General features: G+C 36.8%; 112 protein-coding genes, 2 pseudogenes and 1 riboswitch (1 of these 115 only partly in view). Of the genes and pseudogenes, 85 read left to right on the top strand and 29 right to left on the bottom strand.

Annotated elements, in window-relative coordinates; genetic code table 11:
- The 3 genes from V7S50_RS22355 to V7S50_RS22345 form a co-directional block, all read left to right on the top strand.
- Positions 1 to 831: the 3' portion of a GAF domain-containing sensor histidine kinase gene (locus tag V7S50_RS22355; protein ID WP_242254109.1), read on the top strand. Its footprint begins 720 nt before the window's first position; 831 of the gene's 1551 nt are visible here — the last part of the coding sequence; the start codon falls outside the window, past its left edge; its stop codon occupies positions 829 to 831.
- 20 nt (positions 832 to 851) lie between these two features.
- Positions 852 to 1499, top strand: a complete 648-nt coding sequence (locus tag V7S50_RS22350) for a response regulator (RefSeq protein WP_063223946.1) — start codon at positions 852 to 854, stop codon at positions 1497 to 1499.
- Between the two features lie 191 nt (positions 1500 to 1690).
- A complete protein-coding gene (locus V7S50_RS22345) occupies positions 1691 to 2317 on the top strand; it encodes an FMN-dependent NADH-azoreductase (RefSeq protein ID WP_242254111.1) in 627 nt (208 codons plus the stop codon).
- Positions 2318 to 2379: 62 nt separating this feature from the next.
- On the opposite strand, the gene V7S50_RS22340 is transcribed toward V7S50_RS22345, so the two are convergent.
- A complete protein-coding gene (locus V7S50_RS22340; RefSeq protein WP_063223944.1) occupies positions 2380 to 3051 on the bottom strand; it encodes a transcriptional regulator YeiL in 672 nt (223 codons plus the stop codon).
- Positions 3052 to 3157: 106 nt separating this feature from the next.
- Between V7S50_RS22340 and V7S50_RS22335 the strand changes: the two genes are divergently transcribed.
- The gene (locus tag V7S50_RS22335; RefSeq protein ID WP_242254115.1) at positions 3158 to 3853 is read left to right on the top strand and encodes a YjjG family noncanonical pyrimidine nucleotidase; all 696 of its coding nucleotides are present in this window, start codon (positions 3158 to 3160) and stop codon (positions 3851 to 3853) included.
- Between the two features lie 43 nt (positions 3854 to 3896).
- Here the strand turns inward: V7S50_RS22335 and V7S50_RS22330 are convergent, their stop codons facing one another.
- The gene (locus tag V7S50_RS22330; protein ID WP_242254117.1) at positions 3897 to 5126 is read right to left on the bottom strand and encodes a chloride channel protein; all 1230 of its coding nucleotides are present in this window, start codon (positions 5124 to 5126) and stop codon (positions 3897 to 3899) included.
- A 324-nt stretch (positions 5127 to 5450) separates the two neighbouring features.
- Positions 5451 to 5555, top strand: a riboswitch (SAM riboswitch).
- 93 nt (positions 5556 to 5648) lie between these two features.
- Here V7S50_RS22330 and V7S50_RS22325 point away from each other — a divergent pair.
- The 3 genes from V7S50_RS22325 (at position 5649) to V7S50_RS22315 (ending at position 9273) form a co-directional block, all read left to right on the top strand.
- A complete protein-coding gene (locus tag V7S50_RS22325) occupies positions 5649 to 6947 on the top strand; it encodes a bifunctional O-acetylhomoserine aminocarboxypropyltransferase/cysteine synthase (RefSeq protein ID WP_242254119.1) in 1299 nt (432 codons plus the stop codon).
- On the top strand, positions 6931 to 7836 hold the full coding sequence (metA, locus tag V7S50_RS22320; protein WP_242254121.1) for a homoserine O-acetyltransferase MetA: 906 nt from the start codon (positions 6931 to 6933) through the stop codon (positions 7834 to 7836). Before V7S50_RS22325 ends, metA begins: the two co-directional genes overlap by 17 nt.
- 141 nt (positions 7837 to 7977) lie before the next feature.
- Entirely contained in the window at positions 7978 to 9273 is a 1296-nt protein-coding gene (locus V7S50_RS22315) for a homoserine dehydrogenase (RefSeq protein ID WP_242254123.1), read from the top strand.
- A gap of 24 nt (positions 9274 to 9297) precedes the next feature.
- Here V7S50_RS22315 and V7S50_RS22310 read toward each other — a convergent pair whose 3' ends face one another.
- Positions 9298 to 9924: a YczE/YyaS/YitT family protein gene (locus V7S50_RS22310; protein ID WP_242254125.1), complete on the bottom strand. Its 627-nt coding sequence runs from the start codon at positions 9922 to 9924 to the stop codon at positions 9298 to 9300.
- Positions 9925 to 10021: 97 nt separating this feature from the next.
- Between V7S50_RS22310 and V7S50_RS22305 the strand changes: the two genes are divergently transcribed.
- Genes V7S50_RS22305 through V7S50_RS22285 form a run of 5 tightly spaced genes read left to right on the top strand, consistent with a single transcriptional unit; the run spans position 10022 to position 14487 of the window.
- Positions 10022 to 10999, top strand: coding sequence for a LacI family DNA-binding transcriptional regulator (locus V7S50_RS22305; RefSeq protein WP_242254127.1), 978 nt, complete (start codon positions 10022 to 10024; stop codon positions 10997 to 10999).
- Positions 11000 to 11009: 10 nt separating this feature from the next.
- The gene (locus tag V7S50_RS22300) at positions 11010 to 11891 is read left to right on the top strand and encodes an SGNH/GDSL hydrolase family protein (RefSeq protein ID WP_242254129.1); all 882 of its coding nucleotides are present in this window, start codon (positions 11010 to 11012) and stop codon (positions 11889 to 11891) included.
- Positions 11888 to 12805 (top strand): ABC transporter ATP-binding protein, encoded by a 918-nt coding sequence (locus V7S50_RS22295; RefSeq protein WP_063223935.1) that lies wholly within the window; start codon positions 11888 to 11890, stop codon positions 12803 to 12805. The genes V7S50_RS22300 and V7S50_RS22295 overlap by 4 nt, the downstream gene beginning before the upstream one ends.
- Entirely contained in the window at positions 12798 to 13790 is a 993-nt protein-coding gene (locus V7S50_RS22290) for an ABC transporter permease subunit (protein WP_063223934.1), read from the top strand. Before V7S50_RS22295 ends, V7S50_RS22290 begins: the two co-directional genes overlap by 8 nt.
- A 19-nt stretch (positions 13791 to 13809) precedes the next feature.
- Positions 13810 to 14487 carry a uracil-DNA glycosylase gene (locus V7S50_RS22285; protein WP_242254131.1) on the top strand — a complete coding sequence of 226 codons (678 nt, stop codon included), beginning with the start codon at positions 13810 to 13812 and terminating at the stop codon, positions 14485 to 14487.
- Between the two features lie 41 nt (positions 14488 to 14528).
- On the opposite strand, the gene V7S50_RS22280 is transcribed toward V7S50_RS22285, so the two are convergent.
- The 3 genes from V7S50_RS22280 to V7S50_RS22270 all read right to left on the bottom strand — a co-directional run bounded on the left by V7S50_RS22280 (position 14529) and on the right by V7S50_RS22270 (position 17312).
- On the bottom strand, positions 14529 to 14819 hold the full coding sequence (locus V7S50_RS22280; RefSeq protein WP_002191320.1) for a DUF3817 domain-containing protein: 291 nt from the start codon (positions 14817 to 14819) through the stop codon (positions 14529 to 14531).
- A gap of 209 nt (positions 14820 to 15028) precedes the next feature.
- Entirely contained in the window at positions 15029 to 15850 is an 822-nt protein-coding gene (locus tag V7S50_RS22275; protein WP_063223932.1) for a Cof-type HAD-IIB family hydrolase, read from the bottom strand.
- 178 nt (positions 15851 to 16028) lie between these two features.
- On the bottom strand, positions 16029 to 17312 hold the full coding sequence (locus V7S50_RS22270; protein WP_242254133.1) for a purine/pyrimidine permease: 1284 nt from the start codon (positions 17310 to 17312) through the stop codon (positions 16029 to 16031).
- A gap of 95 nt (positions 17313 to 17407) precedes the next feature.
- On the opposite strand from V7S50_RS22270, the gene V7S50_RS22265 reads away from it, so the two are divergent.
- The 3 genes from V7S50_RS22265 (at position 17408) to V7S50_RS22255 (ending at position 19127) form a co-directional block, all read left to right on the top strand.
- Positions 17408 to 18400 carry a potassium channel family protein gene (locus tag V7S50_RS22265; protein WP_242254313.1) on the top strand — a complete coding sequence of 331 codons (993 nt, stop codon included), beginning with the start codon at positions 17408 to 17410 and terminating at the stop codon, positions 18398 to 18400.
- Between the two features lie 6 nt (positions 18401 to 18406).
- A complete protein-coding gene (locus tag V7S50_RS22260) occupies positions 18407 to 18694 on the top strand; it encodes a YwdI family protein (protein WP_063223929.1) in 288 nt (95 codons plus the stop codon).
- Between the two features lie 64 nt (positions 18695 to 18758).
- A complete protein-coding gene (locus V7S50_RS22255; protein ID WP_000688311.1) occupies positions 18759 to 19127 on the top strand; it encodes a DUF423 domain-containing protein in 369 nt (122 codons plus the stop codon).
- A 31-nt stretch (positions 19128 to 19158) separates the two neighbouring features.
- Here V7S50_RS22255 and gerQ read toward each other — a convergent pair whose 3' ends face one another.
- From gerQ to hemQ, 4 genes are all read right to left on the bottom strand, one after another.
- Positions 19159 to 19596 carry a spore coat protein GerQ gene (gene gerQ, locus V7S50_RS22250; RefSeq protein WP_000068638.1) on the bottom strand — a complete coding sequence of 146 codons (438 nt, stop codon included), beginning with the start codon at positions 19594 to 19596 and terminating at the stop codon, positions 19159 to 19161.
- Positions 19597 to 19623: 27 nt separating this feature from the next.
- The gene (gene cwlJ, locus V7S50_RS22245; RefSeq protein WP_063223928.1) at positions 19624 to 20046 is read right to left on the bottom strand and encodes a cell wall hydrolase CwlJ; all 423 of its coding nucleotides are present in this window, start codon (positions 20044 to 20046) and stop codon (positions 19624 to 19626) included.
- A 175-nt stretch (positions 20047 to 20221) separates the two neighbouring features.
- Positions 20222 to 21493, bottom strand: a complete 1272-nt coding sequence (locus V7S50_RS22240; RefSeq protein ID WP_242254135.1) for a serine hydrolase — start codon at positions 21491 to 21493, stop codon at positions 20222 to 20224.
- 324 nt (positions 21494 to 21817) lie between these two features.
- Positions 21818 to 22561 carry a hydrogen peroxide-dependent heme synthase gene (gene hemQ, locus V7S50_RS22235; protein WP_060633003.1) on the bottom strand — a complete coding sequence of 248 codons (744 nt, stop codon included), beginning with the start codon at positions 22559 to 22561 and terminating at the stop codon, positions 21818 to 21820.
- A gap of 280 nt (positions 22562 to 22841) precedes the next feature.
- Between hemQ and pta the strand changes: the two genes are divergently transcribed.
- On the top strand, positions 22842 to 23813 hold the full coding sequence (gene pta / locus V7S50_RS22230; protein ID WP_000067215.1) for a phosphate acetyltransferase: 972 nt from the start codon (positions 22842 to 22844) through the stop codon (positions 23811 to 23813).
- A 48-nt stretch (positions 23814 to 23861) separates the two neighbouring features.
- On the opposite strand, the gene V7S50_RS22225 is transcribed toward pta, so the two are convergent.
- Complete coding sequence (locus V7S50_RS22225; RefSeq protein ID WP_242254137.1) at positions 23862 to 24707, bottom strand: lipoate--protein ligase family protein; 846 nt, start codon at positions 24705 to 24707, stop codon at positions 23862 to 23864.
- A 128-nt stretch (positions 24708 to 24835) separates the two neighbouring features.
- Positions 24836 to 25528 carry an RsfA family transcriptional regulator gene (locus tag V7S50_RS22220; RefSeq protein WP_000868355.1) on the bottom strand — a complete coding sequence of 231 codons (693 nt, stop codon included), beginning with the start codon at positions 25526 to 25528 and terminating at the stop codon, positions 24836 to 24838.
- Positions 25529 to 25812: 284 nt separating this feature from the next.
- Here V7S50_RS22220 and V7S50_RS22215 point away from each other — a divergent pair, with 284 nt between their 5' ends.
- The 6 genes from V7S50_RS22215 (at position 25813) to V7S50_RS22190 (ending at position 31822) form a co-directional block, all read left to right on the top strand.
- Positions 25813 to 26037: a DUF1450 domain-containing protein gene (locus V7S50_RS22215; protein ID WP_000526076.1), complete on the top strand. Its 225-nt coding sequence runs from the start codon at positions 25813 to 25815 to the stop codon at positions 26035 to 26037.
- 302 nt (positions 26038 to 26339) lie between these two features.
- Positions 26340 to 27395 (top strand): FecCD family ABC transporter permease, encoded by a 1056-nt coding sequence (locus tag V7S50_RS22210; protein WP_242254145.1) that lies wholly within the window; start codon positions 26340 to 26342, stop codon positions 27393 to 27395.
- Positions 27392 to 28408, top strand: coding sequence for a FecCD family ABC transporter permease (locus V7S50_RS22205; protein ID WP_098556240.1), 1017 nt, complete (start codon positions 27392 to 27394; stop codon positions 28406 to 28408). The genes V7S50_RS22210 and V7S50_RS22205 overlap by 4 nt, the downstream gene beginning before the upstream one ends.
- Before the next feature lie 15 nt (positions 28409 to 28423).
- Positions 28424 to 29236 (top strand): ABC transporter ATP-binding protein, encoded by an 813-nt coding sequence (locus V7S50_RS22200; protein WP_000212060.1) that lies wholly within the window; start codon positions 28424 to 28426, stop codon positions 29234 to 29236.
- A 190-nt stretch (positions 29237 to 29426) separates the two neighbouring features.
- The gene (locus V7S50_RS22195) at positions 29427 to 30371 is read left to right on the top strand and encodes an ABC transporter substrate-binding protein (RefSeq protein ID WP_063223923.1); all 945 of its coding nucleotides are present in this window, start codon (positions 29427 to 29429) and stop codon (positions 30369 to 30371) included.
- A 146-nt stretch (positions 30372 to 30517) separates the two neighbouring features.
- Positions 30518 to 31822, top strand: coding sequence for an HD domain-containing protein (locus V7S50_RS22190; protein WP_242254147.1), 1305 nt, complete (start codon positions 30518 to 30520; stop codon positions 31820 to 31822).
- Between the two features lie 39 nt (positions 31823 to 31861).
- Here V7S50_RS22190 and V7S50_RS22185 read toward each other — a convergent pair whose 3' ends face one another.
- On the bottom strand, positions 31862 to 32047 hold the full coding sequence (locus V7S50_RS22185; protein WP_001147171.1) for a 2-hydroxymuconate tautomerase: 186 nt from the start codon (positions 32045 to 32047) through the stop codon (positions 31862 to 31864).
- A 111-nt stretch (positions 32048 to 32158) separates the two neighbouring features.
- Here V7S50_RS22185 and V7S50_RS22180 point away from each other — a divergent pair, with 111 nt between their 5' ends.
- Positions 32159 to 32833 carry a site-2 protease family protein gene (locus V7S50_RS22180; protein ID WP_242254149.1) on the top strand — a complete coding sequence of 225 codons (675 nt, stop codon included), beginning with the start codon at positions 32159 to 32161 and terminating at the stop codon, positions 32831 to 32833.
- Positions 32834 to 32858: 25 nt separating this feature from the next.
- Complete coding sequence (locus V7S50_RS22175) at positions 32859 to 33368, top strand: YwhD family protein (protein ID WP_140972596.1); 510 nt, start codon at positions 32859 to 32861, stop codon at positions 33366 to 33368.
- Positions 33369 to 33401: 33 nt separating this feature from the next.
- On the opposite strand, the gene V7S50_RS22170 is transcribed toward V7S50_RS22175, so the two are convergent.
- The gene (locus V7S50_RS22170; RefSeq protein WP_242254151.1) at positions 33402 to 35453 is read right to left on the bottom strand and encodes a transglycosylase domain-containing protein; all 2052 of its coding nucleotides are present in this window, start codon (positions 35451 to 35453) and stop codon (positions 33402 to 33404) included.
- Positions 35454 to 35552: 99 nt separating this feature from the next.
- The gene (locus V7S50_RS22165) at positions 35553 to 36278 is read right to left on the bottom strand and encodes a glycerophosphodiester phosphodiesterase (protein ID WP_242254153.1); all 726 of its coding nucleotides are present in this window, start codon (positions 36276 to 36278) and stop codon (positions 35553 to 35555) included.
- A 152-nt stretch (positions 36279 to 36430) separates the two neighbouring features.
- Here V7S50_RS22165 and V7S50_RS22160 point away from each other — a divergent pair, with 152 nt between their 5' ends.
- The 4 genes from V7S50_RS22160 (at position 36431) to speB (ending at position 40090) form a co-directional block, all read left to right on the top strand.
- On the top strand, positions 36431 to 36838 hold the full coding sequence (locus tag V7S50_RS22160) for a MerR family transcriptional regulator (protein WP_242254155.1): 408 nt from the start codon (positions 36431 to 36433) through the stop codon (positions 36836 to 36838).
- A gap of 5 nt (positions 36839 to 36843) precedes the next feature.
- Complete coding sequence (locus V7S50_RS22155; RefSeq protein WP_242254157.1) at positions 36844 to 38007, top strand: MFS transporter; 1164 nt, start codon at positions 36844 to 36846, stop codon at positions 38005 to 38007.
- Between the two features lie 164 nt (positions 38008 to 38171).
- A complete protein-coding gene (gene speE / locus V7S50_RS22150) occupies positions 38172 to 38999 on the top strand; it encodes a polyamine aminopropyltransferase (RefSeq protein WP_000424696.1) in 828 nt (275 codons plus the stop codon).
- A 218-nt stretch (positions 39000 to 39217) separates the two neighbouring features.
- A complete protein-coding gene (gene speB, locus V7S50_RS22145) occupies positions 39218 to 40090 on the top strand; it encodes an agmatinase (protein WP_063223915.1) in 873 nt (290 codons plus the stop codon).
- A gap of 264 nt (positions 40091 to 40354) precedes the next feature.
- On the opposite strand, the gene V7S50_RS22140 is transcribed toward speB, so the two are convergent.
- On the bottom strand, positions 40355 to 41392 hold the full coding sequence (locus V7S50_RS22140; protein ID WP_242254159.1) for a PTS sugar transporter subunit IIC: 1038 nt from the start codon (positions 41390 to 41392) through the stop codon (positions 40355 to 40357).
- Positions 41393 to 41626: 234 nt separating this feature from the next.
- On the opposite strand from V7S50_RS22140, the gene V7S50_RS22135 reads away from it, so the two are divergent.
- Positions 41627 to 41989 (top strand): YxeA family protein, encoded by a 363-nt coding sequence (locus tag V7S50_RS22135; RefSeq protein WP_063223913.1) that lies wholly within the window; start codon positions 41627 to 41629, stop codon positions 41987 to 41989.
- A gap of 25 nt (positions 41990 to 42014) precedes the next feature.
- Here V7S50_RS22135 and V7S50_RS22130 read toward each other — a convergent pair whose 3' ends face one another.
- Complete coding sequence (locus tag V7S50_RS22130) at positions 42015 to 43001, bottom strand: S66 family peptidase (protein ID WP_242254160.1); 987 nt, start codon at positions 42999 to 43001, stop codon at positions 42015 to 42017.
- 202 nt (positions 43002 to 43203) lie between these two features.
- Between V7S50_RS22130 and V7S50_RS22125 the strand changes: the two genes are divergently transcribed.
- From V7S50_RS22125 to V7S50_RS22105, 5 genes are all read left to right on the top strand, one after another.
- Positions 43204 to 43641 (top strand): DUF1934 domain-containing protein, encoded by a 438-nt coding sequence (locus tag V7S50_RS22125; RefSeq protein WP_000414868.1) that lies wholly within the window; start codon positions 43204 to 43206, stop codon positions 43639 to 43641.
- A complete protein-coding gene (gene argS / locus V7S50_RS22120) occupies positions 43641 to 45311 on the top strand; it encodes an arginine--tRNA ligase (protein WP_098556248.1) in 1671 nt (556 codons plus the stop codon). Before V7S50_RS22125 ends, argS begins: the two co-directional genes overlap by 1 nt.
- 397 nt (positions 45312 to 45708) lie before the next feature.
- On the top strand, positions 45709 to 46236 hold the full coding sequence (locus V7S50_RS22115; protein ID WP_242254162.1) for an RNA polymerase sigma factor: 528 nt from the start codon (positions 45709 to 45711) through the stop codon (positions 46234 to 46236).
- The gene (locus V7S50_RS22110; protein ID WP_242254164.1) at positions 46223 to 46537 is read left to right on the top strand and encodes an anti-sigma factor; all 315 of its coding nucleotides are present in this window, start codon (positions 46223 to 46225) and stop codon (positions 46535 to 46537) included. The genes V7S50_RS22115 and V7S50_RS22110 overlap by 14 nt, the downstream gene beginning before the upstream one ends.
- Positions 46521 to 47192 carry an anti-sigma factor gene (locus tag V7S50_RS22105; RefSeq protein WP_242254166.1) on the top strand — a complete coding sequence of 224 codons (672 nt, stop codon included), beginning with the start codon at positions 46521 to 46523 and terminating at the stop codon, positions 47190 to 47192. The genes V7S50_RS22110 and V7S50_RS22105 overlap by 17 nt, the downstream gene beginning before the upstream one ends.
- Positions 47193 to 47218: 26 nt before the next feature.
- On the opposite strand, the gene V7S50_RS22100 is transcribed toward V7S50_RS22105, so the two are convergent.
- The 4 genes from V7S50_RS22100 to map all read right to left on the bottom strand — a co-directional run bounded on the left by V7S50_RS22100 (position 47219) and on the right by map (position 60912).
- Positions 47219 to 47593 carry a hypothetical protein gene (locus tag V7S50_RS22100; RefSeq protein ID WP_242254168.1) on the bottom strand — a complete coding sequence of 125 codons (375 nt, stop codon included), beginning with the start codon at positions 47591 to 47593 and terminating at the stop codon, positions 47219 to 47221.
- A gap of 146 nt (positions 47594 to 47739) precedes the next feature.
- A complete protein-coding gene (locus V7S50_RS22095; protein ID WP_242254170.1) occupies positions 47740 to 49140 on the bottom strand; it encodes a M28 family metallopeptidase in 1401 nt (466 codons plus the stop codon).
- Positions 49141 to 49631: 491 nt separating this feature from the next.
- On the bottom strand, positions 49632 to 59390 hold the full coding sequence (locus V7S50_RS22090) for a SpaA isopeptide-forming pilin-related protein (RefSeq protein WP_242254180.1): 9759 nt from the start codon (positions 59388 to 59390) through the stop codon (positions 49632 to 49634).
- A 727-nt stretch (positions 59391 to 60117) separates the two neighbouring features.
- Positions 60118 to 60912 (bottom strand): type I methionyl aminopeptidase, encoded by a 795-nt coding sequence (map, locus tag V7S50_RS22085; protein WP_242254182.1) that lies wholly within the window; start codon positions 60910 to 60912, stop codon positions 60118 to 60120.
- Positions 60913 to 61069: 157 nt separating this feature from the next.
- Here map and V7S50_RS22080 point away from each other — a divergent pair, with 157 nt between their 5' ends.
- The 4 genes from V7S50_RS22080 to V7S50_RS22065 are packed head-to-tail and all read left to right on the top strand — an operon-like array spanning position 61070 to position 64433.
- On the top strand, positions 61070 to 61972 hold the full coding sequence (locus tag V7S50_RS22080) for an ABC transporter ATP-binding protein (protein WP_242254184.1): 903 nt from the start codon (positions 61070 to 61072) through the stop codon (positions 61970 to 61972).
- The gene (locus tag V7S50_RS22075; RefSeq protein ID WP_242254186.1) at positions 61969 to 62703 is read left to right on the top strand and encodes an ABC transporter permease; all 735 of its coding nucleotides are present in this window, start codon (positions 61969 to 61971) and stop codon (positions 62701 to 62703) included. The genes V7S50_RS22080 and V7S50_RS22075 overlap by 4 nt, the downstream gene beginning before the upstream one ends.
- Positions 62704 to 63834: a sensor histidine kinase gene (locus V7S50_RS22070; protein ID WP_242254188.1), complete on the top strand. Its 1131-nt coding sequence runs from the start codon at positions 62704 to 62706 to the stop codon at positions 63832 to 63834. It abuts the gene before it with no gap.
- On the top strand, positions 63831 to 64433 hold the full coding sequence (locus tag V7S50_RS22065; protein WP_000619254.1) for a response regulator transcription factor: 603 nt from the start codon (positions 63831 to 63833) through the stop codon (positions 64431 to 64433). Before V7S50_RS22070 ends, V7S50_RS22065 begins: the two co-directional genes overlap by 4 nt.
- 12 nt (positions 64434 to 64445) lie before the next feature.
- On the opposite strand, the gene V7S50_RS22060 is transcribed toward V7S50_RS22065, so the two are convergent.
- Complete coding sequence (locus V7S50_RS22060) at positions 64446 to 64817, bottom strand: bacillolysin (protein ID WP_313897241.1); 372 nt, start codon at positions 64815 to 64817, stop codon at positions 64446 to 64448.
- A 342-nt stretch (positions 64818 to 65159) separates the two neighbouring features.
- Here V7S50_RS22060 and V7S50_RS22055 point away from each other — a divergent pair, with 342 nt between their 5' ends.
- Positions 65160 to 66023, top strand: coding sequence for a helix-turn-helix domain-containing protein (locus V7S50_RS22055; RefSeq protein ID WP_063222538.1), 864 nt, complete (start codon positions 65160 to 65162; stop codon positions 66021 to 66023).
- Between the two features lie 83 nt (positions 66024 to 66106).
- Positions 66107 to 66244, top strand: coding sequence for a quorum-sensing peptide PapR (locus V7S50_RS22050; RefSeq protein ID WP_063222537.1), 138 nt, complete (start codon positions 66107 to 66109; stop codon positions 66242 to 66244).
- A gap of 16 nt (positions 66245 to 66260) precedes the next feature.
- Here V7S50_RS22050 and V7S50_RS22045 read toward each other — a convergent pair whose 3' ends face one another.
- The 3 genes from V7S50_RS22045 to cls form a co-directional block, all read right to left on the bottom strand.
- Complete coding sequence (locus V7S50_RS22045) at positions 66261 to 68939, bottom strand: DUF4084 domain-containing protein (protein ID WP_242254190.1); 2679 nt, start codon at positions 68937 to 68939, stop codon at positions 66261 to 66263.
- 125 nt (positions 68940 to 69064) lie between these two features.
- Positions 69065 to 70018: a UV DNA damage repair endonuclease UvsE gene (gene uvsE / locus V7S50_RS22040; RefSeq protein ID WP_242254192.1), complete on the bottom strand. Its 954-nt coding sequence runs from the start codon at positions 70016 to 70018 to the stop codon at positions 69065 to 69067.
- Positions 70019 to 70038: 20 nt separating this feature from the next.
- Positions 70039 to 71232: a cardiolipin synthase gene (gene cls / locus V7S50_RS22035; RefSeq protein ID WP_242254194.1), complete on the bottom strand. Its 1194-nt coding sequence runs from the start codon at positions 71230 to 71232 to the stop codon at positions 70039 to 70041.
- Between the two features lie 307 nt (positions 71233 to 71539).
- Between cls and V7S50_RS22030 the strand changes: the two genes are divergently transcribed.
- From V7S50_RS22030 to pyrG, 8 genes and pseudogenes are all read left to right on the top strand, one after another.
- Positions 71540 to 73651 carry a heterodisulfide reductase-related iron-sulfur binding cluster gene (locus V7S50_RS22030; RefSeq protein ID WP_063222533.1) on the top strand — a complete coding sequence of 704 codons (2112 nt, stop codon included), beginning with the start codon at positions 71540 to 71542 and terminating at the stop codon, positions 73649 to 73651.
- A gap of 9 nt (positions 73652 to 73660) precedes the next feature.
- Positions 73661 to 74943 (top strand): annotated as a pseudogene (locus V7S50_RS22025) (acetyl-CoA C-acetyltransferase).
- Between the two features lie 49 nt (positions 74944 to 74992).
- Entirely contained in the window at positions 74993 to 75844 is an 852-nt protein-coding gene (locus tag V7S50_RS22020) for a 3-hydroxybutyryl-CoA dehydrogenase (protein WP_242254196.1), read from the top strand.
- A gap of 72 nt (positions 75845 to 75916) precedes the next feature.
- Complete coding sequence (locus V7S50_RS22015; RefSeq protein ID WP_242254199.1) at positions 75917 to 77047, top strand: acyl-CoA dehydrogenase; 1131 nt, start codon at positions 75917 to 75919, stop codon at positions 77045 to 77047.
- A 21-nt stretch (positions 77048 to 77068) separates the two neighbouring features.
- Entirely contained in the window at positions 77069 to 78208 is a 1140-nt protein-coding gene (acdA, locus tag V7S50_RS22010; protein ID WP_199678081.1) for an acyl-CoA dehydrogenase AcdA, read from the top strand.
- Positions 78209 to 78274: 66 nt separating this feature from the next.
- Positions 78275 to 78904 carry a TetR/AcrR family transcriptional regulator gene (locus V7S50_RS22005; protein ID WP_063222528.1) on the top strand — a complete coding sequence of 210 codons (630 nt, stop codon included), beginning with the start codon at positions 78275 to 78277 and terminating at the stop codon, positions 78902 to 78904.
- Positions 78905 to 79057: 153 nt separating this feature from the next.
- Entirely contained in the window at positions 79058 to 79588 is a 531-nt protein-coding gene (gene rpoE, locus V7S50_RS22000; protein WP_242254201.1) for a DNA-directed RNA polymerase subunit delta, read from the top strand.
- Between the two features lie 257 nt (positions 79589 to 79845).
- Positions 79846 to 81453: a CTP synthase gene (gene pyrG / locus V7S50_RS21995; RefSeq protein WP_060632967.1), complete on the top strand. Its 1608-nt coding sequence runs from the start codon at positions 79846 to 79848 to the stop codon at positions 81451 to 81453.
- 31 nt (positions 81454 to 81484) lie between these two features.
- Here pyrG and V7S50_RS21990 read toward each other — a convergent pair whose 3' ends face one another.
- A complete protein-coding gene (locus tag V7S50_RS21990; RefSeq protein ID WP_063222526.1) occupies positions 81485 to 82009 on the bottom strand; it encodes a DUF2529 domain-containing protein in 525 nt (174 codons plus the stop codon).
- Positions 82010 to 82210: 201 nt separating this feature from the next.
- Here V7S50_RS21990 and spo0F point away from each other — a divergent pair, with 201 nt between their 5' ends.
- The 15 genes from spo0F (at position 82211) to V7S50_RS21915 (ending at position 95072) form a co-directional block, all read left to right on the top strand.
- Positions 82211 to 82579, top strand: a complete 369-nt coding sequence (spo0F, locus tag V7S50_RS21985; RefSeq protein WP_000398594.1) for a sporulation initiation phosphotransferase Spo0F — start codon at positions 82211 to 82213, stop codon at positions 82577 to 82579.
- A 210-nt stretch (positions 82580 to 82789) separates the two neighbouring features.
- Positions 82790 to 83647, top strand: coding sequence for a class II fructose-bisphosphate aldolase (locus tag V7S50_RS21980; protein WP_001131847.1), 858 nt, complete (start codon positions 82790 to 82792; stop codon positions 83645 to 83647).
- A 329-nt stretch (positions 83648 to 83976) separates the two neighbouring features.
- Positions 83977 to 85266 (top strand): UDP-N-acetylglucosamine 1-carboxyvinyltransferase, encoded by a 1290-nt coding sequence (gene murA / locus V7S50_RS21975; RefSeq protein ID WP_000413263.1) that lies wholly within the window; start codon positions 83977 to 83979, stop codon positions 85264 to 85266.
- Positions 85267 to 85382: 116 nt separating this feature from the next.
- Entirely contained in the window at positions 85383 to 86348 is a 966-nt protein-coding gene (glpX, locus tag V7S50_RS21970) for a class II fructose-bisphosphatase (RefSeq protein WP_063222525.1), read from the top strand.
- A 281-nt stretch (positions 86349 to 86629) separates the two neighbouring features.
- On the top strand, positions 86630 to 87901 hold the full coding sequence (gene rho / locus V7S50_RS21965; RefSeq protein WP_001053903.1) for a transcription termination factor Rho: 1272 nt from the start codon (positions 86630 to 86632) through the stop codon (positions 87899 to 87901).
- A gap of 398 nt (positions 87902 to 88299) precedes the next feature.
- Complete coding sequence (locus V7S50_RS21960; RefSeq protein WP_060632964.1) at positions 88300 to 88545, top strand: type B 50S ribosomal protein L31; 246 nt, start codon at positions 88300 to 88302, stop codon at positions 88543 to 88545.
- A gap of 108 nt (positions 88546 to 88653) precedes the next feature.
- A complete protein-coding gene (locus V7S50_RS21955; protein ID WP_063222524.1) occupies positions 88654 to 89241 on the top strand; it encodes a thymidine kinase in 588 nt (195 codons plus the stop codon).
- A gap of 142 nt (positions 89242 to 89383) precedes the next feature.
- A complete protein-coding gene (prfA, locus tag V7S50_RS21950) occupies positions 89384 to 90451 on the top strand; it encodes a peptide chain release factor 1 (RefSeq protein ID WP_063222548.1) in 1068 nt (355 codons plus the stop codon).
- Entirely contained in the window at positions 90451 to 91302 is an 852-nt protein-coding gene (gene prmC / locus V7S50_RS21945) for a peptide chain release factor N(5)-glutamine methyltransferase (protein WP_242254202.1), read from the top strand. The genes prfA and prmC overlap by 1 nt, the downstream gene beginning before the upstream one ends.
- Before the next feature lie 112 nt (positions 91303 to 91414).
- Positions 91415 to 92278, top strand: coding sequence for a stage II sporulation protein R (gene spoIIR / locus V7S50_RS21940; protein WP_242254315.1), 864 nt, complete (start codon positions 91415 to 91417; stop codon positions 92276 to 92278).
- A gap of 49 nt (positions 92279 to 92327) precedes the next feature.
- A complete protein-coding gene (locus V7S50_RS21935; RefSeq protein ID WP_000758435.1) occupies positions 92328 to 92786 on the top strand; it encodes a mechanosensitive ion channel protein in 459 nt (152 codons plus the stop codon).
- A gap of 108 nt (positions 92787 to 92894) precedes the next feature.
- Complete coding sequence (locus V7S50_RS21930) at positions 92895 to 93938, top strand: L-threonylcarbamoyladenylate synthase (protein WP_242254204.1); 1044 nt, start codon at positions 92895 to 92897, stop codon at positions 93936 to 93938.
- Positions 93939 to 94012: 74 nt separating this feature from the next.
- A complete protein-coding gene (locus V7S50_RS21925) occupies positions 94013 to 94561 on the top strand; it encodes a manganese efflux pump MntP (RefSeq protein WP_242254205.1) in 549 nt (182 codons plus the stop codon).
- A gap of 19 nt (positions 94562 to 94580) precedes the next feature.
- Positions 94581 to 94709 (top strand): hypothetical protein, encoded by a 129-nt coding sequence (locus V7S50_RS21920; RefSeq protein ID WP_257148962.1) that lies wholly within the window; start codon positions 94581 to 94583, stop codon positions 94707 to 94709.
- A gap of 84 nt (positions 94710 to 94793) precedes the next feature.
- Positions 94794 to 95072 (top strand): DUF3935 domain-containing protein, encoded by a 279-nt coding sequence (locus tag V7S50_RS21915; protein WP_063222519.1) that lies wholly within the window; start codon positions 94794 to 94796, stop codon positions 95070 to 95072.
- Positions 95073 to 95267: 195 nt separating this feature from the next.
- On the opposite strand, the gene V7S50_RS21910 is transcribed toward V7S50_RS21915, so the two are convergent.
- Entirely contained in the window at positions 95268 to 95879 is a 612-nt protein-coding gene (locus V7S50_RS21910; RefSeq protein ID WP_000949041.1) for a flavin reductase family protein, read from the bottom strand.
- A 159-nt stretch (positions 95880 to 96038) separates the two neighbouring features.
- Entirely contained in the window at positions 96039 to 96425 is a 387-nt protein-coding gene (locus tag V7S50_RS21905; RefSeq protein WP_000968618.1) for a DoxX family protein, read from the bottom strand.
- A gap of 388 nt (positions 96426 to 96813) precedes the next feature.
- On the opposite strand from V7S50_RS21905, the gene V7S50_RS21900 reads away from it, so the two are divergent.
- The 19 genes from V7S50_RS21900 to V7S50_RS21810 all read left to right on the top strand — a co-directional run bounded on the left by V7S50_RS21900 (position 96814) and on the right by V7S50_RS21810 (position 111140).
- Complete coding sequence (locus V7S50_RS21900) at positions 96814 to 97311, top strand: PTS sugar transporter subunit IIA (protein WP_063222518.1); 498 nt, start codon at positions 96814 to 96816, stop codon at positions 97309 to 97311.
- 246 nt (positions 97312 to 97557) lie between these two features.
- Positions 97558 to 97998, top strand: coding sequence for a low molecular weight protein arginine phosphatase (locus V7S50_RS21895; RefSeq protein WP_242254206.1), 441 nt, complete (start codon positions 97558 to 97560; stop codon positions 97996 to 97998).
- Positions 97999 to 98094: 96 nt separating this feature from the next.
- Positions 98095 to 98538, top strand: coding sequence for a ribose 5-phosphate isomerase B (rpiB, locus tag V7S50_RS21890; protein WP_242254214.1), 444 nt, complete (start codon positions 98095 to 98097; stop codon positions 98536 to 98538).
- A 21-nt stretch (positions 98539 to 98559) separates the two neighbouring features.
- Entirely contained in the window at positions 98560 to 99177 is a 618-nt protein-coding gene (locus tag V7S50_RS21885; RefSeq protein ID WP_242254224.1) for a TIGR01440 family protein, read from the top strand.
- 228 nt (positions 99178 to 99405) lie between these two features.
- On the top strand, positions 99406 to 100647 hold the full coding sequence (gene glyA / locus V7S50_RS21880) for a serine hydroxymethyltransferase (protein ID WP_242254226.1): 1242 nt from the start codon (positions 99406 to 99408) through the stop codon (positions 100645 to 100647).
- A gap of 273 nt (positions 100648 to 100920) precedes the next feature.
- Positions 100921 to 101550, top strand: a complete 630-nt coding sequence (gene upp, locus V7S50_RS21875) for a uracil phosphoribosyltransferase (protein ID WP_000517539.1) — start codon at positions 100921 to 100923, stop codon at positions 101548 to 101550.
- Between the two features lie 372 nt (positions 101551 to 101922).
- Positions 101923 to 102036 carry a DUF4024 domain-containing protein gene (locus V7S50_RS21870; RefSeq protein WP_242254228.1) on the top strand — a complete coding sequence of 38 codons (114 nt, stop codon included), beginning with the start codon at positions 101923 to 101925 and terminating at the stop codon, positions 102034 to 102036.
- A 26-nt stretch (positions 102037 to 102062) separates the two neighbouring features.
- On the top strand, positions 102063 to 102287 hold the full coding sequence (locus V7S50_RS21865) for an AtpZ/AtpI family protein (RefSeq protein WP_001171223.1): 225 nt from the start codon (positions 102063 to 102065) through the stop codon (positions 102285 to 102287).
- Entirely contained in the window at positions 102287 to 102679 is a 393-nt protein-coding gene (locus tag V7S50_RS21860) for an ATP synthase subunit I (RefSeq protein WP_000567600.1), read from the top strand. The genes V7S50_RS21865 and V7S50_RS21860 overlap by 1 nt, the downstream gene beginning before the upstream one ends.
- 7 nt (positions 102680 to 102686) lie before the next feature.
- Positions 102687 to 103406, top strand: a complete 720-nt coding sequence (gene atpB, locus V7S50_RS21855; protein WP_060632954.1) for a F0F1 ATP synthase subunit A — start codon at positions 102687 to 102689, stop codon at positions 103404 to 103406.
- A 56-nt stretch (positions 103407 to 103462) separates the two neighbouring features.
- Entirely contained in the window at positions 103463 to 103681 is a 219-nt protein-coding gene (gene atpE / locus V7S50_RS21850; protein WP_000052064.1) for a F0F1 ATP synthase subunit C, read from the top strand.
- 127 nt (positions 103682 to 103808) lie between these two features.
- Positions 103809 to 104315, top strand: a complete 507-nt coding sequence (atpF, locus tag V7S50_RS21845; protein WP_001142618.1) for a F0F1 ATP synthase subunit B — start codon at positions 103809 to 103811, stop codon at positions 104313 to 104315.
- Positions 104312 to 104854, top strand: a complete 543-nt coding sequence (gene atpH / locus V7S50_RS21840) for a F0F1 ATP synthase subunit delta (RefSeq protein ID WP_000064683.1) — start codon at positions 104312 to 104314, stop codon at positions 104852 to 104854. The genes atpF and atpH overlap by 4 nt, the downstream gene beginning before the upstream one ends.
- An 11-nt stretch (positions 104855 to 104865) precedes the next feature.
- A complete protein-coding gene (gene atpA / locus V7S50_RS21835; RefSeq protein ID WP_063222514.1) occupies positions 104866 to 106374 on the top strand; it encodes a F0F1 ATP synthase subunit alpha in 1509 nt (502 codons plus the stop codon).
- 211 nt (positions 106375 to 106585) lie between these two features.
- Positions 106586 to 107446, top strand: coding sequence for a F0F1 ATP synthase subunit gamma (gene atpG / locus V7S50_RS21830; protein WP_063222513.1), 861 nt, complete (start codon positions 106586 to 106588; stop codon positions 107444 to 107446).
- 239 nt (positions 107447 to 107685) lie between these two features.
- Positions 107686 to 109095, top strand: coding sequence for a F0F1 ATP synthase subunit beta (gene atpD / locus V7S50_RS21825; RefSeq protein ID WP_242254230.1), 1410 nt, complete (start codon positions 107686 to 107688; stop codon positions 109093 to 109095).
- 20 nt (positions 109096 to 109115) lie between these two features.
- Positions 109116 to 109517 carry a F0F1 ATP synthase subunit epsilon gene (atpC, locus tag V7S50_RS21820; RefSeq protein ID WP_060487972.1) on the top strand — a complete coding sequence of 134 codons (402 nt, stop codon included), beginning with the start codon at positions 109116 to 109118 and terminating at the stop codon, positions 109515 to 109517.
- Between the two features lie 130 nt (positions 109518 to 109647).
- Positions 109648 to 110439: a DUF975 family protein gene (locus V7S50_RS21815; RefSeq protein ID WP_242254232.1), complete on the top strand. Its 792-nt coding sequence runs from the start codon at positions 109648 to 109650 to the stop codon at positions 110437 to 110439.
- Between the two features lie 47 nt (positions 110440 to 110486).
- A complete protein-coding gene (locus V7S50_RS21810) occupies positions 110487 to 111140 on the top strand; it encodes a DUF975 family protein (RefSeq protein ID WP_242254234.1) in 654 nt (217 codons plus the stop codon).
- A gap of 70 nt (positions 111141 to 111210) precedes the next feature.
- Here the strand turns inward: V7S50_RS21810 and V7S50_RS21805 are convergent, their stop codons facing one another.
- Positions 111211 to 113940 carry a putative bifunctional diguanylate cyclase/phosphodiesterase gene (locus tag V7S50_RS21805; protein ID WP_242254237.1) on the bottom strand — a complete coding sequence of 910 codons (2730 nt, stop codon included), beginning with the start codon at positions 113938 to 113940 and terminating at the stop codon, positions 111211 to 111213.
- Between the two features lie 289 nt (positions 113941 to 114229).
- Here V7S50_RS21805 and nuoA point away from each other — a divergent pair, with 289 nt between their 5' ends.
- The 3 genes and pseudogenes from nuoA to V7S50_RS21790 all read left to right on the top strand — a co-directional run.
- The gene (gene nuoA, locus V7S50_RS21800) at positions 114230 to 114598 is read left to right on the top strand and encodes an NADH-quinone oxidoreductase subunit NuoA (RefSeq protein WP_000179273.1); all 369 of its coding nucleotides are present in this window, start codon (positions 114230 to 114232) and stop codon (positions 114596 to 114598) included.
- Entirely contained in the window at positions 114589 to 115107 is a 519-nt protein-coding gene (gene nuoB, locus V7S50_RS21795) for an NADH-quinone oxidoreductase subunit NuoB (protein WP_000236331.1), read from the top strand. The genes nuoA and nuoB overlap by 10 nt, the downstream gene beginning before the upstream one ends.
- Positions 115104 to 115343 (top strand): annotated as a pseudogene (locus V7S50_RS21790) (NADH-quinone oxidoreductase subunit C); the annotation flags it as partial. The gene nuoB and the pseudogene V7S50_RS21790, both read left to right, overlap by 4 nt.

Genomic DNA, 115343 nt, shown 5'->3' with positions numbered 1-115343 from the left:
GAGGATGTAAAAGAAGCAGCAAAGAAGGCGTTAGAACAAGGCGAGCTAGCTCTATTAAAACATCTAAATGGAGCTGTTATTGCTACACCAATACATATCCAAAATCATATATTTGGTGTTTTATGTGTTAGTTTAAATAATGGGGAATTTGATGTTAATACAATAGATGTAATTCAAGCATTATCGAATCACGTTTCATTAATAATAGAGAATTTAAGATTAAACGAACAGCGCCGTGAACTCGTACGAATGGAAGAAAGAAACCGATTAGCGAGGGATTTACATGATTCTGTTTCGCAAAAATTATTTTCATTAACCTTTATGACAAAAGGGGCTGAAGCTGTTTTAAAAGGTCAAAATGAAAAGGTTGATCAATCTTTGCATGAGATGCGTGAACTAGCGCAAGGAGCTTTAAAGGAAATGAGAACATTAATTTGGCAGCTTCGTCCGGCAGGTTTAGAAAAAGGCTTATTACCAGCTTTAAAGCAGTACGGTGAAAACTTGGGATTGAAAATTCGTGAACAAGTTACAGGTGTTCGTGATTTGCCGCGTGTAGTAGAGGAAGCGCTATGGAGAATTGGACAAGAAGCTTTAAATAACGTAAGTAAACATGCGAATGTCAGAGAAGCAACGATTTATTTCAAAGTGACGGAGAAGAATGTATCATTAGAAATAGTCGATCAAGGAAAAGGCTTTGTAGAAAAGGATATAAAAGAGAAGAAATCACTCGGCATGACTACGATGCGCGAAAGAGTAGAATTAATTGGTGGAACAATTAAAATTGTAAGTGATAAGAAAAGAACCAGTATAAAAGTAAACGTACCATTATGATGTGAAAATGAGGGAAGTTTGTGAAAATAAAAGTATTGTTAGTTGATGATCATACAGTCGTTTTAAAAGGATTAGCATTTTTCTTAAGTACGCAAGAAGATTTAGCGTTAGTTGGAGAAGCGAATAATGGGAAAGAAGCATTAGTGAAAGTAGGGGAGACAAATCCTGATGTTGTACTAATGGATTTATATATGCCCGAAATGGATGGTGTTGAGGCAACGGCGTGTATCAAACAAGAATATCCGGATGTGAAAGTAATAGTATTAACTAGCTTTTCTGATCAGGCACATGTTTTACCAGCATTAAGGGCGGGAGCAAGCGGCTATATTTTAAAAGATGTAGAACCAGACCAACTTGTTGAAGCTATTCGAAGCGCCTATAAAGGTAATATTCAATTACATCCAGATATAGCAACCGCTCTTCTCTCTCAAACATTACCTGTGGAAGAAAAGGAAGAAGAACCTTCTATTCAAGTGGATGTGCTAACAGCAAGAGAAAATGAAGTGTTGCAGCTATTAGCAAAAGGGATGAGTAATAAAGAAATCGCTTCGGTTTTAGTTATTACAGAAAAAACGGTAAAAGCTCATGTAAGTAGTATTTTGAGTAAATTACATTTATCCGATCGCACGCAAGCGGCGTTATATGCAGTGAAAAATGGAATTGTATAAGACAAAAGTCGTAAGACCTAGTTCGCCTTTGGAAGGTGGACTTTTTTTATGGAAAAATACGTCTATGTGAGGACGAAATTATCTTGATATAAAGATAAGATATGTTTTGTAAGCAACAAACAACAATTACAAGGGATACCTTTTTTGAAAGCATATAAAAACAGAAGAGCTAGTATTAGGAGGAAAACATAATGACAACAGTTTTATTCGTAAAAGCAAACAACCGTCCAGCGGAACAAGCAGTTAGTGTGAAATTATATGAGGCATTTTTAGCAAATTACAAAGAAGCACATCCAAATGATACAGTAGTAGAACTTGATTTATATAAAGAAGAATTACCATACCTAGGCGTAGACATGATTAATGGTACATTCAAAGCAGGTAAAGGACTTGATTTAACAGAAGAAGAAGCAAAAGCAGTAGCAGTTGCTGATAAGTACTTAAATCAATTCCTAGAAGCTGATAAAGTTGTTTTCGGTTTCCCGTTATGGAACTTAACGATTCCAGCAGTACTACACACATATATTGATTATTTAAACCGAGCTGGTAAAACGTTTAAATATACGCCAGAAGGTCCAGTTGGTTTAATTGGAGATAAGAAGATTGCATTGTTAAACGCGCGCGGCGGTGTATATTCTGAAGGTCCAGCAGCTGAAGTAGAAATGGCTGTTAAATATGTAGCAAGCATGATGGGCTTCTTCGGTGCAACAAATATGGAAACAATAGTTATTGAAGGACATAACCAATTCCCAGATAAGGCAGAAGAGATCATTACAGCGGGCCTTGAAGAAGCAGCTAAAGTAGCAAGCAAATTTTAATTGAAAATAGAATCGTCACTCGAAAAAAGTAGCATTAACGCCTATATGTTAATGCTACTTTTTTATATTTTAAGTTCGTCAGCCAATTTTTCCAATTGAACTCGATCTTGTATGTAATAAGTTCTTCCGTCTTTTTTTAAGTAATTATGCTGGCAAAACTGGTTTAATACATATAAAAGGTGACGGTAGCTGACATTTAAGTATTCCGAAGCCTCGGTATGTTTTTCTGTATAACTGTTATTTTGTTCTGTTAATAGAATAAATGCCGCTAATCGATTTTCGAACGGATAACTATTGTTTTTGGCATAACTTTCTGTTCGGGTAATTGTTTTTTCACCGATAAATTTGCATAGTTTTTGTAGAAAGGTAGCATCTTGCAATAAAAGATGCTGACAATCTTTAAGAGGAAGCGCCAAGCACATACATTCTTCAATCACTTCCACCGTTTTCGTAACGGATTCTACACCAATTAACCCTAATTCTCCAATAAACGAAGGTGCTTGAATAAAGTTAATTAAGGAAACCTTCCCGTTTTTGTGACTCATATATATTTTTGCTTTACCGGAAATTAAGTAATAAAGATAAGGGAAATCAACCCCTTCATTACATATCCTTTCTTTCTTTTGAAAGGAATGTAGTTCAGCATATGGTAAGACATCGAAAGAAAAAAGAGCATGGAAGTTGTAAGTTTGTATGTAACGAGAGATTTCTTCGCTATTTTTGCTGACTTTCATATTTTCACCTCATGTTTAGTATGAGATATCTCCTATTATTTTTACAAGAAAGAATGGTACGATTTATGTGAATTTGTTTTTGTAGAAAAGAGAGTGTGAGGGGACTATGAAAAAATATAAAACACTATTATTTGATGTAGATGATACATTGTTAGATTTTCAAAAGGCTGAGAGGATAGCGTTACGTATGCTTTTTGAGGAGAAAGGGATTCCTCTAACTAGCGAGATTGAAGCACAGTATAAAAAAGTTAATAAAGGTCTTTGGGATGATTTTGAAGAAGGTAAAATAAATCGTGATGAAGTAGTACATACAAGATTTTCGGTTTTATTTAAAGAATATGGACAAGAAGTGGATGGGATATTATTCGAAAATAATTATCGCAGTTACTTAGAAGAAGGGAATCAACTCATACAAGGCGCGTTTGAATTTATAAATCAAATTCAGAGGGAGTATGATTTATATATAGTGACAAACGGTGTTTCTAAGACGCAAGATAAACGTTTGCGTAATGCAGGATTACATTCGCTATTTAAAGATATTTTTGTTTCTGAAGATACGGGTTATCAAAAGCCAATGAAAGAGTATTTTGATTATGTTTTTGAACGAATTCCTATTTTTTCTCCTGAAGAAGGGCTCATTATTGGGGATTCGTTAAGCGCTGATATTAAAGGTGGATATGTAGCGGGAATTGATACTTGTTGGTTTAATCCAGAAAAGAAATCAAATAATAGCGAGATTGTGCCGACATATGAAGTGCAAAATTTTGAAGAGTTATATGCAATATTGAAGCAGCATGTGTAATGAAAATGGGCAGTGGAACTTTTGTCCCTACTGCCTATTTGTATTAGCTTGTAGTTTCGTTGTTTTTAGGAAGTGGAAATGCATTACCAATCGCTGCCGCTCCAAGCATAGGTAATAGTAAGTTGAGCGGGAAAAACATGAGTAATAGTAGTGTTATAGCAATTGGTTTTCTTAATGCATAGCTTGAAATTGCTGTTGTGACAATGGCTACCGAAGCAATTGGATCTATAGGGATAATGGAAGCTATAGCATATCCGATACTAGATCCAGCGAAGATAATTGGGAAAATGTGTCCGCCACGCCAACCTGTATTTAAACAAACGGCAGTAATACATAATTTTAAAACCCCTGAAAGAAGTAGTACCCAGAAGGATAAATGGCTCCATTCAACGACTAAATCTTTTAATTGATGTTCTCCGGAGAATAATGTGTATGGGAGAAAAGTTCCTGCAACCCCTAATAAAATACCACCGATAATTCCAAGGGTAAGTTTGTATTCCCTAAAAGGATGAATGAATTTCTCTAATGTGAATTCTAATTTAAAATAAAAGAATCCAACTATAGCACCAATACTAGCAAGTGGTAGAAAGGCAATCCATTCATTAAGAGAAAGGGAACCTTCCCCAAAATCAACGATAAAGGATCCACGATTATCAAATTTACTAAGTAATAAATAAATGGAAAAACCAGCGAAAGTAGTAGCTAAATATACAATTGCTTTTTTTCCTTTAGAAAATTCATTAATTTGTTCACCCTCATTTTCATTTGGAGCTAAATAACCGAATAATGGCGCGTTAAAAATTACACTTAAAGTAGCACCAATTCCAACCTCTGTTAGTTCATTCATTCCTTTTAAGGCGAATGTAAAGCGATCCCCTACCCATGTACAAAGTCCACCGATAATGCCAACAAGTGCTGCTTCGGGACCTAAGCTAGCCCCAAATATTAAAACGATAATCGCAGTTAAAGTAGCTTTATGTACAAAACGGTATTCAATTCTTCCTGTTTTTTTATATTCACCCATTACTTCCGGCATAAGACGTGGATATGTGCCGAAGTATTTTTGGGTTAAGCCAACGAGAATACCGCCGATAGTTGTTATACAAATGGTGTAATACGGGGGAGAAGATAAGATAGTAGGTAAGTATCCCCAAATAAAGTGAATGCCGATATTTATTGTAACTAAAAATAACCAGACTGTTGCTCCTACTATAGAGCCTAAAATAATGCCGTATAGGACGAGTATAAAGTGCATGTCCTTTGTGTGTGTCATGTTCTACCTCCGTTATGTAAGTTTTAATGTGGAAAGAATTAAATATACTACTGTGAAATGAAATGAAATGAATATGTATAGTATCTTTTTGAGAGGTTGGCTTATTCAATATATTGAGGTCTCGTCAGAATTTGGAATGTATACAGTTAAACTACTTATTTAATTCTATGTATTAATAGGGGATTTTAAAAGGTCTTTTTCGAATTAATATGGAATATATTTCTTTTGTTATGTGTATCAAATTCTTTGTTGTTAATTTAGAACATTCAGAAAAACTAATTGACATTAGGAAATTATTGCTATAAAATCAACGGTAATTGCATAGTCTTATCAAGAAAAGGTGGAGGGACAGGCCCGATGAAACCTTGGCAACAGCCGTATAACGGAATTGTGCCAAATCCTGCAGGTAATAATCCTGAAAGATAAGAAAGAGCCTTTAGAGCGTGTTTTCAAACTGCTCCTTTCTTGTTTTCGGGAAAGGGGCAGTTTTTTATTTTGTATAAGAAGAAAGGAGAATGAGAGATGGGAGAATCATGGGGAAAAGGAACAATTTGTGTGCAAGGTGGCTATACGCCAAAGAATGGTGAACCGCGTGTTTTACCGCTTTATCAAAGTACAACGTATAAATATGATACTTCGGATGATTTAGCAGCACTATTTAATTTAGAGGCAGAAGGATATATCTATACGCGTATTGGCAACCCTACTTTAGCAGCATTTGAGCAGAAGTTATCAGATTTAGAAGGAGGTGTAGGAGCTGTTGCAACGGCCTCTGGGCAGGCTGCTATTATGCTCGCTGTTTTAAATATTTGTAGTAGCGGAGACCACTTGCTTTGTTCTTCCACAGTTTATGGCGGGACGTTTAATTTATTTGGGGTGAGTTTGCGTAAACTTGGTATTGATGTTACGTTCTTTAATCCAAATTTAACAGCTGATGAAATTGTGGCCCTTGCTAATGATAAGACGAAACTCGTTTATGCGGAATCGCTAGGAAATCCAGCGATGAACGTTTTAAATTTCAAAGAATTTTCAGATGCAGCCAAAGAGTTGGAAGTACCTTTTATTGTGGATAATACATTAGCCACTCCTTATTTATGCCAAGCATTTGAACATGGAGCAAATATTATCGTTCATTCTACGACGAAATATATTGATGGTCATGCAAGTTCTTTAGGTGGCATTGTCATTGACGGAGGGAACTTCGATTGGACAAATGGGAAATATCCTGAACTTGTTGAACCGGATCCAAGTTATCACGGCGTAAGTTACGTTCAAAATTTTGGTGCAGCAGCTTATATTGTGAAGGCACGTGTTCAATTATTAAGAGACTACGGAAACTGTATGAGCCCATTCAATGCGTATATTAGCAATATCGGCTTAGAAACATTGCATTTACGAATGGAGCGTCATAGTGAAAATGCTCTCGCAGTTGCTAAGTGGCTTTTTGATCATGAACGTATTGAATGGGTGAATTATCCGGGATTAGATAGTAATGAAAATTACTCGTTAGCACAAAAGTATTTGAACAAAGGTGCTAGTGGTGTTTTAACATTCGGTATTAAGGGAGGATTAGAAGCAGCGAAAGAATTTATCGCAAATGTAAAACTAGCAACTCTCGTAACGCATGTAGCTGATGCACGAACTTGCGTCATACATCCTGCTAGTACAACGCATAGACAATTAAGTGCTGAAGATCAGCGTTTAGCTGGCGTTACATCAGATTTAATTCGTTTATCGGTTGGTATAGAAGATGTTTCTGATATTATTGCAGATTTAGAAGCAGCGCTAGTCGGAGGCAAAGAACATGCCGATCATAATTGATAAAGATTTACCAGCTCGCAAAGTGTTGCAGGAGGAGAATATTTTTGTAATGACGAAGGAGCGAGCAGAAACACAAGATATCCGGGCATTGAAAATTGCTATATTAAATTTAATGCCTACAAAGCAAGAAACAGAAGCGCAATTACTTCGTTTAATTGGTAATACACCGCTGCAATTAGATGTTCATTTACTTCATATGGAATCGCATTTGTCTCGTAATGTAGCACAGGAACATTTAACGAGTTTCTATAAAACATTCCGTGATATTGAGAATGAAAAATTTGATGGGCTTATTATTACGGGGGCGCCAGTAGAGACTCTTTCTTTTGAAGAGGTAGATTATTGGGAAGAGCTTGGGCGTATTATGGAGTACTCAAAAACGAATGTAACATCTACGCTTCATATTTGCTGGGGGGCACAGGCTGGTTTGTATCATCATTATGGCGTTCCAAAGTATCCTCTTAAGGAAAAAATGTTTGGTGTATTTGAACATGAGGTCCTTGAACAACATGTGAAATTGTTACAAGGCTTTGATGAGTTGTTTTTTGCTCCGCACTCTCGTCATACAGAAGTACGAGAGAGTGATATTAGAGAGGTGGAACAATTAACATTATTAGCGAACTCTGAAGAAGCAGGTGTTCATCTTGTTATTGGGCAAGAAGGCAGGCAAGTTTTCGCACTCGGTCATAGCGAATATAGTTGTGATACGTTAAAAGAAGAATACGAACGAGATCGTCAAAAAGGGTTAAATATTGATGTGCCAAAAAATTATTTTAAGCATAATAATCCAAATGAGAAACCGCTTGTTAGGTGGAGGAGCCATGGGAATCTATTATTCTCTAATTGGCTGAATTATTACGTGTATCAAGAAACCCCTTATGTATTATAAAAAAAGATTGTGTAACACGTGGCAACGTTTTCTTTGTACAGATTAACCTTTATTTTTCCGAATGTTCAAAAAATATTGTTTTTCATATTTTTTGCTCATATAATTTCATCTAAACACAATTTTTGAGGGGTGGACAGTATTATGAAAGAAATTCAAGTTGGTTTATTAGGTCTTGGGACAGTTGGTAGCGGTGTAGTTCGTATCATTACAGATCATCAAGAGCGGCTTATACACCAAGTAGGTTGTCCTGTGAGAGTAACGAAAGTACTAGTGCAAAATATTGAAAAAGAGAGAGAAGTAGAGGTACCTTCTACTCTATTAACACAAGATGCAAATGAAATTTTAGATAATCCAAATATTGACGTTGTCATCGAAGTGATGGGTGGCATTGATGATGCAAAAGAATATATTTTGCAAGCTTTACAAAGTGGGAAGCATGTTGTGACTGCCAATAAGGATTTAATGGCCTTGCATGGGGCGGAACTATTAGCGGTAGCAAAAGATAATAAAGCAGATTTGTTTTATGAAGCAAGTGTAGCCGGAGGGATTCCGATTTTACGAAGCATCGTAGAAGGACTTTCTTCCGATCTTATTACGAAGGTAATGGGAATTGTAAATGGAACGACAAATTTTATTTTGACGAAAATGTCAGATGAAGGGAGAGCATATAACGACGTGTTAAAAGAAGCCCAACAACTTGGATTTGCAGAAACAGATCCAACATCAGATGTGGAAGGTTTAGATGCAGCAAGAAAAATGACGATTTTGGCTACCCTTGGTTTCTCTACAAATGTAGAGCTTGGAGATGTGAAGGTAAAAGGGATTACTTCTATTACAGAAGAAGATATTGAATACAGTAAGAGTTTAGGATACACGATTAAATTAATCGGTCTTGCGAAGCGAGATGGTGAAAAATTAGAGGTTACAGTTGAACCGACACTACTTCCAAATACACATCCTCTTGCGGCCGTGCAAAACGAATATAACGCTGTATATGTGTATGGTGAAGCAGTTGGAGAAACGATGTTTTATGGACCAGGTGCAGGAAGCTTACCGACAGCAACAGCTGTTGTTTCAGATTTAGTAGCTGTAATGCAAAATATTAGATTGGGTGTAAATGGAAATAGTGCGGTATCCCCGCAGTATAAAAAGGTATTAAAAGAGCCAGACGAAATTGTTGTGAAGAAATTTTTAAGACTTCATGTAAAAGATGAAATTGGTGTATTTGCAAAAATTACTTCATTATTCTCTGAGCGTGATGTTAGTTTTGAAAAGATTATTCAAATGCCGCTTGAAGAGAAAGGAAAAGCTGAAATTGTAATTGTAACGCACCGTGCGTCTCTTGCTGATTATGATTATATTCTACATACGTTGCAAGGGTATGAAGAAATAGATTGTGTGAAAGCAAACTATCGAATTGAAGGGGATGCTAAGTAGTATCTCGACTAATAAAGAAACCTATTAAGCGGCTTGCTTAATAGGTTTTTTTCTATTTAAAATCTGCGTACCAACTTGAATAAATGCTTGTATAATCCAGCCTGTTGTAAAAGATAAGATAATAGTTCCAAAATAGATAGGTCCATTTAATAAAAAGCTTAATGTTAAAAATAAAAACGCTAATGAAATTTCTGTTCTTCTAAATGTCCATTTTTTTTTCTCAGCAACTGTTAAAACGAAAGCCTCTTGAGGTGCTGCGCAAAGGTTTGTAGAGACATAAAGACCAATCCCAGTCCCAACGAATAGATTTCCACAAATAAGTGTTATATATTTTGGAAGAGAGCGGATAGCGTCCATAATAGTTGTAATGGAACCAATCCAATCAACAAAAAGAGAAATAAGAACCATTGTTACGATTGTACCAACTGTTATTTGTTTTTTATTCCAAAAGAGTACGATAAGGGTAAAAGCAAAGTTAATCATGAAAAGCCAAAAACCGATACTTATCCCGAAATTTTGATATAGTGCAATAAAGAAGGAATCATAAGGGCTAAGTCCAAAGGAAGTAATTGTCGTCATCATATTAATACCGATGGCGAGAATAAGTAGGCCGCCGATGAAAAATATATATTCTAATTTGAATCGAAGCATAGTTGTATATCCTTTCAAAATGTATTTGCTAGGACAGGATATATTGTGGAAAGCTTACCAGGTCAAGGGAGAATTTTTATGAGAAGGGGAAAATGAGATGACGAATATAAGAAAGATTGCTGAACTTGCTGGGGTATCTATTTCAACTGTTTCACGTGTACTGAATAATCATCCATATGTGAATGAACAGAAACGAAAAGAAATTTTAGCGATCATAGAAGAATTAAATTATATGCAAAATGTGAATGCAATTCATTTAGTGAAAGGAAAAACGAACGTAATTGGCGTTTTATTACCGCACGTAAATGATCAATATTATAGCGCTATTATCGAGGGGATATCAAAGGAAACAGCAAAAAACAATTATAATATGATGCTTTGTCAGACGAATTATAGTGAGGAAAGAGAATTAGAAATTTTGAATATGTTAAAAATGAAAAAACTTGATGGGGTTATTATATGTTCCCGGGCAAATAGTAAGGAACAGCTTGAAGAATATACGAAATTTGGCCCGATTGTTATGTGTGAAGAAATAGACTCGAATTTCATTTCGAGTGTGCACATTGATTACTATAAAGTGTTTTCGCGTGGGATGAAGAGCTTAATAGATGCCGGCCATACAAGTATTGGGTATTGCATTGGAAGAAGCAATAGTATTAATAGTCAGAGAAGAAAACAAGCATATGCGGATTCACTTCAACAGATTGCTGCACCACAGATAGAGGCCTGGAAGTTTAAGGATTGTTTTACGGTGGGGGATGGGCGTGATGTAATCAGGGAATGGATCCGTATGTCTGTGAAACCAACTGCGTTTCTTGTATCTTGCAACCATATTGCAGCGGGAATGGTAACGGAAGCGAAAAAACAAGGAATTCGTATTCCAGAAGATATTACGATTATTGGTTGTGATGATCAAGATGTGGCAGATATTTTAGGCATTACGACGATTTCATATTCTAGTAAAAATGTTGGCGTGAAGGCATTTGAATTATTATATGAAAAGGTTAATGATGAGAAAATAGATGTAAAGCACGTAGAGTTATTGCCAGAATTAGTACATAGGGAAACAACATAATAGATAAGGTGTGAAAATCGCTTTTCAAAATTGCGTTTGGTATAATTATGGACAATCTATGAGAGCTAAAAGGGGTTTTGATATGAGATCAAAAGTAGTAAAAGTAATTCTACTCATTACAATTGCATCTTTCTGTTTATTTGCATATGGTTTTGTTTCAGGTGTAAATGATGTATTAAATCCGAAAGCTTCAAATTTAATTAAAAAGACCGATGTAGTGGCAAAAGAGAAAAAGGAAACAGGAACGTTACAAATCGTTAGTTTAGGTGATTCATTAACACGCGGTGTTGGTGATAAAGAAGGAATTGGCTATATTGGACGGACGAAAGAAGATTTACAAAAAGATTATAAGCAAAAGGTTGCCTTAACTAACTTAGCGGTTAGTGGTGCGAAAATGCCGGATTTATTAAAACAAATTGAAAGTAGTGGCGCTCAATATTCAATTAAGCAAGCAGATGTAATCGTTTTAACGATTGGAGGAAATGATTTATTTCCTGGTTGGGAATCGCTTGGAAAGATAGATTTAGAAACATACCGTCCTGATACAGAAACATTCCAAAATGAAGCGAAGAAAATTATAGAAGAAATTCGTAAGTTAAATACAGATAGCCCTATTTTTTGGCTAGGTTTATATAATCCTTTTGAAGATGTAGAAGATTTAAAAGGGTCTTCAAACATTGTTGTAGACTGGAATGCATCTTTAGAAAAGTTAGCGATAAATAATAAAAATGTGTATATTACACCGACATTTGATTTATTCCAAAACCGTGGGAAAGATTTATTATACTCCGATCATTTCCATCCGAATGAAGTAGGGTATACATATATGGCAGACCGATTAGTTCAAAATGTTGCGAGTAAATTAAAACTAGAACAAGGAGGGGTAAAATGACGACGATACTTTCCGTACGAGACGTGAAGAAGGTAATTGGAAAGAAGACAATTGTAGAGAATATTTCCTTCGATGTAAAACAAGGAGAAGTGTTTGGCTTCCTAGGACCGAATGGTGCCGGAAAAACGACTACCATTCGAATGTTAGTCGGATTGATTAAAGAAACAGAAGGTACGATTTCTATTGGTGGTTATTCTATTAAGGAAAATTTCAGAGAAGCGATGCGTCAAATTGGGAGTATCGTTGAAAACCCAGAACTGTATACATATTTAACGGGATGGGAAAATTTAAAACAATTTGCCCGTATGTTAGGTGATATATCAGATGAACGTATTATTGAAATTGCTCAAATGGTTCATTTGGATGAAAGAATTCACGATAAGGTAAAAACATATTCACTCGGTATGAAACAGCGTCTTGGTATTGCGCAAGCGCTTCTTGGAAACCCGAAATTGCTCATATTAGATGAGCCAACAAATGGTTTAGATCCAGCTGGAATTAGAGAACTTAGGGAATTTATACATAAGCTTGTGAAAGAAGAAAATATGAGTGTGTTTATTTCAAGTCATTTGCTAAGCGAAGTACAAATGATATGTGACCGTGTGGCGATTATTCATAAAGGAAAAATGATAACAGTTGCCAAGGTTGAAGAGTTAATTAAAACAGCGAGTGATCGTGTAGAATGGATTGTTACACCAATTTCTAAGGCGAAAGATATGCTAGAAGCTGCTGAGGAAGTAAGAGAAGTGAGTATAGAAGGTGACCGATTACTATGCCGGATGGATATTGCATCTATAAGTAGTTGGAATAAATATTTTGTAGAAAATGGGATAGATGTACATAGTGTTAAGGAGCTTGTATTTACGCTAGAAGATTTATTTATTGAACTCACAAGGGGTGAGCAGCATGCGTGAATTTGCGAATCTAGTTTTGAATGAATCAGAAAAGATTTATCGTAAGAAACGTATTTTTGTTGTCATGCTTATTTTAGCAATCTTGATCCCGCTTTTCGTATATGCGCAGTATCGTGAAATAGAAACGACCCAAAAACGACTTGGCACAACTGATTGGAAAGTGTCACTGCAACAACAAATTGTTGATTCTCAGAATCGGTTAAATAACTCTAGGTTGCCAGAAGAATGGCGTGATTGGCTAAAGGTAAGAGTGGAGCAACAACAATATTATTTAGATCACGATATTAACCCGATGGCACCAGGTGCACCAACTTTTGTAAGGGCGTTTATTGAGCAAGGAATTACATTGTTTATTCCGCTTCTTGTCATGATTGTCGCTATTGACATTGTTTCAGGAGAAAGAAGTGATGGAACGATGAAGATGTTACTTACGCGGCCGATTCGGCGCTGGAAAATACTTCTTAGTAAGTATGTGACAATGTTATTTTTCATTTCACTCATACTGCTTCTCGTAGGTCTGTTTGCGTACATATTATCTGGACTTGTATTTGGATACTCAGGATGGAATTTACCTGTGTTAACAGGATTTGTCATTGATAAGGAAACATTAAATACGAACTTTGTACATCTTATTCCTCAGTGGCAATACATTTTGATGGCGTATGGATTAGCTTGGTTTGTTGCTATCGTTGTCGGAACTATATCCTTTATGGTTTCTGTTTTAATTCGAAATACACCAGCTGGTATGGGCGTTATGCTAGCCGCATTAATCGCAGGTGGTATTTTAAGTTCATTCGCAACATCTTGGGAAGGTGCGAAATATATTTTTAGTGTGAACTTATCATTAACAGATTATTTATCAGGAAAACTACCTGCATTACAAGGTTTATCGATGGGGTTTTCTTTAATGAATTTAACTGTTTGGGCAGTTGTTTCTCTTATTATTTCGTTTGTAGTGTTTACAAAGCAGGATATGGTGAATTAATCGGATAGGAAGTGAAGGTATGGAAAATGTTTTAAAGAATGATTGGGAGGCATTATTGGCACCAGAATTTGAAAAAGAATATTATCGTACTTTAGCCAGTTTTTTGAAAGAAGAGTACAGTGCACATGTCGTTTACCCGAAGGTAGAAGATATTTTTAATGCCCTTCAGTATACAAGTTATGAAAATACAAAGGTCGTTATTTTAGGGCAAGATCCCTATCATGGACCGAATCAAGCGCATGGTCTAAGCTTCTCGGTACAACCAGGCATTAAAACGCCACCGTCATTACTAAATATGTATAAAGAACTTCGAGATGAATATGGGTACGATATTCCAAATAACGGTTATTTAGTAAAGTGGGCAGAGCAAGGGGTACTACTATTAAATACTGTATTAACAGTTCGACAAGGTGAAGCAAATTCTCATAAAGGAAAAGGCTGGGAGCATTTCACTGATCGCGTGATTGAGCTATTAAATGAGCGTGAAAAACCAGTTATTTTCATATTGTGGGGGCGCCATGCACAGGCGAAGAAGAAGTTAATTACGAATACGAATCATCATATTATCGAATCCGTACATCCAAGTCCATTATCAGCAAGACGTGGTTTCTTTGGGAGTAAGCCATACTCTAAAGTAAATGCGATTTTAGCTAATATGGGCGAGAGAAAAATTGATTGGGAAATTCCAAATTTATAAATAGAAAAGGTAGTTAACATTCGTTAACTACCTTTTTATTATTATTGTTCGTTCTTTAATTTTGCATCTAGTACAAACGTACCAAATGGGATAACTGATGAAACGAATGCCCCAAGTGCCCATAAAATCGATTTACGGTGTACGATTGTTACTTGAATTACTGCGAAGATGAATAGAATAAATAAAACGCCGTGAGCCATGCCTGTAATTTTAACAGCTGTTGCAAATCCTGCGAAATATTTCAATGGCATTGCTACAAATAATAGTAATAGGAAAGAAATCCCCTCAATTAAGCCGATTGCTCTTAATCGTCCGATTGGTGTAGATAACATAAAGTATCCTCCTTTAACGTATGCTTGTTTATAGTAAATTTGTATTCTTTTTCAAAATAAAATAGTCTATTTTGTTTCATTATATACAAAAAGAAAGTTTACACTACGAGAATAGTGCAAAGTTCAAAATATAGTCACAAAAACATGAGAATTTAAATAAAAACCTATTTGAAGTGTTTGACTTCAAATAGGTTTTATGGGTGAAAATATTAAACGAGCGCTTCTCTTTTTAATACAAATTTCTCTACAACTTTTGCAACACCATCGTTCATATTTGTATCTGTTACGTAGTTTGCAATTTCTTTAATATCATCTGGTGCATTGCCCATTGCAACACCAAGACCAGCGAATTCGATCATTGCCTGGTCGTTATAGCTATCGCCCATTGCGATAACTTCTTCACGCTTAATGCCTAGCTTTTGAATTAATTGGTTTAAGCTCGTTCCTTTTGTAACACCAGCTTCAGTAAATTCTAAGAAGAATGGTTTCGAACGCATAACGCTTAATTGACCTTCTAATTGTTTTTGTAGTTTCTTTTCTACTACAACAAGGCGTTCAGCTTCTTTATTCATTAATACTTTTACTACAGGCTCTTTAACAGCAGCTTTAAAGTCATCTACTACAACAATTGGCATACCAGTAATATCGCCCTCAATTTCAGTATAAGGATTATTTTCTTCCGTTACGATATCATCACCAATGTAAGTATGAATCCATACATCTTCAGTTTTACTAATTTCAAATAGGTTGTGAACGATTTCAGGAGATAGCGTACTACTAAAGATTTCTTCGTTTGTTTTACAGTTAATAATTTTTGCACCGTTAAAAGATAGAATAAAGCTGCCGTATTCTTCTAAACGAAGTTCTTTCGCTACATTGCGCATACCGAATGTTGGACGTCCAGAAGCAAGTACTACCTTTACTCCTTGTTCTTGCGCAGTCATTAGAGCCTCTTTCGTACGAGGTGAAATGGTATGGTCGTCACGTAGTAAAGTATCATCTAAATCTAAAACAATCATTTTATAAGTCATATTGAAAATTCCCTTCTTTATTTAAATAGAAATACATGTTCATGAAGATATTAAGGAATAAATAGTAAGACATCGAACTTCTTCAGGAAGAAGTAAATAAATTATCATGAGCGTATTGCCCATGATAATTTATCGTAACAACTCTACAGGTAGAGTGCAATAATGGAAGTTTTCCAATTTACGATAGTTGTTTTTCTGTAGAACGAGAAAATAGTATTTCAAGCAGAATTGCCATGACAGATCCAAGAACGAGACCATTACTTAAAAATGATGCTAGAAATGGTGGGAGTGTAGAAAATGCTCCAGCTGGAACGAACATAACTCCGACCCCAGTAAAGATGGAAAGGCCTGCTACTTTAAATAATCGTTCTTTATTTTGTACTGTGTCGTATTCATGGAAAGCTAGACCAATCATACTTGCAAATACAGGATAGATAGCAGCATAACCAACTGCAACTGGAATTGCTGCAAAGAATGAAGTGATCTTTGGGAATATACTAACGACAATAATAAAGCTTGATCCTAACATAAATGGGAGTCGCTTATAAATATTAGTTGTTGCAATAAACCCTGCTGATCCAGAAATGGCGACAGGTCCAATAGCTGAGAATAGACCGCCTAGTAATTGATTGATTCCTGTTATAATGCCAGCTTGTTTGAAACGATCTGGTGCGGCACCTTCTTCATACTTAGAGACAATCTTTTGCACAACGCGAATACTTGCTAACATATTTGTTAGAAGTAATAGTGTAACTAACACTACCGTAATCGCCATGTTCCATTCAATGCGAGGCATTCCGAAAACAAATAGGGATGGAAAACGGATTACATCTGTCACAGGCGTTACTGGATTAGATAATCCGAAGCATGCGAATAATATCCAGCCGCAGACAATACTGAAAAGAACGGAATATTGTCCAACAATAGGTAGCTTCATAATGAAAAAGGATAGTAAAATAACAATGAGTGAAAGAATAAATACGTCGGCTTGTACTTCTGTATGTTGTCCGTCAAGGCCGAACATTCCCTTTAAGAAGGAACCGCTAAGTTGTGCGACAAGAAGAAATAAATATGTTCCAATGACTGTCGGTGTAAAATAGCGAACTAGCTTATCGATGAGTCCAAAAACACTAAGAATAATACAAATAATGCCACTTAATAGGAAGGCGTATTGAAGGACTTTAAGTGTTTCATTGCTTGATCCAAATAATACGACACCTAAACTTGCATAAAGGGAGAAAATCCCCCACCAAAGGCCTGCAGGACCTTCTTGAATAGGAAGTTTATGTCCAAATATAGCTTGCAGTAGACCAGCAAAGCCAAGAACAAATAATGTTCTTTGTACGAATGCAATAGCTTCAGCTCCATCGAGGCCATAACTAGTTGCGACGCTAATTGGTACAATAAGGCTCCCAGCTAAAATAAATAGCGCCCATTGTAAGGCGGAAAGAAATGTTTTCATTATATCAACCTCTTTCATAGATTCCGTATCTAGTATATATGTATTTCATTTCCACTGGCAAAGATTGTAGATAGAGAAAAGAGTTGAAACACGATATGAATGCACGTAAGCAATTATGGATAGCAGTTATATGTATGACCTTTGTTGTAATTCTAGGAACGTTAGGATTTATGACAATTGAAGAGATTAGTTTGTTTCAAGCATTTTGGATGACGATGATTACCGTATTAACTGTTGGATACGGAGATGCCGTTCCTTTAACACATGCAGGGAAAGTATTTGCGCTTCTTATTATACCAGTTGGCGTTGGTATCGTTACGTATGCAATTGGTGTAGTGGCAGCTATGATTATTGAAGGGAATTTATTTCATGCAGTACGGAGGAAGAAGATGGATAAACAAATAGCACAGTTACAAAATCATATTATCGTATGTGGTTGCGGTAGAGTGGGGCTTCAAGTTGTACATGAATTGCAAGAAAAGAAAATTCCATTTGTCGTCGTGGATAAAGATGAAAGTATATTGGAGAAGGAAAAACTTTTGTATGTACATGGGGACGCGACGGAAGACCAAGTGTTACATCATGCTGGAATTTCAAAGGCAGCCGGTTTAGTTGCTATCGTAGCCAATGACGCTGAAAATGTATTTATTACATTAACGGCAAGAGGATTAAATGATGCAATTAAAATTGTGGCAAGAGCGGAAAAACCAGAAACCGAAGACAAATTAAGGCGTGCCGGTGCAAATAAGGTGATTAATCCATCTAGTATGGCAGGAATTCATATTGCAAAAGGTATTGCGAATCCGCTAACAGTTCATTATATTGATACAGTACTGTATGGCGTGGATCAGTCATTTGTAATTGAAGAAATTGCAGTCGGCAAGGGCTCTATTTTAGCTAGTAAATCGTTACTAGAAAGTGATGTGAGAAATCAATTTGATGTAACAATTTTAGCGATTTTGAGAAATGGGAATGTTATACATAATCCGACGGGGCAGGAAAAATTGCAAGAACATGATATGATAATAGTATTTGGTTCAGTAGAGAAGCTGGGGCAATTTGAGAAAGAACTACAAAGTACGAGGTGATAAGGAATGCAAATATCGAGCGATAAGATTTTAAATAAAATGGCGAATGAAATTGCAAAGGCAAAAAGTAGTGAAGGACAAAAATCAAAAGATCATTTATTAGTTGTGCGTGCTTTATGTGATTTACTATTAGATGAACAGGTTGAATCTCCTACGTATAGAGAGCCGCAAATTCAATCGCAAGTAATTGGAACGCAGCCTATAACAACTGTTCAACCAGTTATGCCGGTTTCTGGAGAACCTGTGTATATAAAAGAAGAAGGCGCAAATGGTAATTCGTTATTTGATTTTTAAGAATTAAATCGTTTGGATTATATGTGAAAATTGCTTATGATAAAAATAAAAAAGGGGAATTAAAATGAAAATTTTCTTTTTACTAGGTTGTATTGCAGCGGGGCTATCTGTTGCGTTAGGGGCATTTGGAGCACACGGTTTAGAAAATAAAATTTCTGCAAAAATGTTAGAAGTTTGGAAGACAGGCGTTACATATCAAATGTTCCATGCAGGTGGGCTATTCGTAGTTGCTTTATTAATGGATAAGATTCAATCATCACTTTTAACTACTGCTGGTTGGCTTATGGTAGCTGGGATTATTATGTTCTCAGGTAGTCTATATGCGTTAAGCACAACAGGGATTAAGTTCTTTGGACCAATTACACCTCTTGGTGGTGTAGCGTTTATCGTGGCATGGATCTTAGTCGGAACTGCAGTTGTAAAAGGGTTATAAAAAAACAAAAGCTGGCATATGCCAGCTTTTGTTATGGTCTTGGAGCATAAGTTGCTTGTTGACTAGGTAAATACGTAATTTCTTCTGGGAATTCTACATAATCTAAGTAAATCATCAATAGTAAATAACGTTTCCCTGATTGTGGCTCACTAATTACAATATGATCACGACCAGCAGCTTCGATAATACCTGTATACGATTGTGTACCGAGTGAGCTACCGCGCTCATAGGTCATTACAACTGTAGCTTGTTTGCCCTTATTCAAGCGAAGAATATTTTCAATATAGGATTGTTCTAGAGGTAACATACCTTGAGAAATTGCATATTGGGCTTGAGCAGCTTGAGCAGCTTGTTGTTGCATTGCTTGCTGTTGTTGTTGCTGCCCGGCAGTCATTTGTTGCGGTTGTACATAAGTTCCAGATGGTTGATAAAAACCTGTTCCATAGTACGGATTTTGTTGCTGTGCCATTCAAAAATCCCTCCTCATTTTCATTCCTTAATATACGCTTGGACAGTCTCCGGCAGATGGCTGGAAGAAGCAGTGCTTTTTGAAGCGACCAGAGTTTTGCTGATTGTACCAAGTTGGCGGACAAGGGCCTTCAGGTCTAAAAAACCATAAGGAGAAGTTGGCAGGCCAAAAACGTTGTCCTTGAATCGTTCGCCTTGCTAATGCGATATCTTGTTCTCTTGCACGTTGATAAAAATACCCTTTTTGAGTTGCTTCAAAACCGCCAGGATTTTGATACACCATTTGACGTAAATTACGTATTTTTTTAAAATCTAAACAATTTCCGCGGACACGATTTACCCCAACATTTCCGACCATTAACATTCCTTGTTGCCCTTCTCCCTCGGCTTCAGCACGCATCAGTCTAGCTAATAACTTTACATCTTCTTCGTTATAAGCAATAACACCCATTATGTGTCACCTCTCTTTTTGGAATACCTTTTGGAAAGAGGTTTATTTCTAGATGAAGTGTGTAACGATTACTAGTTCATACGTATGAGGAAAAGGACTCAGATATGACAACCAAACGAAGTTTTACATTGAGAGAGGAAAATAAAAAAAGCTAGCGTGAGCCAGCTTTTCATCATTAAAATACTTTAGACCATAAGTTTGAGAAAAAATCTCCAACAGAGCGCATTGTTAACACAAACCAATTTGCTTTTTCAACTTCTTCTGTTGTTTTTGCAGTAACTTTCATACTTTTACTACCGTTTAAGAAACCATACTTATCAGTTGATTCTAAAGTAATGGAGCCTACTTTGGCATCTCTCTTAATGGGGGCAACTAAATGTCCATCTTTAGCAAGAGATTTATCTACTTCAGTCCCAATTTTATAAGAATCTTTGCTACCTTTTTTCGCAATTACTGTTATTTCTTTTTCCGGTGCAACAGTTACTTGATCTTCTTTCCCTTTTACTACAGAAATTGTATTGTTTTTATTCACTTTTAGCTTTTGTTTTTCGAAGTTATTAAACCCATATTCGATTAATTCGCGAGATTCTGTGAAGCGCTCGTCCATTGATTTTGTTTTAATAATAACCGAAATAAGACGTACATCACCACGTTTAGCAGTAATAGTAAATCCGTATCCGGCTGTATCAGAACTTCCTGTTTTTAAACCATCTGTTCCTTCATAAGAGAAAGCGGCACCTGGTAACATCCAGTTCCAGTTTTCCATACGAATTGGTTTCGGATGATTGTCCGGGAAGTTTCTAAATCTTTGTTTTGTATCCTCTAGCATTTCTGGATACTTTGTAATTATTGTTTTTGAAAGAATACCCATATCGCGAGCTGACATGGAATTTTCTCCATTCGGATCAGTACCCTCAGGATGTTTTCCTTTTAAGTCAGCGTTATTTAATCCAGTAGCGTTTACAAATTTATATTTCTTTAACCCTAGTTTTTTTGCATGTTCATTTGCAAGATTTAAGAAGTTTTTCTCACTTCCTGCAAGAAGTTCTGCTAAGGCAATACTAGATCCGTTTGCAGAGAAGATAACGATAGAATGATATAATTCTCTTACAGTATATTGGCGTCCCTTTTCAAACGGAACGTTAGAGAATTCATTATTACGTGAAACTTCATAAGCGTAATCAGAAATGTTTACCTTTGTATCCCAAGTGATTTTTCCTTCTTTAATTGCTTCTAATACAGCATAAACAACAATTAATTTTGACATACTAGCGATAGCTAGTAATTCATCTGGATTTTGTTCATGCAGTATTTTTCCTGTATCTGCATCAAACAGAAGTGCAGCAGCAGCCTCTATATGTATTTTTTCTTCCGCATGGGATGTTGTTACTCCTAAGGAAGAAATTGACAATAGAAGCGCTAGTAAAATAGACAAGATTTTCTTCATATAGTTTATCACCTTCGCATCGTTATTAGCATGTAGCTCGTACCATTTTAGCATAAATTTGGATATGAAAAGGTTACAATTTTACTAGGAATTTGAAAAGAATTTGTTGATTTTTGTTCAAATTTGCAGAGAAAAGAAGTTTTTTGAAGAGAAGTATAGAAGATAATAAAAAAAGGAACGAATTTCGTTCCTTTTTTACGATTTACCCCGCTATTTGCCGGGCAGTAAGATTCCTACCTCGAAATTCAGCGAAAACAAAGGAGTTAGGAGGGGTATCAATTGCCCGTAAAAGCCCGATTGGTGAGGGCTGATTAAAGTTTCACTTTATATGTGTAAAAATTTCTCTACCTTTTCGTCTGGTAAAATGTTTCCAACGAAAAATGTTCCGAATTCACCATAACGAGCACTTACTTCATCGAAGCGCATTTCATATATAAGTTTTTTAAATTGAAGAACATCGTCAGCGAATAATGTTACGCCCCACTCGAAATCGTCGAATCCGACTGATCCTGAAATAACTTGTCGTACTTTACCCGCGTACTGACGACCGATTTTACTATGACTGTACATCATTTTTTTACGTTCTTCCATAGGAAGCATGTACCAGTTGTCATCACCTTGGCGACGCTTGTCCATTGGATAGAAGCAAATGTGATTTGCTTTTGGTAGGTCTGGATATAAGCGAGCTAAGATTTGTGGGTTTTGGTATGGATCTTCATCAGCTGGAAGATAGTTACTTAGTTCAACAACAGATACGTAAGAGTATGCAGGAACCATATATTCAGCTAATGTTGTTTTATTCAATTCTGTCTCAATTTCATTTAACTCTTCCATTGTTGGACGTAAAATCATAAGCATAATATCAGCTTTTTGGCCAACAACTGTATACATTGCATGACTGCCTTTTTTCGCAGTAGCTACTTCGTTCCATTTTTCAACGACATTTAAAAATTCAGACACAGCTTGTCCGCGTTCGTCGCTAGATAATGTTTTCCATGCAGCCCAATCAATAGAACGTAAATCATGTAAACAATACCAGCCATCTAACGTTGTTGTTGCTTCACTCATTCTATTCACCTCAGTTAATGATAGTTTTACACGTTAACTATAGCATATATAGTTTTAAAATCATCTATATAAAACCTTGGCACATAAAATTGTCACATTTTAATTTACTTGAAAATAGGAGAAGATAAGGCTTAAAGGGGCTTTATTTCTATGCTGAATTTTATGAAAATATAATCATTTTTATTTTATCTATTTTTTGGGAGCTATAAGTTTAAAATATAGAGGAAAAGCAGTATTCTTAAAGATAGAGTTTTTTTAACATATGTAGGAGGGTTTATTCGTGAGCAACTTATTTACAACAGTAAAAGAAAAAGTTCAAGGAAAAGGCATTTCTATCGTACTTCCTGAAGGAACTGATGAAAGAATTTTAGGCGCTGCAGAGCGTTTAGCAAAAGAAGAGTTAGTAAAACCAATTTTAGTTGGTAATAAAGAAGAAATTAGCGCAAAAGCTGCTAGCATGAATTTAACATTAGCAGGCGTTGATATTTATGACCCAGCTACATACGAAGAAATGGATGCAATGGTAGCATCTTTCGTTGAACGCCGTAAAGGTAAAGCAACTGAAGAAGACGCTCGCAAAATCCTTAAAGACGAAAACTACTTCGGTACAATGCTTGTATACATGGGCAAAGCACACGGTTTAGTAAGTGGTGCAGCTCACTCTACAGCTGATACAGTTCGTCCAGCACTTCAAATCATTAAAACAAAACCAGGCGTTACAAAAACTTCTGGCGTATTCATCATGGTACGTGAAGAAGAGAAATATGTATTCGCTGATTGCGCAATTAACATTGCACCAAACAGCCAAGATTTAGCTGAAATTGGTATCGAGAGTGCGAAAACTGCTGAATTATTCGGTATTGACCCACGCGTTGCTATGTTAAGCTTCTCTACAAAAGGTTCTGCGAAATCTCCAGAAACAGAAAAAGTTGTAGAAGCAACTCGCATTGCAAAAGAAATGGCTCCAGAATTAACTTTAGATGGAGAATTCCAATTCGATGCTGCATTCGTACCATCTGTAGCTGAGAAAAAAGCTCCAGGTTCTACAATTAAAGGTGATGCTAACGTATTCGTATTCCCAAGCTTAGAAGCTGGTAATATCGGTTACAAAATCGCTCAACGTTTAGGTAACTTCGAAGCAGTAGGACCAATCTTACAAGGTTTAAACATGCCTGTAAATGACCTATCTCGTGGATGTAACGAAGAAGAAGTGTACAAGTTAGCTTTAATTACAGCAGCTCAAGCACTTTAATTCTATAATGAATTGAAATAAAGACCGTCGCTATAATAGCGACGGTCTTTATTTTTCTAAGCCAAGTGCTTTATTGTTACGATCAATAATACGTTGTAAATTCGTCTCATATAAAGGAACTTCATCTACTGTTAATTGAGATGGTGTTAACTTTGGAGCGAATTGCTGCAGTGTTTTTAAAAGGCGCATCATTAAATCTTGCACTGTAATGGTTTCGCCAAGTAATTCTGAAAGTGAAGCCATCGTACTCGGTACAATTTCAGGATACGTAAAGCGTGTTTCTTCTCCTTGGATTGCTAGGTTGTAGAAATCACGAACGAGTGTGGCACGCTCAGAGCCACTTCCTGTAGCACAAAGATAAATTTGGACAGCGACACCGCCGCGAATACGTCGCTGTGAAATGCCAGCGAATTTTTGATCGCGAATACTTAAGTCATAGCTACCAGGACAGTAAGAACCTACAATTTCTTTTGCCTCGATTGTAACATCATAGTCGTGTAACATCTCCTGAATTAAGTGCCACATCGTATCGTATCCAAGATCAATATCAATACCTTTTTCCGTCTCTTGGAATAAAAGTGATACGTTTAGAACACCTTCATCAAGTACGACTGCAAGTCCACCGGAATTACGAACGATAACATTGAAGTTGTTTTCCTTTAAAAAGGAAATACCTTCTTCTAAGTGTGGTAGGCGTGAATCTTGAATGCCAAGAACAATTGTATTGTGATGAACCCAAGAACGCATTGTTGCAGCTGATTGACCATTTCCGATACTAGTACATAATGTGTCATCCATTGCGAATGACTGCAATGCATGGAATGTTGGTCCTAAACTAGACTGATCTACAATACGCCACTCTGGCTGCGATAAAATGGAACGGGAATTGCTCATATAACTAACCCCTTATCTTTAAAATGACAATCTCTATTATAGCAAAAAATGAAGAATGGAGTTTTCTCATATATAAAGGGAAAGTTTAGGTGTGAAAGAATAAAAAGGATGCATTACATGCATCCTTTTTATTCTGCAATTTTTTCTAAATTACCGTTTCGATCCATTCGGAAAGATGTTTGAGAACGTTCTTCGTCATCCATGACTGCCAACTTACGAGCTCGGTTCATAATGTTCATAAGTGTTTCGTAATCTTCTTGTACAGTATGAGATTGCTTTTCTAATTTTTCTAGTTTCTTTTCTAGTTCTTCATTTCGAAGGATTTGTGCTTTAATTTCTTGTTTCAATCTCGTATTCTCGTTTTCGAGAGCTGTTACTTTTATATTTGAGGATCCAACTGTTTGTAAGAAATAAATAACATCTTGCATTGTCATAGAGCTTTTTGCAACAGGAACGGTAGATTCTTGATATGGAATAGCTTCTTTATATTGTACAATTGATTCCTCTTGTACGAATTCTTCATAATCAGTTATCGAATCTGAAGCTGGTGGTGTATAAAGTAAACGTTTTTTCGCTTGTTCCCCGCTTGCAGCACGCATTTTATCTTTACGATGTTTTTTTGCTAGTTGAAGAGCTTGTTCATAGCTATAGCGAACAACAGCATTCCAACGGAAACCACAGGCAGCCGATGTACGATTTAATTGATCTCCTACTTCTTCAAATGCATTTAATTGAGTACTTCCTTCTCGAACGTGACGAAGTACAGTTTCAGCAAGTAATAAATCATCCTCATCCGTCCAAGCATCTTGTCTTACTTTCATAGATTCAACTCCCTTTCTTTTTATGAACTTCCTATTTTTATAATGGGCAAAAAAATGAGCTTTTATACAAAGCTTTTAAAAATATGGTAGATTTCGATGAAAGGTATAAATTTTGCCAAGAATGACGGAAGTCTCTGTAGTAGAACATATAAATATGTAGCATTATATGAAGAAAGAGCGTCGCAAGGAAACTTGCAACGAGCTTCAAAGAGCGGTAAAATACCATTTAGTGTTTATTTTTAAATGTACTTGAGAAAAGTTTAAAATAGAGGAAGTGTTATATAATGGGAAACGAATTTCGTGTGTGTGATGATTGTCAGGCAACGAACGTTAAAACGTTGATTCCGAAGTTAAAAAAAGTAGATTCATGTGCAACGATTGAAGTTGGATGTCAGTCTTACTGTGGTCCTGGTCGTAAAAAATCATTCGCATTTGTAAATAATCGTCCAGTTGCGGCTCCAACAGAAGATGAATTAATTACAAAGATTGAAGTGAAGTTAAATAAGTAAGAAAAAGAAGAGTGAACAGATTACTCTTCTTTTTTTATGTCCATAAGAGGAATGATTTATTCTACAAAAGTTTAATTGAGTTTCAATGAAGGATAGGAGATATCCGTTTATATAAATTTTGATCTATACAAATTTATATTTCAAAATAATGGTTGACAGCCTTTTAAAGCGATAGGTAGAATAGAAAGTGTGATTCTGAGAATCATTATCAGGAAAAGGTCAATTCGCCTAATTTTTTTATTACTATTTGAGAATAAATTTCATTTCATTAAATATATGTTGTTGGTTAGGATGGTTGAGGGATGGAAGCGAGCGCAAGGAGTATAGAACAGCAAGATGTGAATGTTAAAGAGATTAAGAGCAGACCGCTCATTGCTTCTATTATTTTAGTAGTAGGTACGGTTTTGTTAGCTTTAAGCATGGCAGTCTCTATTTCATTTGGTGCTGCTGATATTAGTTTAAAGACTGTATGGCAAGCTGTGTTTCAGTTTGATGGGTCGTTGACGCATCATAACGTAATTCAAGAACTTCGCATGCCTAGAGCAATAGGGGGCGTAGTTGCAGGTGCTTTTTTAGCGGTATCAGGAGCAATTATGCAAGGTATGACGCGAAATCCACTTGCTTCTCCATCGTTAATGGGCATTACAGATGGGGCTGTGTTTGGAATTGCAATTATGTATGCATTCTTCCCTAATTCACCTTATTTAATGTTCGTTATCGCATCTTTTATTGGTGCTGCGTTTGGAGCGAGCATTGTATATGGAATTGGGTCTTCTTCACCAGGTGGATTAACACCTGTGAAATTAGCTTTAGCAGGTGCAGCGATTAGTGCTTTATTAGGGGCCATTTCATCTGGAATTGCACTGTATTGCAACCTTGCCCAAGAGGTGAGTATGTGGAATGCAGGCGGAGTTGCTGGAGTGAAATGGGAAAGTATTAATATGTTAGTGCCGATTGGGCTTGTTTGTCTCTTTATTGCAATTATGATGTCGAGGTATATTACAATTTTAAGCTTCGGTGAAGAAATTGCGATTGGACTTGGTCAAAATACGACATTAATTAAATTTATCGGAACAGTACTTGTTCTTGTGTTAACAGGTTCTGCAGTTTCTATGGCAGGATCGGTTGGATTTGTTGGACTTGTAATCCCACATATGACTCGTTTCCTTGTAGGCTCAGACTATAGATGGGTTATTCCATGTTCTGCGGTTTTAGGTGGGCTGTTAATTGAATGTGCAGATATGTTATCTCGCGTTATTAATCCGCCGTTTGAAACGCCAATTGGAGCAATTACAGCGCTAATTGGAGTTCCATTCTTCCTCTACTTAGCACGTAACGAAGGGAGAGGGAAAATGTGAGGACAAGTGTCTTAACAAAAAAGAACGTTTCTGTTTTAACAATTTTAGTAGGATTAATCGTTACTGTATTTTTAGTGAGTTTAAATACAGGGACATTTAAAATACCACCAATGGACGTATTAAAGTCATTGGTTGGACTCGGGGCTGAAGATCAGTCTGTTATTTTATTTGAATTTCGTATGCCACGTATGGTTATTGCTATATTAGTTGGATCGGCTTTAGCTATGTCAGGTGCGATTTTGCAAGGGTTATCACGAAATCCACTTGCTGATCCAGGTATTATCGGTATTAATGCTGGAGCGGGATTAACAGTTGTTATATTTGTCTACTTTTTCTTCGGGAAAGTTGGGACTGGTACATTTTTATCTGTATTTATCCTTCCATTCTTTGCGTTAGTTGGAGCGATATTAGCAGCGGTTATTATTTATTTACTAGCATGGAAGGACGGCGTTTCATCTACTCGATTGATACTTGTTGGTATCGCCGTTGCAGCCGGATTTGGTGCTGTTAGTTTAATTTTTTCTATGAAGATGACATCTAACGATTTCCGTTTTGCTACGATTTGGTTAGCAGGAAGTCTGTGGGGCACAGATTGGAAGTTCGTGCTAAGTGTACTTCCATGGATGGTTATTTTCTTGCCACTTGCTATTAGTAAGGCGCACATATTAAATGTAATGAACCTAGGCGACTCTACAGCAGTTGGTCTTGGTTTAAACGTAGAAAAAGAAAGACGTAAATTATTATTTATTGCAGTTTGTTTAGCAGGTGCATCTGTCGCTGTTGCCGGAGGAATTGGTTTTATCGGTTTAATGGCTCCACATTTAGCAAGGCGCCTTGTTGGTGGTAAACATCAAATTATGCTGCCTACAGCTGCACTAATAGGAACGTTTTTACTTTTATTCGCAGACGTAATTTCAAGAAGTGTGTTACCAACTTCAGAAATACCGGTCGGTCTTGTTATTTCTGTAATTGGTGCACCGTATTTCATATACTTACTTATGAGGACAAAATAAAGGGAGGCTTTTTGTATGGCAACTTTAGCAGTTGATGCGGTATCTGTTGGCTATAATGAAGGGTTAATTATTGATGGATTAACAGTTGAAATTCCGGAAGGGAAAATTACAACAATTATTGGACCAAATGGTTGTGGGAAGTCCACATTATTAAAAACGGCTTCTCGTATTTTGAAAGCAAAAAAAGGTACTGTTTATCTTGACGGAAAAGCAATTGAGAAACAGCCAACGAAAGAAATCGCAAAGAAAATGGCGATTTTACCACAGACTGCAGAAGTGCCAACTGGCCTTACTGTGTTTGAACTCGTTTCATATGGACGCTTTCCTCATCAAAAAGGATTTGGAACGTTGAAAGAAGAGGATTATCGCTACATTCATTGGGCACTTGAAGTGACGGGAATGACAGAATTCGCAAATCGTCCAGCAGAGGCGTTATCAGGTGGGCAACGTCAACGCGTATGGATTGCGATGGCTCTTGCACAAGGGACAGAATTACTCGTACTAGATGAACCGACAACGTACTTAGATATGGCCCATCAATTAGAGGTATTAAACTTATTGAAAAAGTTAAATGAAGAAGAAGGTAGAACGATTGTTATGGTTATCCATGACTTAAACCATGCTTCTCGTTTCTCAGATCATATGATCGCATTAAAAGCAGGTAAGTTAATGAAACAAGGAACACCAGATGAAGTTATGACGAGTGAAACACTTCGTAACGTATTTGAGATTGAAGCTCAAATCGTTCCATGTCCAGTAAACTGTAAACCGATTTGTTTAACATATGATTTAGCAATGATTAGTAATCAATTGCGTAAAAAAGCATAAGTAGAATCCCCCTCGTAAAGAGGGGGGCTTCTAATGGACGTTGAGCTTCTTATTAGTAAATAGGAAGTTGAACACCCGTTAGAACGGGGCATAAACAACAATTAATAAAAATATATTGATTAATTGTTAACCTTGTTTCTTATAGTTCACTGTAACTTATAAGAGAAATACAGCTAGAAGGAGTGGGAACATGAAGAATTTTAAAATGGCGTTATTAGCAATGGTACTAGTCGTTACTTCTGTACTATTTGCAGCTTGTTCTAACAAAGAAGAGAAGAAAGCAGATGCGAAGGATGCGAAGACTGAAGAGCGCACTGTACAACACGCAAAAGGGGAAATTAAAATCCCTGCAAATCCAAAGAAAATTGCTGACCTTAGTGGTTCAACAGAAGAATTATTAATCTTTGGTATGAAACCAATTATTACTGCTAATACATCTCAAGAAAAAATTGATGCACATATTGAAAAGAAATTAAAAGACGTAAAACCAGTTGGTTCTGCTTGGGGCGATAAAATTAATATCGAAGCAGTAGCTGCTGCAAAACCAGATTTAATTCTTGTAAACAATCGTCAAGAAAAGATTTATGATCAATTATCTAAAATTGCACCAACAGTTATGTTAAAAACTCCATTAGACCAATGGCGTCCAAAATTCGAAGAAGTAGGTCAAATCTTCGGTAAAGAGAAAGAAACAAAAGAATGGTTCAAACAGTATGACGAAAAAGCAAGCAAAATACATGACAAAATCGTTGCGAAAACTGGCGATGCTAAATTCATGAAAATGGCTGCATATCCGAATGCTTTCCGTGTATACGGTGACTACGGTTACGGTAGCGTAATCTTTAATGATTTAAAATTACCAGCAGTTAAAGGTACACCAACTGATAAACCGTTAGTACAAGTACAAAAAGAAGCTTTAATCGATTACAACCCAGATTACTTATTCGTATTTACGACTGGTGACGGTTCTCAGCGTCTAAAAGAATTCCAAGAAGAATCAATTTGGAAAAATATGAACGCTGTTAAAAATAACCACGTGTTTACAATTAAAAACGAAGACTTAAATAAAGGTTACTTCCCACTAGGTAAAGAAATGATCTTAGATGAAGTTTCTGAGTTCGTTTTAGGGAAATAATATATAACAAAAAATCACTTTTACTCTGGTAAAAGTGATTTTTTCTTTTTATAAAGGCAATTAATATAGTCTTTCATTTCTTTCTGTTTCCTATTTCGTTTATAATATATAGTAAGAATGCAGTAAAGAAAGGGGGATGTCGGAAAGTGGTATATTTAAACGACAAACTCAGCGAAACAAAAGTGTTTAAAGACCCGGTACATAAATATGTGCACGTACGCGATCGTGTTATTTGGGATTTAATCGGGACGAAAGAATTTCAACGCTTGCGCCGTATTAAGCAGCTTGGAACGACATTTTTTACATTTCACGGTGCAGAGCATAGTCGCTTTACTCATTCGTTAGGTGTATATGAAATTATTCGTCGTATGATTGATGATGTGTTTGATGGCAGACCGAACTGGAATGCTGAAGATAGATTGTTATGTTTATGTGCGGCATTACTTCATGATGTCGGTCATGGCCCATTTTCTCATTCGTTTGAAAAAGTATTTTCATTAGATCATGAGAAATTTACGCAAAAGATTATCGTTGGAGATACGGAAATTAATCGCATATTAAATCGTGTGGATAAAGACTTTCCGCAAAAGGTAGCCGATGTAATCGCAAAAACATCTACTAATAAATTAGCGATTAGTATGATCTCCAGTCAAATTGATGCAGATCGTATGGACTATTTATTAAGAGATGCGTATTTCACTGGCGTAAAGTATGGAAACTTTGATATGGAACGTATACTGCGTGTCATGCGTCCGTACGGGAATCAGGTAGTCATTAAAAATAGTGGCATGCATGCTGTTGAGCATTATATTATGAGCCGTTATCAAATGTATTGGCAAGTATATTTCCACCCAGTAACGCGCAGTGCCGAAGTTATTTTAACGAAGATTTTACATCGTGCGAAATCATTGCATGAGAAGTATTATACATTTAAAAATCACCCTGTTCATTTCTATTCTTTATTTGAAGAAGAAGTAACAGTAGAGGATTATTTAAAGCTAGACGAGAACGTTATGTATTACTACTTCCAAGTATGGCAAGACGAAGAGGATCCAATTTTAAGTGACTTATGCCGCCGTTTTATGAACAGAGATCTGTTTAAATACGTAGAGTTTACAGATAAGCATGGTTTAGATAATTGGATGGAATTAAGTAGCTTATTTAAAAAGATTGGACTCGATCCAGAGTATTATTTAGTAGTTGATTCAACATCAGACCTACCATATGACTTTTATCGTGCTGGAGAAGAAGAAGAGCGTTTACCAATCTTACTTCTTATGCCTAATGGAGATCTTAGAGAGCTTTCACGTGAATCGGATATTGTTGAGGCGATTACTGGTAAGAAGAGAACAGATCAAAAATTATTCTATCCGCATGATTTAATCTATGAAGATGGAAGAAAAGGAAAATATAAAGAGAGAATTATTGAGTTGTTAGAAGGAAAGAAATAAGAAGCAGCTAATGGCTGCTTCTTATGAAAGAACTTGAAATTATTTGTCGCTTAAGCGTTTTCCGCCAACTGCATAATGGTTTTTAGACATTTCTTCGATGAAAACAACGATGTTTTCTTCAGGAGCACCAGTTGTTTCGCTTACTGCTGCTGTTACTTTCTCAGCAAGAGCTTTCTTTTGTTCCTCTGTGCGTCCTTCTAACATTTTCACTGTTACGTATGGCATATATAATCGCTCCTTTTATGTAAGTTACACTCTTATTATAGCGGATTATGGGGAAGAACAATCGGAAAAACAAATATTTTCTTTTTTGACATATTGAAGAGGAGATGAATCATGGATCAGTTATTTAGATATCCATTACAAGAAATCCCATTAGTGGCGATGGCGATTATTATTGCATTATCAGTGCATGAATTTGCGCATGCATATGTTGCATATAAATTTGGAGACGATACAGCGAAAAAACAAGGGCGTTTAACGTTATCACCGATGGCTCACTTAGACCCTATCGGGATGATTGCTGTATTAATTATTGGGTTCGGTTGGGCAAGACCAGTACCTGTTAACCCGTACAACTTTAAAAGACCGCGTCTTGCAGGAATATTAGTTTCTATTGCAGGACCGATTAGTAATTTAATTTTAAGTGCAATTGGTTTGATTATTTGGTATAGCTTAATAACATTTGGTGTGCTAGATGCCATTCCACCTGCAGTAGGAAAGACGTTAAGTCAATTCTTCCAGATTTTCATTGGGCTTAATATTGTTTTACTTGTATTTAACTTATTACCGATTCCACCGCTGGATGGGTATCGCGTTGTGGAAGATTTAGCACCAGCAAATATTCGTTCGAAAATGACACAGTATGAAAAGTATGGAGCAATTGCGTTATTAATTCTTGTTATTACACCGCTTAGCAATTACACAATTCAGCCTATTTTCAATGTTGTTATTCCGTATGTATTTGTATTTTTAGACAGTATCATTGCGCCTATTTTTGGGCTTTTATAATTAGTAAGCGAGGAGGAAGTTACATATGACAGAGAAAAAGAAAAAAATCGGTTTTAATATCGTAAAAAATGATTCAACAGATGGACATGGTGGATTTGGAGTTGGAGCATTAAGCCTAGAAAATATTTCACCTGTATTTGTCGATGTACTAGAGAAAACAGCATTCGTTGATATCGGAGCGATGCATGCGCGTAGTACAGTAGAAAAAGGGATTAAGTTTTTAACAAATAAAGATGAAGTTCCAAACGGTAAACCATTTTGGCTTGTTTGGGTAACGATTGAAAGAACGGCAACAGGTGCTTATTATGCGGGGGTAACAGCTTGTGAAATGACAGTTGACCGTGAAATTCGCCGTGGATATAAATCACTTCCAGAGCACGTAAACAAAATGGATAAATCAATGAAGCGTCACATTATGGTTGACCATATGGATGAATCATCTAAAAAAGTACTTGGTATGTTCTTGAAAGAACATAATGAAGCAATTTGGAACGAGTCTAGTGAAGAATTGCGTCGTGCATTATTAAGTGAATAAAAAATAGCTGACGGATGCCCGTCAGCTATTTTTTTACCAAGGAAGGTATTTTTTCCACCAGCTTGCTTTTGTCTTTTCTCCACTGTTTTTTTCAAATTCCTCTTTATCGTCAACATGATCCATACAATATTCAGTCGGCTCTGTACCTTTTGCAAAATACATTTTCACTGAAATTGGACAATTTTTTGTAGCAATCTTACCGTTTTCAGGGTTAATATTCAACGCTACGACATCACTTGGCGGTTTGAACTCTTTTTTAGGTTGTCCATCTAATCCTTTTTCCATCGTATCGGTCCATATTTTTTTCGCATATCCTTGTTCTGCTACGTTTGAAATCGATTTAGGGTGATCGTATCCGACCCACACACCAGTTACAAGTTGAGGGGTAAACCCAATCATCCAACTATCTGTTTCTGTAGAACCAGACTTTCCGGCATATGTTCTTGATAATTTTGATAACATCGATTGGCCAGTTACAGCGGCATAACTACTTAGGTTTTTATTAAACATACCTGTCATCATTTCTTCCATGACAAACGTTTTGCTTTTATCGAGAACTTGTTTACTCTCCAGATGAGCATCGTATAATATGTTTCCTTCATGGTCCATAATGCGGCGAATAAAAATTGGTTTTACTTCTTTTCCACCGTTTGCGAACATGCTATAAGCATTCGCCATTTCAATTGGCTTTACAGGAGATGTGCCAAGAGCAAGAGACGGAACATCTTTTAATGCACTCGTAATTCCGAATTGTTTCGCTGTTTTTGTAAGGATATCTTCACCTAAAAACAAATTTGTTTTCACAGCATATATGTTATCGGAGACTGCAAGAGCTTGTGCCATCGTTACGAAATCATCTGCATAATAATCTTTATAGTTTTTTGGTTTATACTTTGAAACACCATCACCTAAAGTAAATACCGTGTATTCGCTTTTTAAGCGCGTAGCAGGGGTGAATCCTCGTTCTAGTGCCGCATAGTATAGAAATGGCTTAAATGTAGAACCAGGCTGACGAACGGCTTGTGTAGCCCTGTTAAATTGACTCTTATTATAATCGGTTCCTCCCACAAGGGCAGCTACTTCACCTGTTTTTGGATTCATAGAGACGAGAGCAGTTTGTATGTTTGTTGTTTCAGGTATGTGATCTTTTACAGCTTGCTCTGCAACCGATTGTAATTTAGGGTCTAGTGTTGTATAAATACGCAGGCCTCCCTTTTGTAAGGCTTGTTCATCTAATCCGATATCACGAAGAAGAGAAGCTTGTACAGCATCTTGGAAATAAGGTGCAATCTCTGCGACTTTTTTTGTATCCAATGAGGCAAAAGTTAATGGCTCTTTCTTTGCTGAAGTTGCTTGTTTCGTCGTAATATAACCTTGTTCTACCATTTCATCTAATATGAGAGATTGTCGTCCTTTCGCACGATCCTCTTTTAAAAAGGGAGAGTAGACACTAGGTCCTTTTGGGATTCCTGCGAGCATACTAGCCTCCGCTAATGTTAGTTCTTTTGCTGTTTTATCGAAATATAGACGAGACGCAGCTTCGATTCCATAAGCACCATGCCCGTAATAAATTGTATTTAAATATCCTTCTAAAATATGATTTTTATTATAGTTTACTTCAAGGCGGATTGTGTACATTGCTTCTAATAGTTTACGTTTCCACGTTTTATCATGATCTAAATACAGATTACGTGCGTATTGTTGTGTAATCGTACTAGCACCTTGGACTTTTGCCATCGCTTTTAAATCAGCAACAATGGCACCAGCAATACGCTTCATATCAAAGCCATGATGTTTGTAGAATCGTTGATCTTCGATAGATAGTGTCGCCTCTTTTACATAAGGAGAGATTTCATTGAGAGATACATTGTAGCGTTTTTGCATTTCATTACTTTGTCCTATAACAGTGTCATCATTAGTATAAAAGACACTTGTTTGCGGGACAGCAACAGGAGGAGGTCCCATAATTTTTGCAACTATAATAATAACAAAAAAGGAAAAAACGAAAAAAAGAACAGAAGAAAACATTACGGTGAAGAAAAGACGTTTATATTTTTTAAGTTTCGGATTCATAGTTTGATCCATCTTTTTCAGCCCCTCATTCATACAAACATTATTGTATTAGTATTGAGGGTTTTCGGTTATTTTAAACAATGAAATTTGGAAAACAAAAAGCTCCTTCAATTAAGAAAGGAGCTCAAAGGCGCGTGCTGGCCAATCAGTAATAATGACATCTACGCCATAATCAATCATAGTTTGTAAATCTTTGTATTCGTTAATTGTATACGGACGGAAAACGTATCCTTGTTTTTGTGCTAGTTGAACAAATTCTTTTGTTAGTAGTTGAAAGTTTGGATGTAAACCAGTTGCTTCTCTAGTTTTTGCTTCAGCGATAGGATCAGCAAGTGGTGTATCATATAAAATCGCTCTTGGGATTTCAGGAGCAATCTCTGCTAATAATGAAACAGATTCGTGGTTAAATGAGGAGAATACAATTTGATTCGATAGATGATATTCTCGAACAAGAGCCACAACTTTTTCTTCGATAATTGGATAGTGAATCACGTCTGTTTTTAATTCAATATTGAGTTGTAAGCTTGTTGTAGATAGCCAAATAAATACTTCTCGTAACGTTGGGATTTTTGCTTCCTGGAAAGAAGGGTCTTTATGGCTACCAGCATCTAAAGCTTGTAACTCCTCCACCGTTTTTTCGGAAACAAGTCCTATGCCATTTGTTGTACGATCGACTGTTTCGTCGTGAATTACGACAAGTTCACCATCTTTTGATAGGTGGACATCAAGCTCAATTCCATGAGCGCCAATGCGTTCAGCTTCTTGGAAGGCAATCATCGTATTTTCGGGATGTGTTCCTTTTACGCCGCGGTGAGCGAAAATAAGTGGTTTACTCATGTGAAATTCTCCTTATCATCTCTTTTCTTCCATTATGAAACTGCTTTAGAAAAAATACAATTTAATATGATAAACATTTACAAAAGTCTAACAGTTGCACAAAAGTTAACGTTAACGTAAAATGTAATAATCAAGTGAAGGGAGGAATAAACATGTATAAGATTGATGAAGTCACAAAGCAAGTTGGTTTAACAAAACGTACACTTCGTTATTATGAGGAAATTGGTTTAATTCATCCCCCTGAACGTAGTGAGGGGAACATTCGCCTGTATACAGATGAGGATATCGCAAGGATTAAAAGGATTGTGGAAGCGAAAGAAGTACTAGGAATTACGCTACAAGAAATGCAGCATTTCTTATCTTTAAAAGAAAGAATGGAACAGAGAAGAAATAGCGAGAATCCTCGTGATCGTGAAGTGATTCAAGAAATTAAAGAGATGCTTGAAAAACAAGTGCAAACGTTAGACGAGAAAATGGAGCAAATGCATCGTGTAAAGGCAGAACTTGAGGATAGCTTACATCGTGCAGTGACATTTTTAGAGAATACAAAAGGAGAGTAATCAAAATGGAGAGCAAACGAAAACTAGGGAGATTGATTACAGTGGTGGCTACCTTCCTTGCCTTTTCGGGTATAGGGGTAGTCGACCCAATTTTGCCGATTATTGCTGAAAAAATTGGTGCAACGCATTGGCAAGTAGAGATGTTATTTACGGCGTATATTTTAACGATGGCTATTATGATGTTACCAGCTGGGATATTTGCATCAAGATTTGGTGATAAACGAATGATGACAATTGGCCTTGCAATCGTAACTGTATTTGCGTTTATATGTGGTATATCACAAACGATTGCTCAATTATCTCTTTTCCGCGCTGGATGGGGATTAGGAAATGCTATGTTCTTCGCAACGGCGATGACATTATTGATTGCATTAAGTAAAGAAGTTCATGAAGCAGTAGGATTGTATGAAGCAGCTATTGGTTTAGGAATGGCAGGCGGGCCTTTATTAGGCGGTATATTAGGTGGACATTCTTGGCGTTATCCGTTTTTCGCAACGAGTATTTTAATTTTCTTAGCATTTATTTTAGTTTTCTTTTTTGTGAAAGAACCGGAGCGAAAAGTGAAACGTAAAGCGGCAGGTGTAGGGGAATTATTTAACCTGGTGAAGTATAAACCGTTTATGCAAGGTGCGATTTCAGGGATGTTATACTACTACGGATTTTTCGTTGTGTTAGCATATTCACCACTTATTATGCATTTATCTGCTATTCAATTAGGATTTGTATTTTGTGGATGGGGATTAGCGTTAGCCTACGGCTCTGCAATTTTAGCGCATAAGCTAGAAGGTAAATATGAGCCAAAAGCATTATTGAAAGGTAGTTTACTCGTATTTGCGATTTTCTTAATTGCACTATTCTTTGTGAAAATTATGTGGTTACAAATTGTATTAATTGTTCTATCAGGATTAGCATCAGGATTAAATAATGCATTATTTACAAGTTATGTAATGGATATTTCACCTTATGAAAGATCTGTTACATCAGGTGTTTATAACTTTGTTCGTTGGTTAGGAGGCGCAATTGCTCCGATTTTATCAGGAGTTATCGGTCATACTGTTTCACCACAAAGTCCATTTTTAGTAGGTGGAATTGTGGTGTTAATTGGTTGTATTATGATCCTAATTCCAATTCGTAAACCAGTAGAAGTAGAGACAAAAGCCCTTTCTTAAGAAAGGGTTTTCTTTATATGTATATGTTAGAACCCTCTGACTAAAATATATTTTCGGTATTTTTATACTTTTAGCTATACATTTTGGATGTTTTGTTTTATTTTTGTTAGGGGACATTAATGATGTCCCTATTATAAATTTGCATTGAAAGGCGTGATTGTACGATGGAACTATGGTTCACTGAAAAACAAACAAAACATTTTGGGATTACGGCGCGTATTAACCGCACATTACATACGGAGCAAACAGAATTCCAAAAACTTGATATGGTTGAAACGGAAGAGTTCGGAAACATGCTTATTTTAGATGGCATGGTTATGACAACAGAAAAAGATGAGTTCGTTTATCATGAAATGGTAGCGCACGTACCTTTATTTACACATCCAAACCCTGAAAACGTATTAGTTGTAGGTGGCGGCGATGGCGGTGTTATTCGTGAAGTGTTAAAGCACCCAAGCGTAAAGAAAGCAACTCTTGTTGAAATCGATGGAAAAGTAATTGAGTACTCTAAACAATACTTACCATCAATTGCAGGTGCATTAGATAATGAGCGTGTAGAAGTAAAAGTAGGAGATGGTTTCCTACACATCGCAGAAAGCGAAAATGAATATGACGTAATTATGGTAGATTCTACTGAGCCAGTAGGCCCAGCGGTAAATCTATTTACAAAAGGCTTCTACGCTGGAATTTCAAAAGCGTTAAAAGAAGACGGTATTTTCGTTGCACAAACGGACAACCCTTGGTTCACACCAGAACTAATTACAACTGTGTTTAAAGACGTAAAAGAGATCTTCCCAATTACTCGTTTATACACAGCGAACATTCCAACTTACCCAAGTGGTCTTTGGACATTCACAATTGGATCTAAAAAACATGATCCATTAGAAGTAAGTGAAGAGCGTTTCCACGAAATCGAAACGAAATACTACACAAAAGAATTACACAATGCAGCATTCGCATTACCGAAATTTGTTGGCGATCTAATTAAGTAAAAGAATCGTATGGAACAAATAAAGTGTAAGTAGCTCATTTAAGGTGTTTGTCCAGAAGACTTGAACATGCTAGCTATTTACACTTCTGTAAAGAAAATCGTCTTCTTATTGTAAAAAAGAAGACACTGGTAAATCGAGAAAGAGGAGCAGCTCGCTCCAAATTTGAGAAATAATGAAAGGTTGGGATACCTTAAGTTCCACATAAGGAGGAAAAGAATATGCGTTTTGATGAAGCTTATTCAGGTAAAGTATTTATTAAAAGTCATCCAAGTTTTGAAGAGTCAAAGGTAGTTATTTACGGGATGCCTATGGATTGGACAGTAAGTTACCGTCCAGGATCTCGCTTTGGCCCTGCACGTATTCGTGAAGTATCAATCGGTCTTGAAGAATATAGCCCATATTTAGATCGTGAACTAGAAGAGGTAAAATATTTTGATGCGGGTGATATCCCATTACCATTCGGAAACGCACAACGCAGCATAGATATGATTGAAGAGTATGTATCAGAACTTTTAGATGCCGATAAGTTTCCACTAGGTCTCGGCGGTGAGCACTTAGTGTCTTGGCCAATTTTTAAGGCAATGGCAAAAAAATATCCGGATTTAGCAATCATCCACATGGATGCTCATACTGATTTACGTGAATCGTATGAAGGGGAGCCTTTATCTCACTCTACACCAATTCGTAAAGTGTGCGATTTAATTGGTCCGGAAAACGTATATTCTTTCGGTATTCGTTCTGGAATGAAGGAAGAATTCGAATGGGCAAAAGAAGTAGGTATGAACTTATATAAATTTGACGTATTAGAACCGTTAAAAGAAGTATTACCGAAACTTGCAGGACGCCCAGTCTATGTCACAATTGACATTGACGTATTAGACCCAGCTCATGCTCCTGGAACAGGAACATTAGAAGCTGGAGGTATCACATCTAAAGAATTATTAGATTCCATCGTGGCAATTGCAAATTCAAATATAAATGTAGTTGGAGCAGACTTAGTAGAAGTAGCTCCGGTCTACGACCATAGTGATCAAACACCAGTCGCAGCAAGCAAATTCGTGCGGGAAATGCTGCTCGGTTGGGTGAAATAAAAGTGAAGCCGACTGTTTAGACCCGGTGACTAAAGTTCTTTCCTGCAAAAGGTGCTTTTTACTTCGAGGGAAGAAGTGAAGCCACTGATCATTCTAGCCGCTGTAGCTGGATAAAATAAGAGCCTCCTATATGATTAGGGGGCTCTTATTTTGTCGTTATGTGTCGGTAAGTCGATATATTAAAAAAATTGCTGATATAATTTCACTGGCTATCACACAACACAAAAAAGAGTTATCCTCAAACGATGAGAATAACTCTTTTTCTTATGCTACTTTCTCTTCCGAAGTAATGCCACGAATTTCATCAGCAGAACGAATTGGATATTTACGGAACAAGATTGATCCGATGTATCCAACAATCGTGGTAACGATTCCGCATAATACAGCAGCAATCGTTACTTTTACAACGTCATTAAATCCGAATAAGACAAGAAGTCCTGGGATTGGTGATGCTGTTCCTGGTGCATTATTAACGAGTTGGAACAGAGATGTAATAATACCAGCAAGTGCACCGCCAACAAAGTTTGTAGCATAGATTGGGATTGGATTTGCTGAAACAACATCGGCTTGTGTTAAAGGCTCGATTGCTACAGCGATTGTGTCTTTCTTTGAACAAATTTTTAATCGTTTAAAGAAAATAAAGTTCATTGGAGCTGAGGCTGCTACGGCAAGACTACCAATTGCCATTGGTAAACCTGTTAATCCAAGCATGGCAGTTAGTGCCATAGAACTCAGTGGAGAGGTAGAAATAACTGTGATTAATCCACCAAGCATAATGCCCATAATGATAGGACTTTCTGTAGTTGCAACTGAAATCATAGAGCCGATTTTACCGAGCGTTGCGTTCACGAGCGGATCCATAAGCATTGCCATTCCGCGTGAGATTGGTGCAGCAATAAATAAAATTGCTAAAAACTCTACACCAGCTGGTAATTTCTTTTCGAGAAATTTCACGACGAAAGCACAAACGTATCCAGCGAAAAATCCTGGTAAAATACCGAATCCACTAGTAGCGATACCGATTAAAACAGCATATACAGGTGAAACACCGATTGCTAGTGCGACTAAAATTGCCGCTGCGACACCACTCATACTACCAGAAGATTCTCCTACTGATTGTAGAAAGTCATTATGAAACATTTCTCCACCGATATAACGGTGAAATGCTTCAATAAGAAAACTTGCGATTGCTGCATTAGCTAAAGCACCCATTGCTTTCATTCCGTAAGGAGCACGGTAACTAAAAAGTGTAAATAGACAAAGTACAACAAGTAATAGTGCTAAACCTTGCAAGATAGCCATTTGAAAACTGTCTCCTTTGATTTTTGTAATAAAAATTTGTATCATTCAATAATAATATAAAAGTTCATGAAACGGAAAAAATTTTTATTGGGAAATTGCTATAAGGTGAAAATGCCTTACAATAATGTAAGGAAAGTGTAAGGTGTTTAGATAGAGTATAGTATGTCATTTTTCGTATAATACAAGTACGGATATATGACTAGGGAAAAAGAAGTGCAAACAGGAGGCGCATGTATGAAATTGGTAATTAAAGTTTTAGTTGTATTCGCCATCATTCTAGGTGGAACAGCGTACTATTTGAACACAAAAACAGAAGGTGTACATGCTTTTGTAGACAACTTCTTTTCAAATAAAGAAATACAAGATTATTATGCGGTTATAGATAAAGGTGAGAAAAAAGACGGAGATTACTTGTATACATTTAAAGGGTATACAGAAGACGGAAAGTTACAAGTTGTTAAAAGAATGATGAACCGTGAATTGCATACAGGGGCGTTTATAAAAATTTATGCAAAAGGTATGCAAGGAAAAGGGTGGGCTGAAATCCCAAAAGAGTCAATCCCACAAAAAGCGTTGCAAAAAATAGAAAAACCATAAAAGGAGCGACTTATTCGCTCCTTTTTTAGTGCGTTAAAATAGTGATAGATGTTTTTTCTTTGTTAGACATGATTTTTGCACGTCCACCAATTGGGAAAGTGAAAATTGGGGTTGTATGCCCAAAACTTGCGTTTGCAATGATAGGGATATGTGCAAGTTCAGGTTTTGAAGTAATCATTTCTTGAATGTCTTCTATCGCACATTCTGCACCTTTTTGCATCTTTCCTATAACGATGCCTTTTACGTAATCGAAATCTTGTTGCTGCATAAGGGAATGTAAATAACGATCAAAGGTTTTAAGAGTAGCTTTTCCAGTTAAGCTATCCTCCTCAAGAAATAAAATTTTATCCTGTAAATTTGGCATATATGGTGTACCTTGCAGTAAATTCAATGTGCTCATATTACCACCGATAATCTCTCCAGTTGCTTCGCCTTCGTGAATTGAGACGTATCCTTCATTTTTAATGAAATCTCGGTTTTCCTGATCTACATACCAAGAATCATCGCTCCATGTTTCAGATGGCAGGACTTCAATAGGCTCATTAGAAGTTAAGCATTTTAAAAAGTAATCGGTCGTATACTCGAGTCCTTTCTCCATTCCAAATGAAGAGAAATGGGGTCCTGAATATGTAACAAGTCCTGTTTTTGTGTAAATTGCATTATTTAAAGCGGTAATATCAGAATAGCCACAGAAAAACTTCGGATTTTCTCGAATTAGATCATAATCGAGATGCTTTAATAAACCATTAGAGTTGTATCCGCCAAGTGTCGTCAAAATGGCTTTTACATTAGGGTCTCCAAATGCCTCGTGGAAGTCTTGAACGCGTGAAGAAATAGAAGAGGAAGCAAATCGATCTATCTCATCAGCATATGTTGAGAATGTAACTTGAAAGCCCATGTCGGCTAATCTTTTTATAGCAAGATTTCTGTTTTCAGTTGAGACAATACTTAAACTACAAGATGGTGAAATAACTCTAATTTCATCACCTTTTTTCAATCTTGTTGGTAGCACATAACTCACCCCTTTAAATGAAAGAATATTTAGATTTAAAAAATATTTTATCATATGAAATAAAGTGAAAGTGAATTATTTTTTGAAATGGAGTTTTCCTGATTTTTCAGCAGACAGACAGAGGTTTTTTTTGATATGATAGGAAAAGTGATTTATTATATACATTATTTAATATCTATAACATTTGAAAGGTGTGCAAGACGTGGAGAAACAACTTGCAGGCTTGCCGGTACACGTTCATTTCGTAACAGAAATCCGTGAAGGGGCGAGGAAGGAAACCGTTGCTTTTGAAGCAAATGGTCAATACTATGTAAAAGGTCAAGGTACATATGTAACATTCCAAGAGCCGAACGAACAGGGCGAAGTGAAAACAATTATTAAAATTCAAGATGAACAAGTTCTCATTATGCGTTCAGGTGCTGTTTCAATGCGTCAAACGCATGTGAAAGGTGAATGGACAACTGGTACGTACACGAGTGAACTTGGTACGTTTGCATTGCAAACAAAGACTGATAACGTTCTTTTTAAATGGTCGGATGAAAAGAAAAAAGGACAACTCTTCTTAACGTACGCATTGCTTCTAAGTGAACAAGAAGCTGGCAGATATACAATTACACTTAATTTGAAGGAGGCAAAATGATGAATTCTTTAGAACAAGTAAAAGGATTGATTAAAGAAGAAATTCAAGCTGCTGTATTAAAAGCAGAATTAGCAACAGAAGAACAGATTCCAAACGTTGTATTAGAATCTCCAAAAGATAAAACAAATGGTGACTTCTCTACAAACATGGCAATGCAACTTGCACGCGTTGCGAAAAAAGCACCTCGTATGATTGCAGAAGAATTAGTTGCAAACTTCGATAAAGCAAAAGCTTCTATTGAAAAAATTGAAATCGCAGGTCCTGGTTTCATTAACTTCTACATGGATAATAGCTACTTAACAGACTTAATTCCAACAATCGTTAACGCTGGCGAAGCGTACGGTGAAACGAATACTGGTAAAGGTGAAAAAGTACAAATTGAGTTCGTATCTGCGAACCCAACAGGTGACCTTCACTTAGGACATGCACGTGGCGCAGCAGTAGGTGACACTCTATGTAACCTATTAGCAAAAGCAGGGTACGATGTATCTCGTGAGTACTATATTAATGACGCTGGTAACCAAATTCATAACTTAGCTCTTTCTGTTGAAGCTCGTTACATGCAAGCTTTAGGCCTAGAGAAAGAAATGCCAGAAGACGGATACCATGGTGCGGATATCATTGGAATCGGTAAGCGTTTAGCTGAAGAATTTGGCGATCGTTATGCAAAAGCTGATGCTGAAGAAAGCTATGAGTTCTATCGTTCATACGGTTTAAAATATGAATTAGCAAAACTTCAAAAAGACTTAGAAAGCTTCCGTGTTAAATTTGATGTATGGTTCTCAGAAACATCATTATACAAAAACGGAAAAATCGATCAAGCTCTTGCTGTATTAAAAGAGCGTGAAGAAATCTTTGAAGAAGACGGCGCAACTTGGTTCCGTTCAATGACTTACGGGGATGACAAAAACCGTGTATTAATTAAAAACGACGGTTCTTACACATACTTAACGCCAGATATCGCGTATCACCGTGATAAATTAGAGCGTGGTTTCGATAAGTTAATCAACATTTGGGGTGCTGACCACCATGGTTACATTCCTCGTATGAAAGCTGCTATTCAAGCGTTAGGTTACGATAAAGAAACACTTGAAGTAGAAATCATCCAAATGGTACAACTATACCAAAACGGTGAAAAAATGAAGATGAGTAAACGTACAGGTAAAGCAGTTACACTTCGTGAGCTTATGGAAGAAGTAGGCGTGGACGCAATGCGTTACTTCTTCGCAATGCGTAGCGGTGATTCACATTTAGACTTCGATATGGACTTAGCTGTATCAAAATCTAATGAAAACCCAGTATACTATGCACAATATGCTCATGCTCGTGTATGCAGTATCCTTCGTCAAGGTGAAGAGTTAGGATTAGCTACAGGCGGAGACGTGAACTACAAACTTGTTACTTCTGAGAAAGAAGTAGAGTTACTGAAAAAACTTGGTGAATTCCCAGCTGTAGTTGCGGATGCAGCACAAAAACGTCTGCCACACCGCATTACAAACTATGCATTTGAATTAGCTGCAGCACTACACAGCTTCTACAATGCAGAAAAAGTATTAAACCAAGATAACTTAGAATTAAGTAAAGCTCGTTACGAATTAATGAAAGCAGTACGCACTACACTTCAAAACGCATTAGCAATCGTAGGAGTATCTGCACCAGAAAAAATGTAATAAAGAAAAGCGGAGCCGACTGTTTAGTCCCGAAGGCTAAGGTTCTTTCCCACAGAAGATGCATTTTATCTTCTCGTGGGGAAGGTTCTTAGACAGAAGGGGCTAGGAGGCAGAGCTGGACATAAAGAAAAGCGGAAGCGGCTCGTTTAGAATAGGAGGGGGATGGAGCTCCTGACAGAGAGGCGTACTTTGCCTCGGAGGAAGGCGCGAAGCCACCGAGTATTCTAGCCGCTGGAGCTGGACAATAAAGAAAAGCGGAAGCGGACTTTCGTTTTTCAGTAAAAGGCAATCACACGATGTTGTGATTGCCTTTTTGTGTGGAGATAATAAAAAAATAAAATTTTATCAAACAAAAGGAGAATTTGCGTCGTCTTATATAAATGACAGGAGGTTTATGATGGAAGAAAAGGTAGAAGAATTAATTGATATATATAAGCAGCAAATATATTCCTTATGCTATAAGTTAGCGAAGACGAAAGAAGACGCGGAAGATATTTTTCAAGAGACGTGGATAAAAGTTTTTTCATCGCGGCACCAACTTTCTTACGTGGAGAATTATAAAAAGTGGATTACTACAATTTGTGTTCGTACGTTTTATGATTTTTATCGGAAAAAGAAAAGGTGGAAAGATCGTGTATTGGATTTATTTCATAAAGAAGATGGTGGAGAAATAGAGCATGCAGATGATGTGAATATATCAGAAGAATTGATTCAAAAAGTCGAAGCAGAAATGATACGAGAAGTTATACAGTTATTAAATGAAAAATATAAAACTGTGCTCGTACTCTACTACTATGAACAATATTCTTACAAAGAAATGAGTGAAATATTAAATATACCAATTGGTACGGTGAAATACCGCCTTAATTATGCAAAGGAGCAAATGCGAGAACATTTGGAGGGGTTCGTTTATGAAGGAAGATAAATTTGATCAAAAGATAAAAAGTAGTTTAGCGGGAGAGATGATTCCTAGCGAAGAGCTGATAAATAATACGAAGCAGGGCGTGCGAAAGGCTCAGAAGTTAGAGAAGAGATGGATGATTTGTATTCACGCCATTTGGATTGTTTTGTTAACAGTTGTTATAGAACAATTTGTTACTCATTTAGATAACAAAATTCCAATTATTATAGCAGTCGTTATTATGATGCACGTATACATTCCGATATATGTTGTAATACAGTCATTTTTAAAGAAGGAGTATAAATTACATGAAAGAGTTCGCTAATCCGTTTGTAATATTTGAAGTAGCTGGAGTGACAATGTTTTTAGCTTTTATAGCACTTTTAATATGTGTTGCATCATGGGTATATACAGATGCTAAAGCACATCAAATGAGTAAAGGATGGAGTGTTTTAGCGGTTATATTGCCATTCTTTATTGGGTTTTTATTATATATGGTGAGGAGAAGTAAAAAGAAAGTTGAAGGAGAATATAAGATGAATTTTGTTAAAAAACAGAAGGTAACATTAGTTGCGATATTGACAAGTACAATGTTTGTATTACTTAGTGGTTTTACTTTTGCGCAAACGTTAGATGATGCGTGGAGAGCAGGAGATATATATTTAGAAAATGAGAAGCAAGGGAAGACAAGTTACGAGGCAAAATTCTCATCATGGGATATTGCCGGTAAAGATATTGAACTTCAGTATGAAAAGGATACAGAAGTGACATTTTCTTATGAGACAGATGCAAAACGAGGGAACTTATGCTTTAGCGTATATGAAAGAAAAGGAGAAGGTATAAACGAATTAAAGGAAATTTGTGAATCGAAAAAAGGTACTTTTACAGTTACATTGAAAGCAAATGAAAAATATGTGTTTAATATAAGTGGTGTAATGGTGAAAGATGGATTTGTAAAAGTGTATTGGGAAGAGAAATAAAAGGGGCCCTGTAAAGGACCTCTTTTCTATTGAATAGTATAAGTAACAGAAAAGCTCACAGGACTGTAGTAAACGAAAGGTGCGTGAAATTGAACATACATATTTCCATCCGTTTTTGCAGTGAAAATACGGCCGTAACCATCAGAATAATGCCCAATAAGTTTATGATTTGAGTCATAAACACTGTAACTAGGAGTTTTACTGTTAGGTTGAATTGTTAACTCTTGTCCCTTTTGAAGGAAAATAGGTTCTTGTTCAGAACTACCTCCAGTTTGCAAAGAATAAAATTTTGTGAAGCTTTGTTCTTGAGCGGCAGCCGCAGCCTTTGTTTCAGGAATAAATGCGGTAGCACCAGTAATTCCTGCTAAAGTTAACGCACCAGCTAAAATCATTTTCTTCATAGTAGAAAAGCCTCCTTATTAGTTGTAATCGTTTTTGTTACAGTTAATATTGTATACGATAATGAGTAGGAAAAAATATGCTTTTATGCATATATATTTTTTCTCAATAAAAGACCACTGATTTTTATCAGTGGTCTTTTAAATGATTAAGCAGCTTTCTGTTCTGTTTGAGTAACAGGTTTTTGAATAGTGTTATAAACACCAGTTCCGATAACTTCTAGTGCCATTTTCATACGTTCAGGTGAAATATTCTCAAATACGTTATCTTGAGGTGTATGATATACCTTTTCGATATGATAGATTAATGGATTCCAACTATCGACACCCATCCAAATAAATAGAGCCGCAGGAATACCAACTTCAGCAAACGGTACGTGATCACTAGAGCCAAATTTTCCTTGCAGGACGAGGTCATTATTTAATTGTTTACTTGCTTGTAAGGCTGCGTCTGTTACAAGGTTTGGAGAACCGTTAGGCGTCATAGCATATAAATTCTTTGCTTTATCATAATTTGTTGCGACCATGTCTGCGTTAAAGACACCTAAGATTCGATCGCGTTCTTTTTGGGATAAACTATTAACGTAATAATCGGAGCCAAGTAAGCCAGTTTCCTCAGAACCAAAAGCAATAAAGCGAATTTCTTTATCAGTTTCTACATTTTGCAAAGCACGAGCTAATTCTAATACTAACCCTGTACCAGAAGCGTTATCGTTTGCTCCAGGTGCTCCAACGACACTATCATAGTGCGAGCTTACAACGACAGCTTTTTCATTACCTGTACTGTTTTTTGGTTTCTTTTTAGCAATGACGTTTAAAGATTTTAAATTAGATTCATGTCTCGCTTTTAGGGAAAGAATTGTTGTCCCTTTTTTAGCGATTTCTTCTTTAAATGCATTTCCTTGCGCATAAGCAAGACCGAAGACAGGGATAGATTGCTTTTTGGTTAGGCGAGGATTGAAAGTTTGTCCGTAGTTCCCACGGCCTCCAATTAAACTGTATAAAAGAACCCCTTTTGCTCCTTTGCTAACGGCGTTTTCAACTTGTTTATTGTAGTCAGCTATTGTTGTTCCTCTTTCAAATAGAACAATCTTTCCATTTACTTCATTAGGAATATCCTCTAATTTTGTCCCACCTTGAACAAAGATAAGAGGAGCTGTAACAGCTTCTGTAGAAATTAGTGCGTTAGGAGCAGCGCCAGCTTGCCAATTACGTTTTGTGGATAATGGAGATTCAATAAAGCCAACATACTGATCTGGAACTTGAAATGGCTGATATTCTACCTCGTAGCCCATTGATTTAAGCTGCATACCAACGTAGCGAGAAGCCCATTCTTCTGATTTTGTGCCACCAGGGCGAGGACCAATTGTTTCGGATAAGAAACGGATGTGTTCGATGGCGCGGCTTGCATCAACTTGTTTTGTGATAGGTGAAGTCTGTGTGATTTCAGACGTGGAATCAGCTTTAGCTTGTCCAATTGGAGCCAAGCTAACAGCAAGTGATACAGCAAGCAAAGAGCTTACTATTTTTTGTTTTAAAGATTTTTTCATTTTTTCCTCTCCTATTCTTCTATTCTCTCTGACTGACAAAAGAAGACGGATAACGACTTCATTTTACCTTTACATTTATTATTTTTCAATATTCTGACATTGAGAAATAAAAAAATACTATATGTATATTTGCATATTTTTGATGGAGATATGTATGCTATCATTTTAAATGAAGGTTCGCTTTCTGCTTGGAAAGCTCCTACATTGCATGAATCTAGTGTACCCAAACTTTAGATTATGTAGAGAAAAGAATCCACTGTAGGGTTTCTTTTCTCGTGTTTGAATCATGTGATGATAAATATGTTTCCGCATTTCATAATTATCATCAGTGATATATGTAAGGCATCCATATGAAAATACGAGGCTGTTCAAAGGTTTTCCGTACTTTTGGACAGCCTCACCCCGTTAAAAGAACGATACCCTATGTATCGTTCTTTTTTGCATAAAAAAACACCCAATCAAATGTTCATTTGATTGGGTGTGAAAAATTATTAATAATATTTTTTTCGTTTTGTAGCTAAAATACTTAACAATCCAGCTAGTAGAAGTACGATACCTACTGTTTGGATAGAATCTTTCTTATGACCTGTATTTGGAAGTTCTTTACCTGTATTTCGTTCATCTTGCTGTTTATTTACCTGTGTTTCAGGATTTTCGTTTTCTAGTCCTTCAGAAGTTCCTTTACCATGTGTTTCAGGATTTCCGTTTTCTAGTCCTTCAGAAGTTTCTTTACCATGTGTTTCAGGATTTCCGTTTTTTAGTTCTTCGGAAGTTTCTTTACCTGGTTTCTCTTCTTTATTAGGAGGAGTAATTGGTTTATTATCCCCACCTGATGAAGACTCAATCTTTTTATTTGAAACTGTAATTTGTAGTGGGGCAACTTGAGCTTTTTCAATTGTAAAGCTTATTGGTGATGCATCTAATTGATAGCCTTCAGGAGCTTTTGTTTCCACTAATTGATAATTACCAGGTTTCAAATCATTTACGATTAATTTACCATGCACGTCTGTTTTTAAGCCTTCTCGTACTACTTTTCCGTCTTGATCTAAAATATTGAAAATGGCCCCTTCAAGTGTTCCATGGTGATCAATATCAACTTTAGTTAACTCCATTGAACCTGTTGTTAAACTATTTAAAGCTGTAACAGAAGTAACTTGAGATTGTCCTTTCGTAATTTTGAAAGGAATTGGCTTAGTGCTTAAATCGTATCCAGTAGGAGCTTTCGTTTCAATAAACTGATAATCTCCTGGACGTAAATCAGAAACAGAAATTTTGCCATCTTTATCAGTAGTTAAATCAGAACGAACGTCGTTGCCGTTCATATCAACGATTTTAAAGATAGCCCCTTCAAGAGTAGAGCCGTCGATGTCGTCGACTTTAGTTAATTCAACAGCGCCTTTAGTCAAGCTATTCATAGCAGTAACAGAAGCTGTAGCCGTTTGACTCTTTTCAACGGTAAACTTGATAGGGTTTTGATTTAGATCGTAATGTTTCGGAGCCTTCGTTTCAATAAACTGATAGTCTCCCGGACGTAAATCAGAAACAGAAATTTTGCCATCTTTATCAGTAGTTAAATCAGAACGAACGTCGTTGCCGTTCATATCAACGATTTTAAATACAGCGTCTTTAAGAACAGAACCGTCGACATCGTCCACTTTAGAAAGTTCAACAGCGCCCGTTATTAAGCTATTTGTAGCAGTAACGGAAGCGATTTTTTCTTGTCCTTTTTTAACAGTGAATTTAATAGGTGTTTCGTTTAAGTCATAGTGATTAGGAGCTTTTGTTTCGATAAACTCATAGTCTCCTGGCGGTAATTCATCCACAACTAAACGGCCGTTTTTATCAGTAGTTAAATCAGTACGGACGTCGTGTCCATTCTTATTAACAATTTTAAATACCGCACCCTCAAGTGTTGTGTTTTCTTCAACATCATCAACTTTAATTAACTCCACACTACCTTTCGTTAAGCTGTTGGTAGCTGTAACGAAGACGTGTTTTGTTTGACTTCTTTCAATTGTGAACTTAATAGGATTTTCATTTAAGTCATAATGTTTCGGAGCTTTCGTTTCAATAAATTGATAGTCTCCAGGTTGTAAGTCTTTAGCGATGATTTTTCCGTCTTTATTGGTAACTAAATTTGTACGAATATCATTACCGTTCATATCAGTAATTTTAAATACAGCATCTTCTAGCGTTTCTTTCAAATCTAAAGAGTCAACTTTCGTTAATTCAACGCCACCCTTAGTTAAGCCATTTTTAGCAGTAACAGAAACGTGAGTTGGTTGGCTTTTCTCGATAGTGAAAGGAATCGGTGTTTTATTTAAATCATAATGTTTCGGAGCTTTCGTTTCAACGAATTGATAATCTCCTGGTCGTAAATTAGAAGCAGAAACTTTCCCGTCTTTATCAGTAGTTAAGTTCGTGCGAACAACTTTCCCTGTCGCATCAATGATGTTAAATACTGCATCAGAAAGTTTTGTATCTAGATTTATATCATCAACTTTAATTAATTCTACAGCACCTTCAATTAAGCTGTTCTTAGCAGTGACTTGTAACTTCTCTGCTTGGCTTTTCTCAATTGTAAATTTAATCGGTGTAGCATCTAGTTTATAGTGCTTAGGAGGTGTTGTTTCAATAAATTGATAGTCTCCAGGATGTAAATCAGGAATAGAAACTTTCCCTTTCGCATCTGTCGTAATGCCAATGCGAACGTCATTCCCGTTCATATCAACAATTTTAAATACAGCACCTTCAAGAGCTGTACCGTCGATATCATCCACTTTAGAAAGCTCTACAGCACCTTTTGTTAAACTATTTTTAGCAGTAACAGAAATCGGTTCAGCTTGTCCTTTTTCGATAGTGAAAGGAATTGGTTCTTTATTTAAATCGTAATGTTTTGGAGCCTTTGTCTCGATGAATTGATAATCACCCGGACGTAGGTCGTTAATTTCGATTTTTCCTTTACCATTTGTAACAAGGTCTTTATGAATTACAGTACCCTTCATATCAACAATGTTAAATACTGCGCCTTCAAGAGTAGTACCGTCGACGTCATCCACTTTAGAAAGTTCAACGCCACCTTTTGTTAAACTATTTTTCATAGTAACAGTAGCAATATCTTTTTGGCTTTTTTCAACTGTAACTATAATGGGCTTTTTGTCTAAATCATAATGTTTCGGAGCCGTTGTTTCGACAAATTGATACGTGCCAGGACGTAAATTTTCAACAACGATTTTTCCTTCATTATTTGTTTTTAAATCTGTTTTAAGCACTTTCCCGTTTTGGTCTAGTAAATTAAATACTGCATCAGAAAGTTTCATTTGATCGTTTAGATCATCTACTTTAATTAGTTCAATACTACCTTGTTGTAAGCTATTTTTAGCAGTTAAAGAAATAGCTTTCTTCTGTCCTTTTTCAATAGTGAAATCGATTGGTGTTTCATCTAAAACGTAATGCTTAGGAGCTTCTGTTTCGATGAATTGGTAATCACTAGGACGTAGGTCGTTAACTTCAATTTTCCCTTTACTATTTGTAACAAGGCCTTTATGAATTACAGTACCCTTCATATCAACGACGTTAAATACTGCGCCTTCAAGTTTAGTGCCATCGATGTCATCTACTTTAGAAAGTTCCACTGCACCTTTTGTTAGAGCGTTTTTAGCCGTAATATGAAGAGTTTCAGTTTGGCTTTTCTTAATTGTAAATTCAATCGGTTTTTTATTTAAATCGTAATGTTCAGGAGCAATTGTCTCAACGAATTGATACGTACCCGGACGTAGGTTTTCAACAACAATTTTTCCGTCATCATTTGTTTTTAAGCCTTCTTTAACTACCTCTCCGTCTGCATCTAATAAATCAAATACAGCATTAGCCAGCTTTGTATCAGTATCAATATCGTCAATTTTTGTTAATTCAACGCTACCTTTTTTCAAAGTATTTTTTCCTGTAACAGGAATCTTTTTCGTTTGGTTTCGTTCAATCTTAAATGGAATCGGATTCTCATCTAACACATAATGTTCAGGAGCAGCTGTTTCAATAAACTGATAGTCTCCTGGACGTAAATTAGAAACAGAAATTTCACCATTGTCATCTGTAATAAGGTTTGTGCGAACTTCTTTACCATCCATATCCACAATTTTAAATACTGCATTTTTCAGCATTGTACGATCGATGTCATCAATTTTTGTTAAAATGACGCCACCTTTCGTTAAGCTGTTAGTAGCGGTAACGTTAATATTTTCTTTTTGACTTTTTCCGATAGTGAACGGAATCGGATCTTTCCTTAAGTCATAGTATTTTGGGGCTTTTACTTCAATAAATTGATAGTCACCTGGACGTAAATCAGAAGCAGAAACTTTACCATGTTCATCGGTAGTTAATCCTTTACGAACTACCTTTGTCGTATCATGAGCATCAACAATTATAAATTCTGCGCCTTCAAGAGTAACGTCATCAATGTCATCAACTTTTGTTAAAGTAACGCCACCTGTAAGTAAACTATTTGTTACAGTGACAGGGACTGGAAGATCATCCTTGCTACCTTTTTTAATTGTGAACTTAATAGGTGTTTGATCTAATTTATAATGTTCAGGAGCAGCTGTTTCAATAAATTGATAATCTCCTGGTGCTAAATCAGGAATAACTATTACTCCGTAATCATCTGTTTTTAAATCTTTCGCAATTTCTTTACCAGTTGCGTCTTGTAATGTGAACACTGCGCCGGCAAGAGCGATACTACTTTCCACATCATCTTCTTTAATAAGTTTAACTTTTCCTTTCGTTAAACTATTTTTAAATGTAAGTGGAAGAAGTTTTTGTTGTCCTTTTTCGATTGTAAATTCAATAGGTTCTACATTTACATCGTAATAAGTTGGAGCCTTTGTTTCGATAAGTTTATAGTTACCGGGACGTAAGTCGTCAACAACTAGCATTCCGTTACTATTCGTAACAAGTTCCGTACGAGCATCTTCATTCGTATCTCTATTAACGATTTTAAATACTGCACCTTCAAGTGTTTCCTTTTCATCTGCAGCATTCACTTTTGTTAATTCAATACCGCCTTTTGTTAAGCTATTTTTAGCCGTAACAGTAATTGGTGAAGTTCCTTGACTTTCTTTAATCGTGAACTCGATAGGCTGTGTATTTTTATCGTAATACTTCGGTGCTGTTACTTCGATAAATTTATAATCGCCAGGGCGTAAACCAGTAGCGATAGCCTTACCATCTGCACCAGTTTTTACATTTTCGCGAATGACTTTCTTTTCATCATTAGCATCAACAATTTTAAATACAGCACCTTCAAGAGCTGTACCATCGATATCATCAACTTTCGTTAATTCAACATCTCCTGGTTTTAAAGCATTTTCAGCTTTCACAAGTAGAGTTTCTTTTTGACTTCTATTGATTGTAAATTCAATAGGTTCTGCTCGTAAAACGTAATGTTCAGGAGCAGCTGTTTCAATAAATTTATACGTACCAGGACGTAAATTACTAACTTTAAATTCCCCTTTTTTATCGGTAATTAAGTTAGTGTGAGGGGGAACTTCATTATTATTAGCATCGACAAGTTTGAATACAGCACCTTCTAGCGGCTTTTTCTCACCAAACTCATCAACTTTTAATAATTCCACTTCTCCGGTTTTTAAACTGTTTGTTGCTGTAACAGTAGCAAAAGACTGTTGGCTTTTATCGATTGTAAACTCGATAGGATTTGCATTTAACACATAATCCTTAGGAGATTCTGTTTCAATAAATTTATACGTGCCAGGCTCTAAGTCTTTAACAGTTACTTTACCATCCGCACCAGTTTTTACATTTTCGCGAATGACTTTCTTTTCATCATTAGCATCAACAATTTTAAATACAGCACCTTCAAGAGCTGTACCGTCGATATCATCAGTTTTTGTTAAAGTGACGCCACCTTTAATGAGGTGATTCGTCGCAGTAACAGTAACTGCTTTCTTTTGACTTTTTACAATTGTAAACTCAATTGGTTTTTTATCTATGTCGTAATCTTTAGGTGCTTTTTCTTCAACAAATCGATAGTCCCCAGGACGTAAATCTTTTGCTTCAATTTGTCCTTGATCATTTGTCGCTAATTTTTCATATCCACGAATTACATTGTTATATTGATCTCGTACACTGAACTCCGCACCTGCTAAAGTTTTTCCGTCTTTATCGACTTTTGTTAAAATGGCCGATCCTGGAATCAAGCTGTTTGTTGCAGTTCGGTTTATTACAGTCGTTTGATCTTCTTTGATTGTAAATTTAATAAGTGTACTTTCTAATTTATAATGCTCAGGAGCAGTTGTTTCTTGTAAATAGTAAGTTCCTGGCTTTAAATTATCTATAGTAATTTGTCCTTTGTTATTTGTTGTTAATTTTTCGTGTTCTGAAATTATTTTTTTGTCTTTATCAAGTAGTGTGAAAACGGCACCTTGCAGTGTTACGTTTTTATTCAGGTCATCAGACTTTGTTAAAACTACTTTACCGACAAATTTCTTATTTACAAGTTTATATGTTGTAGTCTCTTGTGAACCAAGTTCAACAATTTTTCCCTGTTTTAAATCCCAGCTAATTACATAGCCCTCAGGAGCTTTTGTTTCTTTTAATAAATATTTATCACGCTTTAAGTTATTAAACTTAGCAATACCATCTTTGTCTGTTGTTATTTCACGGATAACGGTTTTTCCTGTACGATCGTATAAAGTAAATTCTGCCCCGGACAATGGTACTTTCTTATTGTCGTTATCTACCTTTATAATTTCAAGGTTTCCGCGCCCTTTAGTAGCAGATCCTCCACCCGAACCGGAAGACATTCTCACCTCAATCGTTTCAACAGTTTCTGTATTTTTAACTGTTAACTGATTGCCAGCGATTTTTGCTTTATTACTCACTTTTTCTTTATCGTCTGCATTAATAAGTGAGCGATATTCTAAAATATAAGCTCGATCAATTTTCTTCAAGAAAGCAATTTCAAAATGTTGCTTTCCAGTATTATTGTCTGTTGTGATCGTTAACTTATAGTCTGTTCCTTGTTTTAATTCATTTGCTGTATCTTTTGTTAAATTTCCATATGGATCAACAGTTGTAGGGTATAAGTGGAATGAATCTGCCACAAGTACCTGATTGTCTGTTGGATCGTCTGTTACAACTGCGTCTGCAATGGTGGATTGGCTTTCGTTAATTGCAATACTCCAATTAATATAGTTGTCGTCTTGCACAGCTTTTTTAGTAACGAAGCTGCCACCTTTATTTACTTGAGCGTCACCTTTAAGAGTATTTACAATTTTAGAGCCATCTTTTAACTCTGCCTCGTTTTTGTAGGTGCCTTGGATAAGTTCACCATCGAGGCTTGTTTTAAAGATAATATAGTAAGGTGAATTAATTGATTGTTTGAAATGAACCTGTAGGGTGTTTTTATTTTTATCTGTAGGTTCTTCAAGCTCATACTGCTCAATTGGTACTGCATCACCAGGTCTTGCATTATCCGGGCTTCCATTTAAAATCATATGGCGCACTTCAATGGATCCTGGTACTAACTTTTGTTTATCTTGTATTACGTCTATAACATATGGATCTTTAATCTCAACATTATTATAATTAAAACCTATTATCCAAGTGATTTCTTTCGTTTGGGCGTTATAAGAACCATATTTATATCCATTCGCCTTTGTGAAAGTATCAGGATCAAAGTCCGCTTCAACTTTATTTGATTGTGGATTGGACCCTGCGTCTATCCAAGATAGATTACCTGTATTTTTAAATGAAGTTTCACCACTTTCTAATTTTGTATAGTCAAAGTCTGTCGTATATTTTACGACTAATGTCTTTGTCATATTAGACTGATATGTATCTATAAGGGTAATTGTGAAACCTTTATCTGTTACATCTAAAACATAATCAGTCCCAGCTTGAAGGGTATAATCTCCATCTTTAATTTCTAGTTTTTTATCTTTTAATTGTAATCCACCATGGTCAAAGGTATCCGTAATGATCGCGTTGTTTAATGGATAGTTGTTATTATTTACCGTAATTGTCCAGGTTGTTGTTTTGTCTTTATAATTTGTTTCAGCTTTATTATTAGATTTAATAATATTTTGCTGCTGGAAGCCAGCCTCATTTTCTTTACTTGAGCCATTATCAGCTGTAACTGTATTCTTTATTTTTCCATCTTTTATGACATTATTAGTTGGCTTTGTTTTATAGGTAATTACATAAGCACTATTAATATCTTCATTAAACTGTAAATCGAATCCATTCTTCTTGTTACTTACAGTGTAATTATTAACAGCATCTCCTGTTACAAGCCTTCCTTTATCATCGTATGAAGCGTTTTTCACAATGATAGAATTTACATCTAGTTCATGTGTATCGTCAAAAATATCTTTTAAAAGTGCATCTGTTTTTTTGATATTTCTTTGATCACCGTTGTAAGTAATTGTCCATTCAATTATTTGGGTCTTTGGATCATATTTACTTGTTTTGTTTAAATGTGTACCACGAGAGACTGTTACAGTAGAGCTTGCTTTTTGTTGCTCTTGATTATCACTCGTTATCGTAACGTTATTATGGAAGCTATTTACGTTTTCATCAGTGATTTTTGTGACATATTCGATTTGATATGCTTCTTTAATAGAATCTTTAAAAGCAATCTCCAATTTTGAACCATCTGATGAAATAATTTTGTAATCTGCTGGATCAGCTTCTTTACCACGTGTTGCGTTCCCGTTAACATCAACTTCTAAATAATAAACTTTAATAGAATCCTTATTTAAACTTGTACCTTGTGGGATGTTATCTTTAAAAACAGCGTTTTTAAGAGTGTCTTTCGTTTTGTTCATCTCTACTGTCCAATTAATTTCATTTGTATTAATTGGTCTATCAGGTAACCCTTTTTTATTCGTAGTTGTTTGTACATTAGGCTTAAAGTCAACTGTAATAGAAACATCTTTATCTTTAATTGGGAAAGGAATTTCTTGTGTTGTTGTACCTTTAATTTCAGCTTTATTAAATTCTGTTTTTAATTGTAGGTTACCAACAACATCTGGATGTTCCTCAACATAATCGTTGAATGTCATCGTGACTTTTCCATCTTTTGTAACGGTGAAATTACCAATTGGATTGTTTTCACTATCGTATAAAGGACTGTTAATCGTATTGTAAATCTTAAAGTGTTTAGGAAGATCAAAAATATAGTAATCTCCGCTTTTCACATTCATTGATTTTAAAAGTTCCCATGTAAACTCAATATTGGCAGGGGAATCTGTACTTGGACGGTTATCCTTTGTAAATGGTTTTCCGTCTTTGTCCGTCAACTTTACACCCGTTAAAATGTTTGTTGTTATTTGCTTTGGACCTGAATTTGTATTCTCAGCAGGATCGCTTGCTAGCTTTTGTTCTGGATTGTCAGTAGCAGATTTAGTTGCTGGGTTTTGTTCTGGATCATCAGTAGCAGGTTTGGTTACTGAATCTTGCTTAGGATTATCAGTAACAGGTTTAGTTACTGGATTTTGTTCCGGATCGTCAGTAGCAAGTTTAGTTGCTGAATCTTGCTCAGAATTATCAGTAACAGGTTTAGTTACTGGATTTTGTTCCGGATCGTCAGTAGCAGGTTTAGTTGCTGAATCTTGCTCAGGATTATCGGTAACAGGTTTAGCTACTCGATCTTGCACTTGTTTATTAGAATCCTGTTTGGTGCCATCTTCTTTAGAATCTTCTACTTGAATAGGAACTGTTATAGGCTGAACCAGTGTTCCTAAAGGAAAAGCGATTTGAACTGATTTTTCTTCAGTTTTTAAAGTTGGGTTAAACACAGTATCAATTTTAATTTTTCCTTTAGTATCTTTAGAATTTTCTACTTGATCATTAAATATTAGTTTTAATTTATTATCTTTAGCTGTTATAAAATATTGACCAATATTTTTTTGATCTGTTACTAAATCTCCTTGCACATCTTTAGATACTTTTAATGCAAGTGGTATTTGAATTACTGCTGTATCGTTTGCATGTACAACTTGTTGATCCTTTATTGACCAAGCATATTCTACTTGAATAGTTGATCCTATCTTTATTAAGTTGTTAGGATTTTTTGCTTCGTCAATAATATGATCCGTTGCATCTTTCATTTCAACAGTGTCAAATAATGAATTCCCCGTTAAGGTTTCCGCTTTTACTTGATTGTATGGGAAACTAGCAAGCTGCGAAAATAGTACAAATACAATTAAACATATATTGAAAAGTTTTTTCATTGTGCCTCCTTTATGAATCCTTTTATTGCATAAAAATGCTTTGTGAAGGGATTGTTTGTCATGGATCAATGTGCTTTACGTAATGCCTCCTTTACTACGTATACTCTCTAGGAAAGGTGTTCATATTCGATGCTTTGTAACGTAAAATAAATGCATATTCTAATAATATAGGGAGTGAATATACAAATTTCGACAAAAAATGTCGAATGGAATACTGATAAGGAATGATATCAGACCTTTATAGGATGTGACTTGTTATGTGGTTCTTTATAAAATAGGTACACACAAAAAATATGCAGTAAAATACTTAAACTATTTTATAATGATTTGTATTCTTGCAATGTGCAAAGAATCGTTATAAAGGATCGTTTTACGATACATGCTAACCAAAATAATGTATCCTGTTGTAAAAAATTCTTTCATATTGAGGTAGTAATAAAATGTAGCTTGAATTTGGTCAGGATGAAGAAAATATGTACTGCCTAAAAGAGTATACAATTCGTAGATTAAAGCGAAGATAGCGTTTTATGATAAATAGAACGCATTACTTTAATCGATGCTGTTAAATAAAAAAAGAAGGTACTCCCTTGATCATCTTTTATAAGAGATAATCATCAATAACCTTCGTTAAAAATTATATATGTAAATGTAAAAGAGTTCAACCGTATTGCTTCTTTTCGAAAAAGTATGTAAAAAGAACCGCTTCTTACTAAGAAGCGGTTCTTTTTTATATTTCTGTTAAAATAATCGGTTCGCCGCGAGTTACGACAACTGTATGTTCACATTGTGCAACAAGGCTTTTATCAGGTGTAACGAATGTCCAACCATCATCGCCACGTTCGATAATATGATCAGCTTTCATAGAAATGAATGGTTCTACAGCGATCACAAGACCGTCTTTTAGAAGCGCATTATCTATTGGATCAAAGTAGCTTAAAATGTGATTTGGTGCTTCATGTAAGCTCAGACCAATACCGTGACCAGTCAAGTTTTGAATCACATTGTATCCATTTTTATGTGCAAAGTTTGAAACAGCACGCCCAATTTGGTTTTGTTTTGAACCAGCTTTAACTTTTTTCATTGCTGCCCAAAATGCATCAACAGCTGCTTGGCAAAGCTTTTCTTTTGCTTCATCTTCTCCAAGTACAAATGAAATACCTGTATCTGCATAATAACCATCAAGTGCAGCAGATACGTCGACATTTACAAGGTCGCCTTCTTTTAATGCACGATCTCCGGGAATACCGTGAGCAACTTCTTCGTTTACACTGATGCAAGTTACGCCAGGGAAATCATATTCTTTTTCAGGTGCAGAAATAGCACCATGCTCATCTAATATTTTTTTACCAATCAAATCTAGCTCTTTCGTTGTCATGCCTGGCTTTGCTTGTTTTTTCATTTCTTCACGTGCAAGCGCAACGATGCGGCCGATTTTTCGTAAGCCTTCTAAATCTTGTTCATTACGAATAATCATGAAAACCACTGTCCTTCCTCGAATATATATCTTACCCGATTGTATCATGTTTATTTTCGTCCTGCTACTCGCTTGCAGTATGCGGGGGGATTCGTCTCATAAGGAATACATGACAATTGTCATATCGATGTTATGACGCATCATACTGTTTCCTAAGTTTTCCAAATAATACAATGTAAATATAAGAAACAGCGGGGGTGGAGAGATGGAAAAGATTATTGAAGTAAATAGTGTTTCTAAAACATTTAAACATAAAAACGCAGTAAATAACGTTTCATTTCATGTGAATAAAGGAGAGATCGTAGCACTGCTTGGACCGAATGGTGCAGGGAAAACGACGACGATGTCGATGATGCTTGGATTAAAGGATCCGACGGAAGGAACTGTTTCTATATTTGGAAAGAGTCCAAAACATAGAGATGTTCGTAATAGCCTCGGCGCGATGCTACAAGAAGTAAGTGTCATTGATAGCATTACAGTCGAAGAGGCAATTGAGTTATTCCGTAGCTATTATACGAATCCGGTAGCGAAAGAAACGTTACTACAGTTATCAAATTTAAAATCGGAGCGAAAGCAAAGATGTGAGAAATTATCAGGTGGGCAAAAAAGAAGATTGAACTTTGCGCTCGCACTTGCGGGAAATCCGGATTTACTATTTTTAGACGAACCGACAGTTGGAATGGATATTACGTCTCGAAGAACATTTTGGGAAACAATTCGAAAGTTAGCAAGTGAAGGGAAAACGATTATTTTAACGACGCACTATTTAGAAGAAGCGGATGCGTTGGCGAATCGTATTTTATTGTTTGCGAACGGAAAGATTATCGCAGATGGTACACCGGATGAGATGAAGGCGACGATTTCGCGAAAAACAATTACGTTTTATTCGAAGGAAAGTATTCCTACAAGATTGCTAAAGGAATTACCATATGTAACAGAAGTACAGTCAAACGAAGGGCACTTCACTTTAACAACTGAAGATACAGATGCAACTTTAAAGGCGATTTATCAAAAGAATTTACCTGTAACAGATGTTTCAGTTGAACGTGGAAGTCTTGATGAAGCATTTGAACAATTTGTCTCAAATCAGAAGGGGGAAATCGCATGAGAGCGTTTTTGATGCAATGTAAGATGGAGATATTACGTACGTTTCGCAATAAATTATTTATCTTTTTTTCATTATTAATGCCAGTTATGTTTTACTATATTTTCACAAATGTTGTTCAAGTGCCACAGAACGGGAATGAATGGAAAGCTCACTATTTAATTTCTATGACTTCATTCAGTATTATTGGAACGGCACTTTTTAGCTTCGGTGTTCGTCTTTCTGAGGAAAGACAAAAAGGGTGGGCACAACTGTTGAGAATCACACCTTTGCCAGAAGGGGCATATATTTCTGCAAAAATTGTTTCACAAACAGTAGTAAATGTATTTTCAATCGTAGTTATTTTTATAGCAGGTATTTTAATTAATGATGTTCAGTTAACGTTTGGTCAATGGATAGGCGCTGGTTTATGGCTATTACTAGGTGTAACACCATTTTTAGCGCTTGGATCGATAGTCGGTTCTATTAAAAAGGTTGATGCAGCAGCAGGATTAGCAAACATTTTAAATATGTGTTTAGCAATTCTTGGTGGTCTATGGATGCCGATTGAAGTATTCCCGAAAATATTAAGATCTATCGGTGAATGGACACCAACATACCACTTTGGAAGCGGTGCATGGGATATTGTAGCTGGAAAATCAGTTGGTTGGGAAAATATCGCGGTATTAGGAGGTTATTTCCTTATATTTGTTGTAATATCAATATATATAAGAAAAGGACAGGAAGCGGTATAAATGATAGAGAAGAAGAGGATTGAAATTTTTCCGAAACATATGGGTTTCTTCCCGTATATGTGGTTTGTTTATCTATTATTTCCAATTTACCATTTAGCGCAGGCATCAGGGTGGAAGCTTGTAATGGGAAGCGGTATGTTGATAGTTTTTATCATCACATACCGTCAGCTTTATTTTGTGCAGAGGACGTTTGTTTTTTGGGCATGTATCCAAATGATACTCATCTTTTTATTTGCTTTATTTTACAATCCTTTCATGATATTCTTTGGTTTTTTCACGGCAAGTGCGATGGGATTTACGCCAAATAAGAAAGTATTTCGAGTACTATTATGTTTGTTAGTTATAATGCTTGGGGCATTTTTATTTGTAAATATGAATCAACTAACGACTACAAGTTTAGTAAATATTGTTCCAATGTTTATTTTAATGCTTCTTACACCATTTGGTATGCGCAACTTTAATCAGAAAAAGATGTTAAGAAATCAATTAAATGAAGCGAATGAACAAATTAAAGACTTAGTAAAACGTGAAGAACGGCAGCGGATTGCAAGGGATCTTCATGATACGTTAGGGCACACGTTATCACTCATTACTTTAAAAAGTCAGCTTGTGGAGAAGTTAATTGTAAAAAATCCGGAGCGTGCAAGTGCGGAAGCGAAGGAAATTACACAAACATCTCGTACCGCTTTAAAGCAGCTAAGGGAATTAATTTCTGATATGCGCATGATTACAGTAGAAGAAGAGCTTGAGCAAATAAAAGCAATCTTACAAGCTGCTAATATTGGATTAGAGATCAAACAAGAAACGAGTGCGAGTTCGTTATCACCCATTGAACAAAATATTTTAGGAATGTGTTTACGTGAGGCTGTGACAAATGTTGTAAAGCATAGTAAGGCAACGCGTTGCACAGTTTCTGTACTAGAATTACAAGGCGAATTAATTTTGATAGTAGAAGATAACGGAATTGGCTTAGCAGATCAAAACCATGATGGAAATGGCATTCGTGGCATGAAAGAGCGAATCGCTCTTATTGATGGATTTGTTGAAATGGGTACGATTAATCCAGGGACACTATTAACAGTAAAAGTTCCAGTTGTTATTCGAACAGGAAAAGATGAGGTGAGGGTATGATTCGAATTATTATTGCAGAAGATCAACGGATGCTTCGTGGTGCATTAGGGGCCCTGCTTGATCTAGAAGATGATATTGAAGTAATTGGGCAAGCTGCGAACGGGGAAGAGGCGCTAAAACTAATTGAATCGTTAAAGCCTGATGTAAGCATTATGGATATTGAAATGCCAATTCAAAGTGGATTAGATGTTGCGGAAACATTAAAGAAAGAAAAATCAGCATGCAAAGTAATGATTTTAACAACATTTGCGCGCCCTGGATATTTTGAACGAGCAATGAAAGCTGGGGTGCACGGATATTTATTAAAAGATAGCCCAAGTGAAGATTTAGCCGCATCAATTCGCAATGTAATGAAAGGAAAACGGGAGATCTCTCAAGATTTAATGTTCGGCTTATGGCAGGAGCAAAATCCTTTATCGGATCGCGAAAAAGAAGTATTGTTACTTGCGAAAGAAGGAAAGACGGCAAATGAAATTGCGAAGGCACTTTATCTTTCACCTGGTACAGTACGTAATTATATTTCTGAAGTATTAACGAAGCTTGATGCGAAAAATAGAATTGAGGCAATTACAATTGCGGAAGAAAAGGGATGGATATGAAAAGAAGTTTACCTATGAGTGGTAAACTTCTTTTTCTTGTAATTCCGTCTCGGTTGCATCACCTAGAATTTGAACTATATCGCGTAATTTAGATTTCACTTCATTTTTCGACAAAAAATTTGTTATAGTAAGATTAGGTTGTTGATCTAAATTTTGAACAACTTTACCACTAACAGTTGTGATTACTCCATTTTTATCTACTTTTACAATGAGATTTTGGCCATATACTTTATAGTTTTTGTAAGTTTGTGCAGGGCGAACTTCGGTTTGATTTTCTTTTGTTTCTTTATTTGTAGGTTGGAAATCTACATTTTTTTCAGTAGTGACTTGTTCTTGTTGAGCTTTAGCCCCGTTTACCTCACCTTTTAAATACTTTTTCGCAATATTTTCTTTCGTATCATTTTGAGGTTCTGTTAATTTCCCAATTGTTAAACCAGGCTGAGCAATTTCAACTTTCACTTCATTTTTATTTAATTCTTGGGCATGAATAGCTTCTGCTGATAAAGGATAAAGAAGACCGAATGTAACGAAAGCACGGGCAAATTTTCTATAATTTATCTATAAAATTACTAGTCTATTATATTATGTGAGATGGATTGTATGAAAAATTTGCCGAATTTTATATATATTATGCATTATTTCATATCAAAAATTGTCGAATTCACATTATTGTAGTGGTATGACAACTCAAAAAATTAGATTGTTATAATGGGATGGTGAGTAAGTATGAACGCAGAAAAATTAGGAAATGAAATAAAGAAAATTAGGGTGATGAGAGGATTAACACAAAAACAGTTGTCTGATAACATATGTCATCAATCGGAAGTGAGCAGAATTGAAGCAGGCGCAGTATACCCAAGTATGGATATATTGCAAGGTATTGCAGCAAAATTACAAGTTCCCATTACTCATTTTTATGAGGTACTCATTTATTCTGATATTGAGAGGAAAAAGCAGTTTAAAGATCGAATTCAAGTATTGAGCAAGAAAAAAAAATATGATGAAATTTATAAAATTGTTTCAAATGAACTTAAGAAAGAAAAATCCCATCCAGAATTTAATCAGTTTCTTCTTTGGTACTATTACTTATCTGCATATGTTTTGAAGAAACTCGATTTTGAATATTGTATTTTAGAGTTAAAAAAAATTGTACATCAATCATATGGAGGGGTAGATGTATTTCAAGATTTATATATTGAAAATTCTATTGCAATCATTTATGCAGAAAACGATCAATTGGACAAAGCAATGACACTATTCCGAGAAATTTTAAAACAGTTAGAATCATTTAACAATAATCAAGTATTTATAGTTAAAGTTCGATATAACTATGCAAAAGCTTTATGTTTGAGTAATCATTTTGAAGATGCACTATATCAATTGAATGAAGCAATTGAGACTTCCTGTCATATAGGAAGTATGGAGTTAATTGGGCATTTATATTACCAAAAGGGTGAGTGTCTGGAGAAATTAGATTATGCATCAAATGAAATTAAAGAAGTTTATGAAAAAGCTTCTTTATTCTTTGATTTATTAGATTTGCATTCATATAAAGCGGCTGTATTAAAGAAAAAGAAATATTTAAATTAAGGTTGGTTCCGATATGCATATTTGCATATTTTACAAGTATATTTTTGTGATATATTTACAAGAAAAAACATAGGGTGATAAATATGAAGAAATTTCTTGTTTGTAGTTTAGTAGCCGTTGCAATGTTGTCTGGTATTGCCTTTGGAGTAAGTCAAGAGCAAGTGCTAATAAATCAGCAAGATCAAGTACAATTAGCTCGTGATATACCGTTTGAACATTAAAAAACAACCGTCTTACTTAGACGGTTGTTTTTTTGTGGAGTAACCTCCAAACATCTTTACTAGAAACAGGCTTGCTAATAAAGAACCCTTGAATGTTGTCACAGTTTTGCTCATATAAAAACTTCCATTGTTCCTCGGTCTCTACACCTTCCGCAATAACTTCTAAATGTAGTTCTTTTGATAGTGTAATAATAGAAGAAATAATCGCTTCCTCTAAAGGGCTAGTTGTAATGCCGCAAATAAATTCTCGAGCAATTTTTAATGTGTTAATTGGATATTTTGTTAAATAAGCTAAAGAACTATAACCAGTTCCAAAGTCGTCGATTGAAATTTGAATACCGAGATTTTGAAGCTGTTCTAACTTTGCAACTACAGATTGATTTTGATTAATTGCGATACTTTCCGTAATTTCAATATCTAATGCTTCTGGTTTTAGCTCTGTTTCTTCTAATACTTTTGAAATGGTTGGGATTAAATCTGCATGGTTAAATTGAACAACAGATAAATTCACACCAACTTTCAAGTGAGAAAAACCTTGATTATGCCACCTTTTTGCCTCTAAGCAGGCGGTACGTAAAATCCAATTTCCAAGCTCAATAATAAATCCGGTTTCCTCCGCTAGCGGAATGAACTGGGCAGGGGATACGATACCGAGTTTTGGATGTTTCCAACGAATTAATGCTTCAAAGCCGATAATTTGTTTTGTTTTTGTGCTTACTTGTGGCTGGTATTCAAGGAAAAATTCATTTTGTTGTAATGCTTTTGAAAGTTCTCCTTCTAAGAAGTTACTCTCATTTTGAGCAATACTCATTTCTTTTGAGAAGAAAACGAATCTGTTTTTTCCATTTGCTTTCGCGCGATACATAGCCATATCAGCATTTTTCATTAATTCTGTTACATCTGTTCCATAATCAGGGTACATTGCAATTCCGATACTTGGTGTAATAGACAATTCTTCATCTTTAATGAAGAATGGTTTGTTTAAAATGGTTAAAATCTGTTCAGCTATAAATATTGCACTCTTTTCTGAGTACATATCTGGTAATAAAATTGTAAACTCATCTCCGCCTTGGCGAGCAACGACATCCTTTGAACGCAAGCAACTGCGTAACCTTTTTGCTACTTCAATTAATAATAAATCTCCGACGTCGTGACCAAGTCTATCGTTAATTTTTTTGAATCGATCTAAATCAAGGAACATGATGGCAACATCATTTGCACTAGTTTGAGCTGTGTTTAAAATGTCTTTTAAATCCTTTTCAAACTTTCGACGATTTGGTAATCCAGTAAGTGCATCATGAAAGGCTAAATGTTCTACTTGTTTTTGTTTTTCATATAAAGTTGTAATATCACGTGCTATGCCGAACATCCCAACAACTTCTTTGTTTATGAAAATAGGGATGAGTGTAATGTGAAGATAATAGTAATAGCCTTCTTTTTCTTTTGTGCGAACTTCTAAGGTTTGTGGTCTACCTTCTTTTGTTATTTGTAAAGCTTTCTGTAGTAAATCATGGTCTTTTGGATCAATAAAGTGTAAAAGGGAGTAGCTTTCTACTTCACAATAGTAGGCAGTAAATAAGCTTTCACAAGCTGTATTAGATTGTTGGAAAATACCATTCATATTTAAAGAGAAAACAGCATCGGGATGATCTTCAAATAAAGATTTATAGCGTTGTTCACTTTTGGATAATGCAAATGCACCTTCTTCAACTTCATCTTCTAGTTGTGTAGTCAGCTGTTCATATGTATCGATTAATACTTTATTATCTTTCCACATGTAAAGTTGTCGTAGGAATAATAAGATGAGTGATAATACTAGACCGATTAACATGAACTTATCATCCCAAGGTTGAAAGAGAATAAAAGAAAAAGTAATGATTATACTAAAATAAGGTAATATAAAGCGCACATAATCAAATCGATAATATTTTGTTTTCGTTTCATGCTGTATTGGTTTATCTAAAATATATAGTATGGACGACAAACCAATTAATAAAATTGAAGCGGTATGTATTAAATAAGAGACTTCAGCAGAAGTTTGCATTCCTATGTTTAACTGGAACAACTGTATATATCCGTAAACGAGAATGATAGTAAAACCAATAATTAATGAAATTCTACTAGAAGAATATTGTTCTCTTCTATATAGGCTAATAACGGCGTAAATTACTAATGATTGTGCGATAAAGTATCCGATTAAAACCCACGTACCCTTTGTTAGCATATTGAAGCTTGAAAGGTCCAAAATAAAAGTTAAGGTAAAATAAATATTCATAATAACGATAAAGATACTATCGAATGAAAATTGGGCAAGGCCTCTAATAGAGTAATGTTTTATGAACTTTATAGCAAAGCCAGAAAAGAGTAAAATATATTGTATGATGAAAAAAGGTAGTGCCTCATATGAGAATATGACTTGATTACATATAGAAAGTGAATGAAGAAATAAAGTTATCTCCATAGCCAATCCACATAGGCAAGTGCATAATAATAACACCCAAAATAATTTATCACCGCGTTTCATCTTCTTAATTGCTTTATATGAGCAATAACAAGAAAAGATTGCAGCAAAACAAAATAAGAAAAGGATTCCAATTTCTTTTATATTCCACTCATTTGGAATAAAGAATATCCAAAGAGAAAATATACAAATATAAATTATGACAAATTGTACATATTTTTTTTGATTAATCATATTATGACTCCGTTTCAATAAAGTTGAATCTCAGGGGGAAAATGCTAATTTAAATAATAGCATATAAAATAGGAACATTTTTACTATAAGAATTACTTTTTTAAAAAAAAGCACAACATTACAATTTACCATTGTAGCGTTGCGCTTTTTATTCTTTTTATCCCTCTTATAGAGGATAATTCATGTATGAATTGCAACATTGCTAAATCTTTCTGTTTACTTTCAATCATAATATCGAAATTATGATTGTTTTTTTTAGCAATGTGTAAGAAAGGCTTAATAAACTCTAAATCAATATATTCAGCGTGAGCCCTAAATTCTTTTTTGGATTTAGGGGAGGAAATGTGAACTTTAGGAGGGATATTTGTATGTGACCAAGTTTCAAAAATTGCAGGAAGTAACACTTCTAGCGGTTCCTCGCAAAGGTTTGCCATGTGATGATGATAATCAAATACGAAAGGGATCTTTTCTTTTTGGCAAATAGATAAAGTTTCAGCAGTTGTATATGTTTTATCATCGTTTTCAAGTGTCATTTGCTTTTTTATATGTGCAGGAAGTTTTTTTATGTTTTCATGGAAACGTCCAATTGCTTTTTCTTTATTTCCATAGGCACCACCTACATGGATGTTAATATAAGAAGTATCTGCAATTCCTATTGCATCTAATACCTTATAATGATAGGTCATATCTGTAATAGCGTTAGTTGTAATATGTGGCTTGTCGCTTGTGAATAGGGTAAATTGATTTGGATGAAAACTTACTCGTAAATTGTGTTCTTTAATTAATGCCCCGATTTTACGCCAAAGCGGTGTAAATGTCCCGATATAATCAAACTCGACTTCGGGATGTGTTGCAAGCGGGACAATGGAAGATGACATGCGATATAATGGGATTTCATGCGCTATATTGTAATGAAGAATACGTATTGTATGCTCAAGATTCTGCCTTGTAACATCGTATAATTTATCTTCTCGCTCTTGTTTACTGAGCTTTTGAAAGCTTGTAAATGTCATCGTTTTAGCCGGAGAACAGTTCCAGAGTGCCATTGCATGTGAGACATATCCGAACCGCATAATCATAATGAATACACCTCTTTTATTTATAGGAAGAAAGCAAGTATCGTTCCTATCCATTCTTTTCCTCTATCAATAAGAGAAAGTGGGCTAACATCTTCAAAGGAAAGTAATGACGCGTTTTCTAGATCTTCATGGAATTTGCTTTTTACTGCTTGTATAAAATGTTTATCATATAAAATGCAGTTGATTTCATGGTTAATATATAAACTTCTCATATCAAAGTTTGCAGTTCCGATATCACAAATATAATCATCCACTATAATAACTTTAGCGTGAAAAAAACCTTGTTGAAATGCGTAAATATTACACCCGGCTCGTATTAACTTTCGGCAATATGGGAACTTCGCTTCTCGAACAAGGGCGTGATCAGCTTTTTCTGGAACGAGAATCGTAATTTGAACCCCACGTTTGCGTGCTTTTAATAATGCATTCATAATTTTTTTTCCCGGAATGAAATAGGGTGTACCGATAAAGAGTTCCTTTTTTGCCCCTTCAATTAAATGTAAAAAAGTATGTTGTAAATACGCACCATCAGTCGGAATAAATTGATGTTGGATAGTGCCGGGTTGCTGTTTCGGAAAATAAAGAGAAGCATTCAATAAATTTTGGTTTGTATCATCAAACCAGTCATGTAAAAATTGTTTTTGTAAATCTTGTACTCCTTCGCCTGTAAGACGTAAATGATAGTCTCTCCATAATCCTAATCGTTCATTATGTCCCAAATACTCTTCACCAATATTAAATCCTCCGATATAACCAATTTTTCCGTCAATGACTGTAATTTTTCTATGGTTTCTTTGATTTGCAGAGAAGAAAGGTAAAGGAAACTTTACTTTGTGACAAAATGAAAAAGAGATACCATGTTTTTGCAGGGAGCGAATTGCCTCGTTTGATAAATAGTGGCTTCCCAATCGATCGAGTAAAAGTCTTACTTCAATTCCTTCCTTTGCCTTATCGATCAGTAACTTTAAAAATTCACGACTGATTTTATCGTTTTTTACAATGAAGAACAAAACGTGCACATGGCGTTTCGCCTGTTTTATATCAGTAAATAGGGCGTCATACAAATCTTTTCCGTATGTATAAAGGTGAAAATCACTTTGACGTAAAGGGAAAGAACGAGAATGTACACGCTTTAAATGAACAATTCTCCCATAAGAAAGGTCGATTACAATCCACAGAGCACTGCCTATTAACAAGAGAGATAAGAAGAACATGAGTAAATTCCCTCCTTCACGGTCTTTTCACCATCAGTTGTGTATAAATCATACTTACACTTTATCCCGTTATTTGCGGGCTAATAATGAGTAGGGAATGAATAGCTTCTTACTCATTAAAGTTTCACTTTATAGTTTCACCGAAATAAACAGCTTTATGAAAAAATATGTTGTTGTATAACAAAAAACTGTTGACTGAATGCTCACTCATTATATAATAAAGGTAGGGGAAAAATTCAGAAAATTATATGTTTTCGAAGATTCTAAAAAAAGAAAGAGGGCTTACAAAGAGAGGGGTAGCATAAAAATGAATAGCTTACTGATCATTAATTGGCTGGCTGCCATTGCTGTTATTGCTTATGCGGGATATTTGTTTGTATATCTTATACGAACGAGGATGGCCTACATACAGTTAGGAAAAAAGATTGAATTTGACCGTCGTTTTAAAGAGCGTTGGGATCTTCTTAAGGTCAATGTTTTCGGTCAAAAAAAGCTGCTGAAAGATAAGAAGAGCGGCATTATTCACGTTATGTTCTTTTATGGATTTATTCTTGTCCAATTTGGAGCAATTGACTTCGTTTGGAAAGGACTCGCACCAGGATCACATCTTCCACTTGGACCACTATACCCTGCATTTACATTCTTCCAGGAAATTGTCACACTTGTTATTTTAATTGCAGTCTTTTGGGCTTTTCATAGACGTTATGTCGAGAAGCTAGTTCGTTTAAAACGTAATTTCAAATCAGGCCTTGTTCTTATCTTTATTGGTGGCTTAATGATTTCTGTGCTACTCGGTAATGGGATGGGAATTATATGGCACGGCGAGGAGCTTTCATGGAGTGAACCAATCGCTTCTGCAATCGCTTACGTTTTCTCAGGGATAAATGAAACCGTAGCCATTTCTGTGTTCTATTTCTCTTGGTGGGTGCATCTACTAATTTTGTTAACGTTTTTAGTGTACGTACCACAATCAAAACACGCGCATTTAATTGCAGGACCAGCTAACGTATTCTTCGGTCGTCTTTCAAATCCAGGGAAACTTGAAAAAATTGACTTTGAAGATGAAACACAAGAAACATTTGGTGTCGGTAAAATTGAAGACTTTAGACAAAATCAGCTTATTGATTTATACGCTTGCGTAGAGTGTGGTCGTTGTACAAATATGTGTCCGGCAACAGGAACAGGAAAAATGTTATCGCCGATGGATTTAATTTTAAAACTTCGCGATCATTTAACTGATAAAGGAGCGGCTGTAACGTCAAAAGCACCGTGGGTTCCAGTAGTTGCTTTTAATAATACACAAGGAAATCAGTTAGCGATGATGGCAGCTGGGAAAGGGCAGCAAGAATCAGCAGCTACAGCACTCGCTTACGATCCGAGTTTAATCGGAGATGTTATTACAGAAGAAGAGATTTGGGCATGTACAACTTGCCGTAACTGTGAAGACCAGTGTCCGGTTATGAATGAGCATGTTGACAAAATTATTGATTTACGCCGCTATCTCGTTTTAACAGAAGGAAAGATGGACGCGGAAGCGCAGCGTGCGATGACGAACATCGAGCGTCAAGGGAATCCGTGGGGTCTAAACCGTAAAGAGCGTGAAACATGGCGCCAAGGTGACGATGAAGTAACAGTTCCAACTGTAAAAGAAAAATCGAAAGCTGGCGAGGAGTTTGAATATTTATTCTGGGTTGGTTCGATGGGATCATACGACAATCGTAGTCAAAAGATTGCGATATCGTTTGCAAAGTTAATGAACGAGGCAGGCATTTCATTCGCGATTCTCGGTAATAAAGAAAAGAACTCTGGAGATACACCGCGCCGCCTTGGAAATGAATTTGTATTCCAAGAGATGGCGACAAAGAATATTGAAGAATTTGAAAAAGCAGGAGTGAAGAAAATCGTTACGATTGACCCTCATGCTTATAACACATTTAAAAATGAGTATCCAGACTTTGGCTTGCAAGCAGAAGTCTATCATCATACAGAACTGTTAGCTCAGTGGGTGAAAGAAGGACGCTTAAAACCTGTTCACGCTATTGAGGAAACAGTTACGTACCATGATTCCTGTTATTTAGGAAGATACAACGAAGTATATGAAGCACCACGTGATATTTTGAAAGCGATTCCTGGCGTGAATCTTGTGGAAATGGCACGTAACCGTGAAACGGGAATGTGTTGTGGCGCAGGTGGTGGCTTAATGTGGATGGAGGAAACGGCAGGTTCTCGTATTAACGTTGCTCGTACAGAACAAGCATTAGCTGTGCAACCATCCATTATCGGTACAGGTTGTCCATATTGCTTAACGATGATTAGTGATGGGACGAAAGCGAAAGAAGTAGAAGAGAAGGTTCAAACTCTTGATGTAACAGAGATTTTAGAACGCTCTGTTATCGGACAGAAGAAAGAAGCAATGTAATCTGCAAGCATGTATACAAATTTAGAGAGAGGTGCAATGATTGCACCTCTTCTCAACGTAAGAATACCGAGCGAGCGCTCAGCGCTAATAAAAAAATGGGGGAAATAGACATGAGTAAAACAGTTATTTTAAGTGCTGCAAGAACACCGGTTGGGAAATTTGGAGGATCTTTAAAAGACGTAAAAGCAACAGAACTTGGAGGAATTGCGATTAAAGCGGCGCTTGAAAGAGCAAATGTTTCTGCTAGTGATGTTGAGGAGGTTATATTCGGAACGGTTATTCAAGGCGGACAGGGGCAAATTCCATCGCGTCAAGCTGCGAGAGCTGCTGGAATCCCTTGGGAAGTGCAGACGGAAACAGTGAATAAAGTTTGTGCTTCAGGGCTTCGTGCGGTTACGTTAGCGGATCAAATTATTCGTACTGGTGATCAATCACTGATTGTAGCTGGTGGAATGGAATCAATGAGTAACAGTCCTTACATTTTGCGTGGGGCAAGATGGGGATACAGAATGGGTAACAACGAAGTTATCGATTTAAACGTGGCAGACGGTTTAACATGCGCATTTTCAGGGATACACATGGGCGTTTATGGCGGAGAAGTTGCGAAGGAAGATGGGATCTCTCGCGAAGCGCAAGACGAATGGGCATATCGTAGCCATCAACGCGCGGTTTCAGCGCATAAAGAAGGACGTTTTGAAGAGGAAATTGTACCCGTAACGATTCCGCAAAGAAAAGGCGATCCTATTGTTGTTGCAAAGGATGAGGCACCGCGTGAAGATACAACGGTTGAAAAATTAGCGAAACTAAAACCTGTATTTGATAAGAAAGCGGCGGTGACGGCTGGTAATGCGCCAGGACTAAACGATGGTGGTGCTGCACTTGTACTAATGAGCGAAGACAGAGCGAAGCAAGAAGGAAGAAAGCCGTTAGCGACAATTTTGGCGCATACAGCAATTGCGGTGGAATCTAAAGATTTCCCAAGAACGCCAGGTTATGCAATTAATGCATTGTTGAAAAAAACAGGCAAGACAATTGAAGACATTGATTTATTCGAGATTAATGAAGCATTTGCAGCGGTAGCGATTGCAAGTACAGAAATCGCAGGGATTGATCCAGAAAAACTGAATGTAAATGGCGGCGCAGTGGCAATGGGGCATCCGATTGGAGCAAGCGGTGCGCGCATTATCGTTACACTTATTCATGCACTGAAGCAGCGCGGCGGCGGAATTGGAATTGCTTCTATTTGTAGCGGTGGTGGTCAAGGCGATGCAGTGATGATTGAAGTTCACTAATTAAGATTAGAAGGTATATAGTTTATTAAAAATTAAGGGGGAAGAAGAAATGAGTGTACAAAAAATTGTTGTAATTGGTGCGGGACAAATGGGATCGGGAATCGCGCAAGTATGTGCAATGGCAGGATATGATGTGAAGGTACAAGATTTAAAACAAGAGCAATTAGATAGAGGATTGGCTATCATTACGAAAAACTTAGCGCGCCAAGTAGAAAAGGGACGCATGAAGGAAGAAGAGAAGGAATCGACATTAAATCGTCTTACAGTAACGCTTGATTTAGATTGTGTGAAGGAAGCGGATCTTATTATTGAAGCAGCTGTTGAGAAAATGGATATTAAAAAGAAAATCTTTGCGAATTTAGATGAAATTGCTCCAGAACACACAATTTTAGCGACAAATACGTCATCTCTGCCAATTACAGAAATTGCAGCAGTAACGAAACGTCCGGAAAAGGTAATCGGTATGCACTTTATGAATCCTGTTCCAGTTATGAAGCTTGTTGAAATTATTCGTGGTTTGGCTACAGATGATGCCGTATATGAAACGATTGAAGATATTACGAAGAAAATTGGGAAAGTACCAGTTGAAGTAAATGATTTCCCAGGGTTTGTATCGAACCGTATTTTATTACCGATGATTAACGAAGCAATCTATACGCTATATGAAGGTGTAGCGACGAAAGAAGCGATCGATGAAGTGATGAAACTCGGTATGAATCACCCGATGGGTCCTTTAACGCTCGCTGATTTTATCGGTTTAGATACATGTTTATACATTATGGAAGTGTTGCATGAAGGCTTAGGTGATAGTAAATATCGCCCATGTCCATTACTACGTAAGTACGTAAACGCAGGATGGTTAGGACGTAAAACAGGTCGTGGTTTCTACGTTTACGAATAAATCCCCCTTTGTTACAAAATAGTGGTCTTACCAAATTATTTAAAGGATATATAGCAAATGGAGGCGGAATATATGAACTTTCGTTTTAATGAAGAACAGCAAATGATGAGGAAAATGGTTCGAGATTTTGCACAGAAGGAAATTGCACCTTTTGTTCCTAGTATGGAACAAGGGGTGTTCCCAAAAGAGATTTTGCAGAAGATGGGTGAGCTTGGATTAATGGGAATTCCAGCGCCTGCAAAATACGGCGGCGCAGAAATGGATTTTATTTCGTATATTTTAGCAATTGAAGAAATTTCAAAGGTAAGTGCAACGGTTGGTGTAATTTTAGCTGTACATACGTCAGTTGGAATGAATCCGATTTTATATTTTGGAACAGAAGAACAGAAGCAGAAATATGTTTCTAAGCTTGCGACTGGTGAATATTTAGGTGCATTTGCATTAACAGAACCAAATGCAGGATCAGATGCAGGAAGTTTGAAATCCAGAGCTGTAAAGAAAGGCGATCATTACATTATTAATGGATCGAAAGTGTTCATTACAAATGGCGGTGAAGCAAGTACATATATTGTATTTGCTTCTACAAATCCTGAGGCAGGAAAGAGTGGGATTTCTGCATTCATAGTAGAGAAAGATACACCAGGCTTAATTATCGGCAAAGATGAGCATAAAATGGGACTTTTCGGTTCTCGCACAGTACAGCTTACGTTCGAGGATATGATAGTGCCGGCTGAGAATTTACTTGGTGAAGAAGGACAAGGATTTAAGGTAGCGATGGCGAATTTAGATGTTGGACGAATTGGAATTGGTGCACAGGCTTTAGGAATCGCTGAAGCGGCGCTTGCATGTGCAATTGATTATGCAAAAGAACGTGAGCAATTCGGAAAGCCAATTGCGGCACAGCAAGGAATCGGATTCAAACTTGCAGATATGGCAACTAGTGTAGAAGCATCGCGATTACTCGTATATAGAGCAGCATCGCTAAGAGCACAAGGATTGCCATGCGGTAAAGAAGCATCTATTGCGAAATTATTCGCTTCTAAAACAGCCGTTGAAGTTGCGATTGAAGCGGTGCAAGTATTTGGTGGTTACGGTTATACGAAAGATTACCCAGTAGAAAGATTTTTCCGTGATGCGAAAATCACGCAAATATATGAGGGAACGAGTGAGATACAAAAACTTGTTATTAGTCGAGCTTTATAGAAGAACGAGGGGGAGACGGGAATGCATTTTAAACTATCCGAAGAACATGAAATGATCCGAAAAATGGTTCGGGATTTTGCTAAGAACGAAGTAGCACCGACAGCAGCTGAGCGTGATGAAGAAGAGAGATTTGATCGAGCGTTATTTGATCAAATGGCAGAGCTTGGCTTGACGGGTATTCCGTGGCCTGAAGAGTATGGTGGAATTGGAAGCGATTACTTAGCGTACGTAATTGCTATTGAAGAATTATCTCGCGTTTGTGCTTCGACAGGTGTAACACTGTCTGCGCATACTTCACTTGCTGGATGGCCGATTTTTAAATTTGGAACGGAAGAGCAAAAGCAAAAGTTTTTGCGACCGATGGCTGAAGGGAAGAAAATTGGCGCATACGGCTTAACGGAACCAAGTTCTGGATCGGATGCTGGTGGGATGAAGACAACAGCAAAAAGAGATGGAGACCATTACATTTTAAATGGATCGAAAATATTTATTACAAATGGCGGCATTGCTGATATTTATGTTGTTTTTGCGTTAACTGATCCCGAATCGAAGCAGCGTGGCACGAGCGCGTTTATTGTGGAAAGTGATACACCAGGATTTTCAGTTGGGAAGAAGGAAAGTAAGTTAGGGATTCGCTCTTCACCAACAACTGAAATTATGTTCGAAGATTGCCGTATTCCTATAGAGAATTTACTAGGGGAAGAAGGACAAGGGTTTAAGATAGCGATGCAAACATTAGACGGTGGCCGTAACGGTATTGCAGCGCAAGCGGTTGGTATTGCACAAGGTGCTTTAGATGCTTCCGTAGAATATGCAAGAGAGCGTCATCAGTTTGGGAAACCAATTGCGGCGCAGCAAGGAATTGGCTTTAAACTTGCAGATATGGCAACGGATGTGGAGGCGGCGCGTCTTCTAACATACCAAGCAGCTTGGCTTGAGTCGGAAGGGCTTCCGTACGGGAAAGAGTCAGCGATGTCAAAAGTATTTGCAGGCGATGCAGCAATGAAGGTGACGACTGAAGCAGTGCAAGTATTTGGTGGTTACGGTTATACGAAAGATTATCCAGTAGAGCGTTATATGCGAGATGCAAAGATTACACAAATATATGAAGGAACACAAGAAATTCAAAGGCTCGTAATTTCTCGTATGTTAACGAAGTAGGAGCAAAGGCGTAGGTATTTTCCTACGCTTTTTCCTTCCAAAAAATAATAGAGAGAGGTGAAGGGGATGGTTAAACATAATGTACATGCGTCCGTGAAAGATGAGAAATTAGTCGCGTTAAGGCGTGAACAAATGATTAAAGGTGCGGTGCAATTGTTTAAGCAAAAGGGATTCCCGCGTACAACAACGAGAGAGATTGCAAAGGCAGCTGGGTTTAGTATCGGAACACTTTATGAGTACATTCGCACAAAAGATGATGTTTTGTATTTGGTTTGTGATAGCATTTATGAACATGTAAAAGAAAGGTTAGAGGAAGTAGTTTGTACAGAGAAAGGGAGTATAGAAAGTCTAAAGGTAGCAATAACGAATTACTTTAAAGTGATGGACGAATTGCAGGAGGAAGTATTAATAATGTATCAAGAGGTACGCTTTTTACCGAAAGAATCACTCCCGTACGTATTAGAAAAGGAGTTTCAAATGGTAGGAATGTTCGAGAATATTTTAGAACAGTGTACGGAAAATGGAACATTTACATTAGATGAAAAAGAAATACAGCTTCTTGCACATAATATTTTTATACAAGGACAGATGTGGGGATTTAGACGTTGGGCGCTGCAAAAACTATATACGCTCGAAGAATATACAGAAATGCAAATTAGGTATGTGCTGCAAGGGGCCCATATGCTTCCGAAATAAGGAATGGATAAATTATAATTTTATTGCTATATAAAGTTTCCCGTTTTTTTTGTAGCATATTTGTGCGACTTTTGTTTATAATGAATAGTATGGATTTTTTTAAGCAGACCGTTATATATAAGGTTATATTTGAAGAAAGGAAGTGCCGCATAAGTGAATTTTAAGCAATATTCACCAGAAGAGCTAAAAGAATGTTCAATGATTGAAGTTGTACATAGCGTTTTAGGGGATAAAAGACAAGCAACGACATTCAACGAGTTGGTTCAAGAAATCGCTCAAGTGCTGGGACTATCTCAAGAGCAAGTTAATGCGAAACTCGCACAATTTTATACAGACTTAAACATCGATGGACGTTTCATTAATTTAGGAGAAAATCGTTGGGGGCTACGCAGCTGGTACCCATATGAGCAAATTGATGAAGAAATCTTGCCTCAACCAAAACCGAAGAAGAAACGTAAAGTTGAAGAAGACGGTTTTGACGACTACATTGAAGAAGAAGACTTCGACGATGCAGACGGAAATGTAGACGAAGATGATGATGTAGAAGATTTGGACAAGGTTCTTGAAGAAGAAGACGGAGACGACGATGATCTTGATGATTTAGATGAAGATGATGACGAAGACTTCGCTGAAGAAGAACTTGAGTATGATGAAACTGAAGAAGAAGAAGAGGAAGAGCTGTAGTTCTTGACTTTTCATTATCGTCCATGTAGAATCATTTTTGGGCTCTTTAAAAAAGGACGATAATACTTTTAAAGTGTAAATATAAAAGAAAATTGCTCCCTACTTATTACTTTATGTAATGAGGGGAGCAATTTTCTTTTTTGTTTTTTGTTTAGAATATAAAAAGAGTCTAACAATAAGATGGATACAGTGTTATCTACATACGTTGCGCTTTGCAACGGTGATTATATAACAGCAAAATAGAAGGGAGCTTTTTCATGACTAAGTATATTTTTGTAACAGGCGGTGTAGTATCGTCTCTAGGAAAAGGTATTACAGCAGCATCTCTTGGAAGACTTTTAAAAAATCGTGGTTTAAACGTAACTATTCAAAAGTTTGATCCATACATTAACGTAGACCCAGGGACTATGAGCCCATACCAACACGGTGAGGTATTCGTAACAGATGATGGTGCAGAAACTGACTTAGACCTTGGTCACTATGAGCGTTTCATCGACATCAACTTAAACAAATACAGCAATGTAACAACAGGTAAAATTTACTCTTCAGTTCTTCAAAAAGAGCGTCGTGGTGAATACCTAGGAGGAACAGTTCAAGTTATTCCTCACATTACTAACGAAATTAAAGAACGCGTATACCGTTCTGGTCGCGAAACAAACGCGGATGTTGTTATTACAGAAATCGGTGGAACTGTTGGTGATATCGAGTCTCTACCATTCTTAGAAGCAATTCGTCAAATTAAGAGCGACATTGGTCGTGACAATGTAATGTACATTCACTGTACGTTAATCCCGTATTTAAAAGCAGCGGGTGAAATGAAAACAAAACCAACACAACATAGTGTTAAAGAACTTCGTAGCTTAGGTATTCAACCAAACATTATCGTTGTTCGTACAGAACTGCCTGTTTCTCAAGATATGAAAGACAAGCTTGCATTATTCTGTGACATCGATACAAAAGCAGTTATCGAAGCTCGCGATGCAGATACTTTATATGCGGTTCCATTATCTCTTCAAGAACAAAACATGGACCAAATCGTTTGCGATCACTTGAAATTAGACAATCCAGCTGCAGATATGACAGAGTGGACTGCGCTAGTTGATAAAGTACGTAACCTTTCTAAGAAAACAAAAATCGCTCTTGTTGGTAAATACGTAGAGCTTCAAGATGCATACATTTCTGTTGTAGAAGCACTTCGTCATGCAGGTTACTCTTTCGATACAGATGTAGAAGTGAAATGGGTAAACGCTGAGCACGTAACAGCAGAGAACGTACAAGAATTAGTAGGAGACACAGATGGTATCCTTGTACCAGGTGGCTTCGGAGATCGTGGTGTAGAAGGTAAAATCGTTGCAATTCAATATGCTCGTGAAAACAAAGTTCCATTCTTAGGAATTTGCTTAGGTATGCAACTTGCATCAATTGAATTCGCACGTAACGTATTAGGATTAGAAGGAGCTAACTCTTCTGAGATTAATCCTGATACTCCGTATGCAATCATCGACTTATTACCAGAACAAAAAGATGTAGAAGACTTAGGTGGTACACTTCGTCTTGGTCTATATCCATGTAAGCTTGCTGAAGAAACAAATGCATACAATGCTTACAATGAGCCGGTTGTATATGAGCGTCATCGTCATCGTTATGAGTTCAACAATCAATTCCGTCCGGATATGGAAAAAGAAGGATTTGTATTCTCTGGTACAAGCCCAGACGGTCGTCTAGTTGAAATTATTGAATTAAAAGATCACCCTTGGTTCGTGGCAGCACAGTTCCACCCAGAACTAGTTTCTCGTCCAAACCGTCCACAACCATTGTTCCATGACTTCGTAAGAGCTTCTATTACGAATAAAGAGAGCAAGTAATAAAAAAAGCGCCTGAAATAGGGCGCTTTTTTTAATATTCATTTAACATTTCATCAATTGTAAATTTGATTCCGTGATATGCAAATAAAGCTATCATTAAGCTTGGGAATCCGTAGCGATTACCTTCATCGTCTGGAATAAGACCTTTTAACAACTTTGTATCAATATGTACATCTGTATATTGCTCTAGCGATTCAGTACCTTCTTGAATAGCAGAGATGCCGACAATAGAGTGTCCATTGGCTTGAAGTTTTTTGGCTATTGCTACAACTTCTTCATCTGTTGAAAAACGGCTGATAAGAAGTACACGATCTGCAGAAGTTACTTCTACTTCTTTACCATCTTCATATAATCGTTTTGCTTGCTTCATTGGTTCAGCACCGAATAGTGCTTCAGCGACAACGCCCTCCATTTCATTTGTACCATGTAAATAAATGAAACCTTCGCCAACTAATGCTTGAGCAAGTAGACGGGCGCTATCCTCTATATTCATTTCCTCTTTTTGAGAAACTCTGGAGAAATAACCACTTAATTGGGTTGAAAAAATTTTTAACATAATGTTACTCCCTTCGTACGTGTTTACCGGCTTTCATTATAGTTTATTTTTTTAGAAAGGTGAAATCGAAGGGTGGCATAACAAAATAGGAAACGGTAAAATAAGAAAGAATAGGAAGGAATTTGCCAAAGAATAGCGAAAATTAATCGTTAAGATATAAGAAGCTTTAAATCTTGTATTTACACAGAAAGGTTGGGAGTTATGGAAGGGAAAATTTTAATCGTTGATGATCAATATGGCATTCGTGTGTTATTACATGAAGTGTTCCAAAAAGAAGGTTATCAGACATTCCAAGCAGCGAATGGATTTCAAGCTTTAGATATCGTGAAAAAAGATAATCCGGATTTAGTAGTGTTAGATATGAAAATTCCAGGTATGGATGGTATAGAGATTTTAAAGCATGTAAAAGAAATTGATGAAAGTATTAAAGTGATTTTAATGACTGCTTATGGAGAGCTTGATATGATCCAAGAAGCAAAAGATTTAGGTGCTTTAATGCATTTTGCTAAACCATTTGATATTGATGAAATTCGTCAAGCGGTGAGAAATGAGCTCGCTGTAGAGGCATAAAAATGAATTTTTTATAAAAAATATGGAAAAAAGCGTTTACATGGACTATTGTGCAGGTGAATACGGTTGAGTTTTTGAGTACAAGTTGTTATCCTATTGAGTGTAGAAAAAAGTCCGGTATGTAGATATACATATTTTACCTTATTCTGGTCATACTACCAGCGATAAGAACTTATCGGATACAAAAAACGTTTTTTAGGAGGATTCACCATGCCTTTAGTTTCTATGAAAGAAATGCTAAACAAAGCACTAGAAGGAAAATACGCAGTTGGTCAATTCAACATGAACAACTTAGAGTGGACTCAAGCTATCTTAGCTGCTGCGGAAGAAGAAAAATCTCCTGTAATCCTAGGTGTATCTGAGGGTGCAGCTCGTCATATGACTGGTTTCAAAACAGTTGTAGCTATGGTTAAAGCTTTAATCGAAGAAATGAACATCTCTGTTCCTGTAGCGATTCACCTTGACCATGGTTCAAGCTTCGAAAAATGTAAAGAAGCAATCGATGCAGGTTTCACATCTGTAATGATCGACGCTTCTCACCACCCATTCGAAGAAAACGTTGAAACTACTAAAAAAGTAGTAGAATACGCACACGCTCGTAACGTATCTGTTGAAGCTGAGCTTGGAACAGTTGGCGGACAAGAAGACGACGTAATCGCTGAAGGCGTAATTTACGCTGATCCTGCAGAGTGTAAGCACCTTGTTGAAGCAACAGGTATCGATTGCCTAGCTCCAGCTTTAGGTTCTGTACACGGTCCTTACAAAGGTGAGCCTAACTTAGGATTCGCTGAAATGGAACAAGTTCGTGACTTCACTGGCGTACCTTTAGTATTACACGGTGGTACTGGTATCCCAACTGCTGATATCGTAAAAGCTATCTCTTTAGGTACTTCAAAAATTAACGTAAACACTGAGAACCAAATCGAGTTTACAAAAGCTGTTCGTGAAGTATTAAACAAAGACCAAGAAGTTTACGATCCTCGTAAATTTATTGGACCTGGCCGCGACGCTATTAAAGCAACTGTTGCTGGTAAAATGCGTGAGTTCGGTTCTAACGGTAAAGCGTAAGAATAAAATTCCGTTTTGGAAACCGTCTAGTCTTTTAGACGGTTTCCTTTCGTTGTATAATGAAAGCGTGAACAAGTATAAAGATTTTATCATTTTTTTTTGAAATAGAAAATAATGAGCATAGTCCTATTAATAAATGTGATAACGTATCTAAATTGATAAAGTGAATTCGATGAATAGTTAATCTTTATCTATTCGTACTACAGGAGAAATGAAGATAATGGTTTCCTATTTATTGAGTTTTGGGATGGAAAAGTAATTGAGATTCTTAAGGGGAGCTTTCTATAAAAATATAGAAAGTAAATACATTCACAAGAAGGGAGCTCAATATGGAAAAATTGCTAATTGAAGGCGGAAGAGCTTTAAATGGAACAATTCGCGTGAGTGGTGCAAAGAACAGCGCCGTTGCACTAATTCCAGCGACAATTTTAGCAGATACTCCAGTAACTATTGGTGGTGTTCCTAATATTTCGGACGTGAAAATGTTAGGAGACTTACTAGAGGAAATTGGAGGAAGAGTAACTTATGGACAGGAGGAAGAGATGGTAGTCGATCCTTCTAACATGGTTGCAATGCCTTTACCAAACGGAAAAGTGAAAAAATTGCGTGCTTCTTATTATTTAATGGGTGCGATGCTTGGCCGTTTTAAAAAAGCTGTTATTGGGCTTCCGGGTGGATGTCATTTAGGACCGAGGCCAATTGATCAGCACATTAAAGGGTTTGAAGCGTTAGGTGCACATGTTACAAACGAACAAGGTGCTATCTATTTAAGAGCAGATGAACTACGCGGTGCACGTATTTATTTAGATGTTGTTAGTGTAGGAGCTACGATTAATATTATGCTAGCAGCTGTGCGCGCGAAAGGTAGAACTGTTATTGAAAACGCAGCAAAAGAACCAGAAATTATTGATGTAGCTACATTGTTAACAAGTATGGGTGCACGTATTAAAGGTGCTGGTACAGATGTAATCCGAATTGATGGTGTGGATTCACTGCATGGTTGTCATCATACGATCATTCCAGATCGTATTGAAGCGGGTACGTATATGATTTTAGGTGCTGCGTCAGGAGGAGAAGTGACAGTTGATAATGTTATTCCTCAGCATTTAGAGTCAGTTACGGCAAAGTTAAGAGAAGCTGGTGTCCAGGTTGAAACGAACGATGACCAAATTACAGTGAACGGTAATAGAAGGTTAAAAGTAGTTGATATAAAAACGCTTGTATATCCAGGTTTCCCAACAGACTTACAACAACCATTTACAACACTTTTAACAAAGGCGCATGGAACGGGTGTTGTAACGGATACGATTTACGGCGCGCGCTTTAAACACATTGATGAATTACGTCGTATGAATGCACAAATTAAAGTAGAAGGTCGTTCGGCAATTGTAACTGGTCCTGTTTTATTGCAAGGTGCAAAAGTGAAAGCAAGTGATTTACGAGCTGGAGCGGCTCTTGTTATTGCAGGGTTAATGGCGGATGGAATTACAGAAGTAACCGGACTTGAGCATATCGATCGAGGCTATGAAAATATAGTAGACAAGCTTAAAGGGCTTGGCGCAAACATTTGGCGAGAACAAATGACAAAGCAAGAAATTGAAGAGATGAAGAACGCATAAGTGATACTTCCGCAAGGGGGAAGCGAAGCATCACTACTTGCGGAAGTACACTTTATAGAAAAACACGGTTCACAAAATACGGCATAAATATAAAGACTTAAAGGAGAGGGATTATTGTGGAAAGAAGTTTATCTATGGAGTTAGTACGTGTAACAGAGGCTGCAGCTTTATCATCAGCGCGTTGGATGGGACGCGGGAAAAAGGATGAAGCAGACGGTGCAGCAACATCAGCTATGCGTGATGTATTTGATACAATTCCGATGAAAGGTACAGTTGTAATTGGTGAAGGTGAAATGGATGAAGCACCAATGCTATATATCGGAGAAAAATTAGGTACAGGATATGGTCCACGTGTAGACGTTGCAGTTGATCCTTTAGAAGGGACAAATATTGTGGCAGCTGGTGGATGGAATGCTCTTGCTGTTATTGCAATTGCAGATCACGGTAATTTGTTACATGCTCCTGACATGTACATGGATAAAATCGCGGTTGGCCCAGAAGCGGTTGGAGCAGTCGATATTGATGCGCCTATTATTGATAACCTACGTGCAGTTGCGAAAGCGAAGAATAAAGATATTGAAGATGTTGTAGCGACAGTTTTAAACCGTCCACGTCATCAAGCGATTATTGAAGAAATTCGTAAAGCTGGTGCTCGTATTAAATTGATTAATGATGGAGACGTAGCAGGTGCAATTAATACTGCATTCGATCGTACAGGTGTAGATATTTTATTCGGTTCTGGTGGTGCGCCTGAGGGTGTATTAGCAGCAGTTGCATTAAAATGTTTAGGCGGCGAGATTCACGGAAAACTATTACCACAAAACGACGCTGAATTGGAGCGTTGCAAAAAGATGGGTATAGAAGACATCAACCGTATCCTTCGCATGGAGGACTTAGTAAAAGGTGACGATGCAATCTTTGCAGCAACAGGCGTAACAGACGGAGAACTATTACGCGGCGTTCAATTTAAAGGTAGCGTAGGAACAACACAATCTCTTGTTATGCGTGCAAAATCAGGCACAGTACGCTTCGTAGATGGACGTCATAGCTTGAATAAAAAACCGAACTTGGTTATTAAATAAAGGGTGGAAGCGGCTCGTTCATAATCATAAATGGCCTATTTATCGCCATTTAAAATAGGGTGAGTAGAAAAAAGTAAGAAATATAAAAAGCGAAGACAAACTTTCTTGTCTTCGCTTCTTGTATTTGTGTTCCAACGTATTGATTAAAACTAGATAAAAGGGTTACAATAGTGAATATTACCCTACTTGAACTTATTGCCTTTCATTATTAATTATTTGCCTTCCGTATTTTTTCCCTTTACCCATGTGAAAAGAGAATAACGTTAAAGTGTGGTGTCTGAATGAATTTGTCAATTGCAGCATTAGAAAACATGAAATTAAAAGAGTTATACGAGCTTGCGAAAGAATTTAAGATTTCGTATTATAGCAAATTAACGAAAAAAGAGTTAATTTTTTCTATTTTGAAAGCTCGAGCAGAAAAAGAAGGTTTCTTCTTTATGGAAGGCGTATTAGAAATTATTCAATCAGAAGGATTTGGATTCCTACGTCCTATCAACTATTCTCCAAGCTCAGAAGATATTTATATCTCAGCTTCGCAAATTCGTCGTTTCGATTTACGTAATGGAGACAAAGTTTCTGGTAAAGTACGACCTCCGAAAGAAAATGAACGCTATTTTGGGTTATTACAAGTTGAAGCTGTAAACGGAGATGATCCAGATTCAGCAAAAGAGCGTGTGCATTTCCCTGCATTAACACCATTATACCCAGATCGCCAAATGAAGTTGGAAACGGAACCGAAAAAGTTACCGACACGCATCATGGATTTAATCGCACCAGTTGGATTTGGACAACGTGGTTTAATTGTCGCGCCTCCAAAGGCTGGTAAAACAAGTTTATTAAAAGAAATCGCACACAGTGTTACAACAAATCATCCGGAAGCTGAATTAATTGTACTTTTAATTGATGAGCGTCCAGAGGAAGTAACAGACATTGAACGTTCTGTTAAAGGAGATGTTGTAAGTTCTACTTTTGATGAAGTACCAGAAAATCATATTAAAGTAGCGGAACTTGTGTTAGAACGTGCAATGCGTCTTGTAGAGCACAAAAAAGATGTTATCATTTTAATGGATAGTATTACCCGTTTAGCGCGAGCTTACAACCTTGTTATTCCGCCAAGTGGTAGAACATTATCGGGTGGTATCGACCCAGCTGCCTTCCATAGACCGAAGCGCTTCTTCGGAGCTGCGCGTAATATTGAAGAAGGCGGTAGCTTAACTATCTTAGCAACAGCGCTTGTTGATACAGGGTCTCGTATGGACGATGTAATTTACGAAGAATTTAAAGGAACTGGAAATATGGAACTTCACTTAGATCGTTCATTAGCTGAGCGTCGTATCTTCCCGGCAATTGATATTCGTCGTTCTGGTACACGTAAAGAAGATCTATTAATTCCGAAAGAACATTTAGACAAGCTATGGGGTATTCGTAAAACAATGCGTGATACACCAGACTTTGTTGAAAGTTTCTTACGTAAACTTCGTCAAACAAAAACAAATGAAGAATTTTTACAAAACATTGTTGCAGATTCGAAAAGATATGTAACAACTAAGTAAAGGGAAAAGATTGGGACTCGCTTATTTTGTGATAAGCGAGTTTTTTATGTTTTTTAGGTGATGTTAAAGAGATATGAGTGGAAGAATATTAGTTGATTATCGCCGGATGAGCTGCCTCCACTTTAAGTTAATATCCAGCTCCAGCGGCTAGAATGGTCGGTGGCTTCGCGTCTTCCTATGAGGCAAAAAGCGCCTCTACGTCAGAAGCTCCATCCCCCTCCCATTCTGAACGAGCCGCTTGCGCTTTTAAAATTAAAAAGACAAAAACAGGTAGTTGCAAAATGAAGTTAGCCTTGTTATAATTTCATCATATGTGTTTCATCAATATAGTTGTGTATGCAGCTGAAGATGAAAAACTCTGTTTCGAAAATGATTCAGGGCGGAAGGAGATGAAAAGAATGAAAGCAGGAATTCACCCAGATTACAAGAAAGTTGTATTCATGGACACAAACACAGGCTTCAAATTCTTAAGCGGATCTACTAAAGGATCTAACGAGACTGTTGAGTGGGAAGATGGTAACACTTATCCATTACTAAAAGTTGAGATCAGTTCTGATTCTCACCCATTCTACACTGGACGTCAGAAATTTGCTACTGCAGATGGACGCGTTGACCGCTTCAATAAGAAATACGGTATTAAGTAATAAAAACATAAAACAGGCAAGTGTATGTATTCGCTTGTCTGTTTTTTTTGCGAAAATATTATACCTTTACCCTACTTTTAACTAAAAAGTAGATGAAAGGAGAGCTTCATGTACTTAATAAATCAAAATGGCTGGATTGAAGTGATTTGCGGTAGTATGTTTTCTGGCAAATCAGAAGAGCTAATCCGTCGTGTGCGCCGTACGCAATTTGCAAAACAACATGCAATTGTATTTAAACCATGTATTGATAATCGTTATAGTGAAGAAGATGTTGTATCACATAACGGATTAAAGGTAAGAGCAGTTCCTGTTTCAGCTTCAAAGGATATATTTGAACATATTACAGAAGAGCTGGATGTTATTGCAATCGATGAGGTGCAATTTTTTGATGGGGACATTGTGGAAGTGGTGCAAGTATTAGCAAATCGTGGCTATCGTGTCATTGTAGCTGGTTTAGACCAAGATTTCCGTGGTCTACCATTTGGACAAGTTCCTCAGCTGATGGCGATTGCTGAACATGTAACAAAACTACAAGCAGTATGTTCTGTATGTGGATCTCCAGCAAGTCGTACACAACGATTAATTGATGGAGAGCCAGCGGCATTCGATGATCCGATTATTTTAGTTGGGGCTTCAGAATCATATGAACCACGTTGTCGTCATTGTCATGCAGTTCCTGCAAACAAAGATAAGTAAAACTCGCTGTGTAGGGCGGGTTTTTTTCAAAATAGAGAGAATGAGTGGTCAAGCCGCTTGCGCTTTTAAATATAATTTGCGTTTTTTTGAGTAAGTACCATATACTATTTGTATTAGATACTAGGATGTAGAGGTGAATGATGTGTTAGATCGTTTGCAAGCTGTAGAAGATCGTTATGAGAAGTTAAATGAATTGTTAAGTGATCCAGAGATTATTAGCGATACAAATAAGCTTCGTGAGTATTCAAAGGAACAATCTGATATACAAGATACGGTAGAGGTGTATCGTGAGTATAAAGATGTTCGTGAGCAATTAAAAGATGCAAAAGCAATGTTAGAGGATAAGTTAGACGCAGAAATGCGTGACATGGTAAAAGAAGAGGTTTCTGAGTTAGAAGCACAAGAAAAAACATTATCAGAGCGTCTGAAAATTTTACTTGTTCCAAAAGACCCTAATGATGATAAGAACGTTATCGTTGAGGTTCGTGGAGCTGCTGGTGGCGACGAGGCCGCTTTATTTGCTGGTGACTTATACCGTATGTATAGCCGCTATGCTGAGGTGCAAGGTTGGAAAACGGAGATTATCGAGGCTAGCTATACAGAATTAGGTGGATATAAAGAGATTATCTTTATGATTAACGGTAAAGGTGCTTTCGCGAAGCTGAAATTCGAGAATGGTGCTCACCGTGTACAACGTGTTCCTGAAACAGAATCTGGTGGACGTATTCATACATCTACAGCAACTGTAGCTGTATTACCAGAGGCAGAAGAAGTAGAAATTGACATTCATGAGAAAGACGTTCGTGTTGATACATTCGCTTCTAGTGGACCTGGTGGACAGAGCGTTAATACAACGATGTCAGCGGTACGTTTAACGCATTTACCGACTGGTGTAGTTGTATCATGTCAGGATGAGAAATCACAGATTAAGAATAAAGAAAAAGCGATGAAAGTATTACGCGCACGTGTTTATGATAAATTTAGACAAGAAGCACAAGCTGAGTATGATCAAAACCGTAAACAAGCTGTTGGTACGGGTGATCGTTCAGAGCGTATTCGTACGTATAACTTCCCGCAAAACCGTGTTACAGACCATCGAATCGGTTTAACGATTCAAAAGCTAGATCAAATCTTACAAGGTAAGTTAGATGATTTCATCAATGCCTTAGTGATGGAAGATCAGGCTCAAAAGATGGAGGCAGCTGAGTAATGCGTGTCTATGAAGCCCTGAAATGGGCTTCTTCTTTTTTACAGGAAAATGGACGAGATGAAAATGCGGGAGAAATTGTCCTTTGTCATGTATTAAAGGTGAACAGAACAGGATTATTGATGAATATGCGTGAAGAAATAACTGTGGAACAAGAAACGAGTTTTACAGAGTTTATCCACAAGCATGTAGAAGGTATTCCGATTCAATATATGATTGGTTATGAAATGTTTTATGGACGATCGTTCTTTGTGAATGAAGAAGTATTAATACCAAGACCGGAAACAGAAGAGCTTATAGTGGGAGTATTAGAAAGAATCGAGCGCCATTTTGGTGATGAGAAACTACATGTAGCAGATATCGGTACAGGTAGCGGAGCGATTTCGATTACACTTGCTTTAGAAAATAAAAATCTTCATGTGTATACGGTAGATATTGCGCAGGAGTCGATTGAAGTTGCAAAAGAAAATGCAAAAACTTTGGATGCAGAAGTAACGTTCTATCACGGTGATTTATTATCGCCGTTTTATAAAACAGGTCAAAAGTTAGATGTTGTCGTTTCAAATCCTCCATATATACCGGAAGAGGATTGGCGTGGTCTATCTCCTGTTGTGAAAGAGCATGAGCCAAAGAGAGCGCTTGTTGGCGGTGAAGATGGATTAGATTTTTATCGCCGTTTTATGGAAGAATTGCCGAATGTGCTGCAGAAGAAAGCAATTGTGGCGTTTGAAATCGGAATAGGGCAAGGTGAAGATGTAAAGGCATTGTTACAACAAGCTTTCCCACATGCTCGTGTTGAGGTTGTTTTTGATATTAATGGAAAAGACCGTATGGTATTTGCAGAGATGGAGTAAGGTTCACACCTTACTCTATTTTTTTGTGGAAAAATTCATATAGATTTTGAATTTAATAGTTTAGAAAGATGAAAGTCTGTCCACACTGTTTGTAGAAGGGACGGTGGAGGAAATGAAAAAACAAGTTATTGCTTATCTTCTTCTATTATTAATTGGTGCACAGTTGCTTGTGCAGTTTGGATATATGAAAGCTGATGCGAAAGGGCCTTCAGTTATTCCGAAAGAGGCCGTTCGATTACGAATTTTAGCAAATAGTGATTCAGATAAAGATCAGGCGTTAAAGCGCAAAGTGCGTGATGAAGTAAAAACGCAAATTGATGGTTGGGTAGCGGATTTAACTTCATTTGAAGAGGCGCGTAAAGTCATTCAAAGTCATATTCCAGAAATCGAAAAAACAGTGGCCGATACGTTGAAAAAAGAAGGAAGTAAAGATTCATTTCAAGTGAAATTCAGTAAGAATGTAAAGTTTCCTACAAAGGTATATGGGAATTTTATTTATCCAGCAGGGGAATATGAGGCGGTATTGATTACAATTGGAGAAGGTGAAGGGGCGAACTGGTGGTGTGTATTATTTCCGCCGATGTGTTTCTTAGATTTTTCAAGTGGTACAGCTGTAAGGAAAGAAGAACATGTTGTGAAGGCTGAATCTCCTGAAGAGGAGCAGGTAAAACAAATAGATGAGGAAGTAGTAGATACAGAAGAGAAAAAAGAGGATGCGGTGAAAGAAAAGAAAGTTGTAAAGCAGGAAGTCGCAAAAAAAGTAACAGCTTCTGAAAAGAAAGTAGTAAAAAATGAAACGAAAGTAGAAGAACAATCTGTAAGTAAAGAGGAAACAAAAACTGTGGAAAAAGTGGAGAAACCTGTGGAACAAAAACAAGATAAACAAAATGAGTATGTAAAAATAGAGGAGGAAGAAGAAAAGCCGGAAGTTAAGTTGTTTATTGTAGAGGCTTTTACATCTTTATTCTCTAAATAGTACTATTAGTAGATCCCTTCTCATATATAAAAAAGAGGAGGGATTTACTATGAAGAAGGTATATTTTGCTACGAAAGCAGATGTGGAAAGATTGCATTCTTTTTTCGGACAAGCTAATAAAAAAGATGATAAAATAAATGAGTTGTACGCGCAATTTATGATTTTGGAAGAGGCGGAAGAAATACGGGCTGTCATTGGATATGAACAAAGTGAAGAAAACGCACTTATTCGTTCTTGTTTATTCACACCTAATGTGGATAAACAGACTTTCTTATATTTTTTTGAAATGTTTTTGCAGTATATGAAAGAAAAAAACATTCGACAATTGTACTTATTAACAAATCATCCACAATCTATAACGATCTTTCAGTTTTTTGACTTTGTTACTATAGAGAAAGAAAACGTACCAGAGGGAATTCGACAGTTAGAACACTTTTGTAAAAATATAAAAGAGCCAAATGCAATAATACTAAATTGTCAGCTATTCACAAAGTTATCCACGGATTAATTAGGTTTATCCACATTTTGTGGATAAACCTTGTTTGTCTTTTGGATAAATCTCATAGTAAACTAAAAATAGACAAGTATTTCAGGGTAGAAAAGGACGTGGGAAAAAATGCATACAAATATGTGGGTTGTGGATAATGTTGTGGAAAGAAAAAAATATTATCCACAGTTACAAGAAGCAGCAAAATTATTAAGGGAAAACGAGGCAATTGCCTTCCCTACAGAAACGGTATATGGATTAGGCGCAAACGCGATGAATGATGAAGCAATCGCGAAAATTTTTGAAGCGAAAGGAAGACCGAGTGATAATCCACTGATTGTCCACATCGGTACAAAATCTCAGTTAGATGGGATTGTGAAGGAAATTCCGCCAGTTGCAGAGAAGTTAATGGAGCATTTTTGGCCAGGCCCGTTAACAATTATTTTGCCTAGAAAAGAAGGAATTTCAGAGAAAGTGACGGCAGGACTTAATACAGTTGGAGTAAGAATGCCTGATCATCCAGTAGCGCTTGCTCTCATTGAGGAGGCAAATGTACCTGTTGCAGCACCGAGTGCGAATCGCTCTGGGCGTCCAAGTCCGACGCTAGCGTCTCACGTATATGAAGATTTAAATGAAAAAATCGCAGGTATTGTAGATGGTGGTGCAACAGGAGTTGGCGTCGAATCGACTGTAATTGATTGTACGAGCACTATTCCGACGATATTACGCCCAGGTGGAATTACGAAAGAACAATTGGAAGCGGTGATCGGTACGGTTTCTTTAGATCCGGCTTTAAAGGACGAGAAAGAAAAACCGAAATCACCCGGAATGAAATATACACATTATGCACCGAAAGCGCCACTTAGTATTGTTGAAGGGTCACGTGAGTTTATTCAGCACCTTGTGGATGAGAAGAAGGAAGAAGGATTCAAGGTGGGCGTATTAACGACAGAAGAGTATCAGCATATATATAGCGCGGATGTTGTATTATCTTGTGGTGTTCGAAGCGATTTAGCTAGCGTTGCGACTAAATTATATGATGTACTTAGAACGTTTGATGCAAGTGATGTGGATGTTATTTTTAGTGAATCATTCCCGGATGAAGGAATAGGAAATGCGATTATGAATCGCTTAACAAAAGCGGCAGGACATCAGATTATTACTGAATCATAAGGTACGATTAGCAAACAGAATATTTCTCCTCGGATAAGCATATTTTGAAGTAGCACGTCCGAGGAGGGACATGAATGACGTTTGAACAGCTAATACCTTTAATAATTATGGCATTCGCCTTAGGAATGGATGCATTCTCGGTGAGTCTTGGTATGGGAATGATGACCTTAAAGGTAAGACAAATCCTGTATATCGGTATGACGATAGGGGTATTTCATATTATCATGCCATTTATAGGGATGGTATTAGGTCGTTTTTTATCAGAGAAGTATGGAGACATTGCACATTTTGCAGGTGCTATTTTATTAATTGGACTAGGATTTTATATTGTATATTCCTCTATATTGGAGAATGAAGAGACTAGAACGGCCCCTATTGGAATTAGCTTATTCGTATTTGCATTTGGCGTTAGTATAGATAGTTTTTCAGTAGGGCTTAGTCTTGGTATCTACGGAGCACAGACAATTATTACGATATTACTTTTTGGATTTGTTAGTATGTTATTAGCGTGGATTGGTTTATTCATTGGTAGGCATGCGAAAGATATGCTCGGTACATACGGTGAGATAGTAGGTGGTATCATTCTGGTTGGATTTGGATTATATCTCCTTTTTCCTATATAATTTTAAGGGGGAGGGCGCTATGAAAAAGTTATTGGAATGGTACATTCAATTTGTAACTTTTTTTCCTAGATGGTTACGACTGCTTATTATTTGGGGTGTTATTTTGCAAATTTCAATTTTAGGTTGGATTAAGTTAATTCGCGAATAGTAAAATAGTTCCTTTCTGTGCATAGTTTTGTTTGTACTATAATGATTGCGCTAAAAAATTACACATATAGAAAGGATGAGATGAATGACGAGATTGAAGCAAGTTTTTGGTATTATTATTAGTTTCTTTGTCTTTTGGTTTAGTATGCTCGGTGTACAAATGTTTGCTGAGTTTTTAGATATTGAGTCATTGAAGTTTGTGGCGGGAAAAACGGAGGCAGCGCGTGCTTTTTATTCTCCATACCCGTTTTTAATTGTTTTTCTGATTACATTGCTTGCCCTATATTTCTTAGTTATTAAGCTTGGGAAACCGAAAAAAGAGAAAGTGCCTACTTTAGAAGAGAAGAAGGAAGAATTACAATGAAAAAAATCCCCTGCTATTTAGCAGGGGATTTTTATGTTTAAGTGAAGGAAGTAATTGAGTTGTCTTCGCTTTTAGATATTATCCAGCTCCAGCGGCTAGAATCTCCGGTCATTTCGCTCTCTCGCTCGAAGTAAAAATCGCTTCAAGGTCGAGAGCTTAAAGTGCCCTGCGATTCTGAACGAGCCGCGTCCACTTTTAAACTGGCCTCACCAATTCAAATTGTTCGCCTAGTTTTGCGTAGTTGTGTCCTGCTAGGCGGCTTACTGGTTTTAGTCCTTCTGCATGAATGCGTCCATTTTCGTATAGGTGTTCTGCGACGTGGAAACGAACGACGCGTCCGATTAGTAGATCGCAAGCCGGTGAGTCTTCTGTTCCGCCAAGAGGAATTGCGCGTTCTAGTACGCATTCCATTCGAATATTTGCTTCTTTTACACCTGGAACGGAGATGACATCACTTTCAATTGGTGTTAGTTTTGCTAGTTCAATTTCACTTTCATTTGGCGGGAGATTAGCTGCTGTTTCGTTAATTGCCGCTACATATGATTCATCAGAGATATGTACGACAAATTCCCCTTTTTCAATTGCGTTTCGGGAAGTGTCCTTTCTTTCTCCAGCTTTTCGTTGTACAGAAACTGAGATAAGTGGTGGATTAGCAGCGACAATATTGAAATAACTATATGGTGCTCCGTTTAATACGCCGTCTTTTGTTACAGAAGTAACGAATGCGACAGGGCGTGGAATGATACTTCCCGTTAATAATTTGTAATTCTCTTTTTCCGATTGTTCATTTGGATTAATGGATAACATGCTTGAAATCCCCTTTCTAAATATGACGACTTATTGTTTGTTTACAAGATGTTAGTGGAAAACTCCTGCTGAAAATAATATTTTTATTACATAAAAAGAACTTACTTCAACCACAATGAAGTAAGTTCCGTCTAAATAATCTCGAGTTCAAGATAAAAATTATAATAAAACGTATGCACCAGGTCCGATTAAAGCTACCCCGATAGCAACGGCGATTAACATTAAGTTGTATTCATATCCGTTTTGGGTTACCCAGTAACCATTTTTTCCGTGAACAGTGAAGATTGCCATTAACATTGTTCCAACGATAAATAATGAACCAATTGCAGTGAAAATACCTGATGCGAATAAGAAACCACCTAATAATTCAGTTGCGCCAGCCATAAATGCCATGAATACACCAGGGCGTAAACCGATTGATTCCATCCAGCCGCCTGTTCCTTTTAAACCGTAACCGCCGAACCAACCAAATAATTTTTGAGCACCATGACCCATGAATGTAATACCTATAATAAGACGAATAATAAGAAGACCGAAATCCATCATTTTTGAAAACCCCCTAAAAGTTATTAACTTACCTTATGTAAGTAATAATAAAATAGTTACTTACTTTAGTCAAGTAGATTTCGAAAAAAGTTTGAAATTAATTTTACAAATTAACAACAAAAAACAAAATGTAGTAAAGACCTCTAGACAAGTTGGATAAAAAAAGAGAAAATATAAGTAGAAGTTAATTTTCTTATTGTTATTCAGACAATCAGAATTGACTGGAATTTTGCAAAGAGCTACAATAAGAGTCTATTAGTAATGACGTAATTTATTTCGAAAGCGTTTTTATAGTATAATATTCGAAGTATGAAGTCTTACATGTATCCCGATCTTTACTAGGGATTGCCCTATAAACTTTTAGGTAAATTATAAGGAGGACTATCCTATGTTTAAAAAATTATTCGGTCTTGGTTCAAAAACAAATGAAGAAACAATCGTAGCTCCATTAACTGGAGCAGTGAAAAATATTGAAGAAGTACCAGATCCAGTATTCGCAGGTCGTATGATGGGTGACGGTGTTGCAATCGATCCTACTGAAGGTGTAGTTGTATCTCCAGTTGATGGTGAAATCGTACAATTATTCCACACAAAACATGCTATCGGAATTAAAGCGAAAAACGGTACAGAAATTTTAATCCACGTTGGATTAGAAACTGTAAAAATGGAAGGCGAAGGTTTCGAAGCTCACGTTTCTGAAGGCCAAGCTGTAAAAGCTGGAGATAAATTAATCTCATTCGACTTAGAATTAATTCGTGAAAAAGCGAAAAGCACAATTACTCCAATCGTTATTACAAACACAGATGCAGCTGATTCTATTAAGACAACTGTAGGTGTAACAGCTACAAAAGGTTCAACAGAAGTAATGAAAGTTACAATGAAATAATTATTGTATAAGAGGGATCCGTTTCGTATGAAATGGATTCCTTATTTTATTTTGTAGTACGATTACTATGTATGTTAAAATACTCTAGGCACTTGGAAATAGGGTTTCACATATATGTGGATAAGGCGCATTTTTCTTAGAAAAAATATAAGAGAAATGCGCCTTTTGTATATTCACATTTCTTTTGTTCTATTCTTATGTACGTTATGATAAAAGGTAGGAAAAGAAGAAAAGGGGTGGGTTTGGATGAAACGAGTGTTATTTATTTGTACTGGAAATACATGCCGTAGCCCGATGGCTGAAGCGTTACTTCGTCATCATGGAGAAGGTAAGTTTGAAGTGCAATCTGCTGGTGTTTTCGCCTATCCTGGAAGTGATGCGTCGGTATATGCAAAGGAAGCTTTAGCTGAAAAGGGAATTGCAATCGATCATGCCGCGCAGCAAGTAAACGAAGCTTTGCTTGATTGGGCTGATATTGTAGTAACAATGACGGAAAATCATAGGCAAATTGTCCTTGGACATTATCCGAGCGTTGAAAAGAAAGTGGATACATTATATGGAGTAACTGAGGGGATAAGTAAAGATATTTCAGATCCATTTGGCGGTTCACTTTCTACTTATAAAGAAACGTTAGAAGAGATGGAAAAACTTGTACAAACTTTACTGAAAAAACATTCAGAAGGTTGATGTTTCGTGTATAATACGATATTGGAGATCACTTCGTACCCTTAAGGTATCGAGTGAGAAATGAAGATAATGGATTGAAACTTTGGAGGGGTAAAAATGAAAGTAGTAGTAGCATCTGATCACGGCGGTATGAATATCCGTAAAGAACTTGTAAGTTTATTAGAAGAGTTAAATGTTGAATATATTGATTTAGGTTGTGAATGTGAAGCTGGTTCTGTTGATTACCCTGATTTTGCGTTTCCAGCAGCGGAAATGGTAGCGAATGGCGAAGTAGATCGTGGTATTTTAGTTTGTGGGACAGGCATCGGTATGTCAATTGCTGCAAACAAAGTAAATGGTATTCGTTGTGCGTTAGTTCATGATACTTTCAGCGCGAGAGCAACGAGAGAGCATAATGACACTAACATGTTAGCAATGGGCGAGCGTGTAATTGGTGCTGGTCTAGCTCGTGATATCGCAAAAATTTGGTTAACAACTGACTATGAAGGTGGCCGTCACGAAAACCGCGTAGGAAAAATTAAAACATACGAAGCAAAGTAATAGATTCTAACTAGAAGTAGTATGAAATATAATTTGGTGAACCAACCTGTGAAAGGAAGAGGCGTAATGACAGAAATCGTAAAGGTAAGAGAACAGCTACAAATTTCGCTTTCTGATTTCCAAGAACAAGCTTCATTACAAAGTGGTCAAATTTTTGTAGTTGGGTGTAGTACGAGCGAAGTGCTAGGAGAGAGAATTGGAACATCAGGAACGATGGAAGTAGCAGAGGCGATTTTTTCTGAGTTAAAACAATTTCAAGAGCAAACAGGTATTGAGTTGGCGTTTCAATGTTGTGAGCATTTAAACCGTGCTTTAGTAGTTGAGAGAGAGTTGGCAATGAAATATCAATTTGAAATTGTAACAGTTACGCCTGTTAGATCAGCAGGTGGTGCATTAGCAACATATGCTTATCATAATTTGAAAGATCCGGTAGTAATTGAGTTTATTAAAGCGGATGCGGGAATGGATATTGGTGATACATTTATCGGTATGCATTTAAAGCATGTAGCTGTTCCGGTTCGTACAAGTGTGAAGGAAATTGGAAGTGCGCATGTAACGATGGCAACAACACGTGGAAAACTAATTGGTGGAGCACGTGCTGTTTATGCGACAGCTGAAGAGACTAGCATTTGCCGTTAAAGTTGCACTTTATCCTATGAACGAGGTATGTTGTCTGACTTTATCATAGAAGAAAGAAAAGACCGATTTTCGGTCTTTTTTTTCTTTTATGATATAGAAAGTCATGTTAGAATGTAGTTGAAAACATGAAGGTTCGAAAGAATTACAACCTGAATTTTCGTTTTTTCTGAATAAATGAGAAAAAACTATTGGGAATCGATGTAATTCGTTCAGAAAAGGGGGATTTTGGTGGATCATTTAAAACGTCAAGATGAAAAGGTATTTGCTGCAATTGAGGCAGAACTAGGAAGACAGCGTTCAAAGATTGAGTTAATTGCTTCGGAAAACTTCGTAAGTGAAGCAGTAATGGAGGCGCAAGGTTCTGTTTTAACGAATAAGTATGCTGAAGGATATCCTGGAAAACGTTACTATGGTGGCTGCGAGCACGTAGACATAGTAGAAGATATCGCACGTGATCGCGCGAAAGAAATTTTTGGTGCAGAGCATGTAAATGTTCAACCACATTCTGGTGCGCAAGCGAACATGGCAGTATACTTCACGATTTTAGAGCAAGGCGATACAGTACTTGGTATGAATTTATCTCATGGTGGTCACTTAACACACGGAAGCCCTGTTAACTTCAGTGGAGTACAATATAATTTCGTAGAATATGGCGTGGATGCTGAATCTCACCGTATTAATTACGATGATGTATTAGCAAAAGCGAAAGAACATAAACCAAAATTAATCGTTGCAGGTGCAAGTGCATATCCTCGTGTTATCGATTTCAAACGATTCCGTGAGATTGCAGATGAAGTGGGTGCATACTTTATGGTTGATATGGCACATATCGCTGGTTTAGTAGCTGCTGGTTTACATCCAAACCCAGTACCACATGCACATTTCGTTACAACGACAACACATAAAACATTACGTGGTCCACGTGGTGGTATGATTTTATGTGAAGAGCAATTTGCAAAACAAATTGATAAATCAATCTTCCCTGGTATTCAAGGTGGTCCACTTATGCATGTAATTGCCGCAAAAGCTGTTGCATTTGGTGAGACACTACAAGATGAGTTTAAAACATATGCACAAAATATCATTAATAATGCGAATCGCTTAGCTGAAGGCCTTCAAAAAGAAGGACTTACACTTGTTTCTGGAGGAACAGATAATCATTTAATTTTAATTGATGTTCGTAACTTAGAAATCACAGGTAAAGTAGCAGAGCACGTATTAGATGAAGTTGGTATTACAGTGAACAAAAATACAATTCCATTTGAAACAGCAAGCCCATTTGTAACAAGCGGTGTACGTATCGGTACGGCAGCTGTAACATCTCGTGGTTTCGGTTTAGAAGAAATGGATGAAATTGCGTCACTTATTGCTTATACATTAAAAAATCATGAAAATGAAGCTGCATTAGAAGAAGCACGTAAGCGTGTAGAAGCGCTAACGAGCAAATTCCCAATGTACACAGATCTATAATAGATTAAAGAAGACTGCTGAGACGTAATTGTTTTGGCAGTCTTTTTTTTTGGACATATATTGTTCTTTAAGTATGTATACAAATGATGAATAAATTTTGGCGATATAATGAAGGATACAGCTCCCATAATTGGTAAAGATACTAGATAGATTCATTGTAAAATCATGATTTTGCCAAATTTGCCCTTGAATATTAGTAGCGTTTTCTTTACAATCGTAAATAGTGTAAAAAAGCGTGCAAACGCATGAATATCATCTAAAGGAGAGATTCACATGGGAAAACTGTATGTATTTGATCACCCGTTAATTCAACATAAGATTACATATATTCGCGATAAGAATACAGGTACGAAAGATTTTCGTGAATTAGTGGACGAAGTAGCAAGCTTAATGGCTTTCGAAATTACTCGCGATCTTCCACTTAAAGACATTGAAATTGAAACACCTGTAAGCAAAGCGACAACAAAAGTGATCGCTGGTAAAAAACTTGGTTTAATTCCGATTTTACGTGCAGGTTTAGGCATGGTTGATGGAATTCTGAAATTAATTCCAGCAGCAAAAGTAGGACACGTTGGTTTATACCGTGACCCTAAAACATTGCAACCGGTAGAATACTATGTGAAACTTCCAACGGATGTAGAAGAGCGTGACTTTATCGTACTAGATCCGATGCTAGCAACAGGTGGTTCTGCGGCTGAAGCAATTAACTCTCTGAAAAAGCGCGGTGCAAAACAAATTAAATTAATGTGTATCGTTGCAGCTCCAGAAGGAGTAAAAGTAGTACAAGAAGAACATCCTGATGTTGATATTTATGTAGCAGCATTAGATGAGAAATTAAATGACCACGGATATGTAGTACCGGGTCTTGGTGATGCTGGTGACCGTTTATTCGGAACGAAGTAAGACAACTGACGAGAGGGGATTCCCCTCTCGTTTTTTTTGCGCCTCGCTGAGGTAGGGGAGGGGGATAAATATACATAGTATATACAACATAAGTTGCATACACATCACATATAATATAGAAGTCTTACGTCTAAAGAGCACTATATTATGGAAGAAAAGCGTTATATCTTAAAAATATAATAGTGACAAACTTGTGAACATTCCCTTCTATTATAAAGAGAAAACTGTTAGAAATTGCATATCTCTAACCAGTATTTAGAAGGGGAACGTTTTCATTTTTGGGAGGAAATGACTAATACTCAAATTTTTTGATTTTTTACGATTTCTCGTTGACACTGTTAATACCCTATTGTATGCTAACAACGGGGATAGATGGTAGGGCTTTCAGTGACAAAATTACATCCATTCCGTGACGAAAATGTAAACTTTTTATTTTGTATAGGATTTATGCAAAAAAATGAGTTATTATTAACACATCGTGAATGAGGGTTACATATTGGAGGGATGAATCCTTGCAAAAAAACGATCGCAGCCATATAAAAGCTTATGCTTTAATGTCAGGTATTCTTGCTCAGTTAGTCGGTTCTATTCTTGTTGGAATCTTTGGTGGGCAGTGGATTGATAATAAGGTTGGAACGTTTCCATTGTTTCTTATTATAGGGTTATTACTCGGGTTAGGAACAGGGGTATACGCAATGATTCGACTCATTCGACATTACTATTCGGGAGAGCAATGATGATAGACGTACATGGACTTGTCCAAAGACAAAAGAAATATATGTACTACTTGCTTGCGCTTCTAGTGCTAGGATGGGGATTCACCTCTTACAAGGATGTATTTCTTGGGCTGATTATCGGAACGATTTTCAGTTTTCTTAGTTTGCGCATCATTGCACGTAGAACAGACAAGCTATTAGATCGCGTGACAAATGGAGAAAACGTGAAGTTTAAAGCAACAGCGGTAAGTACATATTCAAGGTTCGCGACGATTGGATTATTAATTTTATTTGCAGCCAAATATCAAGAGTTAATTGCGATGTGGGGCCTAGGTGTAGGATTGCTGACAGGATACCTTGTCATGATCATAGATTTTCTTTATTTAGAGTATAAGAGCAGGGAAGAGAGGTGAATTACTAGTGGAACACGGTAAATTAGTTGAATTTCTAGGTTTAACGTTCGATTTGTCATCAGTGATGATGGTTACTGTAGCAGCAGTTATTGTTTTCGTAATCGCTGTTATTGGAACTCGCAGTTTAGCTCTTCGCCCAACAGGAATGCAAAATTTCATGGAATGGGTGTTTGACTTCGTGAAAGGGATTATCAATAGTACGATGGACTGGAAAACAGGTGGACGATTCTTAACGCTTGGCGTTACGCTTATCATGTTTATCATCGTATCGAACTTCCTTGGTTTACCATTCATGTATTCAACAGTTGAGGCTGGCGAACATATTGCATGGTGGAGATCACCAACGTCTGATCCAGCAGTTACATTAACATTAGCCGTGATGGTAGTTACCCTCACCCATTATTATGGAATTAAGATGAAGGGTACGAAAGAATACGTTAAAGGTTATTTCCAACCTATGAAATTCTTATTCCCATTAAAGGTTATTGAGGAGTTTGCTAACACATTAACGTTAGGTCTCCGTTTATTCGGTAACATTTATGCAGGTGAAATCTTATTAGGATTACTTGCTAAGTTAGGCGGGACGACAGTCCTTGGAGCATTAGGTGCGCTTGTACCGATGTTAGCATGGATGGGATTCAGCGTATTCGTTGGTTCAATCCAGTCGTTTATTTTCGTAATGTTAACGATGGTTTATATGGCCCATAAAGTAAGCCATGACCATTAATATAATTTAAGTAAGAAAAAATTTATTTTTTTATAATACAAAGGAGGACAAATTAAATGAGTTTAGGTGTAATCGCAGCTGCAATTGCAATTGGTTTATCAGCATTAGGTGCAGGTATTGGTAACGGTCTTATCGTATCACGTACAATCGAAGGTGTTGCTCGTCAACCAGAATTAAAAGGCGCACTTCAAACAATTATGTTCATCGGGGTTGCTTTAGTTGAGGCACTTCCAATCATCGGTGTAGTTATTGCTTTCATCGTAATGAACAAATAAGGGAGACTCCCCTTACATAGATGGCGAAGAGTGTTTTTTGAACTTTCTTCGCCATTGCTTTATGACGAAACGTATGTCTTTTTTTTTCATATGATCAATTTAGATATTTTGAAGGGAGTGAATCCTTGTGCCAACTTTATTATTAGGGGCTGCCATTCCATTTGGAACGATTGCTTATACATTGTTCATTTTCTTACTTCTATTAGTAATGCTACGCAAATTTGCGTGGGGTCCTTTAATGGGAATTATGAAAGAACGTGAAGAGCATGTTACTAATGAAATCGACGCTGCAGAAAGAAGTAACGCTGAAGCGAAGAAGTTAGTAGAAGAACAACGTGAAATGTTAAAACAATCACGTGTTGAAGCACAAGAGTTAATCGAAAGAGCGAAAAAACAAGCTGTAGATCAAAAAGATGTTATTGTTGCTGCTGCGAAAGAAGAAGCAGAATCAATTAAAGCATCTGCTGTACAAGAAATTCAACGCGAAAAAGAGCAAGCGATTGCTGCTTTACAAGAACAAGTTGCTTCTTTATCTGTTCAAATTGCTTCTAAAGTAATTGAAAAAGAATTAAAAGAAGAAGATCAAGTAAAGTTAATTCGCGATTATATTAAAGAAGTAGGAGAAGCGCGATGAGCAATGGGATTGTAGCAAAACGTTATGCTGTCGCTCTTTTTAAAATTGCTAAAGAAAAACACGTATTAGAAATGTTTGAAGAGGAATTACGCCTTGTACAAAACGTTTATGTAAAGAACGGAGAACTACATAGCTTTTTAACGCAACCGAACATTTCAAAAGAGCAGAAGAAAACGTTTCTTGCAAACGTATTCGGATCTGTTTCTGAATCTATTTTAAATACGTTATATATTTTAATTGATAACAAACGTATTGATATCTTACCTGAAATTGCAGATGAATATGTTGTTCTTGCTAATGAAGAACGTAACGTAGCGGACGCAACTGTATATTCTACTCGTCTTCTATCAGAAGAAGAGAAGCTTAACATTGCAGAAGCATTTGCAAAGAGAACGGGAAAAGATGCAATTCGCGTAAAAAATGTTGTAGATGAAGATTTACTAGGCGGGATTAAAGTACGTATTGGAAATCGCATTTATGATGGAAGTTTACAAGGAAAATTAGCACGTATTCAGCGTGAATTAATGAAGAATAGATAGGGGTGAAGCACATGAGCATCAGAGCTGAAGAAATTAGCGCACTGATAAAGCAACAAATCGAGAACTATCAGTCTGAAATCGAAGTTAGTGATGTTGGTACAGTTATCCAAGTTGGTGACGGTATCGCGCGTGCTCATGGTCTTGATAACGTTATGGCTGGTGAACTTGTAGAGTTCTCTAACGGCGTTATGGGGCTAGCACAAAACTTAGAGGAAAACAACGTAGGTATTATCATTTTAGGACCTTACACAGAAATCCGTGAAGGTGACGAAGTTCGTCGTACTGGTCGCATCATGCAAGTACCAGTAGGAAAAGAACTAATCGGTCGTGTTGTAAACCCATTAGGTCAACCAGTTGATGGTTTAGGCCCAATCAATACAACAAACACTCGTCCAATCGAAAGTCCAGCACCAGGTGTAATGGATCGTAAATCTGTTCATGAACCACTTCAAACAGGTATTAAAGCGATCGATGCTCTTGTACCAATTGGCCGTGGACAACGTGAGTTAATCATCGGTGACCGCCAAACAGGTAAAACAGCAGTTGCACTTGATACAATCATTAACCAAAAAGATGAAGATATGATTTGTATCTATGTAGCTATCGGACAAAAAGAATCAACTGTACGTAACGTAGTAGAAACACTACGTAAGCACGGTGCATTAGATTACACAATCGTTGTAACTGCATCTGCTTCTCAACCAGCTCCATTATTATACTTAGCTCCTTATGCTGGTGTAACAATGGGTGAAGAGTTCATGTACAATGGTAAACACGTATTAGTAGTATATGATGACTTATCAAAACAAGCAGCGGCTTACCGTGAGCTGTCATTACTATTACGTCGTCCTCCAGGTCGTGAAGCTTATCCAGGGGATGTATTCTACTTACATTCTCGCTTATTAGAGCGTGCAGCAAAATTAAGTGATGCAAGAGGCGGCGGTTCTTTAACTGCACTACCTTTCATCGAAACACAAGCAGGGGACGTTTCAGCATACATCCCAACAAACGTAATCTCTATTACGGATGGACAAATCTTCTTACAATCTGACCTATTCTTCTCTGGCGTACGTCCAGCAATCGATGCGGGTACTTCTGTATCTCGTGTAGGTGGATCTGCTCAGATTAAAGCAATGAGTAAAGTATCAGGTACACTTCGTCTTGACCTTGCATCTTACCGTGAGTTAGAAGCGTTCGCTCAGTTCGGTTCTGACCTTGATAAAGCAACTCAAGCGAAACTAAACCGTGGTGCTCGTACAGTTGAGGTATTAAAACAAGGATTACACAAACCGTTACGTGTAGAGAAACAAGTTATCATTCTTTACGCTTTAACACGTGGATTCCTAGATGATATCCCAGTAGTAGATATCACTCGTTTCGAAGAAGAATTCCATGCTTGGTTAGATTCTAATGCGACTGACTTATTAGAAGAAATCCGCACAACTAAGAAACTTGCGGATGACGACAAATTTGCAGCAGCAATTAACGGATTTAAAAAAGTATTCGTAGCTTCTGAATAATAAAAGCGTAAGCGGCTCGTACAAGCCGCCGAAGCTAGATAATATATAAAAGGCATCTCAGGCTTTGAGATTGCTGACGGTTATGTAAAGGAAAAGAGTAGGTGCACCTATTCTTTTCCTTCAATCATGAGCAAGAATATCTTGCAACGTAGATTAGGAAGAGGATTCTTACTAATCGTGCCAACTTCCGGAAAAAAGGTGGTGAAAACCTGTGGCATCTTTACGCGATATAAAAGCGAAGATTACCTCGACAAAGAAAACGAGTCAAATTACGAAAGCGATGGAGATGGTATCTGCATCTAAGTTAAACCGTGCAGAGCAAAATGCTAAATCTTTCGTTCCGTATATGGAAAAGATTCAAGAAGTAGTAGCGAGCATTGCGCAAGGAAGTAAAGGAATTAATCATCCAATGCTAAATGCGCGTCCTGTAAAGCGTACAGGATACATCGTTATTACATCTGATCGCGGACTAGCAGGTGGTTATAACAGTAACGTATTACGTACGGTAAGTAACGTAGTTCGTGAACGTCATAATATGGATTCAAACCAATATTCAATTATTGTGCTTGGACGACTAGGACGTGATTATTTAAAACGTCGCGGCTTTAACATCATTGATGAAGTAGTTGGATTATCTGACCACCCATCATTTACTGATATTAAAGATCTTGCTTCTCGAGCAATTGCGATGTTCGCAGATGGTGCTTATGATGAGCTGTACATTTACTACAACCATTACGTAAGTAAAATTTCACAAGAAGTAACGGAAAATAAAATTTTACCGCTTACTGATGTGGCGTCTGATAAACCGACGACAGCTTATGAATTCGAACCTTCTGAAGAAGAAATTTTAAAAGTACTATTGCCACAATACGCAGAAAGCTTAGTGTACGGTGCATTACTAGACGGTAAAGCAAGTGAGCACGCGGCGCGTATGACAGCAATGAAGAGTGCTACAGACAACGCAATGGAAGTTATCGATTCACTTACACTTTCATTCAACCGTGCACGTCAAGCAGCGATTACACAAGAAATTACGGAAATCGTTGGTGGAGCGGCAGCGTTAGAATAGTATTAAAAAGCGTAGGTGGCTTGCTCAGAAGGGGAGGGCATTGGAACTCCTGACAAAGAGGCGTTCTTTGCCTCATAGGAAGGGGTGAAATGACCGACCCTTCTAGCCACCGGAGCTAGATTCAATAAAAAGTGGAAGCGGCTCTGTCAAAAGAGTCGCATAAGCTAAACTAATAAAAAATTAAAAGCCGACTTCTCTTAGAAAGCTGGCTAATTAAAAGAAAGCTAGGAGGGAACCCGATGAATAAAGGGCGCGTTACGCAAATCATGGGTCCGGTTGTAGACGTTAAGTTTGATGGCGGAAAGCTACCAGAAATCTACAACGCCCTTACGGTAAAACAAAGCAACGAAAACGGAGCAAGCATTAACTTAACATTTGAAGTTGCACTTCATTTAGGTGATGACACAGTTCGTACAGTTGCGATGTCTTCCACAGATGGACTTGTTCGTGGCACAGAAGTAGAAGATACTGGTAAAGCAATCTCTGTACCAGTTGGTGATGCAACACTTGGTCGTGTATTCAACGTATTAGGTGATGCAATTGACTTAGATGGTGAACTTCCTGCGGATGTACACCGTGATCCAATTCACCGTCAAGCACCTGCATTCGAAGAATTATCTACTAAAGTAGAAATTCTTGAAACTGGTATTAAAGTAGTAGACTTACTTGCTCCTTACATTAAGGGTGGTAAAATCGGTCTATTCGGTGGTGCCGGTGTAGGTAAAACAGTATTAATTCAGGAATTAATTAACAACATCGCACAAGAGCACGGTGGTATCTCTGTATTCGCTGGTGTAGGTGAGCGTACTCGTGAGGGTAATGACTTATACCACGAAATGAGCGATTCTGGCGTAATCAAGAAAACTGCGATGGTATTCGGACAAATGAACGAGCCACCTGGAGCACGTCAACGTGTTGCATTAACAGGTTTAACAATGGCTGAGCATTTCCGTGATGAGCAAGGACAAGACGTACTATTGTTCATCGATAACATCTTCCGTTTCACGCAAGCGGGTTCTGAAGTATCTGCCCTTCTTGGTCGTATGCCATCTGCGGTAGGTTACCAACCAACACTTGCAACAGAAATGGGTCAATTACAAGAGCGTATTACATCTACAAATAAAGGGTCTATCACGTCTATCCAAGCGGTATATGTACCAGCCGATGACTATACTGACCCAGCACCAGCTACAACGTTCGCTCACTTAGATGCAACAACAAACTTAGAGCGTCGTTTAACACAAATGGGTATTTACCCAGCCGTAGATCCATTAGCATCTACATCTCGTGCACTTTCGCCAGAAATCGTAGGAGAAGAGCATTATGAAGTGGCTCGTCAAGTACAGCAAACTTTACAACGTTACAAAGAGCTTCAAGATATCATCGCTATCTTAGGTATGGATGAGTTATCTGAAGAAGATAAGTTAGTTGTACATCGTGCTCGTCGTATTCAATTCTTCTTATCTCAAAACTTCCACGTAGCTGAGCAGTTTACAGGTCAAAAGGGTTCTTATGTACCTGTAAAAAATACAGTTAGTGGTTTCAAAGAAATTCTAGAAGGAAAATATGATGACCTTCCAGAAGATGCATTCCGTTTAGTTGGTGGCATTGAAGAAGTTATTGAAAACGCGAAGAAAATGATGGCGTAAGGCCTTAGGAGGGACGAAGTATGAAGACATTTCCAGTCAGTATTGTAACTCCTGATGGACCGGTTTACGAAAAAGAAGTAGAAATGGTAAGTGTAAAAGCAGAGAGTGGGGAAATGGGGATCTTACCAGGTCACATTCCAACTGTTGCACCGTTAAAAATTAGTGCAGTTCGTCTGAAACATGGTGGACACACTGATTATGTAGCAGTAAGCGGTGGCTTTATCGAAGTTCGTCCAGATAAAGTAACTGTATTATCATCATCTGCTGAAGAAGCAAACCATATCGATATCCATCGTGCAAATGAAGCGAAGCGTCGCGCTGAGCAACGTATGCAAGATAAACAAGCACATGTTGACTTTAAACGTGCAGAAATGGCATTACAACGTGCCGTGAACCGTTTAAACGTTTCTGATATGAAATAAAAAAATCCGTAAAGGCTTTGCCTTTACGGATTTTTTATGTAGTTTATGGATAATTTTACAAAAATGGTATAATTATATTGATGCTTGTATAAGTAGAGAATAGACAACAATTTATAAAGGGGATGAAGAAATGATCGGTGAAATGAAACGAGAAGCATTGCACTCTTTAAAAGGAAAATGGGGGCTAGGTGTTGGAACAACGATTTTATATCATATTTTAAGTTACGTCGTTTCAATGGCTGTAATGCTTATACTATTAATTCCAGGAGTTATAATATTTCTTTTAGCGTCTATTTCAACTGGTTCGATGGAAGAAGACGTGATGTCAATTGGAGCTGCTATTACGTTTGGGTTTTTTTACTGTCTTATGATAATTTTAAGTTATGCGGCTTATGGCATTACCACATATGGTTATACGAATGTGTTTCTACAAATAAGTAAACGGGAAGACGCTAGAGTGGATTATTTATTTGAAGGATTTCGTGGCTTTAAAAGAATGATGAAAACGATGTGGGCTATGCTCGCAATTTTATTATATACAGGTACATGGGTTCCGATGTTAGGAACGATTGTATTTGGGATATTAGGTTTTCTTGATGAGAATGCAAATCCATCATTTATAATTGTTTTCTTTATTTTATTAGCTATTTCGTTTGTTGTAATGGTCATTCTTTATTTTGCATATGCGATGACGTATTATGTAATGGTTGAAAATCCAGAGTATAGTGTGTCACAAGCGATGAAAGAAAGTAAGCATCTTATGAAGGGACATAAGTTAGATTTGTTTCTTTTATGGCTTAGTTTTATAGGATGGGGTATTTTAGCGATTTTAACTCTTGGAATAGGTTTTCTTTGGCTTAGCCCGTATGTGAGTACAACGACAGCGCATTTTTATCGCTATATTTCAAAAGATGAATTGTAGTAGGAACATGCTATACTAATAGAGTTATTACGTATAGGAGGAAAATTATGATTAGTGATTTAAAAGGAGAAGCACTAGATTCATTAGAAGGGAAATGGGGATTAGCTGTCGGGGCAACATTACTTATTTCGATTCTTATTTCAGCTTTTAGTTTTAGTATTGATTTCGTTTTCTCTCAGGTTTGGGATTGGAAAGAAGTAAATGGCTCACTTTCAGTAGACATTATTACAATATTGGTGGTAGGTCCATTAACGCTAGGTGGTTATTGTTTAGCACTGCATATCATTCGTGAAAAGGAAGCGCGTATTGGGCATATATTCAGATGGTTTACAGAAGGAAGTAAGTTTATAAAGTCATTTTTATTATATATAGTAGTAAACATTTATATTTTCTTATGGTTTTTACTATTTATTATTCCGGGCATTATTAAATCATTTTCTTATGCGATGACGTACTTTATTATAAATGATCATCCTGAGTACTCTATAAACCAAGCTATTACAGAAAGCCGTCGTATGATGGATGGACATAAGATGGAGTATTTCATTTTATGTTTAAGCTTTATTGGTTGGTTTATATTGAGTTGTATTACATTAGGGATTGGATTCCTATGGCTAATTCCATATTTTTATACGACGTCAGCAGCTTTTTATGAAGAAATTGCAGAGGAATATTACGAGAAAACAACTCCGACACTATAAAGTGGGGCATCTCACGTTGATGACTCGTTTTACTGTCAGCAAATAGCATGATAAAAACACCCAGTATGAGCTATTGGTTCATACTGGGTGTTTTTTGTAGAAATTTTATAAATTGATGGCTAGTAAGTGGTTTGCTGAAATAGTAACCTTGCATATATTTACAGTTGTTCTTTTGTAGAAACTTAAGTTGTTTTTCTGTTTCAATTCCTTCAGCAACGACAGAAAGGTTTAAAGTATTTGCAAGGGAAAGGATAGTGGAAACGATGGCTCTTTCCTCAGGCCGATGATCGGCTAGTTGTGTAAATTCTCTCGGTACTTTTAACGTATCAATAGGGAAAATTGATAAATAAGCGAGAGAAGAATAGCCGGTACCGAAGTCATCAATGGACGTTTGAATACCATATTCCTTTAATTGTTTTAGTCTTGATAATGTTTCTTTCTCATCAATCATTGCAATTCGTTCTGTTAACTCAAGTATTACATGCTTTGGATTGACTTTAATGTCTGTTATTATTTGTGAAATGTTATCGATTAAATTCTCTTGCTGGAACTCTTTTGCGGATAAGTTTACACTTATTTTTAAATCTGTGTAGCCGAAAGTATGCCATATTTTTAACTGGCGACAAGATTCTTTTAATACCCAATGACCGAGTGGAATGACTTGTGGAGTCTCTTCTACAATTGGGATGAACTCACATGGCGGAATGTCACCTAGGAGTGGGTGTTTCCAGCGTATTAATGCTTCAGCACCAATAATCTTTTTCGTCGTAATATCAATTTGTGGTTGATAGACCAGATAAAACTCTTCGTTTACTAAAGCGAGTGGTAAATCTTTTTCAATTCGAGCTTTTCGTTCCATTTTTTTATACAATTCTTTCGTGTACAGAGAGCTACCATTTTTTCCTTTATTTTTTGCTTCGTACATGGCCATATCAGCATGCTGCAAGATTGACAATGGATCTTCACCTGCTTCAGGATATATTGCAATCCCGATGCTCGGTGAGATTTGTAAATGTTGATTTTCAATTTCGAATGGTTCGTTCATAGCTGCTACGATCGTATCAGCTATTTTTTTTACATCCGGCCTTTTTTTATAATTCTCGATAAGGATTGTGAATTCATCCCCAGCTAGCCGGGCAAGCTTCATATTTGGTGTCGATATTCTTTCGAGTCTTTTTGCTACTGCAATTAATAGAAGGTCTCCTACCCTATGACCGAGGGTATCATTAATAACCTTAAAGCGGTCTAGGTCGAGAAACATAACAGCAAAAGGCCTTTTTGATATTTCGGATCGAGCAATTGCCTGTTCTACATATTGATGAAATGCACGGCGATTTGCAAGCTCTGTTAAAGTATCATGATATGCTAGGAAATTAATTTGTTCTTGTTGTTGTTTGCTTTCCGTAATATCTTTAATCATTAAATAAACCCCAGAAATATGATTCTTTAAAAAGATAGGAACAGCTGTAACGTGCAAGTAGTAAATATCTCTATTTTTATGATATGCCCGTATTTCTAAAGAAATAGATTTCCCCTTTTTTACGCGATGAAAGGCATTAATGATTTCTTCCAAATCTTCTTCATACATAAGTGAATAGTAAGGTTGATTTAATAATTCATTCGTTTGATAACCGAGTAAAGTAGTACCCGCGTTATTCACTTTGAGAAAATTACCGTACAAATCTAAGGTGAAGATTGGATCTGGATGGTGCTCATATAAAGATTTAAACATTTGTTGGTTATGGTATAGTTCATTTTTTTGTTCTACTAAATCTTCTGTACGTAGTTCAATTTGTTTTTCGAGTTCTGAGTTGAATTGCATTTGGGCTAGCAATAATATTTTATTTTGTTTTCGAACTAAACTGTGGCGTATGAGAACGAAGGAGAAAGTTATCATAAGTCCGATTACTACAATAGGTGCAAAAACGTATTCAACTAATATAAAAACAATAAGCATTACGACAGAAATATAAGGTAAGGACAATCTGATCGATTCACCAAGTTTAGGTGTTAATAGTACTTGCTCTTGTCTTTCAGGTTCTTTTGTATGCAGAATACAGGCGATAGCTACTAATACTAAAGTTACTTGATAGAGAGGAGTAACTGTAAACATGGAATACTCGGGTGTTAAGTATTTAATATAAGCATAAATCGCATCTGTAGTAGCATATAAAAGTAAAGCACTGCCAAGAAGCGCGCCAACTCTTTTGGATAATAAGGATAATGGCTTGAATAACAGATTGATTCCTATGAGAAAAAAGAGCAAATCGGCCATTGGATAGGTAAGTTGAACAAATATGTCGATATAGGATGTTGAAGAAACGTGAATGGTGCGTTCAATAAGTAAGTAGTAACTTAAAGTGAATTGTGCTGTAACAATAATACAAATATCGCATATCATAAAAAGCTTTTCTAATAAATCTCGGTTATAAATGATCTCATATAGAAAAGCCAACGCAAAGCTAATTAAAAAAAGTAGGTAAAAAAAGTCGGACAGATCAACGAATGTATAGTAGTCCTTTAAAATTAAACGTTGATAGGCAACAACAAGATCACCAATGAAATAAGAGAGGGTTCCAACAGATAAAATAGTCCAAAATAAACGAGGTAACCCTTCTTTCATGTTTGAAAAATAAAGTATATAACTACAAGCGATAATATCAATGAATAGGGTACTCATTCCAATCAATATTTGAAAAGGAAATGAGTATTCATATAGAAAAGGCATTGCCACGTAATGAATCGATATAGATAACAATATAATGCTTATAAGAATACTTACATGTGTTTGTTTTTTCATTTATCTCACCCACGGTATATACATATAAAGTCCTCTTTTTATTTTCTGTAGTTTCTTGAAATACATATATAATTTCTATACTTATTTTACACAGGTATAGCGAGTTATAAAAACAGATTTTAATAATTCTCGTTTCTGTCCTCAACATATCGACATAGGAATTTGAAGTTTGCTATAATGAATAAAATAGTTGCATTATTTAGAAAAATTTAAAAATAATAATTACTGCAACTAGGACATATTGTTTACTAAGTGAACTTGTTCTTAATTCAGGGGGGAGGGTTTCACAATGGCAAGTGTATATGAAAATAGTTATATGATCGTTTTGATTTTCTTGCTATTAGGCATATTGCTGCCGGTAGTGGCTCTTACATTAGGAAGAATGCTGCGTCCAAACAAACCAAGTGCAGCGAAAGCGACGACGTATGAGAGTGGGATTGAGCCTTTTCATGATGCAAATATTCGGTTTCATGCTCGTTATTATATTTTTGCTTTATTGTTTGTCATCTTTGATGTAGAAACTTTATTTTTATATCCATGGGCTGTTGCATATGACAAGCTCGGTTTATTTGCACTGATTGAAATGCTCATCTTTGTTGTAATGTTGCTAGTTGGATTAGCGTATGCTTGGAAAAAGAAGGTGTTACAATGGTTATAAATTTTGAGGAATTACATCCAAATGAGCGAGCGGAATTAGAACGAAATATCTTTTTTTCTACATTGGAACAGTTGAAAGGATGGGCACGGAGCAATTCTTTATGGCCGATGACATTTGGACTGGCATGCTGTGCCATTGAAATGATGGGAGTAGGTTCATCACATTATGATTTAGACCGATTTGGGTCATTTTTTCGGACTTCACCAAGGCAATCGGACGTTATGATTGTATCGGGAACGGTAACGAAGAAGATGGCTCCTATTGTTCGGCGCTTATATGATCAAATGCCTGAACCAAAATGGGTTATTGCAATGGGATCTTGTGCGACTGCAGGTGGTCCATATGTAAATTCGTACGCTGTTGTGAAAGGTGTAGATCAAATTGTACCTGTTGACGTGTATATCCCTGGTTGCCCACCAAATCCTGCTGCTTTAATTTATGGGATTAATAAATTGAAGGAAAAAATTCGTTACGAGGCAAAGACAGGGAAGCAGGTGACGAATAAATGAGCAATCCAGATAAAGATTTAGAGGATTTAAAAAAAGAAGCGGCTAGACGGGCGAAGGAAGAAGCGAGAAAACGTCTTGTTGCGAAACATGATGCGGAAATAAGTAAACTTGAGGAAGAAAACCGCGAAAAAGAGAAAGCGCTACCAAAAAATAACGATATGACTGTAGAAGAAGCAAAACGACGTGCAGCAGCCGCCGCAAAAGCAAAAGCAGCAGTGCTAGCGAAGCAAAAAAGA

Origin of the sequence: Bacillus sp. CCNWLW194, assembly GCF_037120585.1 — a bacterium.
Taxonomy (GTDB): domain Bacteria; phylum Bacillota; class Bacilli; order Bacillales; family Bacillaceae_G; genus Bacillus_A; species Bacillus_A basilensis.
The sequence above is the reverse complement of the archived record's forward strand: the minus strand, read 5'-3'. Positions and strand labels throughout refer to the sequence as shown.

Coding starts and splice junctions, on each gene's coding strand:
- V7S50_RS22345 (WP_242254111.1), top strand. CDS start 1,691: ATGACAACAGTTTTATTCGTAAAAGCAAACAACCGTCCAGCGGAACAA.
- V7S50_RS22340 (WP_063223944.1), bottom strand. CDS start 3,051: ATGAAAGTCAGCAAAAATAGCGAAGAAATCTCTCGTTACATACAAACT.
- V7S50_RS22335 (WP_242254115.1), top strand. CDS start 3,158: ATGAAAAAATATAAAACACTATTATTTGATGTAGATGATACATTGTTA.
- V7S50_RS22330 (WP_242254117.1), bottom strand. CDS start 5,126: ATGACACACACAAAGGACATGCACTTTATACTCGTCCTATACGGCATT.
- V7S50_RS22325 (WP_242254119.1), top strand. CDS start 5,649: ATGGGAGAATCATGGGGAAAAGGAACAATTTGTGTGCAAGGTGGCTAT.
- metA (WP_242254121.1), top strand. CDS start 6,931: ATGCCGATCATAATTGATAAAGATTTACCAGCTCGCAAAGTGTTGCAG.
- V7S50_RS22315 (WP_242254123.1), top strand. CDS start 7,978: ATGAAAGAAATTCAAGTTGGTTTATTAGGTCTTGGGACAGTTGGTAGC.
- V7S50_RS22310 (WP_242254125.1), bottom strand. CDS start 9,924: ATGCTTCGATTCAAATTAGAATATATATTTTTCATCGGCGGCCTACTT.
- V7S50_RS22305 (WP_242254127.1), top strand. CDS start 10,022: ATGACGAATATAAGAAAGATTGCTGAACTTGCTGGGGTATCTATTTCA.
- V7S50_RS22295 (WP_063223935.1), top strand. CDS start 11,888: ATGACGACGATACTTTCCGTACGAGACGTGAAGAAGGTAATTGGAAAG.
- V7S50_RS22290 (WP_063223934.1), top strand. CDS start 12,798: ATGCGTGAATTTGCGAATCTAGTTTTGAATGAATCAGAAAAGATTTAT.
- V7S50_RS22285 (WP_242254131.1), top strand. CDS start 13,810: ATGGAAAATGTTTTAAAGAATGATTGGGAGGCATTATTGGCACCAGAA.
- V7S50_RS22280 (WP_002191320.1), bottom strand. CDS start 14,819: ATGTTATCTACACCAATCGGACGATTAAGAGCAATCGGCTTAATTGAG.
- V7S50_RS22275 (WP_063223932.1), bottom strand. CDS start 15,850: ATGACTTATAAAATGATTGTTTTAGATTTAGATGATACTTTACTACGT.
- V7S50_RS22270 (WP_242254133.1), bottom strand. CDS start 17,312: ATGAAAACATTTCTTTCCGCCTTACAATGGGCGCTATTTATTTTAGCT.
- V7S50_RS22265 (WP_242254313.1), top strand. CDS start 17,408: ATGAATGCACGTAAGCAATTATGGATAGCAGTTATATGTATGACCTTT.
- V7S50_RS22260 (WP_063223929.1), top strand. CDS start 18,407: ATGCAAATATCGAGCGATAAGATTTTAAATAAAATGGCGAATGAAATT.
- V7S50_RS22255 (WP_000688311.1), top strand. CDS start 18,759: ATGAAAATTTTCTTTTTACTAGGTTGTATTGCAGCGGGGCTATCTGTT.
- gerQ (WP_000068638.1), bottom strand. CDS start 19,596: ATGGCACAGCAACAAAATCCGTACTATGGAACAGGTTTTTATCAACCA.
- cwlJ (WP_063223928.1), bottom strand. CDS start 20,046: ATGGGTGTTATTGCTTATAACGAAGAAGATGTAAAGTTATTAGCTAGA.
- V7S50_RS22240 (WP_242254135.1), bottom strand. CDS start 21,493: ATGAAGAAAATCTTGTCTATTTTACTAGCGCTTCTATTGTCAATTTCT.
- hemQ (WP_060633003.1), bottom strand. CDS start 22,561: ATGAGTGAAGCAACAACAACGTTAGATGGCTGGTATTGTTTACATGAT.
- V7S50_RS22225 (WP_242254137.1), bottom strand. CDS start 24,707: ATGAGCAATTCCCGTTCCATTTTATCGCAGCCAGAGTGGCGTATTGTA.
- V7S50_RS22220 (WP_000868355.1), bottom strand. CDS start 25,528: ATGAAAGTAAGACAAGATGCTTGGACGGATGAGGATGATTTATTACTT.
- V7S50_RS22215 (WP_000526076.1), top strand. CDS start 25,813: ATGGGAAACGAATTTCGTGTGTGTGATGATTGTCAGGCAACGAACGTT.
- V7S50_RS22210 (WP_242254145.1), top strand. CDS start 26,340: ATGGAAGCGAGCGCAAGGAGTATAGAACAGCAAGATGTGAATGTTAAA.
- V7S50_RS22200 (WP_000212060.1), top strand. CDS start 28,424: ATGGCAACTTTAGCAGTTGATGCGGTATCTGTTGGCTATAATGAAGGG.
- V7S50_RS22195 (WP_063223923.1), top strand. CDS start 29,427: ATGAAGAATTTTAAAATGGCGTTATTAGCAATGGTACTAGTCGTTACT.
- V7S50_RS22185 (WP_001147171.1), bottom strand. CDS start 32,047: ATGCCATACGTAACAGTGAAAATGTTAGAAGGACGCACAGAGGAACAA.
- V7S50_RS22180 (WP_242254149.1), top strand. CDS start 32,159: ATGGATCAGTTATTTAGATATCCATTACAAGAAATCCCATTAGTGGCG.
- V7S50_RS22175 (WP_140972596.1), top strand. CDS start 32,859: ATGACAGAGAAAAAGAAAAAAATCGGTTTTAATATCGTAAAAAATGAT.
- V7S50_RS22170 (WP_242254151.1), bottom strand. CDS start 35,453: ATGGATCAAACTATGAATCCGAAACTTAAAAAATATAAACGTCTTTTC.
- V7S50_RS22165 (WP_242254153.1), bottom strand. CDS start 36,278: ATGAGTAAACCACTTATTTTCGCTCACCGCGGCGTAAAAGGAACACAT.
- V7S50_RS22160 (WP_242254155.1), top strand. CDS start 36,431: ATGTATAAGATTGATGAAGTCACAAAGCAAGTTGGTTTAACAAAACGT.
- V7S50_RS22155 (WP_242254157.1), top strand. CDS start 36,844: ATGGAGAGCAAACGAAAACTAGGGAGATTGATTACAGTGGTGGCTACC.
- speE (WP_000424696.1), top strand. CDS start 38,172: ATGGAACTATGGTTCACTGAAAAACAAACAAAACATTTTGGGATTACG.
- speB (WP_063223915.1), top strand. CDS start 39,218: ATGCGTTTTGATGAAGCTTATTCAGGTAAAGTATTTATTAAAAGTCAT.
- V7S50_RS22140 (WP_242254159.1), bottom strand. CDS start 41,392: ATGGCTATCTTGCAAGGTTTAGCACTATTACTTGTTGTACTTTGTCTA.
- V7S50_RS22135 (WP_063223913.1), top strand. CDS start 41,627: ATGAAATTGGTAATTAAAGTTTTAGTTGTATTCGCCATCATTCTAGGT.
- argS (WP_098556248.1), top strand. CDS start 43,641: ATGAATTCTTTAGAACAAGTAAAAGGATTGATTAAAGAAGAAATTCAA.
- V7S50_RS22115 (WP_242254162.1), top strand. CDS start 45,709: ATGGAAGAAAAGGTAGAAGAATTAATTGATATATATAAGCAGCAAATA.
- V7S50_RS22110 (WP_242254164.1), top strand. CDS start 46,223: ATGAAGGAAGATAAATTTGATCAAAAGATAAAAAGTAGTTTAGCGGGA.
- V7S50_RS22105 (WP_242254166.1), top strand. CDS start 46,521: ATGAAAGAGTTCGCTAATCCGTTTGTAATATTTGAAGTAGCTGGAGTG.
- V7S50_RS22100 (WP_242254168.1), bottom strand. CDS start 47,593: ATGAAGAAAATGATTTTAGCTGGTGCGTTAACTTTAGCAGGAATTACT.
- V7S50_RS22095 (WP_242254170.1), bottom strand. CDS start 49,140: ATGAAAAAATCTTTAAAACAAAAAATAGTAAGCTCTTTGCTTGCTGTA.
- V7S50_RS22090 (WP_242254180.1), bottom strand. CDS start 59,390: ATGAAAAAACTTTTCAATATATGTTTAATTGTATTTGTACTATTTTCG.
- map (WP_242254182.1), bottom strand. CDS start 60,912: ATGATACAATCGGGTAAGATATATATTCGAGGAAGGACAGTGGTTTTC.
- V7S50_RS22080 (WP_242254184.1), top strand. CDS start 61,070: ATGGAAAAGATTATTGAAGTAAATAGTGTTTCTAAAACATTTAAACAT.
- V7S50_RS22075 (WP_242254186.1), top strand. CDS start 61,969: ATGAGAGCGTTTTTGATGCAATGTAAGATGGAGATATTACGTACGTTT.
- V7S50_RS22070 (WP_242254188.1), top strand. CDS start 62,704: ATGATAGAGAAGAAGAGGATTGAAATTTTTCCGAAACATATGGGTTTC.
- V7S50_RS22065 (WP_000619254.1), top strand. CDS start 63,831: ATGATTCGAATTATTATTGCAGAAGATCAACGGATGCTTCGTGGTGCA.
- V7S50_RS22055 (WP_063222538.1), top strand. CDS start 65,160: ATGAACGCAGAAAAATTAGGAAATGAAATAAAGAAAATTAGGGTGATG.
- V7S50_RS22050 (WP_063222537.1), top strand. CDS start 66,107: ATGAAGAAATTTCTTGTTTGTAGTTTAGTAGCCGTTGCAATGTTGTCT.
- V7S50_RS22045 (WP_242254190.1), bottom strand. CDS start 68,939: ATGATTAATCAAAAAAAATATGTACAATTTGTCATAATTTATATTTGT.
- uvsE (WP_242254192.1), bottom strand. CDS start 70,018: ATGATTATGCGGTTCGGATATGTCTCACATGCAATGGCACTCTGGAAC.
- cls (WP_242254194.1), bottom strand. CDS start 71,232: ATGTTCTTCTTATCTCTCTTGTTAATAGGCAGTGCTCTGTGGATTGTA.
- V7S50_RS22030 (WP_063222533.1), top strand. CDS start 71,540: ATGAATAGCTTACTGATCATTAATTGGCTGGCTGCCATTGCTGTTATT.
- V7S50_RS22020 (WP_242254196.1), top strand. CDS start 74,993: ATGAGTGTACAAAAAATTGTTGTAATTGGTGCGGGACAAATGGGATCG.
- V7S50_RS22015 (WP_242254199.1), top strand. CDS start 75,917: ATGAACTTTCGTTTTAATGAAGAACAGCAAATGATGAGGAAAATGGTT.
- acdA (WP_199678081.1), top strand. CDS start 77,069: ATGCATTTTAAACTATCCGAAGAACATGAAATGATCCGAAAAATGGTT.
- V7S50_RS22005 (WP_063222528.1), top strand. CDS start 78,275: ATGGTTAAACATAATGTACATGCGTCCGTGAAAGATGAGAAATTAGTC.
- pyrG (WP_060632967.1), top strand. CDS start 79,846: ATGACTAAGTATATTTTTGTAACAGGCGGTGTAGTATCGTCTCTAGGA.
- V7S50_RS21990 (WP_063222526.1), bottom strand. CDS start 82,009: ATGTTAAAAATTTTTTCAACCCAATTAAGTGGTTATTTCTCCAGAGTT.
- spo0F (WP_000398594.1), top strand. CDS start 82,211: ATGGAAGGGAAAATTTTAATCGTTGATGATCAATATGGCATTCGTGTG.
- V7S50_RS21980 (WP_001131847.1), top strand. CDS start 82,790: ATGCCTTTAGTTTCTATGAAAGAAATGCTAAACAAAGCACTAGAAGGA.
- murA (WP_000413263.1), top strand. CDS start 83,977: ATGGAAAAATTGCTAATTGAAGGCGGAAGAGCTTTAAATGGAACAATT.
- rho (WP_001053903.1), top strand. CDS start 86,630: ATGAATTTGTCAATTGCAGCATTAGAAAACATGAAATTAAAAGAGTTA.
- V7S50_RS21960 (WP_060632964.1), top strand. CDS start 88,300: ATGAAAGCAGGAATTCACCCAGATTACAAGAAAGTTGTATTCATGGAC.
- V7S50_RS21955 (WP_063222524.1), top strand. CDS start 88,654: ATGTACTTAATAAATCAAAATGGCTGGATTGAAGTGATTTGCGGTAGT.
- prmC (WP_242254202.1), top strand. CDS start 90,451: ATGCGTGTCTATGAAGCCCTGAAATGGGCTTCTTCTTTTTTACAGGAA.
- spoIIR (WP_242254315.1), top strand. CDS start 91,415: ATGAAAAAACAAGTTATTGCTTATCTTCTTCTATTATTAATTGGTGCA.
- V7S50_RS21935 (WP_000758435.1), top strand. CDS start 92,328: ATGAAGAAGGTATATTTTGCTACGAAAGCAGATGTGGAAAGATTGCAT.
- V7S50_RS21930 (WP_242254204.1), top strand. CDS start 92,895: ATGCATACAAATATGTGGGTTGTGGATAATGTTGTGGAAAGAAAAAAA.
- V7S50_RS21925 (WP_242254205.1), top strand. CDS start 94,013: ATGACGTTTGAACAGCTAATACCTTTAATAATTATGGCATTCGCCTTA.
- V7S50_RS21920 (WP_257148962.1), top strand. CDS start 94,581: ATGAAAAAGTTATTGGAATGGTACATTCAATTTGTAACTTTTTTTCCT.
- V7S50_RS21915 (WP_063222519.1), top strand. CDS start 94,794: ATGACGAGATTGAAGCAAGTTTTTGGTATTATTATTAGTTTCTTTGTC.
- V7S50_RS21910 (WP_000949041.1), bottom strand. CDS start 95,879: ATGTTATCCATTAATCCAAATGAACAATCGGAAAAAGAGAATTACAAA.
- V7S50_RS21905 (WP_000968618.1), bottom strand. CDS start 96,425: ATGATGGATTTCGGTCTTCTTATTATTCGTCTTATTATAGGTATTACA.
- V7S50_RS21900 (WP_063222518.1), top strand. CDS start 96,814: ATGTTTAAAAAATTATTCGGTCTTGGTTCAAAAACAAATGAAGAAACA.
- V7S50_RS21895 (WP_242254206.1), top strand. CDS start 97,558: ATGAAACGAGTGTTATTTATTTGTACTGGAAATACATGCCGTAGCCCG.
- rpiB (WP_242254214.1), top strand. CDS start 98,095: ATGAAAGTAGTAGTAGCATCTGATCACGGCGGTATGAATATCCGTAAA.
- V7S50_RS21885 (WP_242254224.1), top strand. CDS start 98,560: ATGAAATATAATTTGGTGAACCAACCTGTGAAAGGAAGAGGCGTAATG.
- upp (WP_000517539.1), top strand. CDS start 100,921: ATGGGAAAACTGTATGTATTTGATCACCCGTTAATTCAACATAAGATT.
- V7S50_RS21870 (WP_242254228.1), top strand. CDS start 101,923: ATGGTAGGGCTTTCAGTGACAAAATTACATCCATTCCGTGACGAAAAT.
- V7S50_RS21860 (WP_000567600.1), top strand. CDS start 102,287: ATGATAGACGTACATGGACTTGTCCAAAGACAAAAGAAATATATGTAC.
- atpE (WP_000052064.1), top strand. CDS start 103,463: ATGAGTTTAGGTGTAATCGCAGCTGCAATTGCAATTGGTTTATCAGCA.
- atpH (WP_000064683.1), top strand. CDS start 104,312: ATGAGCAATGGGATTGTAGCAAAACGTTATGCTGTCGCTCTTTTTAAA.
- atpA (WP_063222514.1), top strand. CDS start 104,866: ATGAGCATCAGAGCTGAAGAAATTAGCGCACTGATAAAGCAACAAATC.
- atpD (WP_242254230.1), top strand. CDS start 107,686: ATGAATAAAGGGCGCGTTACGCAAATCATGGGTCCGGTTGTAGACGTT.
- atpC (WP_060487972.1), top strand. CDS start 109,116: ATGAAGACATTTCCAGTCAGTATTGTAACTCCTGATGGACCGGTTTAC.
- V7S50_RS21815 (WP_242254232.1), top strand. CDS start 109,648: ATGATCGGTGAAATGAAACGAGAAGCATTGCACTCTTTAAAAGGAAAA.
- V7S50_RS21810 (WP_242254234.1), top strand. CDS start 110,487: ATGATTAGTGATTTAAAAGGAGAAGCACTAGATTCATTAGAAGGGAAA.
- V7S50_RS21805 (WP_242254237.1), bottom strand. CDS start 113,940: ATGAAAAAACAAACACATGTAAGTATTCTTATAAGCATTATATTGTTA.
- nuoA (WP_000179273.1), top strand. CDS start 114,230: ATGGCAAGTGTATATGAAAATAGTTATATGATCGTTTTGATTTTCTTG.
- nuoB (WP_000236331.1), top strand. CDS start 114,589: ATGGTTATAAATTTTGAGGAATTACATCCAAATGAGCGAGCGGAATTA.